General features: G+C 71.1%; 83 protein-coding genes and 2 tRNA genes. 44 read left to right on the forward strand and 41 right to left on the reverse strand.

Features of this window, described 5'->3' with window-relative positions:
* The 3 genes from HHL10_RS22085 to HHL10_RS22095 all read right to left on the reverse strand — a co-directional run.
* A partial coding sequence (locus HHL10_RS22085; protein ID WP_310734649.1) for a 2-oxo-4-hydroxy-4-carboxy-5-ureidoimidazoline decarboxylase occupies positions 1-268 on the reverse strand: 268 nt, incomplete at its 3' end.
* 3 nt (positions 269-271) lie between these two features.
* Entirely contained in the window at positions 272-1,219 is a 948-nt protein-coding gene (gene puuE, locus HHL10_RS22090; RefSeq protein WP_169162571.1) for an allantoinase PuuE, read from the reverse strand.
* Positions 1,220-1,458: 239 nt separating this feature from the next.
* A complete protein-coding gene (locus HHL10_RS22095; RefSeq protein WP_169162572.1) occupies positions 1,459-2,208 on the reverse strand; it encodes a GntR family transcriptional regulator in 750 nt (249 codons plus the stop codon).
* Between the two features lie 203 nt (positions 2,209-2,411).
* On the opposite strand from HHL10_RS22095, the gene uraH reads away from it, so the two are divergent.
* The 3 genes from uraH to HHL10_RS22110 all read left to right on the forward strand — a co-directional run bounded on the left by uraH (position 2,412) and on the right by HHL10_RS22110 (position 4,655).
* A complete protein-coding gene (gene uraH, locus HHL10_RS22100; protein ID WP_169162573.1) occupies positions 2,412-2,768 on the forward strand; it encodes a hydroxyisourate hydrolase in 357 nt (118 codons plus the stop codon).
* Positions 2,769-2,843: 75 nt separating this feature from the next.
* A complete protein-coding gene (locus HHL10_RS22105) occupies positions 2,844-3,806 on the forward strand; it encodes a Bug family tripartite tricarboxylate transporter substrate binding protein (RefSeq protein WP_169162574.1) in 963 nt (320 codons plus the stop codon).
* A gap of 138 nt (positions 3,807-3,944) precedes the next feature.
* On the forward strand, positions 3,945-4,655 hold the full coding sequence (locus HHL10_RS22110) for a haloacid dehalogenase type II (RefSeq protein ID WP_169162575.1): 711 nt from the start codon (positions 3,945-3,947) through the stop codon (positions 4,653-4,655).
* Positions 4,656-4,731: 76 nt separating this feature from the next.
* Here the strand turns inward: HHL10_RS22110 and HHL10_RS22115 are convergent, their stop codons facing one another.
* Together HHL10_RS22115 and HHL10_RS22120 are read right to left on the reverse strand one after the other, a co-directional pair.
* Positions 4,732-5,451 (reverse strand): PEP-CTERM sorting domain-containing protein, encoded by a 720-nt coding sequence (locus HHL10_RS22115; RefSeq protein ID WP_205833159.1) that lies wholly within the window; start codon positions 5,449-5,451, stop codon positions 4,732-4,734.
* A gap of 233 nt (positions 5,452-5,684) precedes the next feature.
* Complete coding sequence (locus HHL10_RS22120; protein ID WP_169162577.1) at positions 5,685-6,332, reverse strand: DUF6647 family protein; 648 nt, start codon at positions 6,330-6,332, stop codon at positions 5,685-5,687.
* A 168-nt stretch (positions 6,333-6,500) separates the two neighbouring features.
* Between HHL10_RS22120 and HHL10_RS30695 the strand changes: the two genes are divergently transcribed.
* Positions 6,501-6,833, forward strand: a complete 333-nt coding sequence (locus HHL10_RS30695; RefSeq protein WP_169162578.1) for a winged helix-turn-helix domain-containing protein — start codon at positions 6,501-6,503, stop codon at positions 6,831-6,833.
* Between the two features lie 100 nt (positions 6,834-6,933).
* Here HHL10_RS30695 and pbpC read toward each other — a convergent pair whose 3' ends face one another.
* Both pbpC and HHL10_RS22135 read right to left on the reverse strand, forming a co-directional pair.
* The gene (gene pbpC / locus HHL10_RS22130) at positions 6,934-9,186 is read right to left on the reverse strand and encodes a penicillin-binding protein 1C (RefSeq protein WP_169162579.1); all 2,253 of its coding nucleotides are present in this window, start codon (positions 9,184-9,186) and stop codon (positions 6,934-6,936) included.
* Between the two features lie 314 nt (positions 9,187-9,500).
* Positions 9,501-14,699 (reverse strand): alpha-2-macroglobulin family protein, encoded by a 5,199-nt coding sequence (locus tag HHL10_RS22135; protein ID WP_169162580.1) that lies wholly within the window; start codon positions 14,697-14,699, stop codon positions 9,501-9,503.
* A 207-nt stretch (positions 14,700-14,906) separates the two neighbouring features.
* Here HHL10_RS22135 and HHL10_RS22140 point away from each other — a divergent pair, with 207 nt between their 5' ends.
* Positions 14,907-15,473 carry a DNA-3-methyladenine glycosylase gene (locus HHL10_RS22140; protein ID WP_169162581.1) on the forward strand — a complete coding sequence of 189 codons (567 nt, stop codon included), beginning with the start codon at positions 14,907-14,909 and terminating at the stop codon, positions 15,471-15,473.
* Between the two features lie 323 nt (positions 15,474-15,796).
* Here the strand turns inward: HHL10_RS22140 and HHL10_RS22145 are convergent, their stop codons facing one another.
* Positions 15,797-16,327: a hypothetical protein gene (locus tag HHL10_RS22145; RefSeq protein WP_169162582.1), complete on the reverse strand. Its 531-nt coding sequence runs from the start codon at positions 16,325-16,327 to the stop codon at positions 15,797-15,799.
* 418 nt (positions 16,328-16,745) lie between these two features.
* Positions 16,746-17,798, reverse strand: coding sequence for an NAD(P)H-dependent flavin oxidoreductase (locus tag HHL10_RS22150; RefSeq protein ID WP_235971720.1), 1,053 nt, complete (start codon positions 17,796-17,798; stop codon positions 16,746-16,748).
* Positions 17,799-17,950: 152 nt separating this feature from the next.
* On the opposite strand from HHL10_RS22150, the gene HHL10_RS22155 reads away from it, so the two are divergent.
* The 6 genes from HHL10_RS22155 (at position 17,951) to HHL10_RS22180 (ending at position 22,490) form a co-directional block, all read left to right on the forward strand.
* Entirely contained in the window at positions 17,951-19,384 is a 1,434-nt protein-coding gene (locus HHL10_RS22155) for an FAD-binding oxidoreductase (protein ID WP_169162583.1), read from the forward strand.
* Between the two features lie 85 nt (positions 19,385-19,469).
* Complete coding sequence (locus HHL10_RS22160; RefSeq protein WP_235971721.1) at positions 19,470-19,778, forward strand: type II toxin-antitoxin system TacA family antitoxin; 309 nt, start codon at positions 19,470-19,472, stop codon at positions 19,776-19,778.
* Entirely contained in the window at positions 19,766-20,257 is a 492-nt protein-coding gene (locus tag HHL10_RS22165) for a GNAT family N-acetyltransferase (protein WP_310734650.1), read from the forward strand. Before HHL10_RS22160 ends, HHL10_RS22165 begins: the two co-directional genes overlap by 13 nt.
* 94 nt (positions 20,258-20,351) lie before the next feature.
* Positions 20,352-21,476 carry a 3-deoxy-7-phosphoheptulonate synthase gene (locus tag HHL10_RS22170; protein ID WP_169162584.1) on the forward strand — a complete coding sequence of 375 codons (1,125 nt, stop codon included), beginning with the start codon at positions 20,352-20,354 and terminating at the stop codon, positions 21,474-21,476.
* A 75-nt stretch (positions 21,477-21,551) separates the two neighbouring features.
* Positions 21,552-21,992: a BLUF domain-containing protein gene (locus HHL10_RS22175; protein ID WP_169162585.1), complete on the forward strand. Its 441-nt coding sequence runs from the start codon at positions 21,552-21,554 to the stop codon at positions 21,990-21,992.
* A 9-nt stretch (positions 21,993-22,001) separates the two neighbouring features.
* Positions 22,002-22,490 carry a cupin domain-containing protein gene (locus HHL10_RS22180; protein WP_169162586.1) on the forward strand — a complete coding sequence of 163 codons (489 nt, stop codon included), beginning with the start codon at positions 22,002-22,004 and terminating at the stop codon, positions 22,488-22,490.
* A 27-nt stretch (positions 22,491-22,517) separates the two neighbouring features.
* Here the strand turns inward: HHL10_RS22180 and HHL10_RS22185 are convergent, their stop codons facing one another.
* Positions 22,518-23,198 (reverse strand): alpha/beta hydrolase, encoded by a 681-nt coding sequence (locus HHL10_RS22185; protein WP_169162587.1) that lies wholly within the window; start codon positions 23,196-23,198, stop codon positions 22,518-22,520.
* Between the two features lie 68 nt (positions 23,199-23,266).
* The gene (locus HHL10_RS22190; protein WP_169162588.1) at positions 23,267-24,274 is read right to left on the reverse strand and encodes a zinc-dependent alcohol dehydrogenase family protein; all 1,008 of its coding nucleotides are present in this window, start codon (positions 24,272-24,274) and stop codon (positions 23,267-23,269) included.
* Positions 24,275-24,441: 167 nt separating this feature from the next.
* On the opposite strand from HHL10_RS22190, the gene HHL10_RS22195 reads away from it, so the two are divergent.
* Positions 24,442-24,939 (forward strand): hypothetical protein, encoded by a 498-nt coding sequence (locus tag HHL10_RS22195; RefSeq protein WP_169162589.1) that lies wholly within the window; start codon positions 24,442-24,444, stop codon positions 24,937-24,939.
* A gap of 27 nt (positions 24,940-24,966) precedes the next feature.
* Here the strand turns inward: HHL10_RS22195 and HHL10_RS30275 are convergent, their stop codons facing one another.
* Both HHL10_RS30275 and HHL10_RS22210 read right to left on the reverse strand, forming a co-directional pair.
* The gene (locus HHL10_RS30275) at positions 24,967-25,302 is read right to left on the reverse strand and encodes a DUF433 domain-containing protein (protein WP_205833160.1); all 336 of its coding nucleotides are present in this window, start codon (positions 25,300-25,302) and stop codon (positions 24,967-24,969) included.
* Positions 25,303-25,390: 88 nt separating this feature from the next.
* Positions 25,391-28,984 (reverse strand): indolepyruvate ferredoxin oxidoreductase family protein, encoded by a 3,594-nt coding sequence (locus HHL10_RS22210; RefSeq protein ID WP_169162590.1) that lies wholly within the window; start codon positions 28,982-28,984, stop codon positions 25,391-25,393.
* Positions 28,985-29,111: 127 nt separating this feature from the next.
* Between HHL10_RS22210 and HHL10_RS22215 the strand changes: the two genes are divergently transcribed.
* The 4 genes from HHL10_RS22215 (at position 29,112) to HHL10_RS22230 (ending at position 32,381) form a co-directional block, all read left to right on the forward strand.
* Positions 29,112-29,615 (forward strand): Lrp/AsnC family transcriptional regulator, encoded by a 504-nt coding sequence (locus HHL10_RS22215; protein ID WP_169162591.1) that lies wholly within the window; start codon positions 29,112-29,114, stop codon positions 29,613-29,615.
* Between the two features lie 197 nt (positions 29,616-29,812).
* Positions 29,813-31,597, forward strand: a complete 1,785-nt coding sequence (locus tag HHL10_RS22220; RefSeq protein ID WP_169162592.1) for a methyl-accepting chemotaxis protein — start codon at positions 29,813-29,815, stop codon at positions 31,595-31,597.
* 128 nt (positions 31,598-31,725) lie between these two features.
* A complete protein-coding gene (locus tag HHL10_RS22225; RefSeq protein WP_169162593.1) occupies positions 31,726-31,977 on the forward strand; it encodes a hypothetical protein in 252 nt (83 codons plus the stop codon).
* Positions 31,977-32,381, forward strand: coding sequence for a type II toxin-antitoxin system VapC family toxin (locus tag HHL10_RS22230; RefSeq protein ID WP_169162594.1), 405 nt, complete (start codon positions 31,977-31,979; stop codon positions 32,379-32,381). Before HHL10_RS22225 ends, HHL10_RS22230 begins: the two co-directional genes overlap by 1 nt.
* A gap of 16 nt (positions 32,382-32,397) precedes the next feature.
* On the opposite strand, the gene HHL10_RS22235 is transcribed toward HHL10_RS22230, so the two are convergent.
* The 7 genes from HHL10_RS22235 to HHL10_RS22265 all read right to left on the reverse strand — a co-directional run bounded on the left by HHL10_RS22235 (position 32,398) and on the right by HHL10_RS22265 (position 39,182).
* Positions 32,398-32,730 (reverse strand): nucleotide pyrophosphohydrolase, encoded by a 333-nt coding sequence (locus tag HHL10_RS22235; protein ID WP_169162595.1) that lies wholly within the window; start codon positions 32,728-32,730, stop codon positions 32,398-32,400.
* 16 nt (positions 32,731-32,746) lie between these two features.
* The gene (gene garD / locus HHL10_RS22240; protein ID WP_169162596.1) at positions 32,747-34,324 is read right to left on the reverse strand and encodes a galactarate dehydratase; all 1,578 of its coding nucleotides are present in this window, start codon (positions 34,322-34,324) and stop codon (positions 32,747-32,749) included.
* A gap of 122 nt (positions 34,325-34,446) precedes the next feature.
* Entirely contained in the window at positions 34,447-35,736 is a 1,290-nt protein-coding gene (locus HHL10_RS22245) for a TRAP transporter large permease (protein WP_169162597.1), read from the reverse strand.
* Entirely contained in the window at positions 35,727-36,320 is a 594-nt protein-coding gene (locus tag HHL10_RS22250; protein ID WP_169162598.1) for a TRAP transporter small permease, read from the reverse strand. The genes HHL10_RS22245 and HHL10_RS22250 overlap by 10 nt, the downstream gene beginning before the upstream one ends.
* A 94-nt stretch (positions 36,321-36,414) precedes the next feature.
* On the reverse strand, positions 36,415-37,386 hold the full coding sequence (locus HHL10_RS22255; protein ID WP_169162599.1) for a TRAP transporter substrate-binding protein: 972 nt from the start codon (positions 37,384-37,386) through the stop codon (positions 36,415-36,417).
* 42 nt (positions 37,387-37,428) lie between these two features.
* The gene (locus HHL10_RS22260; RefSeq protein WP_169162600.1) at positions 37,429-38,340 is read right to left on the reverse strand and encodes an SMP-30/gluconolactonase/LRE family protein; all 912 of its coding nucleotides are present in this window, start codon (positions 38,338-38,340) and stop codon (positions 37,429-37,431) included.
* A gap of 17 nt (positions 38,341-38,357) precedes the next feature.
* Positions 38,358-39,182, reverse strand: a complete 825-nt coding sequence (locus HHL10_RS22265; RefSeq protein WP_169162601.1) for an NAD-dependent epimerase/dehydratase family protein — start codon at positions 39,180-39,182, stop codon at positions 38,358-38,360.
* A 139-nt stretch (positions 39,183-39,321) separates the two neighbouring features.
* Between HHL10_RS22265 and HHL10_RS22270 the strand changes: the two genes are divergently transcribed.
* Positions 39,322-40,041: a FadR/GntR family transcriptional regulator gene (locus HHL10_RS22270; protein ID WP_169162602.1), complete on the forward strand. Its 720-nt coding sequence runs from the start codon at positions 39,322-39,324 to the stop codon at positions 40,039-40,041.
* A 224-nt stretch (positions 40,042-40,265) separates the two neighbouring features.
* Here HHL10_RS22270 and HHL10_RS22275 read toward each other — a convergent pair whose 3' ends face one another.
* Both HHL10_RS22275 and HHL10_RS22280 read right to left on the reverse strand, forming a co-directional pair.
* Complete coding sequence (locus HHL10_RS22275) at positions 40,266-40,985, reverse strand: FadR/GntR family transcriptional regulator (protein WP_169162603.1); 720 nt, start codon at positions 40,983-40,985, stop codon at positions 40,266-40,268.
* Between the two features lie 272 nt (positions 40,986-41,257).
* A complete protein-coding gene (locus HHL10_RS22280) occupies positions 41,258-43,087 on the reverse strand; it encodes a pectate lyase (protein ID WP_169162604.1) in 1,830 nt (609 codons plus the stop codon).
* A gap of 340 nt (positions 43,088-43,427) precedes the next feature.
* Here HHL10_RS22280 and HHL10_RS22285 point away from each other — a divergent pair, with 340 nt between their 5' ends.
* From HHL10_RS22285 to HHL10_RS22345, 13 genes are all read left to right on the forward strand, one after another.
* On the forward strand, positions 43,428-44,087 hold the full coding sequence (locus HHL10_RS22285; protein WP_169162605.1) for an HD domain-containing protein: 660 nt from the start codon (positions 43,428-43,430) through the stop codon (positions 44,085-44,087).
* 112 nt (positions 44,088-44,199) lie between these two features.
* The gene (locus HHL10_RS22290; protein ID WP_235971722.1) at positions 44,200-44,745 is read left to right on the forward strand and encodes a DUF3455 domain-containing protein; all 546 of its coding nucleotides are present in this window, start codon (positions 44,200-44,202) and stop codon (positions 44,743-44,745) included.
* Positions 44,746-45,007: 262 nt separating this feature from the next.
* Positions 45,008-45,982: a Bug family tripartite tricarboxylate transporter substrate binding protein gene (locus HHL10_RS22295; RefSeq protein ID WP_169162606.1), complete on the forward strand. Its 975-nt coding sequence runs from the start codon at positions 45,008-45,010 to the stop codon at positions 45,980-45,982.
* Between the two features lie 89 nt (positions 45,983-46,071).
* Positions 46,072-47,400, forward strand: a complete 1,329-nt coding sequence (gene gudD, locus HHL10_RS22300) for a glucarate dehydratase (RefSeq protein ID WP_169162607.1) — start codon at positions 46,072-46,074, stop codon at positions 47,398-47,400.
* A gap of 112 nt (positions 47,401-47,512) precedes the next feature.
* Positions 47,513-48,307, forward strand: a complete 795-nt coding sequence (locus tag HHL10_RS22305; RefSeq protein ID WP_169162608.1) for an HpcH/HpaI aldolase family protein — start codon at positions 47,513-47,515, stop codon at positions 48,305-48,307.
* 140 nt (positions 48,308-48,447) lie between these two features.
* The gene (locus tag HHL10_RS22310; protein WP_169162609.1) at positions 48,448-49,353 is read left to right on the forward strand and encodes a 2-hydroxy-3-oxopropionate reductase; all 906 of its coding nucleotides are present in this window, start codon (positions 48,448-48,450) and stop codon (positions 49,351-49,353) included.
* Between the two features lie 254 nt (positions 49,354-49,607).
* A complete protein-coding gene (locus HHL10_RS22315) occupies positions 49,608-50,894 on the forward strand; it encodes a glycerate kinase type-2 family protein (RefSeq protein ID WP_169162610.1) in 1,287 nt (428 codons plus the stop codon).
* Between the two features lie 62 nt (positions 50,895-50,956).
* Positions 50,957-52,219 carry an alpha-hydroxy acid oxidase gene (locus HHL10_RS22320; RefSeq protein WP_169162649.1) on the forward strand — a complete coding sequence of 421 codons (1,263 nt, stop codon included), beginning with the start codon at positions 50,957-50,959 and terminating at the stop codon, positions 52,217-52,219.
* Positions 52,216-53,187 carry a Bug family tripartite tricarboxylate transporter substrate binding protein gene (locus tag HHL10_RS22325; protein WP_169162611.1) on the forward strand — a complete coding sequence of 324 codons (972 nt, stop codon included), beginning with the start codon at positions 52,216-52,218 and terminating at the stop codon, positions 53,185-53,187. Before HHL10_RS22320 ends, HHL10_RS22325 begins: the two co-directional genes overlap by 4 nt.
* A 68-nt stretch (positions 53,188-53,255) precedes the next feature.
* On the forward strand, positions 53,256-54,221 hold the full coding sequence (locus HHL10_RS22330) for a Bug family tripartite tricarboxylate transporter substrate binding protein (protein ID WP_169162612.1): 966 nt from the start codon (positions 53,256-53,258) through the stop codon (positions 54,219-54,221).
* Positions 54,222-54,240: 19 nt separating this feature from the next.
* Positions 54,241-55,194: a 2-hydroxyacid dehydrogenase gene (locus HHL10_RS22335; protein ID WP_375138974.1), complete on the forward strand. Its 954-nt coding sequence runs from the start codon at positions 54,241-54,243 to the stop codon at positions 55,192-55,194.
* 52 nt (positions 55,195-55,246) lie between these two features.
* Positions 55,247-56,071 (forward strand): DUF429 domain-containing protein, encoded by an 825-nt coding sequence (locus HHL10_RS22340; protein ID WP_169162614.1) that lies wholly within the window; start codon positions 55,247-55,249, stop codon positions 56,069-56,071.
* A 522-nt stretch (positions 56,072-56,593) separates the two neighbouring features.
* On the forward strand, positions 56,594-57,034 hold the full coding sequence (locus tag HHL10_RS22345; protein WP_169162615.1) for a response regulator: 441 nt from the start codon (positions 56,594-56,596) through the stop codon (positions 57,032-57,034).
* A 421-nt stretch (positions 57,035-57,455) separates the two neighbouring features.
* Here HHL10_RS22345 and HHL10_RS22350 read toward each other — a convergent pair whose 3' ends face one another.
* Positions 57,456-58,112: a hypothetical protein gene (locus HHL10_RS22350; protein ID WP_169162616.1), complete on the reverse strand. Its 657-nt coding sequence runs from the start codon at positions 58,110-58,112 to the stop codon at positions 57,456-57,458.
* A 128-nt stretch (positions 58,113-58,240) separates the two neighbouring features.
* On the opposite strand from HHL10_RS22350, the gene HHL10_RS22355 reads away from it, so the two are divergent.
* The gene (locus tag HHL10_RS22355) at positions 58,241-60,730 is read left to right on the forward strand and encodes a ligase-associated DNA damage response DEXH box helicase (RefSeq protein WP_169162617.1); all 2,490 of its coding nucleotides are present in this window, start codon (positions 58,241-58,243) and stop codon (positions 60,728-60,730) included.
* On the opposite strand, the gene HHL10_RS22360 is transcribed toward HHL10_RS22355, so the two are convergent.
* The 3 genes from HHL10_RS22360 to HHL10_RS22370 form a co-directional block, all read right to left on the reverse strand.
* On the reverse strand, positions 60,722-61,006 hold the full coding sequence (locus tag HHL10_RS22360) for a hypothetical protein (RefSeq protein ID WP_169162618.1): 285 nt from the start codon (positions 61,004-61,006) through the stop codon (positions 60,722-60,724). The genes HHL10_RS22355 and HHL10_RS22360 overlap by 9 nt on opposite strands.
* A gap of 61 nt (positions 61,007-61,067) precedes the next feature.
* Positions 61,068-61,553, reverse strand: coding sequence for a GNAT family N-acetyltransferase (locus HHL10_RS22365; RefSeq protein WP_169162619.1), 486 nt, complete (start codon positions 61,551-61,553; stop codon positions 61,068-61,070).
* Between the two features lie 18 nt (positions 61,554-61,571).
* Positions 61,572-61,754 carry a hypothetical protein gene (locus HHL10_RS22370; RefSeq protein ID WP_169162620.1) on the reverse strand — a complete coding sequence of 61 codons (183 nt, stop codon included), beginning with the start codon at positions 61,752-61,754 and terminating at the stop codon, positions 61,572-61,574.
* Positions 61,755-62,102: 348 nt separating this feature from the next.
* Here HHL10_RS22370 and HHL10_RS22375 point away from each other — a divergent pair, with 348 nt between their 5' ends.
* From HHL10_RS22375 to HHL10_RS22390, 4 genes are all read left to right on the forward strand, one after another.
* Positions 62,103-64,895, forward strand: a complete 2,793-nt coding sequence (locus HHL10_RS22375; protein WP_169162621.1) for a hybrid sensor histidine kinase/response regulator — start codon at positions 62,103-62,105, stop codon at positions 64,893-64,895.
* A 30-nt stretch (positions 64,896-64,925) separates the two neighbouring features.
* Entirely contained in the window at positions 64,926-65,318 is a 393-nt protein-coding gene (locus HHL10_RS22380; protein WP_169162622.1) for a YkvA family protein, read from the forward strand.
* A gap of 1 nt (position 65,319) precedes the next feature.
* Complete coding sequence (locus HHL10_RS22385) at positions 65,320-65,874, forward strand: thermonuclease family protein (RefSeq protein WP_235971723.1); 555 nt, start codon at positions 65,320-65,322, stop codon at positions 65,872-65,874.
* A gap of 157 nt (positions 65,875-66,031) precedes the next feature.
* Positions 66,032-67,717: a Na/Pi cotransporter family protein gene (locus HHL10_RS22390; protein ID WP_169162623.1), complete on the forward strand. Its 1,686-nt coding sequence runs from the start codon at positions 66,032-66,034 to the stop codon at positions 67,715-67,717.
* 59 nt (positions 67,718-67,776) lie between these two features.
* Here the strand turns inward: HHL10_RS22390 and rocF are convergent, their stop codons facing one another.
* From rocF to HHL10_RS22415, 5 genes are all read right to left on the reverse strand, one after another.
* The gene (gene rocF, locus HHL10_RS22395) at positions 67,777-68,700 is read right to left on the reverse strand and encodes an arginase (RefSeq protein WP_169162624.1); all 924 of its coding nucleotides are present in this window, start codon (positions 68,698-68,700) and stop codon (positions 67,777-67,779) included.
* Positions 68,701-68,760: 60 nt separating this feature from the next.
* Entirely contained in the window at positions 68,761-69,663 is a 903-nt protein-coding gene (locus HHL10_RS22400) for an LOG family protein (RefSeq protein WP_169162625.1), read from the reverse strand.
* Between the two features lie 37 nt (positions 69,664-69,700).
* Positions 69,701-70,459 carry a HesA/MoeB/ThiF family protein gene (locus HHL10_RS22405; RefSeq protein WP_169162626.1) on the reverse strand — a complete coding sequence of 253 codons (759 nt, stop codon included), beginning with the start codon at positions 70,457-70,459 and terminating at the stop codon, positions 69,701-69,703.
* A 94-nt stretch (positions 70,460-70,553) separates the two neighbouring features.
* Complete coding sequence (locus HHL10_RS22410) at positions 70,554-71,987, reverse strand: S41 family peptidase (protein WP_169162627.1); 1,434 nt, start codon at positions 71,985-71,987, stop codon at positions 70,554-70,556.
* A 237-nt stretch (positions 71,988-72,224) separates the two neighbouring features.
* On the reverse strand, positions 72,225-73,319 hold the full coding sequence (locus tag HHL10_RS22415; protein WP_169162628.1) for an ABC transporter ATP-binding protein: 1,095 nt from the start codon (positions 73,317-73,319) through the stop codon (positions 72,225-72,227).
* A 69-nt stretch (positions 73,320-73,388) separates the two neighbouring features.
* Here HHL10_RS22415 and HHL10_RS22420 point away from each other — a divergent pair, with 69 nt between their 5' ends.
* Positions 73,389-75,005, forward strand: coding sequence for an ABC transporter permease (locus tag HHL10_RS22420; protein WP_169162629.1), 1,617 nt, complete (start codon positions 73,389-73,391; stop codon positions 75,003-75,005).
* 29 nt (positions 75,006-75,034) lie between these two features.
* Here the strand turns inward: HHL10_RS22420 and HHL10_RS22425 are convergent, their stop codons facing one another.
* From HHL10_RS22425 to HHL10_RS22455, 7 genes are all read right to left on the reverse strand, one after another.
* Positions 75,035-76,267, reverse strand: a complete 1,233-nt coding sequence (locus tag HHL10_RS22425; protein WP_169162630.1) for a GGDEF domain-containing protein — start codon at positions 76,265-76,267, stop codon at positions 75,035-75,037.
* Between the two features lie 98 nt (positions 76,268-76,365).
* Positions 76,366-76,440: transfer RNA gene (locus tag HHL10_RS22430), tRNA-Arg, on the reverse strand.
* Between the two features lie 202 nt (positions 76,441-76,642).
* A complete protein-coding gene (locus HHL10_RS22435; protein ID WP_169162631.1) occupies positions 76,643-80,806 on the reverse strand; it encodes a translocation/assembly module TamB domain-containing protein in 4,164 nt (1,387 codons plus the stop codon).
* 122 nt (positions 80,807-80,928) lie between these two features.
* Positions 80,929-82,803 (reverse strand): autotransporter assembly complex protein TamA, encoded by a 1,875-nt coding sequence (locus HHL10_RS22440; protein ID WP_169162632.1) that lies wholly within the window; start codon positions 82,801-82,803, stop codon positions 80,929-80,931.
* On the reverse strand, positions 82,800-83,966 hold the full coding sequence (locus HHL10_RS22445) for a vWA domain-containing protein (protein WP_169162633.1): 1,167 nt from the start codon (positions 83,964-83,966) through the stop codon (positions 82,800-82,802). Before HHL10_RS22445 ends, HHL10_RS22440 begins: the two co-directional genes overlap by 4 nt.
* Positions 83,967-84,270: 304 nt before the next feature.
* Positions 84,271-86,226 (reverse strand): S9 family peptidase, encoded by a 1,956-nt coding sequence (locus HHL10_RS22450; RefSeq protein ID WP_169162634.1) that lies wholly within the window; start codon positions 86,224-86,226, stop codon positions 84,271-84,273.
* Complete coding sequence (locus tag HHL10_RS22455) at positions 86,223-86,807, reverse strand: GNAT family N-acetyltransferase (protein ID WP_169162635.1); 585 nt, start codon at positions 86,805-86,807, stop codon at positions 86,223-86,225. Before HHL10_RS22455 ends, HHL10_RS22450 begins: the two co-directional genes overlap by 4 nt.
* 177 nt (positions 86,808-86,984) lie before the next feature.
* Between HHL10_RS22455 and HHL10_RS22460 the strand changes: the two genes are divergently transcribed.
* Positions 86,985-88,184 carry a hypothetical protein gene (locus HHL10_RS22460; RefSeq protein ID WP_169162636.1) on the forward strand — a complete coding sequence of 400 codons (1,200 nt, stop codon included), beginning with the start codon at positions 86,985-86,987 and terminating at the stop codon, positions 88,182-88,184.
* A 31-nt stretch (positions 88,185-88,215) separates the two neighbouring features.
* On the opposite strand, the gene HHL10_RS22465 is transcribed toward HHL10_RS22460, so the two are convergent.
* Positions 88,216-89,058, reverse strand: a complete 843-nt coding sequence (locus HHL10_RS22465; protein WP_169162637.1) for an AAA family ATPase — start codon at positions 89,056-89,058, stop codon at positions 88,216-88,218.
* 125 nt (positions 89,059-89,183) lie between these two features.
* Here HHL10_RS22465 and HHL10_RS22470 point away from each other — a divergent pair, with 125 nt between their 5' ends.
* From HHL10_RS22470 to HHL10_RS22480, 3 genes are all read left to right on the forward strand, one after another.
* Positions 89,184-89,846 (forward strand): c-type cytochrome, encoded by a 663-nt coding sequence (locus HHL10_RS22470; protein ID WP_169162638.1) that lies wholly within the window; start codon positions 89,184-89,186, stop codon positions 89,844-89,846.
* A 107-nt stretch (positions 89,847-89,953) separates the two neighbouring features.
* On the forward strand, positions 89,954-90,154 hold the full coding sequence (locus HHL10_RS22475) for a heavy-metal-associated domain-containing protein (RefSeq protein ID WP_169162639.1): 201 nt from the start codon (positions 89,954-89,956) through the stop codon (positions 90,152-90,154).
* Between the two features lie 37 nt (positions 90,155-90,191).
* Positions 90,192-90,590 (forward strand): group II truncated hemoglobin, encoded by a 399-nt coding sequence (locus tag HHL10_RS22480; protein ID WP_169162640.1) that lies wholly within the window; start codon positions 90,192-90,194, stop codon positions 90,588-90,590.
* A 61-nt stretch (positions 90,591-90,651) separates the two neighbouring features.
* Here the strand turns inward: HHL10_RS22480 and HHL10_RS22485 are convergent, their stop codons facing one another.
* Complete coding sequence (locus HHL10_RS22485; RefSeq protein WP_169162641.1) at positions 90,652-91,290, reverse strand: Smr/MutS family protein; 639 nt, start codon at positions 91,288-91,290, stop codon at positions 90,652-90,654.
* 101 nt (positions 91,291-91,391) lie between these two features.
* Positions 91,392-92,066, reverse strand: coding sequence for a RadC family protein (gene radC, locus HHL10_RS22490; protein WP_169162642.1), 675 nt, complete (start codon positions 92,064-92,066; stop codon positions 91,392-91,394).
* Positions 92,067-92,137: 71 nt separating this feature from the next.
* Here radC and HHL10_RS22495 point away from each other — a divergent pair, with 71 nt between their 5' ends.
* The 4 genes from HHL10_RS22495 (at position 92,138) to HHL10_RS22510 (ending at position 95,251) form a co-directional block, all read left to right on the forward strand.
* Positions 92,138-92,581, forward strand: a complete 444-nt coding sequence (locus HHL10_RS22495; RefSeq protein WP_310734651.1) for an FKBP-type peptidyl-prolyl cis-trans isomerase — start codon at positions 92,138-92,140, stop codon at positions 92,579-92,581.
* 1 nt (position 92,582) lies between these two features.
* The gene (gene ispH / locus HHL10_RS22500) at positions 92,583-93,542 is read left to right on the forward strand and encodes a 4-hydroxy-3-methylbut-2-enyl diphosphate reductase (RefSeq protein ID WP_169162643.1); all 960 of its coding nucleotides are present in this window, start codon (positions 92,583-92,585) and stop codon (positions 93,540-93,542) included.
* Positions 93,543-93,657: 115 nt separating this feature from the next.
* Complete coding sequence (gene serS, locus HHL10_RS22505) at positions 93,658-94,953, forward strand: serine--tRNA ligase (RefSeq protein ID WP_169162644.1); 1,296 nt, start codon at positions 93,658-93,660, stop codon at positions 94,951-94,953.
* Positions 94,954-95,160: 207 nt separating this feature from the next.
* A tRNA-Ser gene (locus HHL10_RS22510) sits at positions 95,161-95,251 on the forward strand.
* Positions 95,252-95,563 lie beyond the last annotated feature (312 nt).

A 95,563-nucleotide genomic window follows, 5' to 3' on the forward strand; every position in this document is an offset into this window, starting at 1 on the left:
CCTGCTCGTTGGTGGACTCGGCCGTGAGCGTCTTGGCCACCATGGCCTTGCCCGCGAGCTCCGGGTGGGCGCGGATGAGGCCCAGCTGCGGCTCGCGCCCGGCCTCGCGCAGCACCTCCACCAGCGCGCGTTTCAAATGCGCCAACGTGGCGAAGGGGCGCTTGCTCCAGGCCCTCTCCGCGATCCAGGGCGAGTGTTCGTAGACGCCGTCAAGCAGCTCGGTGAACCGGGCCTGCGAGGCACTGTTGAGGATGTCCAGCGTCAGCATCGCTCACTCCCACACGAAGGCCGTGTTGGCGTCGAAGGGGTGGTAGGTCTTCCAGTGGCGCGCGATGTCGATGCGCCGCGCCACCCACACGCGGTCATGCTGCTGCACATGGTCCAGGAAGCGCTGCAGCGCGCGCATGCGCCCGGGGCGGCCCAGCAGCCGGCAGTGCATGCCGATGCTCATCATCGACGGGCGCTCGTCGCCTTCGGCGTAATGCACGTCGAAGGCGTCGCGCAGGTACTCGAAGAACTCGTCGCCATGGCTGAAGCCCTGCGGCAGCGCGAAGCGCATGTCGTTGCAGTCCAGCGTGTAGGGCACCACCAGCTGCGGCGCCAGGCTGCCGTCGGTCTTCTTGACCTGCAGCCAGAAGGGCAGGTCGTCGCCGTAGTAGTCGCTGTCGTACTCGAAGCCGCCGTAGTCGGCCACCAGGCGGCGGGTGTTGGGGCTGTCGCGGCCGGTGTACCAGCCCAGGGCGCGCTGCCCGGTGAGCTGCTCGATGGCCTGCATGCCGAGCTGCATGTGCTCGCGCTCGGTGGCCTCGTCCAGGTTCTGGTAGTGAATCCAGCGCCAGCCGTGGCAAGCGATCTCGTGGCCCAGCTCGACGAAGGCGGCCGTGACCTCGGGGCAGCGCTGCAGTGCCATGCCCACGCCGAAGACGGTCAGCGGCAGGCCGCGGCGCTCGAACTCGCGCAGGATGCGCCACACGCCCACGCGCGAGCCGTACTCGTAGATGCCTTCCATCGAGAGGTGCCGCGCGGGGTAGGCCGCGGGGTTGAACATCTCGGAGAGGAACTGCTCGCTGCCGGCATCGCCGTGCAGCACGGAGTTCTCGCCGCCCTCCTCGTAGTTGAGGACGAACTGCACCGCGACGCGGGCATGGCCGGGCCAGCGGGCATGAGGGACGTTGCGGCCGTAACCGGCCAGGTCGCGGGGGTAGCGGTCAGGGGTCATGCGGTACTCCACTTGCCGCGGCTTTCGGGCCGCGAGAGTCAGTCCAGGCCGAAGACCTTTGCGGCCGGCCAGGGTCTTGGGTTTATTGCTGTTTCGCTTTGCTTGTGGAATGACCCGTTCGCACTGAGGTATCGAAGTGCGAATCCGTCAGGCTGTGATGGCGGCACTTCGGCAGGGGCCGTTCATCCTTCGATACCTCAGGACGAACGGAATGCCTCAATCGCGAGCGAGACACGGCGTCACTCCACCGGCTGCAGCGCCAGCGCCAGGTCGCTGGCGCGCGGGTTCAGGCGCAGGTTGCGCTCGACGTTGCCCAGGTGCTGCTCCACGAGCTTGACGGCCGCGCGCGCATCGCGGCGCTCCAGCGCGTCGACGATGGCCACATGCTCCTGCTGCGAGTGCTCGGCCGAGTGCGAGCTCTGGTACATCAGGCTGATGAGCGAGCTGCGCGAGAGCAGGTCCGTCAGCAGCTGCGCCAGCACCTCGTTGCCCAGCATGTTGGCCAGCACCACGTGGAAGTCCGCCAGCAGCCGCGTGCGCCCGGTCACGTCGGTGCGCGAGACGGCCGCGCGCTCGGCCTTGCAGTGCGCGCGCAGCTCGGCGATCTGCGCGTCGGTGATGCGCGTGCACAGCTGCCGGATCATGGCGCTCTCCAGCATCTTGCGCACCTCGAACACCTGGCGCGCCTCGTCCACGCTGGGCTGGGCCACGAAGGCGCCGCGCGCGGGTTCCAGCGTCACCAGGCGGTCGCGGCTGAGCTGGTTCAGCGCCTGGCGCACCAGCGTGCGCGAGACCTTGAAGATGTCGGCGATCTGCTGCTCGGCGAGCTTGGTGCCGGGCATGAGCCGGCGCTCGACGATGGCGCTGGTGATGGATTCGGCGATGCGCTGCGTGGCGCTGACCTCGGTGGCGCGGGACGACTTGGCCGACGAGGCCTTGGCCGGGGCGGCGGGGGCGACGAGCTGGAGCGGGCTGCGGCTGCGGGGCATGAGCGGTGGCAGGTTCGTGGATCGTGGAGTCGGTACTTCTCGGGCTTGGAACTGCGGACCAAAGTGTATACAGTTTGGCGTGCAATGGAAGCGTGCAAACCCGCATCCTTCAACTGCACCGGCGGCGCCGCCCGGCGCGCCGGGGCGGTGCGCCGCGCACCAGGCGCGGGCCGCCGCGGCTTTTTCATCTTTCAGGACGAACCATGGGAAAACTCAGCACCCACGTGCTCGACACCGCCAACGGCTGCCCGGCCGCGGGCATGCAGGTGACGCTGTTGCGCCTGCAGGCGGACGGCTCCACGCAGGAACTGCGCCGGCTCACGCTGGACCACGACGGCCGCGGCGGCGGCCCGCTGCTCGAAGGCGAGACGCTGCAGCGCGGGCGCTACCGCCTGGTGTTCTCGGTGGCGCCGTACTTCCGCGCGCGCGGCACGGCCATGCCCGAGCTGCCTTTCATCGACGAGGTGCCGCTGGACTTCGGCATCGACGACCCGGCCGGGCACTACCATGTGCCGCTGCTGGTCAGCCCCTGGAGCTACAGCACCTACCGCGGCTCCTGAGGCGCCCCGGCGCCAACCCTGCCCGCGCCCATGGCGCGAGCCTTGCGTGAACGTGGCTTTTCAAGGGGAGAAGTCATGACCCGAGCCCGCCCTGTCGCCGCAGCCGCCGCGCTGCTTTGGAGCCTGCAGGCCCTCGCCGCGCAGGCCGCCTGGCCCGAGAAGCCGGTGCGCCTCGTCGTCACCTTCGCCGCCGGCGGCGCCAGCGACATCGTGGCGCGCACCATCGCCGATCCGCTGGCGCGCGCGCTGGGCCAGCCGGTGGTGGTGGACAACAAGCCCGGCGCCGGCGGCACCATCGGCGGCTCGGAGGTGGCGCGCGCGCCGGCCGACGGCTACACGCTCATGCTCTCCAACTCCACGCCGCTGTCCATCGGCCCGTGGACGGTGCCGCGCCAGCCCTACGACCCCGCGAAGCAGTTCACGCACGTGGCGATGCTGGGCGTGGCGCCGGTGCTGTTCATGGCCCATCCCAAGTCCGGGCCGGCCAGCCTCAAGGACTTGCCCAAGGCCGCCGCCACGCCCGGCTACACCTTCGGCAGTGGCGGGCCCGGCTCCATCGGCCACATCGTGGGCGAGATGACCAAGGCCGCGCTGAAGGTGCGGATGACGCACGTGCCCTACCGCGGCGGCGCGCCCATGGCGACGGACCTCATCGCCGGCACCATCCCGCTGGGCATCGACGTCATCACCGCCTTCGTGCCCATGGTCAAGGCCGGGCAGATCCGCGGCCTGGCCGTGACCACGCGCGAACGCTCGCCGCTGCTGCCCGAGGTGCCCAGCGTGGTCGAGCTGGGCCTGCCGCAGCTGGTGGCCGAGAACTACTTCGGCGTCTCCGGCCCGGCCGGCCTGCCCAAGGACATCGTGGACAAGCTCTCCAAGGCGCTGGATCACATCGTGGCCGACCCGGCCACCGTCAGGCGCTTCACCGAACTGGGCATCACGCCCATGAAGCTGGGCCCCGAGCCCTTCGCCGCCTTCGTCGCGAAGCAGGCCGCCGAATGGGCGCCCGCCATCAAGGCGGCCGATCTCAAGCCCTGACACAGCCTCGCTCCTTCCGCTCAAGCAGCCTGCATGCGTGCAGGCCGTTCTTTCGTCGAAGGATGAACGGCACCGCACCAAGGTGCGGCCCCGGGGCGCGGCACACTGCGGCGTCTCTCTGACTCCGCAGGGTTCCTCATGACGCATGAGCTCAAGGCGATCGTGTTCGACGTGTTCGGCACGGTCGTGGACTGGCGCGGCAGCATTGCCGCCGACCTCGGCGCCTGGGGCGCGCGGCATGGCCTCGTCCGCGACTGGGCCGCGCTGGCCGACGACTGGCGCGCGCGCTACCAGCCGCAGATGGAGCGCGTGCGCAGCGGCGCCATCGGCTGGACCGTGCTCGACGCGCTGCACCGCCAGGCGCTGGACGAGCTGCTGCCGCTGCACGGCCTGCAGCAACTGGGCGAAGAGGAGCGGCGGTACATCAACCGCGTCTGGCATCGCCTCAATCCCTGGAGCGACGTGCGCGAGGGGCTGTGGCGGCTCAAGCAGCGCCACGTCATCGGCACGCTGTCCAACGGCAACGTGGCGCTGCTGGTGAACATGGCCAAGCAGGCCGGGCTGCCGTGGGACGTGGTGTTCTCCGCCGAGAGCTTCCAGGCCTACAAGCCGCTGCCCGAAACGTACCTGGGCGCGGCGCGGATGCTGGACCTGGCGCCCGATGAGCTGATGCTGTGCGCGGCCCACAACGACGACCTGGCCGCCGCCCGCGCGCAGGGCCTGCGCACCGCCTTCGTGGCCCGGCCCACCGAGTACGGCCCGCACCAGCGCAAGGACCTGGCGCCCGCGCAGGCCTGGGACGTGGTGGCGGCTGATTTCATCGAGCTGGCGGACAGGCTGGGCGCCTGAGCCGCGGCGGCGGGGCCAGGTGCTGGTTGCCGCCGCACCCTCGGGGCCGGCGCCTGGGCGCACCGGCCGCCATGCCTCAGGACTGCGGCTTGCGGCGCGTGATCCGCAGGCTCGCCAGCCCCAGGCCCACCAGCGCCAGCGAGGCCGGCTCGGGCACGGGCGCCGGACCGCCGACGCCAATGGTGAAGCCGTGCCAGAGCTCGCTGTTGAGGGTGCGCCAGCTCAGCGAGGTGAAGCTGCCCGTGAGCTTGATCGTGCCGTGGGGCTCGCCGCCGGTGGCGAGCAGCTGGTATTCGATGTTGCCGTCGCCCAGGTCCACCGGCAGCTTGGTGACGCTGCCGCAGGTGAAGTAGCCGCAGCCCTGGCTGAGGATGTCGAAGTCCTGCTCGAAGGCGTAGCCGTTGCCGTTGAGGCTGACGAACGAGAGGTAGATGTCGGAGACGGCCTGGGAGAAGGTGAGGGTCTGCCAGCCCGCGGCCCACGCGCCGATGATGTCCGTTGACGACGGCGCGTTCTTCACCTCGGCGCTGGTGTAGGGCGAGCTCGAGTCACGCGGGGTCCAGTAGTCCTCGCCGCCATCGGTTTGATAGAAGTAGACGCCGTTGCGGTTGGCGTTGGTGTAGGTCACGCCGACCGACATGCTGCCCACCCTGACCGTGCCCGTGCCGGTGAAGCTGGCGTCCGGCTCCCAGCCCCCGCCTTGCCAGTTCGTCCAGTTCACCGTGGTGGCTTGGGCGCCGACACCGGCCAGCGCCAGCGCCGCGGCGCCGAAGGTCTTGAGCAAGCCTGTCTTCATCGTCGTTCTCCCTTTGTTTGGGTTGTCCAGAAGGTTGAGGAGCGCCATGTCCTGCGGCACGCGGCAAGCGGGCGGCATGGCCGTTCGGGCGAGAACGGATCAGAACAGAACTTGTTTCAAAAAGTTTGACCTGTGTAAATAAATACTGTGAAAATTTACAGGTGATTTTGCGAGGCACGGGTTGGGGGGCTCTGCGATGGCAAGCCCCGTGTGTGGCGACACGCCGCTCGTGGCTAGCGTGCGCCCGGCGGGCCGAACAGCCGGGCCACGGGCTCGCCGCCGGGGCTGCCGTCGCAGTGCATGAAGCGCAGCACCTCGCCCATGCGCTGCCACTGCCGGAAATGCGCCTGGTACAGGTTCTGCGCCCGGTAAGCCTGGGCTTCGCCGGCGAGCGTGCTCGGGCAGCTGGCGAAGAGGGCGTCGCCGCGCTGCAGGAACTGCAGGTGGTGCACCAGTTCGTGGACGATGAAGGACTGGTCCGTCGGATCGCGCATGTCCAGCGTGTCGCGGTAGAGCACGCGGCGCCGGTCGGTGTCGTACACCGCCACCAGCGAGGCGCAGTCCTGCGGATGCCTGGGGCAAACGGTGGCCTGCAACTGGGCCGGCGGCAGCGGGACCAGCGCCGGCGGCGGCTCCCCGGCCGGACTGGGCAGGCCGGAAAGCCGGCTGGCCCAGCCCAGCAGGTCGGCGGCCAGGGGAGCGTCGATCAGGGCATGGCGCGCCGTGGCACTCCTGGGCGGGGCCTGGGCCGAGCTGGCCGCCAGCGTGTGGCGGTGCGTTGCCTCACCGGCTGCAAGGCTTGGGCCGCACGCCAGCACCAGCACCAGCGCCAAGCCGGCGAGCCGCGAGCGCGGGCGGGAAGGGGGCAGGTCGGCGTCCACGGCGCACTCCTTCTGGAGCTTGTCCGTGCCTCAGCAATCGCGCGGCCCGCTACCGTCGTCCGCCGCCGATCAGGGCCAAGCCGCTGGCGGTTCCCGCGGGGGGTGTACCGTCGCGCTGGGGCGCACCCACGCACCTGAGCGCGATGCTGGACTTCGGCCCCCGGGTCGGTGGACGGCTGGCTGTCGCAGCTGATCGCCAACACGCTCAACGCGCCGCAGCAGCCGGCCATCGCCCTTGACGCCGCCGCGCACGAGCTGCGCGTGGACGGCCAGCGCGTGGCCTTGACGCGGCTGGAATGCGAGGTGATGCAGTACCTGATGGAGCGCGCTGGCCAGGCCGTCAAGCGCGGCGACCTGCTCGACGACGTGTGGGGCCCGCGCTACGAGGGCGGCAGCAACGTCATCGACGTGGTGATCCTGGCGCTGCGCCGCAAGCTCGGCGTGCGCGCCCCGGCCATCGAGACGGTGACACGCTACGGGTATCGGCTGCGGCTGCCGTGAGCACTGCGGCAAGAATTGTCAACATGCAGGCAACGGTTTCCCCATTCCTGACTGGTCAGTGAGCCCTTAGTGAGCCCCCAAGAAACAATGCGGACTGCTCTCAGGGCGCCGCCACCCGGAACGCCACGCGCTGCCAGCGCCCGCGCTCGTCCAGCAGCGTCAGCGTGTGGCGCCCGGGGGGCAGCCGCAGCGTGACTGCCTCGCCCGCCGGGCCGCGCCGCTGCTGCACGCCCTCGAGCAGCCAGTACAGCCGCTCGCCCGGCGCCACATCGCCCTGGGCCCAGACGCGGATCTCCACCTCGGCCTGGCCCGGCACGGGTTTCAACAGGCTGCCCTCGTCCAGCCCGCTGATGCGCAGCGCGCTGCCGCTGTCGGCGCAGCCTGGCGCTGCCGCGCCGACCCAGGGCGCCAGCGCCGTCGGCCAGCGCGCCACGCTTTGGCCCTCCGTACCGCAGCCCGCGCCGAGCAGCCCGCCGCTGCGCTCGCGGTCCGGCAGCGTGGGCGGGGCGGCGCCGTCCAGCATCCAGCCGGTGCGCCGCACCAGGCAATGCGCCGGCGCGGTGGCCTGCACGCTCAAGCCCAGCGGCCAGCAGCTGTGCAGCGGCGCCACGCCCGGCGGCGGCACGCGCGCGGCTGGCGCCGCCTCGGCTTCGGGCAGCAGCGCCACCAGGTCCTGCAGCAGCGGCGCGGCGGTGTTGGCGCCGAAGAAGCCCGGGTTGGGCGTACCGTCGGGCCGCCCGACCCACACGCCCAGCGTGTGCTGCTCGGTCACGCCCACGGCCCAGGCGTCGCGAAAGCCGAAGCTGGTGCCGGTCTTCCAGGCCAGGCGGCGCAGGCCCTCGGTGAAGGGCCGCTCCGGATGGCCGCCGCCTTCGAGGATGTCGCGCACGATGAAGGCCGCGCCCGCGCTCATCAGCCGGCCTTCCACGCGCGGCGCCTCGGGGGTGAGCCGGGGGCGGCCGGACAGGCCGCCACGCGCCAGCGCCCGGTAGGCGCCGACCAGTTCCTCCAGCGTGGTCCCGGCGCCGCCCAGGATCAGGCTCAGGTTGGGCTCGGCGCCGGGCAGGCGCAGCCCCAGGCCGCCCGCGCGCAGCACGGCGGCAAAGCGCTGCGGCGTGAGGCGGTCCAGCAGGTCCACTGCCGGCACGTTGAGCGACTTCTGCAGCGCCTCGGCCACGCTCACCGGCCCGCTGAAGCTGGCCTGGAAATTCCCCGGCTGGTAGCCGCCGAAGGACTGCGGCGCGTCCACCAGCAGGCTCTCGGAGTGGATCAGGCCCTCGTCCAGCGCCAGCGCGTAAAGAAAAGGTTTCAGCGTCGAGCCCGGCGAGCGCACGGCCCGGGTCATGTCCACGTGGGCGGCGCGCTTCGGGTCAGCGAAATCCGCCGAGCCGGCGTAGGCCAGGACGTCGAGCGTGTCGTTGTCCATGACCAGCACCGCCATCGACACCCGCGGCGGCAGCGCCTCCACGCGGTCCAGCAGCAGCCGCTCCACGCCGGCCTGCAGCTCGGCCGACAGCGTGCTGCGCAGCAGGGGCGCGGGCGCGCCCCGGGCCGCGCCGCGCGCCTGCGCGCGCACGCGCTCGGCCGCCAGCGGCGCCAGCCACTGCGCGCGCAGCGGCTGCGCCGCCACCTGCTCCAGCCGCGCGTCGGCGACTGTGCGCGCGTCCCACACGCCCTGCGCCAGCAGCCGCTGCAGCACCTTGTCGCGCGCGGTCCGGGCAGCGGCGGGGTCGCGGTCCGGGCGCAGCCGCGAGGGCGCCTGGGGCAGGGCGGCCAGCAGCGCGGCCTCGGCGTGGCTCAGGTGCAGCGCGGGGCGGCCCAGGTAGCCGCGGCTGGCCATCTCCACGCCCTCGACGATGCCGCCCATGGGCGCGCGGTTGAGGTACAGGGTCAGGATCTCGCGCTTGGACAGCCGCAGCTCCAGCTGCAGCGCCCGCGCGATCTGGCGCGCCTTGGCGCGCAGGCTGCGGCTGGTGCCCGGCGGCGGCGGGTCGATGAGGCGCGCCACCTGCATGGTCAGCGTCGAGCCGCCGGAGACGATGCGCCCGTGCCGCAGCCACTGCCCGGCAGCGCGCGCCAGCGCCACCGGGTTCACGCCCGGGTGCCAATGGAACCAGCGGTCCTCGTAGCCGAGCAGGGCGTCCAGGTACAGCGGCGACACCTGCTCCGGCGTGACGGGCTGGCGCCAGATGCCGTCCGCGTCCGGCCAGGTGCGCAGCGGCGTGCCGTCGCGCGCGAGGACCACGGCGCCGGGAGCGTCCCGGGGAATCGGGGGCGGGAAGGCGAGATCGAGGGCGAGCAGCAGGGCCAGCAGGGCGGCCAAGGTGAGCTCGACAAGGCGGGGCTGGGTCATGGCGCGGCCAAGGTGGAGGCTGAGCAGTCGCGCCAGTTGGACAGCGGACGTTGGCCCGGAGGCTGAAGCGCTACACCTCCTACTTCGTCATTCCCGCGCAGGCGGGAACCCAGGCGGTCCCCAAGCCGGCCGTGAACAAATCGAGAGGCGTGCCATGGACGTTGGGCTTGTGGCGTTGCGCCTTCGCTCGCGCTCTGACGTAGGACCGCCTGGGTCCCCGCCTGCGCGGGGATGACGAAGTGGTGGGCGAGCCGCATCAGCTCACGGTCAGCGACCAATAGTCTTTCCCCGGACCGCGGCTCGCCTTTGCCCCATCACTGCGCCCCCGCCCCCCGCGGATCGTTGATCACCACCATGCCGCCGCCGGCACCCACCCCGCGCAGCTCGGGCCGGTACATGTCCTCCGCGAAGGGCGCGGGCACCACGAAGCGCCCCGGGCTGACCACGCGCAGCAGGTAGAACACCGGCAGCCAGTCGCCGTCCAGCCGCGCCGCGGCCACGTAGCGGTCGTCGCGGTACTCGCGGTGTTTCACCCTGCTGTCCGCCATCGCCGCCGCGACGTTGACGCCGCCGATCTGGAACTCCTCGGCCTTCGGCCCCTGCGACAGGTTCAGGTTCTCCACCTCCATGCCCACCGGCACGCGGTCCACGATCAGCCCGTCCTCGATGCGCCGGCTGGCGCGGGCCTGCACCCGCACGATCACCAGCTCGCCCACGTTCAGCGCCTGCCCGGCGGGCAGCGGCTGGCCCTTGGCATCGAACCACTCGCGCTGCAGCTCGATCACGTCGTTGCGTGCCGCCGGCGCCTTCAGCGGGTAGCCGCTGCTCTGCACCTCCACCATCAGCGGCCGCGTGTCCTGGTTCAGCAGCGACACGCCGCGCGAGAGCGCCGCCGCGTCCAGGCTGCGCTGCTCGACGCCCTTGGACGCCAGCGCCTGCACCGCGTCGCCCATGGCAAGCTGGGCCTTCCAGCCGTTGCCGTTGTTGCCGCTCCCGCCCGCGACGCCGGCCGCGCGCGCGGCCAGGAACAGCGCCAGCCGCTCCTGCGTGGAGAGGTAGCCGCGCCCGCCCAGCCGGTCCGCCGCGTCGAAGAACAGGTTCTCGCGCCGCGCGTGCTTCAGGTCGTGGCGGCCCAGCAGCGCATAGGCCAGCGCCAGGTCGCGCACCGGCGTGCCGTAGTCGCCCAGCCAGTCGCTGTCCCAGCCCGGACGCGTGCCCGGCAGGCCGTAGGGGCGCTGCAGCGCCTCGTCCAGCGCCGCCTGCGAGCGGGCCTCGTCGCCCATGAGCTTCAGCGCGATGGCCAAGTGCACCAGCGGCAGCGGCGAGCGCGCCTTGGCGCGCTGCTGGTCGTGCAGGTAGCGCAGCATCGCCAGCGGCGCCTTCTGGTCGCGCGCCAGGATGTAGCCCGCATGCGCCAGCTCGGCGAAGCGCTGGTGGCTGTCGCGCAGCAGGTTGCGGTCGCGGTTGCTGAGTCCCCCGGCGTCCACGCCGCTGGCGCTGGACGCCGCCGCGCGCGGCCCGCTGGCGCTGATCGCGGCCTGCAGCGCCGCCGGCAGCTGCGGGAAGCGGTTCGGTGCCTGCTGCAGCTCCTGCAGCAGCCAGCCCTGGGCCTTGCGGTACAAGGCGTCCGGCACGCTGAAACCCTGGTCGCGCGCGTCCTGCATGAAGCCCAGCACGTAGGCCGACAGCCAGGTCTCGTAGCCGCCGTCGCCCCACAGGCTGAAACCGCCGTTGGCCTTCTGCATCCCCGCCAGCCGGCCCAGCGCGCCCTCCACGAACTGTGCCCGCTCCTCGCGGCTGCGGGGCTTGAGCCCCAGCGCCTGGGCCTGCGCCTCGTCGATGAACAGGTGCGGGTAGGCCGCGCTGGTGGTCTGCTCCAGGCAGCCATAGGGATAGTCCAGCAAGCCCTGCACCAGCGGGCGCAGGTTCAGCGGCGGCTTGTCCGACACCGCCAGCGACAGCGCCGCCGAGCCCGGGTGGAAGCGCGCCAGCGCCTGCGCGTCCAGCTTCAGTGACTCGCCCGGCTGCAGCCGCAGGCGTCGTATCTCCGTTTCGGCCGGCGTGGCCGGCTGCACCTGCAGCACCGACTCGCGCTGGATGCGCAGGCCGCTGGCACTGGCCACCTGCAGCCGCAGCCGGCCCAGGCCGTAGGCGTCGGTGGCCTCCACCGGGAAGCGCAGCGTGGCGCGCTGCTGGTGCTTGAGCGACAGCGTCTGCGCCGTGCCGCCCACGCGTACCGGCTCGGCGCCCTGCAGGCTGACCTTCAGCTCCTGCGGCGCGCCGCTGAGGTTGGTCAGCTCCAGTGCGATGAAGGCGCTGTCGCCGGGCGCGATGAAGCGCGGCGTTGCCAGCTCCGCCACCAGCGGCGCGGCCGACACCACTTCCGCGTCCGCCTTGCCGAAGCGGTCCGCGCCCGCCACCACCGCCATCAGGCGCAGCGTGCCGTTGAAGTCCGGGATGTCCAGCGCGATGGCGGCCTCGCCCTGGGCATCGAGCGCCACCGGCCCGCTGAACAGCTCCACCAGCCGCACCTTCTTGGGCAGGCTCTTGCTGTCGCGCATCCCGGCGTCGCCGCCCCAGCGCAGCCGCGCCGTGCTGCCCTCCATCTTCTCGATGAGCTTGCCGTAGAGGTCGAGCTGCTCGGCGGCGTAGCGGTGCCGGCCGAAGAAGAAGTCCAGCGGGTCCGGCGTGGCGAAGCGGGTGATGTTGAGGATGCCCACGTCCACCGCGTACAGCGTCACCAGCGCCGGCTGCCCATCGAGCCCGTCGGCTTTCACGCGCACGGTGGCGCGCGTTTCGGGCAGCACCTTGGCCGGCGCCTGGATCGCCACTTTCAGCTGCCGCTCCGTGCGCGCCAGCGGCAGGTGCATCAGGCCCACCGCGCGCGCCGGCGTGACGCGCTCGCCGCGGCTGCCCGGGCGCAGCGCCGTCACGCCCACGTACAGGTCATGCCGCGCCCAGGCCGGGTCGATGGGGATGTCCAGGCGCGTGCCCGAGGCGCGCACGTCGATGCGCTGGCTCCACAGCAGCCGGTCGCCCTCAACCGTGACCAGCGCCGTGCCGTCGTGCGGCGGCGTGATGCTCAGCTGCGCGCGCTCGCCCGCCTTCAGCGGCGCCCGCGCCAGCTTCAATTGCACGCGGTCGGGGCGGTTGCCCACGTCCTGCGCCTCCTGCGCGCCCCAGCCGGCGTAGAAGCGGTAGCGCAGCGTCAGGCCGGTCTCGGGGTCGTCCACCTCCAGCCGGTAGCGGCCCCAGCGCACCGGCAGCGTCAGCCGCGTGCGCTCGCCCTGCAGCGCCACCTGGCCGGACTCGATCAGCTCGTCGGTCTCGGTGTAGCCCGAGTGCCAGCCCTTCTGGTCGTCATGGCGCCAGTAGTACTGCCGGTCCTCGCGCACCAGGCGCAGCGGCGCCTTCTTCAGCGGCTGCGGTTTGCCATTCACGTCCACGCGGATCAGCTCGAAGCCGACCGTGCTGTTCTCCGGCGCCACTTGGCCATCGAACAGCGGACGCACCGCCAGCAGCTTGGGCGCCGGCCACAGCACGCGCTCGATGGAGCGCACCACCGGCCGGCCGCCGCTCTCCAGCAGGCTGAAGCTGCCGCGCACCAGCATGGGCGAGTCCGGGCGCAGGTCCGGCAGCGGCAGCGTCACCTCGGTGCGGCCCTGCGCGTCCAGCTCCTGCTCGCCCACCTCCTGGCGCCGGGCCAGCTCGTCGTCGGCAAAGTCGCCGAAGACGAAGCCGGGCCATTTCTGGGGCAGGGCGAGGGGCTGGCGCGCGGTGGCCGCCGCCACCAGCAGGCGGTTGCCCGCGGCCGGGGCGCCGAACAGGTAGTCGCCGCGCACCGCCACTTCGAAGGCTTCGCCGGGCAGCAGCACCGGGCGGGCGGTGCTCAGTTCCAGCTTCATGCGCTCGGGCAGGAACTCCTCGACCTGGAATTTCCACGCCGCGTCCGCGCGCTTGGCGCCTGGGTCGGCGCGCAGCTCCAGCAGCCAGCTGCCGGTGGGCGCGTCCGGCGGCAGCGCCACGGCATGCCGCAGGTAGCCCGGAAACTTCTCCTCCGGCTTCCACACGCTGGTGCTGACGCTGCGGCCGTCGGGGCGCTTGAGCGTGGCCGTCAGCGGCTGCGGCGGCAGCGGCTTGCCGTCGGCGTCGCGCATCAGCACCGACAGCTCGAAACGCTCGCCGGGCCGGTACAGGTCGCGCCCGGCGTACACGAACAGCTTGGTGTTGCGCGAGGGATGGCCGTTGATCTCGAACTCCGACAGGTCCAGCCCCGGCGCGCGCAGCGCCAGCACGCTCATGGCGCCCTGGTGCTCGTCGCCGTAGCGCGCCACCAGCAGCGCGGCGGTGTCGAAGGCGCCGTCGAAGTGGGCGTGGCCCTCGCTGTCGCCCTGGGCGCGCGCCAGGCTGCGCCCGTTCTCGTCCAGCAGCTCGAACTGCAGGCCGCGCAGCGCTTCGGCACTCTTGAGCGAGGTGGAAAAGGCGTCCAGCGAGCCGGCGTAGCGCCGCGCCTGCAGCCCGATGTCGCTGACGTAGAAGTAGGTGACCTGGTACTCGCTGTCGAAGCGCCCGGGCTGGCCCATCACCGCGATGTAGACGCCGGGCTCCTGCAGCTCCCTGATCCCCTCCACCGGAATGAAGCTGACATGGCGGCGGTTGGGCGTGTCGTCGGTGGCGAAGCGGCCCAGGTAGACGCTGCGTGCGCTCTGGCGCAGCTGGTCCAGCTCCCAGCCGCCGACCAGGCCCTGCAGGCGGCGGCCGGGCGGTTCGTAGCCGCCGCCGCGCCCCTCGCTGTCGCCCTCGGCGTTGCCTTCCGCGTCCGCGTCGCGCGCGCCCTTGCGCCCGCCCGCGACGCGCTCCAGGAAGCGCGGCAGCTGCTCCGGCGTCACGCGCAGGAACTGCACGTCCACCTCCGGCACGTTGACCGTGACCACGGGCAGGCCGCCGTTCTGGCCGGCGGGCAGCACCACGCCGCGGCTGGCGAAGAAGAAAGAGGGCGGCATGGCCTCGCTGACCACCTCGCAGCGGTGCGCGTCGGCCAGCGCGCGCCCGTCCTGCGCCTTCACGCCGGCATCGACCTCGATGCGGAAGCGCCGCTGCGGCTGGATGAAGGGGAAGTAGACCAGGCGCGGGTTGTCGCCCACCACCCAGCCGCCCTGCAGCAGCTTTTCATCGGGCGCGGAGCCGGCGGCGGAGGCCGGCTGCTCGGCGCTGCGCTCCCGGGCTTCGCCGTCGGCCTTGGCCGGGCCCAGGTCCACCACGCGCAAGGCCCGGCTGAAATCCTGCCGGGCGTCCACCGGCTGGGAGAACACCACGGCCAGCGCCGGGCGGTCATCAAGCAGGCGCGGCTTGCAGTCCAGCGTGGTGAAGGGCGCATCCGGGTCGGACAGCGCGGCGGGCGCCGCCGACAGCCGTTGCTCGTGCCACCACCAGGCGCCTATCGCCAGGGCCGCCAGGAGCAGCACCACGGCGAACGCGATCCCCCGCTTGCCTCCCACCACGCTCTGCACCATGGGCTTCTCCCGCAGCTGGACGTTGACGTGCAACGCGCAAGGTAGCGCCGGCGCCGACCGCGGGACATGGGCGGATGTGACTGGTCTTGTGCCGAAGGCCACGGCGATGCGCCGGGCCGGTTGCATCGCTTGCCTACCGATGCAGCCCGGCGCGGCGCCTCAGCCCCGCGCGCACGGAGGGCGGCGGGGGCCGCCCATACTGGCGCGATGACCCGACTGGCGAACATCGACTTCTCCGCCGACTCGCTGCTGGTGGCGCGGCAGCTCATCGGCGTGACCCTGCTCATCGACGGCGTGGGCGGCCTCATCGTCGAGACCGAGGCCTACGACCAGAGCGACCCGGCCTCGCACACCTACGCCGGCCGCACGCCGCGCAATGCCTCCATGTTCGGCCCGCCGGCGCACGCCTACGTCTACCGCTCCTACGGCATGCACTGGTGCATGAACTTCGTGTGCCGCGAGCCCGGGCATGGCGCCGGGGTGCTGATCCGCGCGCTGGAGCCCACGCAGGGGCTGGAGCTGATGCGCGAGCGCCGTGGCCTGGACAAGCTGGAGTTGCTGTGCGCCGGCCCCGGGCGGCTGGCGCAGGCGCTGGGCATCACGCGGGCGCTGGACGGTCAGGCGCTGGACGCGCCGCCGTTTCAGCTGTTGCCCGGGCCGCCGGAGCCGGTGGAGCTGTTGATCGGGCCGCGCATCGGCATCAGCAAGGCGGCGCACGAGTTGTGGCGGTTCGGATTGAAGGGGTCGAAATTTCTCAGCAAGGGGTTTACTTGAGGGATTTCGGGTCTGGCGAAAGGGCCGGGTGCTTGAGGAATTTCAGGCGCAGGCCGTAGCTGAGCCGTCCCGCCTGCTATTTCGTCATTCCCGCGCAGGCGGGAACCCAGGGAGTCCCCAAGCGGGCCGTCAGTAGACGTGGCAGCGGGCCCGTATTTCGAATGTCGTAATGCCTGCGTCAACTCTTGCGATCCGACGTGGGACCGCCTAGGTTCCCGCCTGCGCGGGAATGACGAAGTAGGGTGCGAGCTATTTCAGCCGATGGGCTGCCCAAGCTTCAATAGGTCAATGCAAAGCGAGGCTCGGCAACTCGCAACTTGAATTCAAGGCAATTTGCCTTCCTTCTCCAATCGATCCAGCATTTTCGGAATGAACCTTTCGCACACCGCCTGATTGGCTGCGTATTCCTCTTCCGAATCGAACTGGTCGTGCTGCGCGCGCACCTTGCCGAATTCCTGCAGTGCGAGGCGGACGGTTTCCTGGCCGCGCTGCGGCGCGTCCAGGGCCGTGAGCATGGCGAAGCGTTCCTTGAACACCGCGCCCAGCCGCTCGGGCGATTCCTCCAGCCACTTCCGGTAGATCGCCAGGTGGTTCATCTCGTGCGCGTGCACATGGTCGTAGGCACAGGGGCTGTCCTTGAGCTCGCTGGCGATGTGCACGGTGGTCTTCTGGTAGCCCACCTCCAGTTCCAGCGCCGGGCAGCCCTGGACGTCCTTGCGCCAGTAGGCGGTGACGCGGCTTTCGGCGTAGGTGGAACCCAGGCCGTAGCTGCGCTGGGTCAGCGGCAGCGAGGAATTGCGGTTCAGCGCCGTGACCACGCGCACGTCGCCGGAATCGTCCTCGGCATGAGTCAAGGGCAAAGTCCGCACGCTGACCTGCGGCTGGCAGCTCGAATTGCCAGCGGCCGGCGCGGCGTGACAAATTGCCGCGGAGAAAATCAGAAACGCGGACGCAGCGAGGCGCACACTCCAGGACATAGAGCGCATGGGTCGATTCCGTGAATCCCCCGTCCCCTGACGAGGGAGGCCGCAGCGGCACTATTTCTCGAAAATGCCCCAATCCCTCAGGACATCAAAAGACCATGCGCGCTCCGGCTTGCTGACGGCCTTATTCGGCCGGGGCGGCAGGCTTTATAGGTTCAATTGTTTTCGAGATGTCGGCCCCTGTAACCAAACTTTGGTCACATGCTCAGGCTTTCATGCCGCCCTTTTGGGGGAACCGTGAATTTGTCCTCAATCGGCCGGCGGGGTGATGGCGCCGGCCGGTGCTCGCTTATTTGAAAAGAGCCTTCGTAATCTCCGCTGCTGACAGCTCCGCGCACCCGCTCACGTTCTGCCCCGCCCACAGCGGCGAGAAATCTCCGGAGCCCTTTGCCTCGGCCTGCGCGCGCAACGGCGCGATGGCGGCGGTGGCGAGCGGGAAGGCGGGCGGCGCGTCCGACATCGGGCCCAGCTCGCGCATCACGCGGTTGACGATGCCGCGCGCCGGGCGGCCGGTGAAGAGATTGGTCAGCGCCGTGTGCGCTGCCGCCGGGCTCTTCAGCGCCGCGCGGTGCAGGGCGCTGGTGGTCGCTTCCTTGGACAGCAGGTAGGCCGTGCCCACCTGCACGCCGGCCGCGCCCAGCGCCATGGCGGCGCGCACGCCTTGCGCGTCGGCGATGCCGCCGGCGGCGATCACCGGCACCCGTACCGCCTTCACCACCTGCGGCAGCAGCGCGAAGGTGCCGACCTGGGTCGTGATGTCGTCAGTGAGGAACATGCCGCGGTGCCCGCCGGCCTCCAGGCCCATGGCGATGACGGCATCCACCCCGTGCGCTTCCAGCCAAAGGGCTTCTTCCACGGTGGTGGCGGAGGAAATCACCTTGGCGCCCCAGCTTTTCACCCGCTGCAGCAATGCCGGCGCGGGCAGCCCGAAATGGAAACTCACCACCGGTGGCTTGAAATCCTCCAGCACGTCGGCGAATTCGGCGCTGAAGGGGGCGCGGCCGGCGCCGGCCGGAATTTCATCCGGATCGATGCCGAATTCGGCGTGATAGGGCGCCAGGGCGGTGCGCCAGCGCTGCTCGCGTGCGGCGTCGGGCGTGGGCGGCTGGTGGACGAAGAAATTGACGTTGTAGGGCCGGCGCGTGGCGGCGGTGAGGGTGAATAACTCCTCGTGCAGCGCCTCGGGCGTGAGCATGGCGCAGGGCACCGAGCCCAGGCCGCCGGCGTTGCACACGGCGATGGCGAGCGCGCTGTTCTGCACGCCGGCCATGGGGGCCTGGATCAGCGGAAATTGCAGGCCCAGCAGTTCGGCAAGGTTCATCTCGGCAGCCTCGGTGTTCATGGGAGGACCGATTCTCACGCCGTGCCCGTGGGCCGGCGGCGCTGCCCTGGCGCCATGGCGCCGGCCCCGTCGCCGGAGCGCCATCGGGGGCGGCGTATATTGCCCGCCTCTCAAGGCCGGCCGCGGTCGCCGGCGTCATCACGGAGACCCCCATGCTTCACCCGTCTTCCGAGCTTCCGGCCGCCGACCTGCTGCCCGTGGTGCGCCAGCGCCCGGTGCCGCAGGCGCTGATCGAAACCCTGCAGGCCCGCTTCGGCGCGCGCTGCTCCACCGCCCAGGCGGTGCGCGAGCAGCATGGCAGCGACGAGTCCGCCTTCACCGTGCCACCGCCCGCGGCGGTGGTGTTCGCCCAGAGCAGCGCCGAGGTGGCGGAAGTGGTGGACCTGTGCAGCCAGCACGAGGTGCCGCTCATTCCCTACGGTGCCGGCTCCTCGCTGGAAGGGCATCTGCTGGCGGTGCAGGGCGGCATCAGCCTGGACCTCTCGCGCATGGACCAGGTGCTGTCCATCGACGCCGAAGATCTCACCGTCACCGTGCAGCCCGGCATCACGCGCAAGCGGCTCAACGACGAGCTGAAGTCCACCGGCCTGTTCTTCCCCATCGACCCCGGCGCCGATGCCTCCATCGGCGGCATGTGCGCCACGCGCGCCTCGGGCACCAACGCCGTGCGCTACGGGACCATGCGCGAGAACGTGCTGGCGCTGGAGGTCGTGACCGCGGACGGGAAGATCATTCGCACCGGCACCCGCGCCCGCAAGAGCAGCGCCGGCTACGACCTGACGCGGCTGATGGTGGGCAGCGAGGGCACGCTGGGCGTGATCACCGAGATCACGTTGCGGCTGTACCCATTGCCCGAGGCCGTGTCGGCGGCGGTGTGCTCCTTCCCGAGCATCGAGGCCGCGGTGCGCACCGTCATCCAGATCATCCAGCTCGGCGTGCCCATCGCCCGCGTGGAGCTGATCGACGCCAACACGGTGCGCATGGTCAACGCCCACTCCAAGCTGGGCCTGCGCGAGGAGCCCATGCTGCTGATGGAGTTCCACGGCTCGCCCGCGGGCGTGAAGGAGCAGGCCGAGACCGTGCAGGAGATCGCGGCCGAGTTCGGCGGCCAGGCCTTCGAGTGGGCCAGCACGCCCGAGGAGCGCACGCGGCTGTGGACGGCGCGGCACAACGCCTACTTCGCGGCAATTCAGTCGCGGCCCGGCTGCCGCGTCATCTCCACCGACACCTGCGTGCCCATCTCGCGCCTGGCCGACTGCCTGCTCGATTCTGTGGCTGAGGTGGACGCCTCCGGGCTGCCGTACTTCCTGGTCGGGCATGTTGGCGACGGCAATTTCCACTTCGGTTACCTCATCGACCCCGACAGCGCCGAGGAGCGCACCCGCGCCGAGGCGCTCAACCACCAGCTCGTGCGCCGCGCGCTCCAGCTCGATGGCACCTGCAGCGGCGAGCACGGCGTGGGGCTGCACAAGATGGGCTTCCTGGTCGAGGAAGCGGGCGCGGGCGCGGTGGAGCTGATGCGCACCGTCAAGCGCGCGCTCGACCCGAAGAACATCCTCAATCCCGGGAAGATTTTTGAGCTTTGAGCTGGGGGCCGTACTGCTGTTTGGAGAACAGTAGACGGCTCAGTCAATGCGGTTTGTGTTGACGTCGTATATACAAGCGGCAATCATGTCCAGCTTGAAAACCGAAGCTGCGGAGGTTCCCATGCCGGGTGCATCAACGACCACCATCAACGTGCGCGCCCCGGAAGAGGTACGCGAGCTCATCGACCGAGCAGCGGCCCTGTCCGGGAAGACGCGCACCGATTTCATGTTGGAAGCCTCCTCGGAGAAGGCGCGCCAAGTGCTGCTGGACCAGACCTTGTTCCAGCTCGACGAAGCGCAGTTCCAAGCTTTCGAAGCGTTGATGTCGGCGCCGTTGAAAGACAACGAGGCCGTGCGCCGTTTGCTGTCCACGCGTGCACCGTGGGAGCAGTGAGTCATCCGGCGCTCAGCGCACCGGCCCCCATCTCGCCGCAGCACGACGTCTCCAATTTCGCCTGTGAGCATTCCGAGCTGACGACATGGCTGCAGCGCCGGGCATTGGCCAACCATGTCGCTGGTGGCTCGAAGACTTATGTCGTCTGTGCCGGGTCCCAGGTCGTGGGCTATTACGCGTTGGCTGCGGGAGCGGTCGAACCTGGCGTCGCGACGGGCGCACTGCGGCGCAACATGCCCAAACCAATTCCAGTCGTCGTGCTGGGCCGCTTGGCCGTGCACAAGGACTGGGGCGGGCAGGGTATCGGTACGGGCTTGCTCAAGGATGCGGTTTCACGCGCTCTTCAGGCGGCTGAAATCGTGGGCATGCGAGCCATGCTGTGCCATGCCATCGACGAAAAGGCCAAGGCTTTCTATTTGCGGCATGGCTTCGTTGTTTCCCCCGCCGAGCCTTTGACGGTCATGCTGGGCCTTCGTTAAGCCTGACCAAGCTCAAACCCACACTCTCCCGACCAAGCAGCGGCCCATTGAGTCTTCCGTCTTTTCCTGCAGTTCACCCCTGAGTTCTCGCGCCATGAATCAACGCATCGACGACCCCCTGCACGACCACGAAGCCGGCAACGCCGACAGCACGCAGGACCTCACCCGCATCGACGACGTGCGCATCCGCGCCGTGCGTCCGCTGATCTCGCCGGCGCTGCTGCTGGACGAGCTGCCGGTGTCCGACCCCGCCCAGGCGGTGGTGGAAGCCGCGCGCGAGGACATCGCCGACGTGCTGCGCGGCCAAGACGACCGGCTGCTGGTCGTCGTCGGCCCGTGCTCCATCCACGACCGCGAGCAGGCCGTCGAGTACGCGCAGCGCCTCAAGGGCCTGGCCGAGGAGCTGCAGGGCCAGCTGCTGGTGGTGATGCGGGTGTACTTCGAGAAGCCGCGCACCACCGTGGGCTGGAAGGGCTACATCAATGACCCGCGCCTGGACGGCAGCTTCAGGATCAACGAGGGCCTGCGCAAGGCGCGCGAGCTGCTGCTGGAGATCTCCACGCTGGGCCTGCCCTGCGGCACCGAGTTCCTGGACCTGCTGAGCCCGCAGTACATCGCCGACCTGGTGAGCTGGGGCGCCATCGGCGCGCGCACCACCGAGAGCCAGAGCCACCGCCAGCTGGCCTCGGGCCTGAGCTGCCCGGTGGGCTTCAAGAACGGCACCGACGGCGGCATCCAGGTGGCGGTGGACGCGCTGCAGGCCGCGCGCGCCTCGCACGCCTTCATGGGCATGACCAAGATGGGCCAGGCCGCCATCTTCGAGACGCGCGGCAATGAGGATTGCCACGTCATCCTGCGCGGCGGCTCGCGCGGCCCCAACTACGACGCCGCCAGCATCGACGCCAGCTGCGAGGCGCTGCGCAAGGCGGGCCTGCGCGAGACGCTGATGGTGGACTGCTCGCACGCCAACTCCGCCAAGCAGCACCGGCGCCAGATCGAGGTGGCCGACGACATCGCCGCGCGCATCGCCGCGGGCGAGCGCCGCATTGCCGGGCTGATGATCGAGAGCCACCTGGAGGAGGGCCGACAGGACTTGCAGCCCGGCGTGGCGCTGCAGCGCGGCGTGTCCATCACCGACGCGTGCATCGGCTGGGCCCAGACCGCCGGCGTGCTGCGCCGGCTGGCCGACGCGGTGCAGGCGCGGCGCGGCGGCGTTTGATCTCCATCAGCGTCGCGGCGGAAACGCGCCGCGATGCTGTGCGCCCTTGAGGCATATCGGAGCAAAGGTCCCGCCATGGCGCTCTACCAGGTGATCTATCTCAGCATGGTGTCCGGCGAGGCGCCGACGCGCGCCGAGCTGCAGTCGCTGCTGGAGGAGTCGGTGCGGCACAACGAGGCCGCGGGCATCACCGGGCTGCTGCTGTACGCCCATGGCGGCTTCATGCAGCTCGTCGAGGGCAAGGAAGCGGCGGTGAAGGCGCTGTACGCGCGCATCCGCGAGGACGAGCGCCATTGCCGCATCACCAAGCTGCTGGAAGGGCCCATCGAGGAGCGCTCCTTTCCGGAATGGGCCATGGCCTGCGTCTTCCCGGACGACGACGGCAGTGACCTGCCCCCCGAGTTGCTGCGCTACCTGCACCCCGGCTTCGACGCGGAGCGGCTGCGGGCGCGTCCGGGCCTGGCGCTGCAGCTGCTCAGCCACTACAGCCACAACAACGGCCTGGTGGCCGCCTGAGGGAAGCGCATGTCCGACGAAGCCCGTCCTGCCCGTCCCGTCGCCGTGGTCGCCGCCGAGGCGCCGGCGCGGGTGAAGCCCTCGAACTACCCCGAGCCCTTCGCCTCGCGCATGGCCGGGCGGGTGAAACGCCCGCTGGGCGAGCTGTTCGGCCTCACGAACTTCGGCGTGAACCTGGTGCACCTGGCGCCGGGCGCGGTGTCGGCGCTGCGCCATGCGCACAGCCGGCAGGACGAGTTCGTCTACGTGCTGCAAGGCCACCCCACGCTGTGCACCGACGCCGGCGACACGCCGCTGGCGCCGGGCATGTGCGCCGGCTTCAAGGCCGGCAGCGGCGACGCGCACTGCCTGCGCAACGACAAGGCCGAGGAGGTGGTCTACCTGGAAGCCGGCGACCGCACGCCGGGCGACGCGGCGAGCTACCCGGACGATGACATCCAGGCGATGCTGGTGGAGGGACGCTGGACTTTCACCCACAAGGACGGGACGGCGTACTGAGTCCAGTGGGCGCGGGCGGGCTGCCCGCTACTTCAGCACCCACGTCACCGCATCGCTCGCCACCTCCGGCGGCACCTCGTGCCCGCCGTTGAACTCCAGATACGTCACGTCCACGCCCACGCCGCGCAGCCCCGGCACGATGCGGCGGCTGCAGGGCCCGATGGGCAGCACCGCGTCGCCGGTGCCGTGCGCGATGAACACCGCCACGTTCGGCGTCTGCCCCGGCGCGCGCGGCACGAAGCCCGGCGACAGCGCCAGGGCGCGCGGGAACAGCTCCGCGTTGGCCAGCGCCAGGCCCAGGGCGTAGGACGCGCCGTCGGAAAAGCCGCCCACCGCCAGGTGCGCCGCGTCCACGCGATAGCGCGCGAACAGCCAGGCCAGCGCGGCGTCGATGGCCGCCACGTCCGGGCCCCAGTCGCCGCGCAGCGCGTCCCAGGTGGAGCCTTGCGACACCGGCGCCAGCACCAGCAGCCCGCGGTGGCTGGCGAAGGGCTCCAGCAGCGAGCCGCCCTGCGCGGCGCTGCCGCCGGCGCCATGCAGCATCACCGCCAGCGGCGCGGGCGTGTCGGCGCACCAGCCCACGGGCACGTGCAGCGCCATCGGGCGGGTGGCGGCGTCGAGGTCCAGGCGGTGCAGGCCCACGGCAGCCTCGTGGGCCAGGGGCGGAGCGTCGCAGGGGCGGGCGGACAGGCGGGCGCGGTCAGGCATGGGCCCGCTCGAGCAACCCGAAGGCCCGTCCGCCTGCGTCCGTTCCCAGGGTGGCCCGGGCCGTTCCCTCAAATGGAGACACAGATCTTCCCGAAATGCGCGCCGGCGCCCTGGTGCCGGAAGGCGTCGGCCAAGTCGGCCAGCGCGAACGTGCGGTCGATCACCGGCCGCAGCCCGGTGGCCTCCAGCGCGGCGACGAAGTCCTGCTGCATGCGGCGGCTGCCCACGATCATCCCCTGCAGCCGCGCCTGCTTGGCCATCAGCGCCGCAGTGGGAATCTCGCCGCCCATGCCGGTGAGCACGCCGATGAGCGCGATGTGCCCGCCCACGCGCACCGCCTCGATGGACTGCGCCAGCGTGGCCGGGCCGCCCACCTCCACCACGTGGTCCACGCCCAGGCCGCCGGTCCACTCGCGCGCCAGGGGGCCCCAATCGGCGTGCCGGCGGTAGTTGATGCCGTGGTCGGCGCCCAGGGCGCGCAGCCGCTCCAGCTTCTCGTCGGAGGAGGAGGTGGCGACCACGCGCGCGCCCATGGCCTTGGCCAGCTGCAGCGCGAACACCGACACGCCGCCGCTGCCCTGCACCAGCACCGTGTCGCCGGCCTTCAGCCGGCCCTCGACCACCAGCGCGCGCCAGGCGGTGAGGCCGGCGGTGGTGAGCGTGGCGGCCTCCTGGTGGCTGTAGCCGCGCGGCGCGCGGGTGAACCAGGTGGCCGGGACGACCACGGCCTCGCGCGCGTAGCCGTCCACGCCGTCGCCGGGCACGGTGGCGAAGTTGCCCAGGCGCGCCGGGCCTTCCAGCCAGGTCGGGAAGAAGCCCGACACCACCGCGTCGCCCACGGCGAATTCCGTGACGCCGTCGCCCAACGCCTCCACCACGCCGGCGCCGTCAGACATCGGGATGCGGCCGTCGGCGGTCGGGATGGCGCCCAGCGCCACGGCGTAGTCGTGGTAGTTGAGCGAGCTGGCGTGCAGCCGCACGCGGACCTGCCCCGCGCCGGGCGCGCCGGGGTCGGGCAGGTCCACGGCCTGGAGGCGGTCCAGGCCGCCGGGGGCGCGCAGGGTGATGGCTTTCATTGGGGGTGCTCTGGGCTGGTTGATGGGGGGGCAAGGCTAACGCGGCCGGCGCTGGCGTCCGGCGGGGCCGGGGTGTTCAGTTAAACCGGGGCGAGGGCCTTTGGGTGTGGAATGAGCGTTCCGGACGGCATGAGCCCGTCATTCAGGCGAGTCCTCAGGGAGGCGGTGTGAACAGGAAATCCAAGGGTTTGCTGGTTTGCGGCCTGGCGTTGGCCTCGATGGCCTGGGCCGAGGCGGCCGGCCTCTGCGCTGCAGGAGAAACGGCCTTCTTCGCCTGCCAGACCTCAAGAGGCCGGCACATCGCCCTGTGCGGCCGGCTGCCCGAAAAAGAATTGCAATACCGCTTTGGCCTGGAGCATCACATCGAGTTCCAGTTTCCCGAAGACAAGAACCTGGGCATGGACGAATTTCTCTTCGCTCACTATTCCCGTTATCAAACCAACCGCTTCGAGATTCGATTCACGAATCGCGGCACGGACTACACGCTGTTCGACTACGACGAAGAGGATGGCGAGCGACGGTCCGGCGTGCGGGTGGCGACGCCGGATGGCCGGGTGCGCGATCTGAAATGCGCCGGCCCTCTGACCAACCGGCTGGGTGAGCTGAAGGAAGTACTGCGTTGCGATCCCGACAACGCGTTGAACCTGATGAGAGACTGCCCGTGAGGGCAGAGGCACGGCTGTCAACGACGATCATTCGCGGCCTTCGCGTTTGAAAGCCTCGATATCTGCTGCCTCGAAATCCTTGCCGGCCAGGGCGGCGCGCAATTCACGGGCACGGGCCAGTCTCTGTCGGGCATCGATTGTTCTGGGCAGCAGCTCGATGCGTTTCACCTGCGCCAGCCGGGCGGCGTAGGCCAGCACGGCCTGGATGTCCTGCGGCTCCAGGTCTTCGTAATCCGCCAGGATCTCCTGAGGCGTCATGCCCGCGGACAGCCACTCCAGCACGGTTTCGACCGGATAGCGCAGGCCGCGCACGCAAGGCTTGCCGTGGCAGATGGCGGGATCGATGGTGATGCGTTCAAGCATGGCCCGGCCTTTCCTGGGGAGCCTTGATGCTAGCGGGCAGGGCATGGGCACCGCGGTGCCCCGCACCGCGACGACCTCGGGGTCAAGCTCAATGCACCCCCGCCGTCACCTGGATGCCCCGAATCTGCCCGGCCTCGCGCGAGGGCGCCGGGCGCGGGTGGTGCGCCGGGTCGATGCGGTGCAGCAGCTCGGCCTCGCGCGCCCGCGCCTGCGCCACGTTGCCCGCCTTGACGTGGCCGAAGCCGCGCATGGACAGCGGCAGCCTGGCGATCTCCACCGCCAGCGCCAGCCGCTCCGGGCTCAGCAGCGGCAGCAGCTCGCGCACGCGCTGCTCGTACCGGCGGATCAGTTCGCGCTCCATGCGCCGCTCCTCGGTGGCGCCGAAGGGGTCCAGCGCCGTGCCGCGCAACGCCTTGCCGCGCGCCAGCACGCCCAGCAGCGGCCGCAGCCAGGGGCCGAGGGTCCACTTGCGCGGCGGCTGGCCGTCCTTTGGGCGCGCCAGCAGCGGCGGCGCCATGTGGAAATTGAGCTTCAGCTCGCCCTCGAACTGCTGGCGCAGCGCGCGCTCGAAGCTGCCGTCGGTGTAGAGGCGCGCCACCTCGTACTCGTCCTTGTAGGCCATGAGTTTCAACAGGCCGCGGGCCACGGCGCGGGCGAAGGGCAGGGAGGCGTCGGCGTCGATCTCGCGCTCGCGCGCGGCGGCGGCGTCCACCAGCGCGGCGTAGCGGCGGGCATAAGCCGCGTTCTGATAGGCGGTGAGCAGCTCGACGCCGCGCGCGCGCAGCGCCTCCAGCGGCTCGTCGGCGACGGCGCTGTCCTGTGCCGTGCCCAGTGCCGCCAGCGCGGCCGGGTCGCCCGCGGCCAGGCGGCCCAATGAGAGCGCGAGCTTGTTGGCCTCCACCGCCACGCCGTTGAGCTCGATGGCGCGCAGCAGCGCCTCCAGGCCCACCGGCACCAGCCCGCGCTGCCAGGCGTAGCCCAGCGCCAGGATGTTGGCCGCCACCGCGTCGCCCATGAAGCCCTCGCACAGCGCCTGCGCGTCCAGGGTTTCGACGCGCTCCTCCCCGGCGGCGAAGCGCAGCTTCTCCAGCAGCTGCGGCACGCGCAGCGTGGCCTCGGGGTTGCGCAAGTGCTCGGCCACCGGCACCTCGTGCACGTTGGCCAGGATGCGCGTGCGCCCGCGCCGCACGGTCTGCAGCGCGTCGGCGCTGGCGCCCACCACCAGCTCGCAGGCCAGCAGCGCGTCGGCCTGCTGGGTGTCGATGCGCACCTGGTTCAGCCGCTGCGGCACGTCCGCCAGCCGCACATGGCTCAGCACCGCGCCGCCCTTCTGCGCGAAGCCCATGAAATCCAGCACCGAGGCGGACTTGCCCTCCAGGTGCGCCGCCATGCTGATGAGCGCGCCCACCGTCACCACGCCGGTGCCGCCCACGCCGGTGACGAGCAGGTCATAAGGCCCGGTCCAGTCGTGCGGCGCCGGCCGGGGCAGCGCCTCCACCTTCTTGGCGAAGGTGCCCAGGTCCGTGAGTGAGCCGGCCTTGCGCCGCGGCTTGCCGCCCAGCACCGACACGAAGCTGGGGCAGAAGCCCTTGGCGCAGGAGTAGTCCTTGTTGCAGGCGGCCTGGTCGATGCGGCGCTTGCGGCCCAGCGCCGTCTCGTGCGGCAGCACCGCCACGCAGTTGCTCTGCACGCTGCAGTCGCCGCAGCCCTCGCACACCTGCTCGTTGATGAACAGCCGCCGCGCCGGGTCCTCCATCAGGCCGCGCTTGCGGCGGCGGCGCTTCTCGGCGGCGCAGGTCTGCTCGTAGATCAGCACCGTCACGCCCGGCAGCCCGCGCAGCTCGCGCTGCACGGCGTCGAGCTCGGCGCGGTCGTGGAACGTGGTGCCGGCGGGGAAGCGGTCGCGCATCGCGCCGTACTTGCCGATGTCGTCGGAGAGCACGGCGATGCGCTTGACGCCTTCGGCCTCCACCTGGCGCGCGATGGCGTCCACGGGAATGGGCGCGTCCACCGGCTGCCCGCCGGTCATGGCCACGGCGTCGTTGAACAGGATCTTGTAGGTCATGGCCGTGCCCGCGGCCACGGCCTGCCGGATCGCCAGGTAGCCCGAGTGGCAGTAGGTGCCGTCGCCCAGGTTCTGGAAGATGTGCGGCGCCTTGGTGAAGAGGGCGTGCGACACCCAGTCCACGCCTTCGCCGCCCATCTGGATCAGGCCCTCGGTGTCGCGCTGCATCCAGCTCGCCATGAAGTGGCAGCCGATCCCCGCCTGCGCCTTCGAGCCCTCGGGCACGCGCGTGCTGGTGTTGTGCGGGCAGCCGGCGCAGAAGTAGGGCAGCCGCTTCACGGCGTCGGCCTCGTTGTGCAGCAGGTCGGGCAGGGTGAAGTCGCGCACCAGGTGGCGGCGGTCCAGGTCGGGGCCATGCTTCACCAGCCAGTCCGCCACGATCTCGATCAGCCGCGAGGGGCGCAGCTCGCCCAATTCGGACACCAGCGCCCGGTCCTGCGCGTCGCGCTTGCCGACGATGGCCGGACGCCGCGCGCGGTTGTAGAGCAGCTCGCGCAGCTGCGTCTCCACCACCGGGCCCTTCTCCTCGATCACCAGCACCTCGGCCAGGCCCTCGCAGAAGTCGAGCATGCGCCGCGGCTCGATCGGGTAGGTGAGCCCCAGCTTGTGCACGCGGATGCCGTGCTCGGCCAGCGTCTCAGGGGACACCTCCAGCCGGCGCAGCACCTCCATGAAGTCGTGGTGTGCCTTGCCGGCGGTGACGATGCCCACGCGCGCGGCCGGCGCCTCCACCACCGTGCGGTCGATGCTGTTGACGCGGGCGAAGGCGCGCACCGCGTCCAGCTTCGAATGCAAGCGCTCCTCGATCTTGAGCGAGGGCAGGTCGGGCCAGCGGTAGTGCAGCCCGTCGGGCGGCGGCTGGTAGCCGGTCAGGCTGCGCACGGTGTCGGCGTCGAGCCAGGTGGCGGCGCGGGCCTGGACCAGGTCCAGGTCCACCGTGGCGCCGCTTTCCACCACCTCCGACAGCGCCGTCAGGCCGACCCAGCAGCCCGAGAAGCGCGACAGCGCCCAGCCGTAGAGGCCGAACTCCAGGATCTCGCTCACGCTGGAGGGCGACACGATCGGCGCGTGGAAGCTCTGGAACAGTTGATCGCTCTGGTGCGGCATGGAGGAGCTGACGCAGCCGTGGTCGTCGCCCGCCACCATCAGCACCCCGCCGTGCGGCGAGGCGCCGTAGGCGTTGCCGTGCTTGAGCGCGTCGGCTGCGCGGTCCACGCCCGGGCCCTTGCCGTACCAGAGGGCGAACACGCCCTGCGCGGTGCGCTCGGGGTCGGCTTCCACGCGCTGCGTGCCCAGCACGGCGGTGGCCCCCAGCTCCTCGTTGATGGCGGGCAGGAAGCGGATGCCCTCGGCCTGCAGCCGCTCGCCGGCCTGCCACAGCGTCTGGTCCACCATGCCCAGCGGCGAGCCGCGGTAGCCGCTGACGAAGCCCTGCGTGTCCAGGCCGGCGGCGGCGTCGCGGCGGCGCTGCATCAGCAGCAGCCGCACCAGCGCCTGCGTGCCGTTGAGAAAGACGCGGCCGAGGGGCGCCCACAGGGCGTCGTCGAGCCGGTAGTCCCGCAGCGGGTCGCGGGAAGCAAGGGACGGGGAAGAGGGGAGGCTTGTCTCCTGGGCCATGGCGCCATCTCCGGGCTGCTCTGATGAGGGGCAAGCGTAGGCGCCGAGAGCCGGAAAAGGATTCTTTTTTGCTCCGTGGTGCGCGGAGCGGTAGAACAATGTTCTCCACTGAATGAGGATCAGGAGAATGGATTTGCTCGACCGCCATGACGTGCTGCTGCTCAACGAGCTGCAGCGCGACGCGCGCCAGACCGTGCAGCAGCTCGCCGCCGCGGTGGGCTTGTCCAGTACGCCGTGCTGGAAGCGCGTCAAGGAGATGGAGGCCGCGGGCGTGATCCGCGGCTACACCGCGCTGGTGGACCGCGAGAAGGTCAACCTGCAGCTGTGCGTGCTGGCCGAGATCAACCTCGGCCGCCACCAGGAGGGCGAGGTGCAGCGCTTCGAGCAGGCGGTGGCGCAGTGCCCGCAGATCGTGGCCTGCTGGTCCACCACGGGCCAGGCCGACTACGTCATCAAGGTTCTTGTCCAGGACATACGGGCCTATGAGCAGTTCCTGCACGAGACCGCCTTTCGCCTGCCCGGCGTCACGCACGTGCGCTCCAGCGTGGTGATGAAGGAGGTCAAGTCCGAGACGCGGCTGCCCATTGCGCTGCCGCCGCGGCCGGCGCCCCGCAAGGCCGGCAAGGCCTGAGGCGGACTGCGGCAGGAGCCGCGTGCTTCCCGGCGGCGGCGCCGTCGCGGCAAAGCGTGACGGATGTCTCGCCGGACGCCGGCAGACACGCGTGGAAAAGGCGCCGTAACGCTTCCATAACGATTTTGTCTAGAACATCTTGACACTGGAGCCCGTTGTGTTGGGCTGAAGAACAAAGACAGTGGAGGAAAGCCGGAATGAATTTGCAGAACCTGACCGTCAAGTCCAAGCTGGCCGGGGCCTTCGCGTTGCTGACCCTTTTGGTCATCGTGCTGGCCGCGCTGGCCTGGCGGGCCTTGAGCCAGGAGCACCGGGATTTCGAGCGCTACAGCGGCGAGGTGGTGGTGCGGCAGGAGCTGGCGCAGCAGGTGCTCGCCGAGGCCGGTGCCCGTGCCATCGCGGCCCGCAACCTGGTGCTGGTGAGCAGCGCGGCCGACCGGGAGGCCGAGAAGACGGCCGTGATGCAGGCGCATGAGAAGGTGAATGCCGCCATCGCCAGGCTCGATGCGCTGCTGAAGCAGGGCGGCGACGTCAGCGCCGAGGAGCAGCGCCTGTTCGGCGAGATCCGGAGCGTCGAGTCGCGTTACGGGCCGCTGGCGCTGGCCATCGTCGAGCTGGCGGTGCAGGACCAGCGCATCGAGGCCATTGCCAAGATGAACAGCGAATGCCGGCCGCTGCTGGCCACGCTGGTGCGCAGCGTCGAAGCCTACATCGCCCAGGGCCACCAGCTGACCGACGCCGCGGTGCAGGCCAATGCCGCCGCCTACCAGACCAGCCGCGCGGTGCTGGTCGGCGGCAGCCTGCTGGCCGTGCTGCTGGCCGTGCTGCTGGCGCTGACGATCACGCCCTCGATCACCCGGCAGCTCGGCGGCGAGCCGGCCGAGGCCGCCCGCGTGGCGCGCGAGATCGCCCAGGGCAACCTGATGACGGACGTGCCCTGCCGCAGCGGCGACACCAACAGCCTGATGGCGGCCATGCAGGCCATGCGCGACAACCTGGTGCGCATCGTCAGCAACGTGCGCCATGGCGCCGAGGGCGTGGCCACGGCCAGCGTGGAGATCGCCCAGGGCAACCAGGACCTGAGCCACCGCACCGAGGAGCAGGCCGCCTCGCTGCAGCAGACGGCCGCCTCCATGGACCAGCTCGGCAGCGCGGTGCGCCACAACGCCGACAACGCCAGCCAGGCCAACCAGCTCGCGCAGGGCGCCTCGGCCGTGGCCGTGGGCGGCGGCGAGGTGGTGGCGCAGGTGGTGCAGACGATGCGCGGCATCGAGGACAGCTCGCGCAAGATCGCCGACATCATCGGCGTGATCGACGGCATCGCCTTCCAGACCAACATCCTGGCGCTCAACGCCGCGGTGGAAGCCGCGCGCGCGGGCGAGCAGGGCCGCGGCTTCGCCGTGGTGGCCGGCGAGGTGCGCAGCCTGGCCCAGCGCAGCGCCGAGGCGGCCAAGGAGATCAAGGACCTCATCACCGACAGCGTGCAGCGCGTGAGCGTGGGCTCGGACCTGGCCAACCGCGCCGGGCAGACCATGGAGGAGGTGGTCACGGCCATCAAGCGCGTCACCGACCTGATGGGCGAGATCAACAGCGCCAGCGCCGAGCAGAGCAAGGGCGTGGCGCAGGTCGGCGAGGCCGTGACGCAGATGGACCGCGTCACGCAGCAGAACGCCGCGCTGGTGGAGCAGAGCTCCGCCGCGGCCGAAAGCCTCAAGCTCCAGGCGCAGCAGCTGGTGCAGGTGGTGTCGGTGTTCCGCCTGGCGGCCGGCGAGGGCGGCCACGCCGCCGCGCTGCCGGCGCCGGCTCCTGTCGCCAGGGCGGCGGCGCCGGACCGGGAGCGGCGTTGCCCGGAGCGCGCGCGCAACGTGGTGCGCCCGGACTTCAAGCGCAGCGTGCCGCAGCCGCAGCCGGACGCTCCGGCCCGGGTCGCCAGGGCCGACACCGCGGCCACCGGCACGGACGGCGAGTGGACGGCGTTTTGAGACGACGTCACACGCTGGGGCGGATGCCGGCGGTCCGCGGCTGACGAGCCGCGGTCGCATGCCGGGCTTCGTGGCTTCAAGCCATCTCTGACAATGGGCCAACCAGCGTTGTCAAAGGAGCTGAAGCCATGCTGACGGTCCAGGCCGTTCTTCTGCCCGATGGGCAGATCCAGTTGCCCTCCACGCTGCGGCGAGACAAGCCCGTGCCCGTGCTGGTGACCTTTCTGGACGCCGCGGAACCGCAAGCGGCAGGGCAGGGCAGCGTGCCCGCCACGCTGGCCTTGCTGCAGTCCTGCGCGTTCCGCTCCTTGCCGCCGGGTGATCCGCAGGACATCGAACAGCGCATCCGCGAAATCCGTCAGGACTGGGACGCCGAGTGATGCGGCGTGTCTATGTCGACACCTGCCTGCTGATCTACTGGGTCGAGGGGCAAGGAGCCCTGGCGCAGGCTGCCACCGCGTGGCTGGTGGCGCATCAGGACGCCGTCTTGTGCGTGTCGCCGCTGGTGCGGCTGGAAGTGCTGGTCAAGCCGCTGCGCGGTGACCAGCATGCATTGGTCCAGGCCTACGACGAGCTGCTGGCGCAGCAGGTATGGCTGCCCATAGGGGATGAGGTTTTTGCGCAGGCACTGGACCTGCGGGTGCGCCATGGGCTGAAGACCCCCGATGCCCTGCACCTGGCTACGGCGCTGCACCACGGGTGCAGCGAGCTCTGGACCAACGATGACCGACTGAAGGCCGCGGCCGGTGCGCTGGCCGTGAACGTGTTGCAGCCGACCCCGTAGAACGCGGTACGGCCGCCTACGGCGCCGGGTACCTCACTCCGTTGGCGACGAGTTTTTCGCGCACCGCCGCGTCCAGGTCCACGCCCAGCACGCTGGACAGGCGCACCAGGTACATCAGCACGTCGGCCAGCTCGTCGCGCACGGCGCGAGCGGTGGCCGGGTCCTGCGCGAGGCGCGCGGCCTGCTCGTCCGTGAGCCACTGGAACAGCTCGGCGAGCTCGCCCACCTCGCCGGTGAGCGCCAGCACCAGGTTGCGCGGCGTGTGAAAGCCGTTCCAGTCGCGCGCGTCGGCAAAGCGCTGCAGCGCTGCCTCCAGCGCAGTGACGTCGAGCAGGCGTTGCGTCGTCATCGGGTCCGTCTCCGGTTCAAGTCACCGGCGCCGGATTGAACAGTACCAGCGCGTTGTGCAGCCGGTGCTGCTCGGCCCAGGTCTTCCGGCGCCCGCTGGCCACCTCCAGCATCAGGCGGAACAGCTCCCAGCCCATGTCCTCGATGCTGGCCTCGCCGTCGGCGATGCGCCCGGCGTTGAGGTCCATCAGGTCGTGCCAGCGCCGCGCCAGGTCGCTGCGCGTGGCCACCTTGATCACCGGCACCTCCGCGAGGCCATAAGGCGTGCCGCGGCCGGTGGTGAAGACATGCAGGTTCATGCCCGCCGCGAGCTGCAGCGTGCCGCAGATGAAGTCCGAGGCCGGCGTGGCGGCGTAGATCAGGCCCTTCCTGCCATTGAGCTTCTCGCCCGGCGAGAGCACGCCGCTGATGGGCGCCGAGCCCGACTTGACGATCGAGCCCATCGCCTTCTCGACGATGTTGGACAGCCCGCCCTTCTTGTTGCCCGGCGTGGTGTTGGCGCTGCGGTCCACGCTGCCGCGCTGCAGGTACTCGTCGTACCAGGCCATCTCGCGGATCACGGCCTGCGCGATCTCCGGCGTCGCGGCGCGCGCGGTGAGCTGGGCCACGCCGTCGCGCACTTCCGTGGTCTCGGAGAACATCACGGTGGCGCCGGCGCGCACCAGCAGGTCGGCGCAGTAGCCCACGGCCGGGTTGGCGGTGACGCCGCTGAAGGCATCGCTGCCGCCGCACTGCACGCCCACCACCAGCTCCGAGGCCGGCACCGTCTCGCGCCGGCGGGCATTGAGCCGTTCCAGGTGCAGCTCGGCGCGCGCCATGATGGTGTCGATCATGGGCCCGAAGCCGTCGTGCTCCTGCAGCGTCACCACGTCCAGGCCCGGCCCGGCGTTGTTGCCGATGTCGGCCACGTTGCGCTCGTCCACCAGCGGGATCACGCCCGGCGGCAGCAGGCGCTCGGGCTGCAGCTTCTCGCAGCCCAGGCTCACCACCATCACCTCGCCGCCGAAGTTCGGGTTGAGGCTGATGTGGCGCAGCGTGCGGATGGGGATGACGGCATCGGGCGCGTCGATGGCCACGCCGCAGCCGTAGCCATGCTCCAGGCCCACCACGTCGTCGACGTTGGGGTACTGAGGCAGCAGCTCGGCGCGGATGCGCTTGACCGCGTGCTCCAGCACGCCGGCCACGCACTGCACCGTGGTGGTGATGGCCAGCAGGTTGCGCGTGCCCACCGAGCCGTCCGGGTTGCGGAAGCCCTCGAAGGTGTAGCCCTCCAGCGGCGGGAGCTCCACCTGGCGCGTGGCCAGGGGCAGGTCTTCGAGGCCGCGGGCCTCGGGCATCTTCAGCCGGCGCTCGTGCACCCAGCTGCCCGCGGGCAGGTCTTCGTGCGCGAAGCCGATGGGTACGTCGTAGCGGCGCACGGCGTCGCCGGCGACCAAGTCCACCAGCGCCACCTTGTGGCCCTGGGGCACGTGCTCGCGCAGCACCAGGCCGTCGGGCAGCGCGGTGCCGGCGTGAAGGCCGCCGTCGTTGGCGACGATGGCGACGTTGTCGTTCGCATGCATGCGGATGAGCAGCGGTGCGGAAGGGGCGGTCATGGGCAGGGTCCTGCTTGGGAAATGAGCGCGGCCGGAAGTCCTGGTTGGAGGAGGCTTCCGGCCGCGGGGTTCAGGAGTTCACGAAGAGGGGACGGGGCGGGGCAGGCCCCGCCATGCGGCCGTCAGCGGAACATGTTGGGCAGCCACATCGAGAAGGCGGGCACGTAGGTGACCAGGGCCAGGCACACGCCCAGGGCGCTGTAGAAGGGCAGGATCGACTTCATCACCTGGCCCACCGAGATGTTGCCGATGGCGCAGCCCACGAACTGCGTCACGCCCACGGGCGGCGTGTTCAGGCCCAGCGCGCAGTTGATGAGCATGACGATGCCGAACTGCACCGGGTCCATGCCGAACTGCATGGCGATGGGCAGGAAGATGGGCGTGCACACCAGGATGGTGGCGGCCATGTCCAGGAAGGTGCCCAGGATGAACAGCAGCAGGTTGATCATGAAGAAGATCACCAGCGGGTTGTCCGTCACCGACTGCATGAGCTCGCCGGTCTTCTGCGGCACCTCGTACAGGGCCATGAAGTAGCCGAAGGCGCTGGAGATGCCGATGAGCAGCAGCACCACGCCGGTGGCCTTGCAGGCCTTGGCGCAGGCCTTGAGGAAGTCGCCCCAGCTCAGCGTCTTGTAGACGATGGCCGTCACCAGCACGGCCCAGAACACGGCCGTGGCGGCGCTCTCGGTGGCGGTGAAGATGCCCGAGAGGATGCCCGCGAGGATGATGACCACGATCAGCAGGCCCGGCAGCGCGCCCAGGAAGCTCTTGAGCACCTCGCCCCAGCCGGGGAAGCCGCCGCGGATGGGATAGCCGCGCTTGCGCGCCACGTAGTAGGCGGCGCCCAGGTTGCACGCGGTCAGCAGGATGGCCGGGATGATGCCCGCCAGGATCAGGCTGAGCACGCTCACCGAGGCGATGCCGGTGGTGGCCAGCGTGAAGATGATGAGGTTGTGCGAGGTGGGCATGAGCACGCCCACCAGCGCCGAGTGCGTGGTGACGTTGACGGCGTAGTCGGCGTCGTAGCCCTCCTTCTTCATCAGCGGGATCATCACCGAGCCCATGGCCGAGACGTCGGCCAGCGCCGAGCCCGCCACGCCGCCGAAGAGCGTGCAGCCCACGACGTTGCTCATCCCCAGGCCGCCGCGCACGTGGCCGACAAGGCTGTTGGCGAAGCGCACGATGCGGTCGGCGATGCCGCCGTAGAGCATGAGCTCGCCGGCGAAGACGAAAAACGGGATGGCCAGGAAGGAGAACACCTGCATGCCGCCCACCATCTTCTGGAAGACGATCTCCACGGGCATGCCCGAGTACAGCACCGTGGCGATGGAGGCCAGGCCGATGGAAAAAGCCACGGGCACGCCCAGCACCAGCAGGGCGGCGAAGCTCAGGGACAGGACGGTCAGTTCCATGCCGGCACCACTTCCTCACCGCGCACGAGCGCGATGATGTGTTCGATAGAAAAGAGAACGATCAGCACGCCGGCCACCACGAGGGCCAGGTAGTCCGCGCCCACGGGCACGCCCAGCATGGGCTTGATGTCGCTCCACTTGAGCGTGGTCCACAGCCAGCCGCTCTTGGCCATGATGGCGCCGAAGAGCACGACGAAGCCGTGGATGAGGATCTCCAGGCGCAGCCGCCAGGCTTCAGGCAGCAGCGACACCAGCGACTCCAGCCCGATGTGGCCCGCGTCGCGCACGCCCACCGCCACGCCCAGTGCGGTGATGTAGAGCACGAGCTGCAGCGCCAGGGCCTCGGCCCAGGTGGGCGTGTCGTTGAAGATGTAGCGGCCGACGACCTGGAACTGCACGCACAGGATCAGGGCGATGAGCCCGATCACGGCCAGCACCAGGCTGGCCTTGGAGAGAAAGGCGCAAAAGCGCGAGTAGAGGTGGGTGGAGGGCGGCCGGGTGTGGTCGGCCTCCAGCGGCGTACCGGTGGCGGCGTTGACGTTTTCGTTGTCCGCGACGGTGGCCGGCAGGGCGGCTTGTGTCATTGGGTTGTCTCCAGAAAAGGCGGGCCGCGCCAAGGGCGGCGCGACCCGCGTCAAAGGCACCGGCCCGTGAGGGCCGGCGGCCTGGAGGAAAGGCTTACTTGGTGTCCTGCGCGGCCTTGACCAGGCGCTGCAGGTCGGGCGTGTTGATGAACTTGGCGTACACCGGCGCCATGGCGGCCTTGAACGAGGCCTGGTCCACGTCGGAGACGATCTGCGCGCCGCCCTTGGTCACGATCTCCAGGGCCTTGGCTTCCTGCTCGTCCCACTTCTTGCGTTGGAACGCCACCGACTCCTTGGCCGCGGCGCGGAACAGGTCCTGGTCGGCCTTGGGCAGCTTGTCGAACACGGCCTTGCTGATCACCAGCATCTCCGGCGCCATCGAGTGCATGGTCTTGGAGTAGACCTTGGCCGCCTCGTAGTGCTTGAAGCCCTCGTAGGAGGGGATGTTGTTCTCGGCGGCGTCGATCAGGCCGGTCTTGAGCGCGGTGTAGACCTCGCCGGTGGGCATGGGCGTGGCGTTGGCGCCCATGGCGGCGGCCACCGCCACCCACAGGTCCGAGGGCTGCACGCGGATCTTCATGCCCTTGGCGTCGGCCAGCGTGCGCACGGGCTTCTTGGCGTAGATGCTGCGCGCGCCGCTGTCGTAGAAGGCCAGGCCCACCAGGCCCTCATGCTCGCAGCCCTTGAGGATCTCCTCGCCCACCGGGCCGTCGAGCACGTGGCGCATGTGCTCGATGGAGCTGAACAGGAAGGGCATGGTCGGCACCAGCGACTTCGGGCAGATCGAGTTCAGCGAGCTGATGTTGACGCGGTTCATGTCCAGCGCGCCGATCTTGACCTGGTCCAGCGTCTCCTTCTCGGTGCCCAGGGCGCTCTTGTTGAAGACCTTGATCTTGTACTTGCCGCCGCTCTTCTGTTCGAGCACCTGGCTCATGTACTTCACGGCCGCGACGGTGGGGTAGTCGTCGCTGTTGTGCACGTCGGCGGAGCGGAGTTCCTTGGCCTGGGCGCCGAAGGCGGCCAGCGCCGCGGCCACGGCGGCCAGGGTGAAGCGCTTGTTGAACATGGTGGTGTCTCCTTGTGGTGGTTGTGCGAGAGAGCGGCTTGCTCAGGGCTGGAAGGGCATGTCGGGCAGCCCGCGCGGGCCCGGCTGCGTCACGAACACCGCGCCGTCGAGCGCGGCCTCGAAGCCCGCGGCGGGCTGCGCGGGCGGGATGGAAGTGATGAAGAGGTGGCGCAGCTCGGGGCCGCCGAAGCTGCACATCGCCGGCTTGCTCACCGGCACATGCAGCGAGCGCTCCAGGCGGCCGTCGGGCCCGAAGCGGTGCACCTGGCCGGCGTCGTTGCCGCAGATCCAGTAGGCGCCGTCCTCGTCCACCGCGGCGCCGTCGGGGCGCCCCGGGTGCCGGTTCATGTCGATGAACTCGCGCCGGTGGCTCAGGTTGCCCTGGGCGTCGAGGTCGAAGGCCCACACGCGCTGCACCTTGGGGTGCGAGTCCGACAGGTACAGCGTGCGCCCGTCGGGGCTGAAGGCCAGGCCGTTGCCGGTGATCAGGCCTTCGACCATCGGTACCAGGCCGCGGCGGTCGTAGCGGTAGAGCACGCCGGCCGGCTGCGCCAGCGACATGTCCATCACCATCGAGCTGACCCAGAAGCGGCCCTGGCGGTCGCAGCGCCCGTCATTGAAGCGCATGCCCGGCTGCTCGAAGTGCACGGCGTGCAGCAGCTCGATGCCGATCTCGCCGCCGGCCTGGGGGCGCAGCCGGAACAGGCCCGTCTCCATGGCGGCGATCAGCCCGCCCTGCGCGTGCAGCGCGATGCAGCCGATGCGCTCGGGCACATCCCAGCGCTGTTCCTGCTGCGCGGCCCAGTCGAAGCGGTGCAGGCGCCTGGACTCGATGTCCACCCAGTACAGCGCCTGCTCCTGCACGCTCCACAGCGGGCTCTCGCCCACGCGGTTGCGCACCTCGCACAGCGCGTTCACGGCCGGGCTGTCGTTGCGGTTGTCGGATTGCGTCATGGCGGTGGCGAACCTTTTCAGCCTTCGAAGGGGCCGGTGCGCACGAAGGCGCCGCCCTGGTAGATCACGGCCGGGTCGGACAGGTCCAGCTTGGGCTGCCGGGCCTCGACGGCGCTGCGGAAGCGGTCGGAGCTGTCCTGCGGCCGGTAGCCGATGTGCGCGGCGCCGCTGTTGTCGTAGAAGCGCGTCTGGTTGTCCGAAATGCCGTAGATGACGCTGTAGCCCAGCACCGGCGTGGTCAGCACGGCCATGACCAGGCGCTCCAGGTCGTCGTAGCTCATCCAGGTCGCCAGCATGCGGCGGTCGCGCGGCTCGGGGAACGAGGAGCCGATGCGCACGCAGGCGGTCTCGATGCCAAAGCGGTCGAAGTACAGCCGCGCCACGTCCTCGCCGAAGGCCTTGGACAGGCCGTAGATCCCGTCCGGACGCGCCGGCGCGTCGGTGCCAATGACCTCGTTCTGCTTGTAGAAACCGGTGACGTGGTTGGAGCTGGCGAACAAGATGCGCTTGACGCCGTTGAGCCGCGCGGCCTCGTACAGGTTGTAGGTGCCGACGATGTTGGCCTCCAGGATCGGCTGCCAGGGCTGCTCGGTGGAGACGCCGCCCAGGTGCACCACGGCATCCACGTCCTTGAGCAGCGCGTGCACGGCGGCCTTGTCCTGCAGCGGCGCGGTCACGACTTCCTCGCCCGGGGCGGCCTCGCCCAGCGGCGCCACGTCCGACAGGCGCAGCGTGTCGCAATAGCGCTTGAGTCGCGTGCGCAGCTCGCGGCCCAGGCCGCCGGCGGCACCGGTGAGCAGCAGGCGGTTGAAGCGCAGCGGGGTGACAGGCTCAGTCAGCATGGTGGTCGAAACTCCGGGTTAACGAGGACAAGCGTTTGAGGAAACTGCGCTTGTCGTCTGTCATCTGTTGTCGTACAACTATTTGAGTTTTTCGTGCCTTGACTGTCAAGGCACAGCAGATCAGGGATTACACCGAGCCATGAACACCGTACTGCCCATCCGCAAGAAGCCCCGCTCCCTGGCGCAGGAGCTCGTCGACGTCCTGGGCGAGCGCGTCCGCGAGGGCGTACTGGCCCCAGGCGACAAGCTGCCCACCGAGGCGGCGGTGATGGCGGAATTCGGTGTCAGCCGCACGGTGGTGCGCGAGGCCATTTCCAAGCTGCAGGCCGCCGGGCTGGTGGAGACGCGCCATGGCGTGGGCACCTTCGTGGTCGGGCCGGGCCAGGCCTCGTTCCGCATCACGCCGGAGCAGCTGGAGACGCTGCGCGACGTGATCGCGGTGCTGGAGCTGCGCATCGGGCTGGAAACGGAGGCCGCCGCGCTGGCGGCCATGCGCCGCGGCGAGGACAACCTGCGCGAGATGCGCCACGCACTCGACGAGTTCGCCGCCGCCGTGGGCGAGGGCCGCGACGCGGTGGCGCCGGACTTCAGCTTCCACCTGGAGATCGCCCGCGCCACGCAGAACGGCCACTTCACCGAGCTGCTGAGCTCGCTGGGCGCCCGGATCATTCCCCGCGCGCGGCTGAGCGACGAGAGCAACGAGGAGCTCAAGGCCTACCTGCTGCGCGCCAACGCCGAGCACGAGAGCATCTTCGACGCCATCCAGCGCCAGGACCCGGAGGCCGCGCGCGCGGCCATGCGCACGCACCTGGCCAACAGCCGCGAGCGCCGGCGCCGCGCGGCGGGCGACTGCTGCTGAGCGCGAGCGCTCCCGGCCTCTACGGCGCGAGCCATTGCGACAAGGGAGCGCCACTCGGGCGCGGACGGGGGCGGGGGCGGGCATGGACGGGTGCTGCGAACGGAAAGCGGCTGCGGCACCGGTCCCCAGGCGCTCACTGACGCGCCCGGGCGGCCGGTGCCGCGGGCGCAATTGTCAGTCATAAGGGCAAGTTGTCAAACAACTTGCCGACACCTGAAGGGAGATCAGGGCAGGCGCGTGCCTTCGAAGATACGGCGCTTGGCGTTGAGCACGTGCAGGCGCACGGCTTCCGCGGCGTCCTGGGGCGAGCGGCGCGCGATCGCGTCCATGATGGCCTGGTGCTCGGCCTGGACCGTGCGCACGCGCTCCAGGCTCTTCTTGTCGGTCACGCTGTTGGCCAGCTCCATGAACTGGCGGATCGGCGCCACGCTGGTCTCGATGGTGTGCAGGAAGAAGGGGTTGTGCGCGGCGCGGGCGATGGCGAAGTGGAAGCGCAGGTCCTCCTCGATGCCGCTGCGCCCGCTCTCCATGGCCTCGCCCAGCGCCTCGAAGCCGGCGCGCAGGGCGTCCAGGTCCTCGGCGTCGCGGTACTCGGCGGCGGCGGCCGCCGTGCCGGCCTCCACGCAGCTGCGGAAGGCGTAGTAGCGCTCGATGTCGGCCAGGCTGGCGATGGGCGGCGTGCTGGCCGCGGGCGCGCCGCCGGGCGCCACCACGTGGCTGCCCGAGCCGCGGCGGGTCTCGATCACGCCGTCCGAGCGCAGCCGCGACAGCGCCTCGCGCACCGTCGGGCGCGACACGCCGAAGCGGCTGGCGAGCTCGCCCTCGGTGGGCAGCTTGCCGCCCACGCCGAAGTCGCCGCGCAGGATGGCCTCCACGACGCGGGCGTAGATGCGGTCGGCCAGCGTGCCGCCGCTGTCCTTTTGCAGGCGGAGTTCTTCGGTCATGGTTGTCTGGCAGCCGGCCGTGCGCGGGCACGGCGGCGGCGTTTGCGGTGGTTGAGCGTGGGCGAATTGTCGCCAACGTCCGCAACGGGCCTGACAACCGCGCGCTGCCGCCGTGGACACGGCCGGGCAGCGCGCCTGGGCTCGCTTCAACAGCGCGATGAGCCCCGCCAGCCGCGCCGCATCCGCCTTGAGCCCGTTTCGGGCGGCGGGGCCGCCTGCTGGCCACCCCGCCTGCAGCGCGGCAGCCCCAGGCCGCCGCACCGCTCACGTCATCACGCCTTCACCGGCGCCACATAGGCAATGAGCTTGCCGAGGTTGCTGACGAAACCGGTGGTCGAGATGCCCTGCGGCTTGGGCTGCGGCGTGTAGTTGCCGTCCAGGGGCGGGTCGGCCGGGTCGTAGGGCGAGGTGTCGTAGCGGTCGCCCACGTGCTTGCTCTGGTAGGCCGTGCCCGTGTAGGGCGTGCTCGGCCCGTCGCCGATGTAGCGGTTGGTGGCGGCCGACAGCGCCGTGAGCCAGTAGTTCTTGTCGCCCAGGTCGTTGATCACCGACTGCGCCGCGGCCTCGCTCACCGTGGGGCTCGCCATCACGCTGCCCGCGAACAGGTCGGCGAAGTCCACCTCGCGCAGCGAGAAGTAGCGCGGCAGTGCGCGCGGCGTGGTGGCCTTGAGCGGCGAGCGCGCCACCATGTCCGCGATCTGCGCCTCCGTCATTGCCATCAGCTGGGCGTAGGTCTTGCGCAGCCCGGCGATGTCGATGTTGCGGCCGGCCGAGTAGTGGCTGGGCGTATCGAGGTGGCTGTAGTCCACGTAGTAGGCGCCGTTGTGGATGTTGGAGCCGTAGCGGTGCACGAACAGCGCCTTGTTGGTGCCGAGCTCGACGAAGGTCGGGTGTGTGCGGGTGCGGATGAGCGGGTTCTGCGCCTTCGCCTCGTCGCTCAGCGGCACGCTCGCCAGCCAGTCGATGGCCGAGGGCACGCCGTCGAGGTAATGCCGATCGCCGGTGAGGCGGAAGTAGTTGAAGAGCTGCTGGATGTTGGTCTGCGTGGTGTGCGTGGCGAGAGACCGCGGCTCGTAGCTGCGCGCGCCGGCCGGGGCGCCCGCGGGGCGGCCGTCGGCGGCAGGGGCGGCCAGGTGCTGCAGGCCCCAGCCCGACTGCGCGCCCTCGCGATACTGCAGCCGCTTGAGGCACTGCATGGCGCGCTGCACCGGCTCGATGAGGTCGGTGCGGCCCAGGCTGACCACGCACATCAGCAGGAACTTGATGTTCTCGCCGGCCACGTCGTCGTTGAAGGTGACGTGGCGCGTGTAGTCGCCGTCCTCCATGCCCTGGCGCACGCCGGGCGTGTCGGGAATCTGCTCCGGATTGGGCGCGGGCATCTCGGCGGTGCCGTTGACGGCGGGGAAGCGCTGCGGCCAGCCGCCGTCGGCGATGCCGCCCTTGAACTGCGCGTCCAGCACGAACTGGATGGCCTTGTTCAGCGGCTCCTCGAAGCGCTTGTCACGCTTCTCCAGGTACATGCGCAACAGCACCTGCGAGGCCACCGCCGTGCCGGCGTCGTCGAAGGTGGCGTTGCCGTAGTAGTGCTGGAACTCCTCCAGGCGCCAGCCGTTCCTGCCGATGGTCTCGTACCAGTCCTTGAGCGAGGCTTCGCCGGCAAAGTCGTGGATGTAGTTCCAGCCGCCGGCCGGGTGCTGCGCCGCCACCAGCGCCAGCGCCGTGCGCCGGGCCGCCGCGTAGATCACCGGGTCGCCGCTGGCGTGGAAGGCATCGATCAGGGCATGGCCCACCGAGGGCGTGCCCGGGGGCTGAATCCAGCACATGGTGCGCTTGGCCTCCATCTCGCCCCAGGTGCGCGACAGGTCGGGCAGGTAGTCCCAGACGTAACCACCGTTGTAGGACACGTTCTCGTCCATGTGCTGCACCGCGCGCCGCATCGCCATCACGGCGTCGCGCACGGTGCCCTGCAGGTGCCCGATGCCGGCGCCGGGCACATCGGCCGCCGTCTCGGAAGCGGACAGCAGGGCGTTCTCGCTGCCGCCGCCACAGGCCGCCAGCACCGCCGGGGCCAGGCCGGACATCACGAAGGTTCTGCGCTTCATCGTCTCTCTCTCTCGGGGGTTCGGTGAGGGGCTGGCCGCGCCGGGAGGAGGAGGGCGCCGCGATGGCGCCATGCCGGCCAGACAAGACCTGTCCGTGGCGAACAAGTTGTAGGACATCGTATGAACTAATGCCGCTTCCTACACCCCAGGAAAATCCCAAGCAGCAGTTCGGCGGATTTTTCTGTTAGGAAAAACGGCTGATGGTGATTGAATTGGTGTTGGAAACAGCACGAAATAGATCATCGGTTGACGGACGACTTGTGCTGAAGAGCGCGCCCGATGCACCGTTCCGGCACAGGCCGGCCCGTAGGCCGGCGCAAGCGGCGAGAGGAGATGCGCGATGGATGAGCTGCTGAGCCGCTCCTGGCAACGGGCCTGGGGCGCCGTGAGCGGCGCCGAGGGCCACGCGCTGCGCGATGCCCTGGCCATGGCCTATGCCTGCGGTGGCCGCCACTACCACACGCTGCAGCACCTGCGGGAGACCGTGGCGCTGCTGGAGCCCGCGCTGCCGCTGGCGTGGCACCCGGCCGAGGTCGAGGTGGCGCTGTGGTTCCACGATGCCGTGTACGACCCCCGTGCCGGCGACAACGAGGCGCGCAGCGCCGAATGGGCGCGCGAGGCGCTGGGCGCGGCCGGGGTCGATGCGGTGGTGGGCGGGCGCGTGGCCGCGCTGATCCTGGCCACCCGCCACGAGGCCCTGCCCGCCACGCCGGACGCGCGGCTGCTGCTGGACGCGGACCTGGCCATCCTCGGCGCCACGCCGGCGCGCTTCGACGAGTACGAGCGGCAGGTGCGCCAGGAGTACGCCTGGGTGCCGGAGGAGCGCTTCAGGACGGGCCGGCGCGCGCTGCTGCAGCGCCTGCTGGAGCGCCCGGCGCTGTACGCCACCGACCACTTCAGGCAGCGCTTCGAGGCGCCGGCGCGCGCCAACCTGGCGCGCTCGCTGGCGCGCCTGGCCGGCTCCGACGACGCAGGCCGGGGCGCCGCACCGCAGAAGTGAGCCGGGCCGGGCGGTCTTGAACGCGGCCCGGGGTGCCCGGTGGGGGCAATGCCGGGCGCCGGGGCGGGGCGCCGCCACAATCGCCGCTCCACCCGATGCGAGGAGGCGAGCGATGTCCCATTCCTCCATGGCGCTGCGCGGCGGCCTCGGGGCCTTGGCCCTGCTGCTGGCCGGCTGCGGCAGCCTGCAGCCCGGCCCATCCGCGCCCGAGGTGCCGGACCCGTTGAAGCCTCCGGCCAACGAGCAGCTGGCGCTGCGGGTGCCGGCGCGGGGCGTGCAGGTCTACGAGTGCCGCCTCAAGGCCAACGCCCAGGGCTACGAGTGGGCCCTCGTCGCGCCCGAGGCCGAGCTGTTCGACACGCGCGGCCGGCGCATCGGCCGCCACTACGTCGGCCCGCACTGGGAGGCCGACGACGGCAGCCGCGTCGCCGGCATGGTGAAGGAGCGTGCCGACGCGCCCACGCCCGACGCCATTCCCTGGCTGCTGCTCAGCGCCCGCTCCGTGGGCGGGGAGGGCCTGTTCAGCCGGGTCAGCAGCATCCAGCGCATCCACACCGTGGGGGGCACGGCGCCCAAGTCAGGCTGCTCGGCCGCGCGCACTGGCACCTCGGTGCGGGTGCCCTACACGGCGGACTACCTGTTCTTCCGTCCGCGCTGAATCCGTCCGCCCTCCGCCATCCTCCAGCGCCGGGCCCAGGCCGGCGGGCTACGTGTTCTCCCCAATCCGGCATGCCTTGTCTTGGTGTGACGCTAGTTGTACGATGACCGACAACAGACACATGTTCTCGGGCGCAACCCGGTCCAGGCATTCACGGCTGCGGCCGATGATGTCCGGCCGGGCGTCGGGGAGCGCGCGCCCGGAAGGCGCGGGTGACCCGCAGCCAGCCAGCGTTCCGGTCCGGATCAAGGAGACAACCCCAATGCTTCGTCGAACCCTGTTGAGCGTTGCCACCGCCGCGGCAGCCTTGTGCGTCGCCGGCCCCGTCCTGGCGCAGGCCTGGCCGGCCAAGCCGGTGACGATGGTGGTGCCGTTCCCGCCCGGCGGATCGACCGACATGATCGCCCGCACCCTGGCCTCGGGCCTGCAGGCAAGGCTGGGCCAGACCTTCATCGTGGACAACAAGGCCGGCGCCACCGGCACCATCGGCGCGGCGCAGGTGAAGCGCGCACCGGCCGACGGCTACACGCTGCTGGTGGCCTCGCTGGGCCCGTACGTGATCGCGCCGCACCTGCTCAAGAACGTGCCCTACGACGCGACCAAGGACTTCGACTACATCACGGTGGCGGTGCAGGCGCCCAACGTGCTGGTGGTGCCGGCGGCCTCGTCCTACAAGACCGTGGCCGACCTGCTGGCCGCGCTCAAGAAGGACCCGGGCAAGCTCACCTTCGCCTCCTCGGGCAACGGCTCCTCGGACCACCTCACGGCCGAGCTGTTCTGGGCCCAGACCGGCACCCAGGCCTCGCACGTGCCCTACAAGGGCGGCGCCCCGGCCATCACCGACCTGCTGGGCGCGGTGGTGGACGCCTCGTTCCAGAACATCAACGCCGTGATCCAGCACATCAACGCCGGCAAGCTGCGCGCGCTGGCCGTCACCGGCGACAAGCGCGCCGCGCTGCTGCCGCAGGTGCCCACGCTGGGCGAGGCGGGCGTCAAGGGCGTGGACGTGTACTCCTGGCAGGCCGTGGCCGGCCCCAAGGGCCTGCCCGCCGACGTGAAGACCAAGCTCGCCAGCAACATCGCCGCGGTGCTCAACGAGCCCGCGGTGAAGGGCAAGCTCACCGAGCAGGGCTTCGAGATCGTGGCCAACACGCCCGAGCAGTTCGCCAGGTTCCAGGCCGCCGAGTACGCGCGCTGGAAGAACGTGATCGAGACACGAAAGATCACGGCCGACTGAGGCGCCACCTTGCCGTGCCGGGGCCGGCCGCCAGGGCTGCCCGGCCCGCCGCATCCCCCCGGTTTTCGCCGCCCCAACGTGGATTCCCGATGAGCACCACCCCCACCGTCACTTCCCTGCAGGCCATTCCCGTCGCCGGGCGCGACAGCATGCTGCTCAACCTCAGCGGCGCGCATGCCCCGTACTTCACGCGCAACCTGCTCGTGCTCACCGACAGCGCCGGGCGCACCGGCGTGGGCGAGGTCCCCGGCGGCGAGGCCATCCGCCAGACGCTCGAAGACGCGCGCGAGCTGGTCGTGGGCCGCAAGCTCGGCGACTGGCAGGCCGTGCTCACCGAGATCCGCACCCGCTTCGCCGACCGCGACGCCGGCGGGCGGGGACTGCAGACCTTCGACCTGCGCACCACCATCCACGCCGTCACGGCCGTGGAGTCGGCGCTGCTGGACCTGCTGGGCCAGGAGCTGGAAGTGCCGGTGTGCGCGCTGCTGGGCGAGGGCCAGCAGCGCGACGCGGTGCCGATGCTGGGCTACCTGTTCTACATCGGCGACCGCAACAAGACCGATCTGCCCTACGACAGCGCGCCCGACGCCGACGACGAGTGGCTGCGCATCCGCCACGAGGCGGCGATGACGCCCGAAGCCGTGGTGAAGCTGGCCGAGGCCGCGCAGGCGCGCTACGGCTTCCAGGACTTCAAGCTCAAGGGCGGCGTGCTGCGCGGCGAGGAGGAGGTCGAGGCCATCAAGGCGCTCAAGGCGCGCTTTCCGGATGCGCGCATCACGCTCGACCCCAACGGCGGCTGGCTGCTGAAAGACGCGATCCGCCTCATGCGCGACATGCACGGCGTGCTGGCCTATGCCGAGGACCCCTGCGGCGCCGAGGGCGGCTTCTCCGGCCGCGAGGTGATGGCCGAGTTCCGCCGCGCCACGGGGCTGCCCACGGCCACCAACATGATCGCCACCGACTGGCGCCAGTTCGTGCACTCGCTGGTGCTGCAGTCGGTGGACATCCCGCTGGCCGACCCGCACTTCTGGACCATGCAGGGCGCCGTGCGCGTGGGCCAGACCTGCCGCGATTTCGGCCTGACCTGGGGCTCGCACTCCAACAACCACTTCGACGTCTCGCTGGCGATGTTCACGCACGCCGCCGCCGCGGTGCCGGGCCGGGTGACGGCCATCGACACGCACTGGATCTGGCAGGACGGGCAGTTCCTGACCAAGCAGCCGCTGCGCATCGTCGGCGGCGAGGTGGCGGTGCCGAAGAAGCCGGGCCTGGGCGTGGAGCTGGACATGGACGCCGTGATGAAGGCCAACGCCCTGTACCAGCAGCACGGGCTGGGCGCGCGCGACGACGCCATCGCCATGCAGTACCTGATCCCGGGCTGGACCTTCGACAACAAGCGGCCCTGCCTGGTGCGCTGACAGCTTGCCCGCGCCGCCGCTGGGCCGCAGCCCGCGGCGGCGCCTTTTTCACCCACTCACGACCCCGCCTGAAACCTCACTCAGGCCACCGAACCCCAAGGCTGGAGATGCCATGAGAGAAAACCGTTTGCGCTCGCTGTGGAAGTCCGGGGGCGCCGCCGTCAACGGCTGGCTCGCCATCCCCAACGGCTTTGCCGCGGAAGTCATGGCCCACCAGGGCTGGGACACGCTGACCATCGACGTGCAGCACGGCGTGGTGGACTACCAGGCCATGGTGCAGATGATGCAGGCCATCTCCACCACCGACACCGTGCCGGTGGTGCGCGCGCCCTGGCTGGAGCCGGGCATCCTGATGAAGATCCTTGACGCGGGCGCCTACGGCGTGATCTGCCCGATGGTCAACACGCGCGAGGACGCGCAGAAGCTCGTGGCCTACACGAGCTACGCCCCGCGCGGCGTGCGCAGCTTCGGCCCGGTGCGCGCGCTGTACTACGGCGGCGCCGACTACCCCGAGCACGCCAACGACACCGTCGTGCGCTTCGCCATGATCGAGACCGCCCAGGCGCTGGACAACCTGGACGACATCCTCTCGGTCGAAGGGCTGGACGCCATCTACATCGGCCCCTCGGACCTGTCGCTGTCGCTGGGCTGCAAGCCCACCTTCGACGACCTGGACCCGAAGGCGGCGCAGGCCGTGGACCACATCCTGGAGCGTGCCAAGGCGCACGGCGTGGTCGCGGGCATCCACAACGGCCGCACCGACGTGGCGCTGGCGCGCATCGCCAAGGGCTTCCAGTTCGTCACGATCAGCTCGGATGCGCGGCTGCTGGCTTCGGGGTCGCAGCAGATCCTGAAGGAGATGCGGGCGCAACCGGTGGCGCAGCCTCCGGCCTCGGGCACGTACTGATCGCGGCAAGAAGGATGCCGTTCGGGCTGAGCCTGTCGAAGCCTTGTTGCCCGGCCGGGCGGCAGGCCCTTCGACACGCTCAGGGCGAACGGTGAACCGGAACCCTCTTTCCTCTCTCGTTTGGTAGCAAAGGAAACCTCATGAACATCGGATTCATCGGCCTGGGCATCATGGGCACGCCCATGGCGCTGCACCTCGTCAACGCCGGGCACCAGCTCTTCGTCAACACCGTGGGCAACGTGCCCGAGGCCGTCACCGCGGCGGGCGCCAAGGTCTGCGCCAACGCGGCCGAGGTCACGCGCCAGTCCGAGATCGTCTTCACCATGGTGCCGGACACGCCGGACGTGGAAGCCGTGCTGTTCGGCGAGAACGGCGTGGCCAGCGCGCTGCAGGCCGGCGCCGGCGGTCAGCGCAAGGTGATCGTGGACATGAGCTCCATCTCGCCGATGGCCACCAAGACCTTCGCGCAGAAGATCAACGCGCTGGGCGCCGACTACATCGACGCGCCGGTCTCCGGCGGCGAGGTGGGCGCCAAGGCGGCGTCGCTGACCATCATGTGCGGCGGCGACGAGGCGGTGTTCGAGAAGGTGCGCCCGCTGCTGGAGAAGATGGGCAAGAACATCACGCTGGTGGGCGGCAACGGCGACGGCCAGACCACCAAGGTGGCCAACCAGATCATCGTGGCGCTGAACATCGCCGCCGTGGGCGAGGCGCTGATCTTCGCCAGCAAGGCCGGCGCCGATCCGGCCAAGGTGCGCCAGGCGCTGATGGGCGGCTTCGCCTCCAGCCGCATCCTGGAGGTGCACGGCGAGCGCATGATCAAGCGCACCTTCGACCCGGGCTTCCGCATCAAGCTGCACCAGAAGGACCTGGGCCTGGCGCTGCAGGGCGCGCGCGAGCTGGGCCTGGCCCTGCCGCAGACCGCCAACGCCGCGCAGCTGATGCAGGTGCTGGCCGCCAACGGCATGGCCGACCTGGACCACTCGGCGCTGGTGCGGGCGCTGGAGATCATGGGCAACCATGAGGTGGCGCAGAAGGCGGAGTGAGGCTTGTCAGTCTTGCGGCCTCGTGCGCATGGGTGCGCAGGCCGTAGACGAAACGTCGTCATTCCCGCGAAAGCGGGAATCCAAGTTCCGCAGCCTCACGTAGTGCCACGCAAAGCCGCCGGCCTGCTGGCCGGCCAAACATGGATGCCCGCGTACGCGGGCATGACGACTTGGTTGGCTCACGGCCTGCGCATCGGTGATCGCTGGAGGCCTCCTCTTCAGCGCTTACTGAACCACTGATCAAGGACCTGCCCATGACCGCCCCCACCCCCCCCGACCGCCGCCCCCTGCTGCGCCGCATGTTCGAGGCCGCCATCGCCGCCGCGCAGCCGGCGCTGTGCCTGCCGCCGCACCTGCCGCCCAAGCCGAAAGGCCGCACCATCGTCATCGGCGCCGGTAAGGCCTCGGCCGAGATGGCGCGGGCGCTGGAGCAGCATTGGGACGGCCCGCTGGAGGGCCTGGTGGTCACGCGCTACGGCTACGAGGTGCCGTGCGAGCGCATCGAGATCGTGCAGGCCGCGCACCCGGTGCCCGACGCCGCCGGGCTGCGCGCCACCGAGCGCATCCGCGCGCTCGTCACCGGCCTGGGCGCCGACGACCTGGTGATCGCGCTCATCTCCGGCGGCGGCTCCTCGCTGCTGGTGGGGCCGGCGCCGGGCCTGACGCTGGCCGACAAGCAGGCCGTCAACAAGGCGCTGCTGGCCAGCGGCGCCTCCATCTCCGAGATGAACTGCGTGCGCCGGCACCTGTCGGCGGTGAAGGGCGGGCGCCTGGCCGCGGCCTGCCATCCGGCCCGGGTGCACACCCTGCTGATCTCCGACGTGCCCGGCGACAACCCGATGGACATCGCTTCGGGCCCCACCGTGGGCGACACCACCACCCGCGCCGAGGCACTGGCCATCATCGAGCGCTACCGCATCGAGGTGCCGGCCGCCGTGCGCGAGTGGCTGCAGCGCGAGGAGAGCGAGAGCGTCAAGCCCGGCGACGAGCGGCTGCAGGGCCACGAGGTGCGCATGATCACCGCGCCGCAGATGGCGCTGGAGGCCGCGGCGCAGGTGGCGCGCGAGGCGGGCGTGACGCCCTACATCCTGGGCGACAGCCTCGAAGGCGAGGCGCGCGACGTGGGCAAGGTGCTGGCGGGCATCGCGCGCCAGGTGGCCATTCAGGGCCAGCCCGTTGCCGCGCCCTGCGTGCTGCTCTCCGGCGGCGAGACCACGGTGACGCTGCGCGGCCAGGGCCGCGGCGGGCGCAACGTGGAATGCCTGCTGTCGATGGCCGTGGCGCTGGATGGCCTGAGCGGCGTGCACGCCCTGGCCGGCGACACCGACGGCGTGGACGGCGTGGAGGAGATCGCCGGCGCCATCGCCACGCCCGACACCCTGGCGCGCGCCTGGGCCCAGGGCATCAACCCGCGCGCCAGCCTCGACAACAATGACGGCCACGGCTTCTTCCAGGCCCTGGGCGACTCGGTGGTGACCGGGCCGACGCTGACCAACGTCAACGACTTCCGGGCCATCGTCATCGACCAGCCGGCGGCCTGACCGCAGGACAGGCGCTGCGCTCCATGGCCGTCCAGACCCCGTCCCGCGCCCAGGCCTCCGCCATGCCGGTGGAGCCGGCGGTGGGGGCATCGCCCGAAGCGCCGCCGGCCGGCGCGCGCGCGCCTGCGGCCTACGTGGCGCCGCGTGCGCTGCAGCGCTTCCTGTGCCTGGACGACTTCGAGCCCGCGGCGCGGGCGCGGCTGCCGCGTCCCCTGTTCGGCTACGTCTCGGGTGCGACCGAAACCAATGCCTCGCTGCGCGACAACCGCGCCGCGTTCGAGGAGCTGGCCTTCCTGCCGCGCATGCTGGTGAACGTCGCCGGGCGCGAGCAGTCGGTGGAGCTGTTCGGCACGCGCTATTCGTCTCCCTTCGGCATCGCGCCCATGGGCATCAGCGCGCTCACCGCCTATCGCGGTGACTTGGCGCAGGCGCGCGCGGCGGCTGCGGCCGGCGTGCCCATGGTGCTGAGCAGTTCCTCGCTCATCCGCATGGAGGAAGTGCTGCAGCAGGCGCCCGGCACCTGGTTCCAGGCCTACCTGGGGCGCGATCCGCGGGCCACGGCGCGGCTGGTGGAGCGGGTGAAGGCGGCAGGGGCGCCGGTGCTGGTGGTGACCATCGATTCGGCCGTGGTGCCCAATCGCGAGAACAACGTGCGCAACCGCTTCAAGACGCCGCTGCGGCCGGACCTGCGGCTGCTGTGGGACGGCGTCACGCATCCGCGCTGGGCGCTGGGCACCTTCCTGCGCACGCTGCTCGTGCACGGCATGCCGCATTTCGAGAACGTGGGCGCCGAGCGCGGCGCGCCGCTGGTGGCGCGCGACGTGACGCGCGATTTCTCGGGCCGCGAGCACCTGGACTGGGAGGCGCTGCGCGACATCCGCCGCCGCTGGAGCGGGCCGCTGGTGCTCAAGGGCGTGCTGCATCCCGAGGACGTGAAGCTGGCCCGCGCCGCCGGCGTGGATGGCGTCATCGTCTCCAACCACGGCGGGCGCCAGCTCGACGGCGCCGTCTCGCCCCTGCGCGTGCTGCCGGCCGTCGCCGAGGCCGCCGGACCCGTGGCGGTGCTGGCCGACAGCGGCTTCCGGCGCGGCACCGACGTGCTCAAGGCGCTGGCGCTGGGCGCGCGCGCCGTCTTCGTCGGCCGGCCCATGAACTACGCCGCCGCGGTCGGCGGCGAAGCCGGCGTGGCGCATGCGCTGGCGCTGCTGCGCGCCGAAATCCACGCCGACATGGGGCTGCTGGGCCTGAATCGGCTGGCCGAGCTGGGGCCGCAGCAGCTGTTGCCCATTCACACGAACTACATGAACCAAGGAGACAAGCGATGAACCGCACCCGCCGAACCCTCACCGTCGCCGCGCTGGCCCTGGCCGCCGCGCTGCCCGCCGCTCAGGCGCAGGACAAGTGGCCTAGCAAGCCCATCACCTACATCGTCGCCTTCCCCGCAGGCGGCACCAGCGACATCGTGGCGCGGCTGATCGCGCAGAAGCTGGGCCCGGCGCTGGGCACCACGGTGATCGTGGACAACAAGGCCGGCGCCGGCGGCGGCGTGGGCTCGGAGCAGGTCTCGCGCGCGGCGCCGGACGGCTACACCCTCCTGGGCGGCACCATCAGCTCGCACGCCATCAACGTCAGCCTGTACCCGAAGCTGGGCTACGACCCGGTCACGTCCTTCGTGCCCATCGCGCTCATCGGCACCAACCCGGTGGTGCTGGTCACGCGCCAGGACAGCCCCTACAAGACCGTGGCCGACGTCATCGCCGCGGGCAAGGCCAAGAAGCCGATGACCTCGGCCTCCGCGGGCAACGGCACCTCGCAGCACCTGGCGCTGGAGATGTTGAAACACAAGACCGGCATCGGCATCGACCACATTCCCTACAAGGGCAGCGCCCCGGCGATCCAGGACGTGATGGCGGGTCAGGTGGACATGATGTTCGACACCACCGTGGTGGCGGGTCCGCACATCGAGTCGGGCAAGCTGCGCGCGCTGGCCGTGACCTCGGCCAAGCGGCTGCCCAACATGCCCAACGTGCCCACCGTGGCCGAGACGGTGCCGGGCTACGAGGTGGTGTCGTGGCAGGCCATCTTCGCGCCCGCGGGCACGCCCAAGGCGATCCAGCAGCGGCTGCATGACGAGGTCAACAAGATCCTGGCGCAACCGGACATCAAGGAGCGCCTGGCCAAGCTGGGCATGGAGCCCGGGCAGCTGAGCACCGACCAGTTCACCGCCTTCCAGAAGGCCGAGGTCGCCAAGTGGGCGCAGCTCATCAAGGCCGCCAACATCAAGATCGAGTGACCCCCTGCAAGCCGGCCGCCGCGCCGGCTTTGTTCCGCCCCGAGCCACGTCCCTCCGAGAGGACTTCCATGACCCACGCCATCACCCGCCGCCTCTTTGCCCTGTCCGCCCTGGCGCTGGCCGCCGCCGGCGCGCAGGCCCAGCAATGGCCCACGAAACCGCTGCGCATCGTGGTGCCGTACCCGCCGGGCGGCAGCTCCGACATCATCGCCCGCGCCATCAGCCAGCCGCTGGGCGAGGCGCTGAAGACGACGGTGATCATCGAGAACAAGCCCGGCGCCAACGGCAACACCGGCACCGACTCCGTCGCCAAGTCCAACGACGGCCACACGCTGCTGCTGTGCGACGTGGGCGCGCTGGCCATCACCGCCTCGGTCTACAACCGGCTGCCCTTCAACCCCAGCAAGGACCTCAAGGGCGTGACCATGCTGGCCTACTCGCCGCACCTGCTGGTGGTGCATCCCTCGGTGCAGGCCGGCAACCTCAAGGAGCTCGTGGCGCTGTCGCAGAAGCAGAAGATGGACTTCGCCGTCACGGCCATCGGCAGCGCGCCGCACGTGGCGGGCGTGGCCATCGAGAAGGCCACCGGCGCCAAGTGGGAGTACATCCCGTACAAGGGCGGCTCGCAGGCCATCAACGACACGGTGGCGGGCCAGGCGCATGTGCTGATGAACGGCATGCTGGCGACGCTGCCCTTCGTGCAGTCGGGCCAGCTCAAGGTGCTGGGCGTGTCCAAGGCCACGCGCGTGGCGCTGCTGCCCAACGTGCCCACCATCGCCGAGCAGGGCGTCAAGGGCTTCGAGTCCGGCACCTGGCAGGGCGTGCTGATGCCGGCCAACACGCCGCCGGCCGTGCTCAACAAGGTCTCGGCCGAGCTCACCCGCATCATCCGCACGCCCGAGGTGCGCCAGCGCCTGAGCGGGCAGGGCGCGGAAGTGCACACCATGACGCCGGCCGAGTTCACCACCTTCTTCGAGCGCGAGCGCGCCAACTGGGCCAAGGTGGTGGCGCAGGGCGGCGTCAAGATCGAATGAGGACCTCACACCCATGACCATGAACGACCAAAAACCCCGCGTGCTGCAGCTCGGCCGCCTGCTGCCCTGGCTCGAAGAGCAGCTGGCCGGGCACTTCGACCTGGTGCTGCTGGCGCAGCAGCCCGATCCCCAGGCCTACCTGGCCGGGCACGGCCGCGAGTTCGCCGGCGCCGTGACCTCGGCGGCGGTGGGCATCGACGCCGCCACCATCGAGGCGCTGCCGGCGCTGAAGGTGATCTCCAGCTTCGGCGTGGGCCTGGACAAGATCGACCTGCAGGCCGCCGCGCGCCGCGGCATTCCCGTGGGCTACACGCCCGACGTGCTCAACGACTGCGTGGCCGACACCGCCTTCACGCTGCTGCTGGACGTGGCCCGGCGCGCCAGCGAGGCCGACCGCTTCGTGCGCCGCGGGGCCTGGCTCAACGAGAAATTCCCGCTGGCCACGCGCGTGAGCGGCAAGAGGCTGGGCATCGTCGGGCTGGGGCGCATCGGCCGCACCATCGCCAGGCGCGCCAGCGGCTTCGACATGGAGATCCGCTACCACAACCGCCGGCCCGTGGAGGGCGTGCCCTACGGCTACGAGGCGAGCCTGCTGGAGCTGGCGCGCTGGGCCGACTTCCTGGTCGTGGCGGCGGCCGGCGGCGCGGAGAGCCGCAGCCTGATCTCGGCCGAGGTGCTGCAGGCGCTGGGGCCCAAGGGTTTCCTGGTCAACATCGCGCGCGGCACGGTGGTGGACGAGGCGGCGCTGATCAAGGCGCTGCAGGACAAGGCCATCGCCGGCGCGGGCCTGGACGTGTACGTGGACGAGCCGCGCGTGCCCGAAGGGCTGTTCGCGCTGGACAACGTGGTGCTGCTGCCGCACGTGGCCAGCGCCACCCACGAGACGCGCCAGGCCATGGCCGACCTGGTGCTGGAGAACCTGCGGGCGTTCTTCAGCGAGGGGAAGTTGAAAGCGGCGGCGCCGGTGGCGTGAGCCGCAGTCCTTGCCGGGACGGGGCCATGGCGCCCCGCCCGACAATCCCCCGATGTCCTCCCTCGAAGTCATCGGCGTCGATTTCTCCAGCCGTCCCAGCCGTCGCAAGCCCGTGGTGGTGGCGCAGGGGCGTGCCACGGGCGCCACGGTGAAGCTGGAGGCGCTGCTCACGTTCGAGACGCTGGAGGGCTTCGGCGCCTTGCTGAAGCATCCCGGGCCCTGGGTCGGCGGCTTCGACTTCCCCTTCGGGCTGCCGCGCGAGCTGGTCGAGCACCTGGGCTGGCCCACCGAGTGGCTGAAGCTGATGCGCCACTACGCGGCGCTGGAGCGCGCGCAGATCCGCGACACCTTCGCCGCCTTCTGCAACGCGCGGCCGGTGGGCCGCAAGTTTGCGCACCGCGAATGCGACGCGCCGGCCGGATCGAGCACCTCCATGAAATGGGTCAATCCACCGGTGGCCTACATGCTGCACGCGGGCGTGCCGCTGCTGCTAGAGGCAGGGGTGCACCTGCCCGGGCTGCTGGAGGGCGACCGCGCGCGCGTGGCGCTGGAGGCCTATCCCGGGCTGCTGGCATGGGAGCTGATCGGGCGCCGCTCCTACAAGAACGACGATGCGGCCAAGCACACGCCGGAGCGGCTGATCGCGCGCAAGGACATCGTCGCCGCGCTGGAGCAGGGCCGCACCCGATTGAACCTGCGCCTGAAGCTGACGCCGGCGCAGCACGACGCCCTGATCGCCGACGCCAGCGGCGACCGGCTCGATGCCGTGCTGTGCCTGCTGCAGGCGGCCTGGGCCGGCGGCCGGGAGGATTGGGGACTGCCCGCCGGCTTCGACCCGGTGGAGGGCTGGATCGTGAGCGCGCCGCGGGCGGGGTAAGGCGGTTGCTCGGGGCGTCCCGGGCGCTTCAGACGCTTTTGCCCCTGTTCTTGAGCTGCGCCGTGTCGATGGCCTCGACCTCAGAGAGCAGCGCTAGGAAGAAGACACCGACGGCATCGGTATTGGCCTTGGAATCCTGCGGGCTCGAAGATCTGTCCGGCTCAGCGTAGGTATCGCCTTTTTCTAAGCCAATTCGGCGCAGCTCGGGTGCGTGTATTTCTGGTGCGACACGTAGGGGTACGGGAGCCGTGCTGGGAGAGAAACTGGAGAAGCGTCGCGAATTCGACAAATCGTGCCGGAGAGGGCGGATTTTGGAGGGGTAATTCGTTCCGGCGCAGATATGCCGAGGGTGGCCTGCATGGGGCGGCCGTTTTTGCCGAATTTTCAAAGCCCGACCGGGCGAGGCGGTCCGATGTCCCTGAGGCAGCGGCAGCGGCCGTACTCTTGTCCAATGTGCCCTGGGCCGCATCTGCTGCGGTCCGGTTCCGAACCTCAGCCGCGGCCTTGCCCGCTGCGCCCGCCATGCTCATCAATCCTGATTCCCCGATGCCGTCCGACGAGGCGGTCCAGAACTCCACACGGACTTCCGAGCCGCAGGGCCGGCGCGTGCTGATCGTGGACGACAACGTCGACAGCGCCGACAGCCTGGCAATGCTGCTGCAGCTCAGCGGCCACGAGGCGCACACCGCCTATGACGGCCCCGAGGGCGTGGAGGCCGCGGCGCGGCTGCAGCCCGAGGTGGTGCTGCTGGACCTGGGCCTGCCGGGGCTGGACGGCTGCGAGGTCTGCCGCCGCATCCGCCAGGAGCCCTGGGCCAGCGACGCACTGTTCATCGCCGTCACCGGCTGGGGCCAGGCCGCCGACAAGCGCCGCTCGCAGGAGGCCGGCTTCGACGGCCACCTCGTCAAGCCGGTGGACCCGCAGGCGCTGCAGCAGATGATCGAAGGCTTCAAGCGGGCCTGAACCCGGCGGCCCGCCTCCCGTTGCCAGGCCCGGGAACCGGGCCGGCCCATGCCCGGGATCGTGCTGGCCGGCTGCCTCATTTCCGGGGCGCCGTGTATCTGCAAGTTACCCGGGCATTGCCGTTTTCTCGGCTGGGGTTGTGCTTGCGGATTTGCCGGGCACAGTCGAAAAGCTGTAGTTCCAGCGGTTGATGGCCGTCCGTGGGATGCCGTCGCGGCCTGAATTCATGGCGTCAACTGGCCGTGCGGCGCAGGAAATCGCCATGGAAAGGGTGGCATTTTCTGCCGGGCGGTCTGTTGGAGTCTGATATTCAACTGTGGCCTTGATTTTCTCGCCGCCGCCTGCCCGCCTGCTGAAATTGCCTGGTGATCGGGTAATCTCAATTCGAGGTGGTTTTCCGGCAATGCTCGCAAGCGCTGATTCAGCGTTCCGCGAAGCAATAGAGCAGCCCCGCGCCGCCAGTGGCCTTGAGCGCGTCCTGGCTGCAGCCGCGGGTGGGGTGCGAGGAGTTCCAGGACTTGGCCGCCGCGCTCTCGTCCAGGCCGGTGCGGTCGTGGTGGCCGACCATGGCGGCGCCCTCGCCGCTGTGGGTCCAGTTGCGGCACGTCATGTCGTTGCCGCTGGCGGGGAAGGCGGTGCCGTCGGCCTGCGTGCCGGTGAGGATGTCGTGCTGGTTGGGGCTGTCGCCGCGTCCGCGCACGGTGTCGCCCTTCTCGGTGAGCGCGGTGTCCTTGGTGAGGCGGTTGTCCTGGTGCAGTTGCGCCACGTTCTCGGCGATGAGCTCGCCGCGCGCGTTGCGCCAGGGGCCGGGGCCGATGCGGTCGCGCGCGTTCACGGCCGGCGTGGCGCCCTCGGCGCTGGTGCTGAGGTAGGCGCGCCAGGTCTTGCCGCCCGCGCCCACGTCATCGGCCAGGGTCTGGCAGTGCCTGTCGGCGCCGGCCAGGCCACCCAGGTCCGCACCGCGGCCCAGCCCAGTGCTGGTGACGAAGAAGCTCAATTGCGAGCCCGGCTGGGGCGGGCGCTGGGCACAGGCCGGCAGCAGGGCAGCGCACAGCAGGGCGACAGGGATTGATCGCATCACGGACTCCTCGGGGAACGTGGCAGGGACGGGCAAGGTAGCGCAGCCGCCGGCGCGCGGCCAGCCGTGGCGCATGCGGCATGCTCGCCGTGTACGTTCGAGCTTCCGCTCTACTTCCCGCTTCCGCCATGAGTTTCGCCCGCTTGCCCCGGCCACCGAACCGCGCGCCGCTTCCCGCCGGTTCGGCCGCCGCGAGCCCGGCCGAAACCTGGTTCGCTACCCAGGGCTGGACGCCGTTCCCGTTCCAGCGCGAGGTGTGGGCCGCGATGGCCGCCGGCGAGAACGGCCTGCTCAACGCCACCACCGGCTCCGGCAAGACCTACGCGGTGTGGCTGGGCGCGCTGCAGCGGCGCACGGCTGCCAAGGGGCTGCAGGTGCTGTGGATCACGCCGATGCGGGCGCTCGCCAGCGACACGGCGCAGGCGCTGGCGCGTCCGCTGCCGGCGCTGGCCCCTGGCTTCGCGCTGGCGCAGCGCACCGGCGACACCACCTCCGCCGAGCGCCAGCGCCAGGAGCGGCAGCGTCCGCAGGCGCTGGTGACCACGCCCGAATCGCTGAGCCTGCTGCTCACCCGCGCCGACGCCCAGGCCGAGTTGGGCGGCGTGCACACCGTGGTGGTGGACGAGTGGCACGAGCTGATCAGCAGCAAGCGCGGCGTGCAGGTGCAGCTGGCGCTGGCGCGGCTGCGGCGCTGGAACCCCGCGCTCGTCACCTGGGGCCTGAGCGCCACGCTGGGCAACCTGGAGGAGGCGATGCACACCCTGGTCGGCGCGGGCGGCGGCCGGCTGGTGCGGGGCCGCATCGACAAGCCGCTGACCATCGACACCCTGCTGCCCGAGGGCGATGAGCGCTTCTCCTGGCCGGGGCAGCTGGGCCTGCGCATGCTGCCCGCGGTGGTGCAGGAGATTGACCAGGCCAGCACCTCGCTGGTGTTCACCAACGTGCGAGCGCAGAGCGAAATCTGGTACCAGCGGCTGCTGGAGGCGCGGCCGGACTGGGCCGGATTGATCGCGCTGCACCACGGTTCGCTGGACCGCAGCCTGCGCGAGTGGGTGGAGCAGGGCCTGAAGGAGGGGCGGCTGAAAGCCGTGGTGGCGACCTCCTCGCTGGACCTGGGCGTGGACTTCCTGCCGGTGGAGCGGGTGCTGCAGGTGGGCAGCCCCAAGGGCGTGGCGCGGCTGCTGCAGCGCGCCGGCCGCTCCGGCCATGCGCCGGGCCGCGCCAGCCGTGCCACGCTGGTGCCGACGCAGCTGTTCGAGCTGCTGGAGGCGGCGGCGCTGCGCCGCGCCGCGCTGGCCGGCGCGGTGGAGCCGCGGCGCAGTCCGGACAAGCCGATGGACGTGCTGGTGCAGCACCTGGTGACGGTGGCGCTGGGCGGCGGCTTCGAGGCCGAGGCGCTGCCCGGCGGCGGCTGGGGCGCCCCGGCGCTGTACGAGGAAGTGAGGAGCGCGCCGGCCTACCGCCACCTCACGCGCGAGGAGTTCGACTGGGCGCTGGCCTTCGCGGGGCAGGGCGGCGCCAGCCTGGCGGCCTACCCGCAGTACCACCGGCTGCAGGTGATGGACGGGCGCTTCCGCGTCACGGACCGGGCCATCGCGCACCGGCACCGGCTGCAGGTCGGGACCATCGTCTCTGAAACCACCATGCGGCTGCGCATGGTCAGCGGCGCCTCCCTGGGCACGGTGGACGAGAGTTTCATTTCGCGCCTGGCGCCGGGCGACTGCTTCTGGTTTGGCGGGCGGCTGCTGGAGCTGGTCAGGGTGCGCGAGCTGACGGCCTACGTCACGCGCGCTAGCAAGAAGAGCGGGCGCATTCCCGTCTGGTCGGGGAACCGCATGGCGTTGTCGGATGAATTGGCCGGGGCGCTCCGGGAGCTGCTGTGGGAGGCGGCACGAGGGAAATTCAAGGAGCCCGAATTGCGCGCGGCCCGGCCGATGCTGGAGTTGCAGGCCAGCCTGTCCCGGCTGCCCGGGCCCGACGAGTTATTGGTGGAGCGCCACAAGTCCCGCGAAGGTTGTCACCTCTGGATTTATCCCTTTGCCGGCGGCCCGGTGCACCTGGGGCTGGCGGGATTGCTGGCGTGGCGGCTGGCGCAATCGAAGCCGAACACTTTTTCATTGGCCGTGAACGACCACGGGCTGGAATTGCTCAGCGCCTTGCCGGTGGAGATCGATTCACTGCTGGACGGCTCGATATTCGAGAGTGACCACCTGGAGGCCGATTTATTGGCCAGCCTGGACGCGCGCCAGCTGGCGCAGCGGCGCTTCCGGGAAATCGCGCGCGTGGCGGGGCTGGTCTTTACCGGCTATCCCGGTGCCGCGAAAAGCGCGCGGCAATTGCAGGCCTCCAGCGGCCTGTTCTACGACGTGTTCCGCCAGTACGACCCGGGGAACCTGTTATTGGCCCAGGCGCGCCATGAGGCGCTGGCGCAGGAGCTGGAAATAGGCCGGCTGGAGCGGACGCTGCAAAGGCTGTCCGCCCAGCGGGTGGTGTTGGTCGATCTCAAGCAGCCCAGTCCCTTTGCCGTGCCGCTGATGGTGGAGCGGTGGCGGGAGCAGTTGAGCAATGAGGCTTTGGACCAAAGGCTGAAACGAATTCTCAACCCGCCTTCAATTTGACGCATCAACGCCGTCGTCGAGCGGGCTGCAGATTTCTCTCAGGTCTTTGACGGCTTCCATGGCGGTTTTTATTTTCAGTATGGAGGGCGCTTCCGAGTCGAGCTCTTTTTCCAGCTTTTCCCTTTGCTCCATGATGATATTCCTGAATTCCCGGGCCTGGTTGGTGTCGCTTTCTATGTCTTTCAGGGTAGCCACCAGCAGTCGGGCCGCCTCAAGCGTCAGCGAGGTCAGGTCCTGGCCGGCTTCGTTCGTGATCAGGCTTGCGTGGTCGCTCATGTCCGTGTGTTCGCTTCAAAACTGTTGGGTTCAATGATCATCGGCAGCGCGCGCAAGATTTTTATGGTGTGGTTTCCGCGGACAACTTGAATTCGTAGAATTTTGTTCCCGGTGAAGGTGCCTGGTAATAGGCTTCAGTCCGCTCAAACCCCATGGCTTCATACACCCCCTGCGCCACCACCGTTTGCGGCACCGCGTCCAGGATCAGCCGCTCAAAACCCAGGCCGCGCGCCCGCTCGATCAGTTGTTCGAGCAGGCGCCGCCCCAGGCGTTGTCCCCGGAACCCCGGCCTGACGTAGAGGCGCTTCACTTCCGCACTCCGATCGTCATGCCGCAGCAACCCGACGCAGCCGGCGATGACCGCCTCACTGCGCGCCAGAAGAAATAGCCCGCTCGGCAGCGTGAAAATCTGCTCAAAGCGGGCCATTTCCTGTTCGAAGCCGCGGTAGGACAAATCCATGTCCAGCCAGGCGACATATTCGCGGATCACGGCCTGCAGGGCCGCGGTGTCTCGGGGGAAAACTGCTTCGGTGATGTGGACGGGCATGCGCTCCGGGCCGCTTTTTCAACGCAACGTGACCTGCACCCGATCCAGCTTGGCCGTCAGCTCGCCGTACAGCGCATTCACATACTCGCCGTAAGCCGTGCCGACGTTGTGCGCCAGGAACATCGAAATCACCAGCAGCATCAAATATTCCTTCATGGCACTTCTCTCGGCATGGCGGGCCGAACCGGCGGGGCAGTTCATCAAACTGCTTTTATGCCGCCGGCGCCGGACTTGCGCGAGGCCCCCGGCCCAGGAAGCCGATCCGAGTATGGATTGCTTCACGCAAAGCATTCGTGCTCCAACCGGTTAAGGGTTTGTTGATTTGCGTCAGGCCGCCGGCGCCGTCCGTGCCGGCGGGGCCGTGCGGGCTGCTTCCGGGTTGAGGGCGGCGGGGTGGGTTGCGGCCCGCCTCGGGCCGTTCCCGGCGCGTGACCCGCTCCGGGAGTCCAGATGTCACGCTCGGGCCGGCCGGCCGCCGCCAGCCCGGGGGATGTCCGGTTTATTGTGCGCGTTCCGTCCCGGCCGCCTCTCCGCCCCGCTGCTGTTCCCATGTCCGCCTTGCCCATGCACCGGCCTCCATCGTTCGCGCTCCTGGTGCTGGTGCTGGGCCTGGTGCTGAGCCTGGGCGCCGCGCAGTACGTGCACGGCACCGCGCAGGCGCGCGCGCAGCACGACTTCGAGGCCAGCTCGCGCATCGTGGCCGACATGGTGGCGCGGCGCATGGACAGCTGGAGCAAGGTGCTGCACGGGGTGCGGGTGCTGCTCACGTCCTCGGACAAGCTCACGCGTGCCGACTTCCAGCGCCATGCGCAGCAGCTGGAGCTGCCGCAGCGCCATCCGGGCTTCGTGGCGCTGCAGTTCGTGCGCCACGTGCCCGCGGCGCAGAAGGCGGCGTTCGAGGCCGCGGTGCGGGCCGACACCAGCCTGCGACCCCAGGGCTACCCGGACTTCAGAATCCGCCCGGAGGGTGAGCGGCCGCATTACCTGGTGACGGACTTCATCGAGCCCATGGCGGGCAACGAGGCGCTGTTCGGCCTTGACGTGGCCACGCTGCCCAGGCGCCTCAAGGCCCTCGAAGAGCTGCGCGACAGCGGGCTGCCTGCCGCCTCGGGGCGGCTGCAGCTGTCGCAGATTCCCAGCGACCAGCCCGGGATGGTGCTGCGCCAGCCGGTGTACCGCCCCGCCATGCCGCTGGACAGCGTGGCCGAGCGCCGCGAGGCCTTCGTGGGCGTGGTCGCCGTACTGCTGCGCATGGACGACTTCTTCGAGGGCACCGTGGGCGGCGAGCTGCTGCGGCGGCTGGACCTGCGCGTGTACGACCTGGGCCCGGCCACGCAGGCGGCGCAGCGCCCGGCAGTCGAGAACCTGCTCTACGACAGCGCGGCGGCACGGCCGCAGGTGGAGGCGCCGCGCCAGGCGCTGACCCAGTCCATCCGGCTGCCGGTGGCCGAGCGGGTGTGGCTGCTGGAGCTGCGCCAGCGCGACAGCGACGCCGAGCTGGCGCCGGTGCTGGTGCTGTTCGGCGGCGTGCTGGCGAGCCTGCTGCTGTTCCGGCTGCTGCGCCTGCAGTCGCGGCTGAGCCGGGAGCTGGCCTCGCGCGTGGCCGCGCGCACCGCCGAGCTCGCCGCCGCCAACGCCGCGCTGCGCGCCAGCGAGCAGCGGCTGGAGCTGGCGCTGGCCGGCGCCAACCTGGGACTGTGGGACTGGAACATCGCCACCGGCACCCTGGCCTGGAACGCGCGCTGGGTGGCCATGCGCGGCTGCAGCGCGCCGGACCTGCTGCCCAGCGTGGCGACGTGGCGGGCGCTGGTCCACCCGGAGGACCGCGAAGGCCTGCGGGCGGCGCTGGAGGCGCACCTGCAGGGCCGCACGCCGGCCTTCGAGGCCGAGTACCGCGTCGGCACCGGCGCCAGCCCCTGGCGCTGGGTGCTCGATGCCGGGCGCGTGGTCGAGCGCGACGCCCAGGGCCGCCCGCTGCGCATGGCCGGCACCAACCTCGACATCAGCGAGCGCAAGCTCGCCGAGGAGGACCGCGCCGCGCGCGCGGCCGCCGAGCGCGCCAGCCGCGCCAAGAGCGAGTTCCTGGCGCGCACCAGCCACGAGCTGCGCACGCCGCTCAACGCCATCCTGGGCTTCGCGCAGATGATGCAGCTCGACCGCCAGGCGCCGCTGCCGGCGGCGCAGGCGCCGCGGCTACAGCAGATCCAGGGCGCCGGCGAGCACCTGCTGACCATGATCAACGAGATGCTGGACCTCACCGCCATCGAGGCCGGCAGCGTGCGGCTGGTGCTGGCGCCCGTGACGCTGGCGCCGCTGGTCGCGGCCTGCCTGCAGGCGCTGGAGCCGCTGGCGCGGGCCGCGCAGGTCTCGCTGCACGCCGACATTGCCGACCCGGCCCTGGCGGTGCAGGCCGATGCCACGCGGCTGCGCGAGGTGCTCTTCAACCTGCTGAGCAACGCCGCCAAGTACAACCGCCCCGGCGGCTGGGTGCGGCTGACGGCGCGTGCGGCCGGTGCCGCGCGCGTGAGCGTCGCCGTGGAGGACTGCGGCGCGGGCCTGAGCGACGCGCAGCTGGGCCAGCTGTTCCAGCCCTTCAACCGCCTGGGCGCCGAGCGCTCGGGCATCGAGGGCACGGGGCTGGGGCTGGTGATCGCGCAGCGGCTGGCGCGGCTCATGCACGGCAGCCTGCAGGCGGCCCGGCGCGAGCAGGGCGGCAGCGTGTTCACGCTGGAGCTGCCCGTGGCAATGCCGCTGTCGCTTTCATCCGAGGTCGTCCAGGAGGCCACCGTCGTCCCGGCCCCAACCGAAGCCAAGGCGGCGCTGGTCACCGCTTTACCCGCCGGGCCCGAGGCCGCGACGCGGATGGAGAGCACCGCCGCGGCGCCGGTGCCCGCCCTGGCTTGCAGCGAGGCCGTGCCGGCAACTGTGTCCGCGCCGGACGCGGCGCCCGGACCGGCGCTGGTGCTCTACATCGAGGACGAGCCGGTCAATGCGCTGCTGGTGCGGCACATCCTGTCCCTGCGCCCGGATTGCGAACTGCGCGTGGCCGACACCGGCGGCGCGGGCATCGCGCTGGCGCGGCAGCAGCGCCCGGCGCTGGTGCTGATCGACCTGAACCTGCCCGACATGAGCGGCCACGAGGTGCTGGCGGCGCTGCGCGCCGACCCGGCCACGCGCGGCCTGCGCTGCGTGGCGCTGACGGCCGACGCCATGCCTGAGAGCATGGAGCGGGCGCGGGCCTGCGGCTTCGACGCGTTCTGGAGCAAGCCCATCGAGGTGCACGCCTTCCTGCACGGGCTCGACGAGCAGCTGGCGCTGGCGCGCGACGCGGTGCCGGCCTGAGGGGCGCAGGCGGCGGCGCACAATCGCCGCATGGGACGTGTTGCTCGCCTGTTCAAGGCCGCGCGCCAGGGGCGCCTCAAGACGATGCTGCTGGCGCTGTGGAAGCTGTTCAAGCATCCCGAGACGCCGCTGGCGGCCAAGCTGGTGGCGGTGGCCGTGATTGCCTACGCCGTCAGCCCCATCGACCTGGTGCCCGACTTCATCCCCGTGCTGGGCCAGCTCGACGACCTGATCCTGCTGCCGCTGGGCATCGCGCTGGCGGTGCGGCTCACGCCCGCGCCGCTGTGGGAGGCACGGCTGCGCGAGGCCGAGGCCGAGGCCGACAAGCTGCCGCGCATGCTCTGGGGCGCGGTGGCCATCGTGCTGCTGTGGCTGCTGGTGGTGGCGGGCTTGGTGCGCTGGTGGATGAGCCGGCAGTCATGAGATGAAGCACCGCTGCGCCGCCCGCAGCCTTCGCGACCGCCGGCCGGGGCGCTGGATGCTGCTGTCGGCGCTGGCGGCGGCGCTGCTGCTGGCGGCCGCTCCCGCGGCGCAGGCCCGCAAGCCGGCCGAGCTGCAGGGGCGGGCCGAGCGCGTGGTGGACGGCGACACGCTGTGGATCGCGCCGCGCGACGGCGGGCGCGCCCTGAAGGTGCGCCTGCAGGGGCTGGACGCCCCCGAGCTGTGCCAGGCCTGGGGGCCGCAGTCGCGCGCCGCGCTGCAGGCCCTGGTGCGCCGGCGCGAGCTGCACGTGCGCGTGGCCGCGCGCGACGGCTACGGCCGGCTGGTGGCGCGGCTGTTCGATGCGCAGGGCCAGGACCTGGGCGAGCGGCTGGTGCGCGAGGGCGCGGCCTGGAACGACGGCTGGCGCCGCCGTCCCGGCCCCTACGCCCAAGCCGAGCGCGCGGCCCGCGCCTTGGGACTGGGCCTGCATGCCGACGCCGCGGCCCTGCATCCGCGCGAGTTCCGGCGTCGGCACGGCCCCTGCGAGCCGCGTTGAGCACCCAGGACCCCGACGGCGCTGCGCCTTCCGCAAACCCGCATAGCCTCGGGGCAGGGGGATCGGGCATGCTTCTCGCTCGGATCTCGAAACCAGGGCGCGCGCCGCGAGGGGATGGAGGGCAGCGTGCCGACCCGGTGATCCGGAAGAAGTATTCATGACCGAGCTGCTGAATCTGCTGGCCGCCATTGCCCTGCTGGTATGGGGCACCTTCATCGTGCGCACCGGGGTGCTGCGCCTGTTCGGCGAAAACCTGCGCCACGTGCTGGCCCGCAGCCTGGGCTCGCGGCCTTCGGCGCTGCTGTCGGGCATGGGCGTGACGATGCTGCTGCAGTCGGGCACCGCCACCTGCATGCTCATGGCCTCCTTCGTGGGCCGGCAGCTCGTGCCCACCTCGGCGGCGCTGGCCGTCATGCTCGGCGCCGACATGGGCTCCAGCCTCATGGCGGTGGTGTTCTCCTTCGACCTGTCGTGGCTGTCGCCGCTGCTGATCTTCGTCGGCGTGGTGATGTTCATCTCGCGCGAGAAGAGCGCCGTGGGCCGCTTCGGCCGCGTGCTCATCGGCCTGGGGCTGATCACGCTGGCGCTGCACCTGATCATGGAGAGCACGCACCCGCTGGTGGCCTCGCCGGTGGTGCGCGCGCTGCTGAGCGCCATGCCGCGCGAGATCGTGCCCAACCTGCTCATGGGCGCGCTGCTGGCGGTGCTGTCCTATTCCAGCCTGGCCATCGTGCTGCTCACGGCCACGCTGGCGGCGCAGGGGCTGCTGGCGCCGACGGTGGCGCTGGGGCTGGTGCTGGGCGCCAACCTGGGCAGCGGGCTGCTGGGCGTGCTGTCCACGCTGCGCGGCTCGGTGGCCACGCGCCGGCTGCCGGTGGGCAATCTGCTGTTCAAGGTCGCGGGCTGCGTGCTGGCCATCCCGCTGCTGCCGCAGCTCCCCGCCTGGCTGCAGCTGGCCGCGCCCTCGGTGGCGCGCCAGGTGGTGCTGTTCCACCTGGGCTTCAACGTGGCGCTGGCGCTGCTGTTCGTGGCCGCCACCGGCGTGCTGGCCCAGTGGCTGGAGCGCTGGCTCACCGAGCCCCCGGCGCCGCTGACCCCCGCGAGGCCGCAGCACCTGGACCCGATGGCGCTGGACACGCCCTCCCTGGCCATCAGCTGCGCCGCGCGCGAGGCGCTGCACCAGGCCGACATCGTCGAGACCATGCTGCGCGGCATCGAGCCGGTGCTGCGCCACGACGACCTGGAGCTGGCGCAGCAGCTGCGCAAGATGGACGACACGGTGGACGCGCTGTACTCGGCCATCAAGTTCTACCTGACGCAGATCTCGCGCGAGGCGCTGTCGGAGCGCGAGGGCCGGCGCTGGACCGACATCGTCTCCTTCACCATCAACATGGAGCAGATCGGCGACATCATCGAGCGCGTGCTGCAGGACATCGAGGACAAGAAGATCCGCAAGAAGCGGCGCTTCTCCGACGCCGGCATGGCCGAGATCGTGCACCTGCACCAGCGCCTGCTGCAGAACCTGCGCCTCGGGATGAGCGTGTTCCTCGAAGGCAACGTGCACGACGCGCAGAAGCTGCTGGAGGAGAAGGCGCGCTTCCGCAACCTGGAGCACGAGTACGCCGCCAGCCACATCGTGCGGTTGCAGGCCAACACGCCGCACAGCATCGAGACCAGCAGCCTGCACCTGGACCTCATCAGCGACTTGAAGCGCATCAACTCGCACATCTGCTCGATCGCCTACCCGATCCTGGAGTCCAACGGCGCGCTGGCCGCCCCCGCGCGGCAGCTGCCCGCGGCCTCGGCGGCGGCGGTGCCGATGCAGCAGGTCAAGGACGTGTGAGGACAAGAGGGCGCCGGGGTTGCGCCCTCAACCCGGCGCCGGCCGGCTGAAGCCGCGCCTCAGCGCGGTGCGCGCCGCACCAGCGTGCTCTTGCCGAACAGGCTCTGCACCATGTCTACCGCCACCTCGGCGGTGCGGTTGCGCACGTCCAGCGCGGGGTTGAGCTCCATCACGTCCAGCGAGGCCATGCGCCCGGTGTCGGCGATCATCTCCATGCACAGCTGCGCCTCGCGGTAGGTGGGGCCGCCCATCACGGTCGTGCCCACGCCGGGGGCGAAGGAGGGGTCGAGAAAATCGACGTCGAAGCTCACGTGCAGGTGGGTGTTGGCGTCCAGCGTGGCCAGCGCCAGCTCCATGGTGTGGCGCATGCCCATCTCGTCGATGTAGCGCATGTCGAACACCTCCAGCCCGGCGTCGTGCAGCAGCTGCTTCTCGCCGGCGTCCACGCTGCGGATGCCAATCTGCTTGACCCACTTCGGGCTCACCGCCGGCACGTGGCCGCCGATCTCCACCAGCGGCTGCGGGCCGAAGCCGCACAGGCAGGCCACGGGCATGCCGTGGATGTTTCCGCTGGGCGTGATCTGGTCGGTGTTGAAGTCGGCGTGGGCATCGAGCCAGAGCACGCGCAGCTTCTTGCCGGCTTCGCGGCAGTGGCGCGCCACGGCGCTGATGGAGCCCAGGCCCAGGCAGTGGTCGCCGCCCAGCAGGATCGGGAAGCGGCCGGACTGCAGCTCGGCGTACACCGCCTCGTGCACCGCGCGGTTCCAGGCCAGCACCTCGTCGAAGTGACGGTAGCCCTCCACCGGCGGCAGCCAGGGGTTGGCCGGGCCGGTGAGGTTGCCGCGGTCCTCCACGTTCAGGCCCATCTCGCCCAGCAGCGGGCCGATGCGCGCCACGCGCAGCGCCTCCGGGCCCATGCTGGCGCCGCGGGCGCCGGCGCCCACGTCGGTGGGCGCGCCGATGAGGCTGACGTTGCGGTTCATGCGCGGTTCCTCCTGAACGGTGTGGGTGCTGCCATGCCCACGGGCAGCCGTCGTGCCGGCTCAGATGTCGTCGGCGAATTCCCCGGTCTGGGTCACGGGCGCGTCGAAGCCGTAGATCTCGGTAAGCCGCTCCCAGGCCTCCTCGGCCGTCTCCACGAAGTGGAAGAGGTTGACGTCGCCCGGGCTGATCATGCCGGTCTCCACCAGCCACTCGAAGTTGATGAGCCGGCTCCAGAACTCGCGCCCGAACAGCAGCACCGGGCGCGGGCGCGACTTGCCGGTCTGGATCAGCGTCAGCACCTCGAACAGCTCGTCGAGCGTGCCGAAGCCGCCGGGGAAGCACGCCAGCGCGATGCTGCGCATCAGGAAGTGCATCTTGCGCAGCGCGAAGTAGTGGAACTGGAAGCACAGCTCCGGCGTGATGTACGGGTTGGGCGCCTGCTCGTGCGGCAGCACGATGTTGAGGCCGATGCTCTTGCCCTCCACCTCGAAGGCGCCGCGGTTGCCCGCCTCCATGACGCCGGGGCCGCCGCCGGTGACGACGTAGATCGGCGTCTCGTGCGAGCGCGACTGCGTGGTCACCAGCGCCGCGAAGCGCCGGGCCTCGTCGTAGAAGCGGCTCATCAGCAGCGCCATCTCGGCGCGCCTGAGCGCCTGGGGCTCGCCCAGATCGCGCGCGGCCTGCAGCCGCAATTGCGCCTCCTCCGGCGGCAGCACGCGCGCGCTGCCGAAGATGACGATGGTGGACTCGATGCCCTGCTCGCGCTGCACCAATTCGGGCTTGAGCAGCTCCAATTGCATGCGCACCGGGCGCAGCTCCTCGCGCAGCAGGAAGGCCGGATCGGTGAAGGCCAGCCGGTAGGCGCTCTCGGGGCCGGCGTAGGGGGAGGGCTCTTGCAGGGACAGCGCTTCTTCCTCGGCCGTGGGGAAGTTGCGTGCGGTCAGCTCAGTGCGCTTTTCCATAGGACTGCTTGGGTGGTGTGTGGCGTTTTTGTCGGGGTCAGTGGGCGGCGCGCTCGCCGCACACGGGGCACTGGGCGGTGCGCTCGATGCGGATGTCGGTCCACTCCATGCTGCGCGCGTCCAGCATCTGCAGCCGCCCGGCCAGCGACTGCCCGATGCCCGCAAGCAACTTCAGGGCCTCGGCGGCCTGGACGCTGCCGATGATGCCCACCAGCGGCGCGAACACGCCCATGGTGGCGCAGCGCACCTCTTCGGCGCCGGCCTCGGGCGGGAAGACGCAGGCGTAGCAGGGGGCCTCGGGGCGGCGGGTGTCGTAGACGGCGATCTGCCCATCGAAGCCGATGGCCGCGCCCGAGACCAGCGGCTTGCCGTGGCGCACGCAGGCGGCGTTGACGGCGTGGCGGGTGCCGAAGTTGTCGCTGCAGTCCAGCACCACGTCGGCGTCGCGCACCAGCTCGTCGAGCCGCGCCGCGTCCACCTTCTCCTGCAGCGTGACCACGCGCGTTTCGGGATTGAGGGCGTGGATGCTGGCCGCGGCGGAGAGCACCTTGGGCAGGCCCACATGCGCCATGTCGTGTGCGATCTGGCGCTGCAGGTTGGTCAGGTCCACGGTGTCGTGGTCCACCAGCGTGATCCGGCCCAGGCCCGCGGTGCCCAGGTACAGCGCCACCGGCGAGCCCAGCCCGCCGGCGCCGATGACCAGGGCGTGGCTGTCGAGCAGTTTCTGCTGGCCTTCCACGCCGAGTTCGTTGAGCAGGATGTGGCGCGAGTAGCGCAGCAGCTGGTCGTCGTTCATCGCGTCAGCATAGCCGCCCTGAAAAGCGTGAAGCCCGCGCGCGGCGGGCTTCGTGTCTGCGTGTGTCAGGCGGCGGGACCGGGCTGGCTCAGGCTCAGTTGGTTTCGGACTCGGGCTTGCGCTCGGTCATGGTCTTGCTCACCAGCACGGGCTTGCCCTTGAGCCGGTTGAGCGCCTGCACGAGCTGGAAGTCCTCGTTGCTGCCGAACTCGGGCAGCGGCTTGGGCGGCTCGGCGCGCTTGGCCAGCTGCTCCTCGAGCTTCTGGCGCGCCTCCTCGCGGGCCTTCTCGCGCGCCTCGTCGCGCTTCTCCTCGCCCTGCACCAGGTGCTTGTCGAGGTCGGCCTCGCGCATGCGCAGCGCGGCGAAGACGTTGCCCTCGGCCGTCTCGTCCAGCCACACGTCGGGCACGATGCCCTTGGCCTGGATCGAGCGCCCGCTGGGCGTGAAGTAGCGCGCCGTGGTGATCTTGAGCGCGGTGTCGGGCGTGAGCGGACGCACCGTCTGCACCGAGCCCTTGCCGAAGGTCTGCGCGCCCATGACGACGGCGCGCTTGTGGTCCTGCAGCGCGCCGGCGACGATCTCGCTGGCCGAGGCCGAGCCCTCGTTGACCAGCACCACCATCGGCACCTTCTTGACCGCTTCGGGCAGCCGCTTGAGCGGGTCGGCCCCGCCGCGGCGCTGGTAGAACTCCGGCGAGGCCTTGAAGCTGGCCTTGGAGTCGGGCAGCTGGCCGTTGGTGGTCACGACCACCACGTCGGAAGGCAGGAACGCCGCCGAGATCGCCACCGCGCCTTCGAGCAGGCCACCCGGGTCGTTGCGCAGGTCCAGCACCAGGCCCTTGAGGTTGGGCTCCTGCTTGTAGATCTCCTCGAGCTTGCGCACGAAGTCGTCCACGGTGCGGTCCTGGAACTGGCTCACGCGCAGCCAGGCGTAGCCGGGCTCCACCACCTTGGAGCGCACGCTCTGCACGCGGATCTCCTCACGCGTGATGGTCACGGGGAAGGTGCGGCTCTCGGCCTTGCGGAAGATGGTGAGCTGCACCTTGGTGCTGGGCTCGCCGCGCATGCGCTTGACGGCCTGGTCCATGGTCAGGCCCTTGACGGCGGTGTCGTCGATCTTGGTGATCAGGTCGCCGGACTTGAGTCCGGCGCGGAAGGCCGGCGAGCCCTCGATGGGCGACACCACCTTGACCAGCCCGTCCTCCATGCCGATCTCGATGCCCACGCCCACGAAGCGGCCGCTGGTGCCTTCGCGGAATTCCTTGAACGTCTTCTTGTCGAAATACTGGCTGTGCGGATCGAGCCCCGAAACCATGCCGGCGATGGCGTCGGTGAGCAGCTTCTTCTCGTCCACCGGCTCGACGTAGTCGGTCTTGACGATGCCGAAGACCGCAGCCAGTTGCTGCAGCTCTTCCAGCGGCAGCGGCGAAGTCGTGCTGCGGGCCACGGCCTGCAGTTGCATCGTGGTGAGCGCGCCCGCCACGGCGCCGATGGCCACGAGGCCGGCGACTTTCAATTTGGCACCCATGTGAACAGCTTTCCCGCGAGATGAACCAGTCCAGGGCAGTATAAGGTTGCCCCCCCGCGGGTCAGCGCCCGCAGGGCCATAAGGTGGCGCGCCACCTCAGGCTTTCAAGCGAATTTCACGCCTGAAGCCGGTAGAAGCCCTCGCGCCAGGCGCTCCAGCCAGGTTTTTGACGACGGTACGCGCCGGCCGGGCAGGGCGGGAAGCTCACTTCGCCGCAGGCCCCGATCCCCGGACCTCTCAGACCGTGCCCGGCTCGGCCGCGGTGGCGCGGTCGAAGGTCACCACGTGATCCACCTCGGCGCGGATGCCGATCCATTCGCCCACCTCGTGATCGTGGTGCGAAGGCACATGCGCCAGCAGCCGCTCGCCGCTGGCCAGGCGCAGCGTGTAGAGGAAGGCCGCGCCGCGGAAGGCCTTGTGCTCGATGCGCGCCTTCAGCGGCGAGGCGTCGTCGTGGACGATGTCGTCGGCGCGCAGCAGCACCTCGCAGGCGCCGTCGGCGTCGCCCGCGGGCAGCGGGCATTCCGCCACGTGGCGCAGCTCGCCCAGCGCGGTGCGCACGCGCGCGCCCTCGCCGTCGCTGACGATGCGCGCCGGCGCGAACACGCCGTGGCCGATGAAGTCCGCCACGAAGCGCGTGGCCGGGCGGTGGTAGAGCGTGTAGGCATCGTCCCACTGCGCCAGCCGCCCGCCGTGCATCACGCCGATGCGGTCGCCCAGTGCGAAGGCTTCCATCTGGTCATGCGTGACGAACAGCGCCGTGGTGCCGGTGGCCTTCAGGATCGCGCGCACCTCGTGCGTCAGCCGCTCGCGCAGCTCCACGTCCAGGCTGGAGAAGGGCTCGTCCAGCAGCAGCAGCCGCGGCTGCGGCGCCAGCGCGCGCGCCAGCGCCACGCGCTGCTGCTGGCCGCCGGAGAGCTGGTGCGGCGCGCGCCCGGCCGCATGCGCCAGGCCCACCAGCTCCAGCATCTGCTGCACGCGCGCCTTGCGCTCGCCGCGCGCCAGGTGCCGCAGCCCGAAGGCCACGTTCTCGGCGATGGAGAGGTGCGGGAACAGCGCGTAATCCTGAAACACCATGCCGATGCGCCGCGCCTCGGGCGCCACGTGTACGCCGCGCGCAGGCTCGTCCAGCACCTGGCCGTCCATCAGGATGCGCCCGCCGGCCAGCGGCTCCAGCCCGGCCACGGCGCGCAGCAGCGAGGTCTTACCGCAGCCCGAGGGGCCGATGAGCACCCCGATCTGCCCGGCCGCCAGGCCCAGCGATACCGCCTCCACCGCACCGCGTGCGCTGCCGGCGTAACGCACGCTGACTTGATCGAGTTGCAGAAACATGGGCCTATCATACGGCTCAATGAAAACAATTCGCATTTGCGCGAGATCAATCATGGGGAGTGCGTCGTGATGCGGCGTTTGCTGGCGCTGGGCTGCGCGCTGCTGGCCTTGCCGGTGCTGGGTGTGCTGGGGGCGTGGTTCGCGCTGGATGCGGCGGCGATGGAGGTGCTGCGCCACCAGGCCTCGACGGTGCTGCCGGGCTACGCGCTGCAGTCGCTGCTGCTGGGCGCCAGCGTGGCCGTGGGCGTGGCCGTGGTCGGCGGGGCCACCGCCGCGGCGGTGACGCTGTTCGACTTTCCGGGGCGGCGCGTCTTCGAGTGGGCGCTGCTGCTGCCGCTGGCCATGCCGGCTTACGTGCTGGCCTACGCCTACACCGACTGGCTGGCCTACGGCGCGCCGCTGCAGACGCTGCTGCGCGAGCTGCTGGGTGTGCAGGGGGCGCTGTGGCCCGACGTGCGCAGCCTCTGGGGCGCGGTGCTGCTGTTCGTGCTGTGCCTCTATCCCTACGTGTACCTGCTGGTGCGCACGGCGCTGGCCGAGCGCGCGGTGCAGCTGATGGAGGCGGCCCGGCTGCTGGGCGCCGACATGCGCCGCCGCGTGCTGACGGTGGCGCTGCCGCTGGCGCGCCCGGCGCTGGCCGCGGGCGTGGCGCTGGCGCTGATGGAGACGCTGGCCGACTACGGCGTCGGCGCGTACTTCGGCCTGACCACCTTCTCCACCGGCATCTACAAGGCCTGGCTGGTGATGAACGACCGCACCGCCGCCGCGCAGCTGGCCTCCATCCTGCTGCTGCTGGTGGCGCTGCTGCTGACGCTGGAGCGGCGCGCGCAGGCGCGGCTGCGCTTTGCCACGCGCGGCGGCGGCCCGGCGGTGGAGGCGCGGCCCGCGCGGCTGCGCGGGCGCAAGGCCGTGGCGGCGTGGCTGCTGTGCGCGCTGCCGGTGTTCCTGGGCTTCCTGCTGCCGGTGGCGGTGCTGCTGCGCATGCTGTGGCAGGAGGTGCGCTATTCGGAGTTTGGGCTGCCCGTCGAGCGCTTCCTGCAGTGGGGCTGGTCCAGCCTGCAGCTCGCGGGCCTGGCCGCCATCGCCGCGGCGCTGCTGGCGCTGCTGCTGGGCTTCGCCATGCGCCAGCAGCCCGCGCGGCGCGGGCGCCTGCCCGATGCCCTGGGCGTGACGGCGCGGGTCGTGAGCCTGGGCTATGCCGTGCCGGGCGCCGTGATTGCCGTGGGCATCCTGCTGCCGCTGGGCTTGGTGCAGGAGCGCTGGCCGCAGCTGGGGCTGCCCGCGCTGGTGACGGGCAGCATCGTCGGGCTGCTCTACGCCTACCTGGTGCGCTTCTCGGCCGTGGCGCTGCAGTCGGTGGAGGCCGGCTACGCGCGCGTGCCCCGGGCCATCGACGACAGCGCCCGCATGCTGGGCGCGGGCCGCTGGCGCGTGCTGGCGGAGCTGCACGCGCCGCTGCTCAAGCGCTCGGTCATGGCCGCGGCGCTGCTGGTGTTCGTGGACGTGATGAAGGAGCTGCCCGCCACGCTGGTGCTGCGGCCCTTTGCCACCGACACGCTGGCGGTGGTGGCCTTCAACTTCGCGCGCGACGAGCGCCTGGGCGAGGCCGCGCTGCCCTCGCTGGCCATCGTGGCGGTGGGACTGATCCCGGTGGTGATGCTGTCGCGGGCGCTGCGGCGGCGCTGAGGCCGCGCGGCGACGCCCTCGACACGGCCTCAGCACACCCGCCGCAGCGCTCCGGGCACGAAGGCGACGCTGGATTCCCCTGCCACGCAGATGCGGTTCTTGCCGCCGCGCTTGGCGGCGTAGGAGGCGGTGTCGGCTGCGGCCAGCAGCGCCTGCGCGCAGCCGCCGTCGCGCGGAAACTGCGCCAGCCCGATGGAAGCGCTCAGCCGCGCCGTCGCGCCGCCGGGCAGTGGCAGCGGCCTGCTCACCGCCTGCAGCAGCCGCTGCGCCGTGGCCCAGGCCTGGGCCTCGTCCACCGGGGCCTGCAGCGCCACCACAAACTCGTCGCCGCCGGGGCGCGTCACCAGGTCCTCGGCGCGCAGCGTGCCGTGCAGCCGCGCCACGATCTCGCGCAGCACCGTGTCGCCCGCGGCATGGCCGTGGTTGTCGTTGATGGCCTTGAAGCCGTCCAGGTCCAGCGCCAGCACCGCCAGCGGCTGCTGCTGGCGCCGCGCGTCGCGCAGCAGCCGCTCCAGGTGCTGGTCCAGCCCGCGGCGGTTGTAGGCGCCGGTGAGCGGGTCGCGCAGCGAGGCCTCCTCCAGCGCCTTCTCGGCGCGCAGCCCGGCCTGCACCAGGGCCCGGGTGCGCTGTTGCAGCAGCAGCCCGCCCACCAGTGCCAGCAGCAGCGTGGCGCCCAGCACCAGCTGCAGGTAGGTGTTCTGCGTGCGCCGGATCTCGTCGTGCCAGCGCAGCCGGCTCAATTCCACCTCCTCGGCCTCCAGCAGCAGGCGGCGCATGTGGGCGATGGCGGGCAGCGGCAGCGGCGCCGTGGCGGGGCCGCCGTCCAGCGCCTGCTGCAGCAGCGGGCCCAGGGTCGATTCCCACTCGGCGATGCGCGCGAACAGCACCCGCTGCGCCGGCTCGACCCCCAGCGCCTGCAGCGCCGCGGCGCGCGGGCAGGGCGGCTCGCAGCGCATGCGCAGGCGCAGCAGCGCGGGGTTGTCGGTGGTCTGGTAGATGCGCAGCGCGTCCTCGATGTCCAGCAGCCGGCCGCGCAGCTGGTTGATCTCGCCCACCAGCGCCTGCGCCTGCTCGTGCGCCTGCATCACCTGGCCCGAGCGGCCGTTCTGCATCAGCGCCATCAGCGCCAGCACCAGGAACAGCGCGATGAAGCCGATCAGCCCCAGGCGCTGCAGTCGCTCGAAGCGGTGGAACACGCCCGGGCGCACCGAGGCGTCAGGGCGGCTGGAGGTGGTACGGAAGAGGCGGAGCAGGGCGTCCATGTGCCCTGCTGATCGGCCCGGAGGTGGGGCCTTCAAGTAAGCGGCTGTTGCAAAAGCTTGTCACGTTGTTGCAACAACAGCTTGGTAGGGAGGGGTGCTGGTCCCGCCGACAGGAATCGAACCTGTATTTGCCGCTTAGGAGGCGGCCGTTCTATCCATTGAACTACGGCGAGCGCGGACAGCGGCGCGGATTCTCGCACGGCGCGCGGTGCCCTTCCGGCCCAGGCCGCCAAGCACCTCGGGACACCGCCATGGCTTGCCCTTCCGCCCTTTCAAGACAGTCAGCGACTGTTTCCTGTGGGTTCATGGTGTCGCCATTCGAATGCCGGAAAGTGACTCCATCAGTGTGTGTAAGTTGACAATCGCTGGCGGCACTCAGTTCCAGCGCCAGCTGCGCAGCAGGTCCACCGAGTTCTGCTCGCCCGACTGGCCGCGCAGCGTGAAGCGGTGCGCCAGGCTGTAGATGAGCTGCCAGGTGCCGCTGGCGCTGCCGATGCCGCGCTCGTAGCCCACCCACCAGCGCCGCGACAGCTGCCGCCCCAGCGACACCACCGTCTGGCGCAGCTCGCCGTCGTCGCGCTGGCGCACGGCCAGGTCGTCCAGGCCCAGGTTGCGCAGCAGGTTGCGGCCCGCGGCGTCGCCGTCCTGACCAGCCAGCAGCGCCAGCGCCGCGCGCTGCAGCAGCGCGGTGTCGGCGCGGCCCAGGCCGTCCGGCGCACGGCCCGTCACCAGCCAGGACAGCTTGTCCAGCTCGCTGACCTCGGGTTCGCTGTACAGCCGCACGCGCGGGTTCTGCGCCGTGCCCAGGATCTGCACGCCCACGCGCACCTCGTCCAGCCGCGGGCGCAGCGCCAGGATGTCCAGCCGCGGGTTGTCCACCGGCCCGGAAAAGACGATCTCGCCGCGCTCGATCTCCAGGTTTTGCCCGTAGGCAGCGTAGCGGCCCTGCAGCGTGCGCACGGTGCCGTGCAGCTGCGGCCGTCCGCCGGGTGTGCTCACCGCCAGCTCGCCGCCGAGCCGGGTGTCGATGCCCTGGCCGCGCAGCCGCAGCTGCGGGCCCAGGTCCAGCCGCAGATCGACCCGCGCCCGCCGCATCAGCGCCGAGGGCTCACCCGGCGTTGCCGCGCCGCCCGGCGTGTGCGGGCGGTTCAGCACCGTGACGTCGGCGTCCAGCGCCGGCGCCTCGCGCTGGCTGATGTCGATCAGGCCCTCGTCCACCGCCAGCCGCCCGTCCAGCGCCAGCTGCTGCGCCTGCAGCGCCAGCGCTGCCTGCCCGCTCACCGACAGCCGCCGGTCGAAGCGCCCCAGCACCCGGAAGCGCTTCAGCTGCAGCTGCAGCGCCGCGCTCGGCGTCGCGCCGAAGCGCGCGCCGCCGGTGGCTTGCAGCGTCCCGTCGCCGGCCTGGAGGCTGAAACGCTCGATGCGCGCGTCCTCGCCGCGCAGCGCCATGGCGACTTCGCCGTCGCGCAGGTCCACGCCCAGCAGCAGGTTGCGCAGCGCCAGGCGCGAGGCGTCGAGCCGCCCGGTGATCTCCGGCGCCCCGAAGCGCCCCCCCAGGCCGGCGCCGGCATGCAGCCGCCCGCCCAGGCGCCAGCCCGGCGGCACCCAGGGCGCCCATACGCCCAGGTCGTCCACGCGCAGCTCCAGCACGCCCTGCATCGGGTCCTGCGCCGAGGGCCAGGGCACGCGCGGGCGGCTCTGCACCACCTGCGCCCCGGCCAGCACGCCGAAATGGCGCGCCGCCATGGCCTGGGTGAAGGTCCAGCGCCCGTTCTGCACCTGCAGCGCCAGGCGCAGATCCGTCATGCCGAAGGGTTGCACGCCGCCGACTTCGTCGCTGCGCTGCAGGTCGCCGCGCAGCCGCTCCACGACGACTTCGCTGCCCTGCGGGTCGGCGCTGTCGAAGCGCAGCCGGCCGCCCACTTCCAGGTCGCCGCCCCAGCCGAAGCCGGGTTGCAGCCGCTGCAGCCAGGGCGCCACGCGCAGCGCCTGCAGCTCGGCCTGGGCGCGCAGCCGCGGCGGCGCGTCGGGCGTGGCGGGTGCGCTCCAGTCCAGCTGCGACCAGCGCAGCGCCAGGCCCAGCGTCTCCAGCGCGCCCGGCGCCAGCGTGACGCTGCGCAGCGCCGGGTCGAAGGCGAGCTGCGCCTGCAGCGGCGCGGCGCTGAGCCAGGGCGTGCCCCGGCCGCCACGGGCGCGGGCCTGCAGCGTCTGCGCCTGCAGGGCCCAGCGGCTCAGGTTCCCCTCCTGCCAGGTGCCGCTGCCGCGCAGCGTGAGTTCCGTGCCGGTGGAGGGGCCGATCAGGCTGTCGGCCCAGGCGGGCGGGCGCAGCGGGCTGGACGCGTCGAGCTCCACCTGGTGCGTCGACCAACGCCCCTGCAGCCGCGCGCGCAGCTGGTCCAGCCGCGCGGCGCCGGCCTGCTGCAGGCCGGCGGCGTCCAGCGCCAGCGCCAGCGGGGCGTCGCTGCGCCCCGGCGCCCGCAGCTCCCAGCGCGCCTGGCCCTGGGCGAGACGCCAGGCGCCCAGCGCCAGCCCGCTCGTTTCCAGCGTGCCCTGCGTGCGCCAGTCGCGCGGGCCGCCGGCGTGCAGCTTCGCCTGGGCGCTGAGCCGGCCCTCGCGCGGCCACAGCGCCGGCAGCGACGGGTGCAGGCGGCTCAAGGGCGCCAGCGTGGCCAGCGCGGGAGCGTCCACATTGACTTGCCATTCCGGCGCGGCCCGGCCGGCGGCGCGGCCGTCCAGCTCCAGGCGGTTGGCGCCCAGCTGCAGCCGGGCTTGGGCCTGCAGCCCGGCGCCGGCGTCGCGCCACGACAGTTTTCCCTGCACCGGCACGCCGGCCAGGCGGCCCGGGGCCAGCGTGAGGGCGGCCTGGCCGCGCAGCGCTCGCGGCAGCGGCTGCCCGGCAGCGGCGGAGAGCTGCGCGTCCCACTCGCCGCTGAGCGTCGTCGGCGCGGGCGTGGCCGGCCACCACGGCACCGGGTCGAAATTCTTCAGCTGCCCCTGGGTCCGTGCCTGCCAGGAGCCCGAGGGATCGAGCTCCAGGTGGGCCTGCGCCCGGGCCTGGGCGCTGCCGGCGCGGGCGTCGAACTCGTCCAGCGCCACCGACCAGCGCGCGGCCGTGGCCGGGCCCTCGCGCCGGGCCTGCAGGGCGAGCTTGGCCTGCACGGCCGGGCCGCCGTCCTGCGTGCCGCGCAGCTCCGCCTGGACCTTGAGCGCCAACGCTGCCGGCGCGGGCGGGGCCGGCGTGCCGGGCAGGGCGATGCCGGACAAGTTCAACGCCAGCGGCCCGTCCAGCTGCAGTGCGGGCAGACGCGCATCCAGCCGCGCCGGCTGCAGGCGCCGCAGCCGGCCCTCCAGTGCCAGCACCGCGCCTTCCCAATGGCCGCTGCCGCTGAAACTGCCGGCGCGGCCCTGGGCGTCGCCCAGCTCCAGCGCCAGGGCCTGCAGCTCCAGCCGGTCGCGCCGCTCGGGGCGGGCGCCCAGGGTGAGCTGGGCGCTGCGCAGCGGCAGTTGCCGCGCGCTCCAGCGGCCGGGGCGGGCGTTGTCCAGCGCCAGGTCCAGCTCCAGCGGCGCGCCGGCGCTGCCGCCGCGCAGGTCGGCGTGGCCGGTCAGGCTCGTCACCGGCAGCGTGGGCCACAGGGCCGACAGGTCCAGGGCCTGCGTGCGCGCCTGCAGCTGCTGCAGCGGCCAGTCGGCGAAGGGCGCCAGCCGCGCCTGGGCGTCCAGGCTGGGTGTCGCGGCGGCGCCCCGCGCCGGGCCGCCCGTCGGCACGGGCGCGCCGTGCAGCGTCGCTGCCACGTCGATCTGCGCCAGCGTGCCCGTGAGTGCGAGCTGGGCCTGCCAGGGCGGCTGCACTTCGGCCAGCGCGTCGGCCTGTACTTGTGCCTGCAGCGCCATGGGCGCGCCGGCGCCGATCTGGCCGCTGGCCTGCAGGGCCAGGCGCTGCCACTGCAGCGTCAGTGCTTCCAGCCGGTGCACGCTGCCGCTCTGGGCGCCCAGCTCGGCCGTGAGCCGCAGCGCGTGCACCGGTGGCTGCGTGCCGATCTGCAGCGTGGCGATGCGCAGGTCCTGCACACGCAGCCGCAGCGGCAGGCGCAGCGAGCGGGGAATGTCTCTTATGGGCGGCGTCTCGTCCGCCGCCCGGCCCGGCTGCCAGGCCACGCGCGCCGCCTGGGGTGCCTGGAGATGCAGGCCCAGCCAACCGCCGGGCGGGCGGAAGGTCCAGCGCAGCTCAGGCAACGTGAAAGCGTCGATCTCCAGTCGGGCGCCATCGCTCCTCTGCCAGCGCAGCGCGTCAAAGGCCAGCGCTCCGCCCTGCAGGCCGCCGCGCAGCCCCGTCACCTGCACGCCCGCGCGCGGCAGCCACCAGGCCAGGCCGGCCGGGGACAGCGCCCACCACAGTGCTGCGCCGCCGGCCACGAGCAGCCCGGCCAGGGCCAGCAGCAGCGCCGGCCACCAGCGCCGCCGCCGGCGCGGCGGCACCACCGGCGGCGGGGTGTCGGCGGCGGGGGCGGGCGGGAGGGCGGGTGGGGCGTTGGGGGACATCAGGGGGTGGCGGGCGGGGGAGGGAGTGTGAAGGGTGGGACGAGGGCGTCTTGGAGGAGTGAACTCCTGGAGGCTGTTCGGGAAGACTGTCGGCCTTGGATGGTCCAGAGGCTGAGGCGCCTTCAGAACGTCACTCCCACGCTCAGATGCAGCCGCAGCCGCCGCGCCTCGGTGCCGTAGGCGACATCCAGGCGCAGCGGACCGACCGGGCTGCGGTAGCGCAGGCCGAGGCCGGGGCCCCAGACCGGGCTGAGCTCGCTCCAGCGCTGCGCGGCCTGGCCCACGTCCACGAACAGCGCGCCCCACAGCGCCGGCCAGCGCGCCGACAGCGCACGCGCCACTTCGGCACTGGCGGTGAAGAGCACCTTGCCGCCGCTGATGGAGCCGTCCGCCGCCGTCGGCGCCAGGGACCGGTACACGTAGCCGCGCACCGACTCGTCACCGCCGGCGCGAAAGCGCTGCGACTCCGGCACCAGCACGCCCTCGCGCACGAACACCTGTCCCAGCTCGACCCGGCCCTGCCCGTACCAGCCGCCGCCCAGCGGCCGGTACAGCGTCAGCCGGCCGTAGAGACGACCGAAGGGGCCGCTGTCGCCCTCGGTGCTGCGCGCCTGGCCCACGCCGCTCTGCAGCGACAGCGTGTAGCCGCGCGTGGGCAACAGCGGGTCATTCAGCCGGCGCAGCACCACGTGGTGGTTCAGCGACAGCGCCTCGGCATGCTCGCCCGGCAGGCTCCGGTCCAGCGGCTGCTGCGCCGAAGTCTCGAACTGCACGAAGGTGAAGCGGTCGGCGCGCGGGGTGGTCTGGTCGCGGCCCAGGCGCAGGCGCAGCGAGCGCACGGTGTCCACGTCCGACTCCAGCCGCTCGGCCTGCACGCTCACCAGGTTGCGGCGCATGCGCGGCAGGAAGTGCGAGGCCAGCTCGCCCTCCCAGGCCTGGCGCAGCTGGGCAATCTCCACCTTGTTGCGCGCCGTGGCGGCCCAGCCGAAGGCGCGGCGGTGCCAGTGCTCGACGCTGGTGCGCACGCCGGTGTTGGCGTCCACGCCCAGCGCGACGTTGGCCTGCTGCAGCGGCAGCTCCCGCAGCGTCACCACTACCGGCGCGGCCTCGGGGGCGGCGCTGCTGTCCAGCGTGACGGTGGCGCGCTCGTACAGGCCGGCCAGCTGCAGCCGCTCCTGGTAGTCCAGCAGCAGCGTCTCGGTGGCGGGCGTGCCGGGGCCGAAGCCGGCGAGGTTGCGCACGGCGCGCTCGTCCTGGCGCTCCAGCCCCTCGATGCGCAGCTCGCCGGTGCGGAACAGCGCGCCGCTGTCGGCCGTGAAGGCCAGCCGCGCCTCGTGCGTGGCCGCGTCCACCTGCGCCGCGCTGTCGGCCAGCCGCGCCTGGGCATAGCCGGCCGCGCGCAGCTGCGCCAGTGCGCCGCTCTTGGCCGCGGCCCAGTCGGCATTGCGGAACGGTGCCCCTTCGGGCAGCGGCCAGCGCCGGTGCAGCTGCGCCGCCAACCTGCGGGCGTCGCGGTCGCCGGACTGGCGGGCGCGCTCCAGCTCGCCCTCGAGCTCCAGCCGCAGCTGCGTGACCCGCGTGCGCGGCCCCGGATCGACCTGCAGCACCACCTGCGGCGGCGTGCCCGGCTCGCGCCGCAGCCGCACCTGCGCGTTGAAATAGCCCTCGGTTTCCAGCAGCTCGCGCACCTGCGCCGGGGCGGCGGCCACCAGGCGCGTCAGCTCGGTGTCGTCGATGCCGGCCTGCGGCGCCATGCGGCGCAGCCGCGCCAGGTCCAGGTACTCCAGCAGCAGCGTGCGCAGCGCTTCGTCGGCCACCTCCACGCGCAGCGTGTAGGGCGGAGGCAGCGGCGCCTCGGCGGCCGGCTCCGGCCCCTGGTCGCCGGGGCGCGTCTCGGGGCGCAGCAGCGCGCAGCCGCCCAGCAGGCTCAGCGCCAGCAGCGCGCCCAGGGCGCGCGCCAGCGGGGAGTGTGACAGCGGCCCGCGCCGGGCCCTCATTTGCTCAGCAGCCGCATCGCCCCTTCCAGGCCGGAGAGCGTGAGCGGGAACATGCGCGGGCCGATGAGCTGCTGCACCAGCGCGATGCTCTGGCGGTACTGCCACAGGCCCTGCGGCTCCGGATTGATCCAGGCGCAATGCGGGTAGTGGTGCACCAGGCGCTGCAGCCACTCGGCGCCGGGCTCCTCGTTGTTGTATTCCACGCTGCCGCCGGGCTGCAGGATCTCGTAGGGGCTCATGGTCGCGTCGCCCACGAACACCAGCCGGTAGTCCTTGTTGTAGGTGCGCATCAGGTCCCAGGTCGCCGTGCGCTCGGCATGGCGGCGGCGGTTGTGCTTCCAGACGAAGTCGTAGACGCAGTTGTGGAAGTAATAGAACTCCAGGTGCTTGAACTCGCTGCGCGCCGCGGTGAAGAGCTGTTCCACGCGCTGCACGTGCTCGTCCATGGAGCCGCCCACGTCCATGAGCAGCAGCAACTTCACGTTGTTGTGGCGCTCGGGCACGAGCTGGATGTCGAGCAGCCCGGCGTTGGCGGCGGTGCGGTGGATGGTGGCGTCCAGGTCCAGCTCCTCGGCCGCGCCCTGGCGCGCGAAGCGGCGCAGCCGCCGCAGCGCCAGCTGCATGCCGCGGGTGCCGATCTCGGCCGAGTCGTCGTAGTCCTTGAAGGCGCGGCGCTCCCAGACCTTGACCGCGCTCCTCTCCTTGCCGGGCCCGCCGATGCGCACGCCGCGCGGGTTGATGCCGCCGTGGCCGAAGGGCGACGTGCCGTTGGTGCCGATCCACTTGGAGCCGCCCTCGTGGCGTCCTTGCTGCTCCTCCAGGCGCTTCTGGAGCGTGTCCATCAGCTCGTCCCAGTCCATGGCTTCGAGCGCGGCGCGCTGCTCGTCGCTGAACTCACGCTCCAGCGTGCGGCGCAGCCAGTCCTCGGGCAGCTCCAGCGCCAGGTCGATCTGCTCCACGCCCTTGAAGTAGGCGCCGAAGGCGCGGTCGAAGCGGTCGAACAGGGTCTCGTCCTTGACCAGCGCGAGCCGGGCGAACTGGTAGAACTCGTCCACCGAAGGCCCGATCACGCCCGCCTTGAGCCCTTCCAGCAGGGTAAGAAACTCCTTGAGGGACACCGGCAGCCGCGCCTGGCGCAGGCTGTAGAAGAAGTCGATCAGCATGGGGGTCTCGCGAGTGGCGGGAGGAGGAGGGCGGTGAGGAGCCGCCTGTCCCGGTGGATTGTGCGCGGCGGCTGGAACGGGGGTGGGTCCAGGGGGCGGTGAGGGGCTGGGTGTGGTTGGGCGGAGGAGGTGCTGTCAGGCCGGAGGAAAGGAAGTGTGGAGCCGCTGGCCGCGAGCTGCCTCGCTCCGCGCACTACTTCGTCATCCCCGCGCAGGCGCCCACCCTTGGTGAGCGCCTGCGCGGGAATGACGAAACAGTAGGCGGGGCGCCTCGGCCTCCGGGCCGCCGTCAATGACCGCCCCCTCACCCCCCAGCCGCCCCCGGATCGTGCCGCCTGAACCACGCCAGCAGCTCGCCCAGCACGCGCCGGGCATGGGGCGGCTGGCGCAGGTCGGCGGCGTCCAGCACCAGCAGCCGCGACGGCACCTCCAGCGCCTGCAGCGCGTGGTGCTGCGCCAGGGCCTGCTGCAGCGGCACGCGCGCGTCGTTTGCGGCGTGGATGAGCAGCGTGGGCGTGCGCATGGTCCCGGCGCTGGCCTGCGGGCTGGCAATGAGCAGCCGCTCCGGCTGCGACCAGGGCAGCGCGCCCAGCGCCTGCACGTAGCGCGGCCAGGTGCTGCTGGCCAGCATCGCTTCCCAATCGAACACGCCGCCCAGGCAGGCCAGCGCCGCGTGCGGCGACTGCCGGGCATTGAGCCAGGCCGCCAGGAAGCCGCCGTAGCCGCTGCCCGCGGCGAACAGCCGGCGCGTGTCGGCCCAGGGCTGGCGCTGCAGCCAGGCCGTGGCGGCGTCGAGGTCCTGCAGCTCCAGCTCGCCCCAGCGGTGGGTGATGCTGTCCAGGAAGGCGTAGCCGAAGCCGCTGCTGCCATGCACGTTGGCCCGCGCCACCACGCAGTCGCCCTGCGCCGCCAGCAGCGAGGGGTTCAGCACCGTCTCCCAGCGCTCGCCCGCGGCGCGGTGCGGCCCGTCGGGCAGCAGCTGCAGCACCGGGTAGGCGCGCGTCGCGTCGAAACCGGGCGGGTAGTGCAGCCAGAGCTGAAACTCCTCGTCCTGCGCGCCGCGCAGCGTCACGGGCTCGGCCACGCCCAGGGCCGTGCCGTTGAGGCGGGCGTGGTTGAAGCGCTCCACGCGCAGCGGCGGCTGGCCCGGCAGGTGCACGTGCACGCGCGCCGGGTGCTCCAGCGCGTCGGCCACCGTCACCAGCGTGCCGGCCGCCTTGTCGAAGGCGCGCACCCAGCCGCCGCGCACCAGCGCCTCGGCGCGGCGATCCGCCACGTCGAAGCGCCACAGGTGCTGGCGGCCCTGCTGCTGGGCGCGCAGCAGCACGGCGATGCCGTCCTCCTCCCACTGCAGCGGCGCGTGCACTTCGTGGTCCCAGGCGGCGCTGAGCACGGACCAAGCGCCGCTTTCCTCCTCCCACAGCGCCAGCTGCGCCGGCTGGTTGTGCTTGAGGCCGCTGTGGCGCGCCAGGAAGGCGATGCGCGCGCCGCTGAGCGCCGAGGGCGGAGCCCAGCGCGGGGCGGAGCAGTCCCAGGCGGCATCGCGCACCAGCCAGCGCAGCGTGCCGCCGGCGAGGTCCAGCTCGGCCAGTGCGCGCGGCCCGCCCGGCTGCTCCGGCGCGCAGGCGAAGACCACGCGCCGGCCGTCGGGTGAGAGGTCGAAGGCGTGTGGCGCCTCGTCCAGCGCGCAGGGCAGGCCGGCGAAGAGGTCGCGCACGCCGCCGTCCGCTTCGAACAGCAGCAGGTGCGCCGCGCACGGCCGGGCGCTGTCGTCGATGCGCAGGCCCTGCCGGCGCCGCCGCTGTACCGATTGCAGCCGCCGCGCCTGGGCGGGCAGGTCGGGAAGGTCGGGCCAGAGGCGGGAGACGGCCAGCAGGCGGCGCCCGTCGGGCAGCCAGCGCGGCTCGGACACGCCGGTGGGAACGAAGGCCAGCGGCTGCGGCGCGTCGCCCTCGGGCTGGGGATCGAGCACCCACAGCTGCGGCGCCGCTTCGGGGTCATCGGGTGAGCGCGCGGTGCAGGCGATGCGCGCGCCGCGCGCCGACCAGGCCGGCATGCGCGCGTCCACGGCGGGCAGCTGCAGCGGACGGGGGTCGGCGCCTTGGCGCGTGTCCAGCAGCCACAGGCAAGAGGTGAACCGGCCATCCCGGGCCGCGTGCACTTCCAGCGCCGCGCGCGCGCCGTCCGCGCACAGGGCGATGGCCCCGGGGTGCTCCAGCCGCCACAGCAGGCGCGGGTGCAGGCGGCGGGCGCTGCTCATGACGCCAGCCGCGCCTGCAGGTGGCGCCGCACGGTGGGCCATTCCGGGGCGGTGATGCTGTAGACGGCGGTGTCGCGGATGCTGCCGTCGGGCAGGCGCTGGTGGTGGCGCAGGATGCCGTCGAGCTGCGCGCCCAGCCCTTCGATGGCGCGGCGGGAATTGAGGTTGAGGCGGTGGGTGCGCAGCTCCACCGCGAGGCAGTCCAGGGTGTCGAAGGCGTGCTGCAGGAGCATGAATTTGCACTCCGTGTTGAGCAGCGTGCGTTGCACGCGCCGGGCGATCCAGGTGCTGCCGATCTCCACGCGGCGGTTCACGGCATCGACGTTCATGTAGCTGGTCATGCCCACCGGCGTGCCCTGGGTGTCGAGCACCGCGTAGGGCGTCATCGAGCCCTGGGCATGGAGCTGCAGGCGACGGGCGATCTCGGCGTCCATCTCGTCCGGCGCCGGGATGCGCGTGAACCACAGCTTCCACAGCTCGCCGTCCTGCACCGCCTGCGCCAGGGCCGGCGCGTCCGCGTGCGAGAGCAGGCGCAGCGCCGCGTGGCGACCCCCCAGTGGAACGGCTTCGGGCCAGCTCAAGCGGGCCTCCGCCGGAGCGATTGCAAGACGTTACAGAGGCGGCAAAGTCCGTCTTGTTGCTTCAATTCCATGGCGGCGGATCATCGCACCATCGCTGCCGGGCGGACCCGGATGGGGTCGGGGTTGTTGGCGCGGGAGAAGGTCGTGGGCTGCGGGAGGGGTGCGCGAAAGCGGGCGGTGAAGGGCATGGGGCTGGTGGCGCTGGCGCTGCTGGCCGGCACGGCCTGGGCGCAGGACGCCGGCCAGGACGCCCAGCCGGCGCCGACGCAGCCCCCGGCGCAAGCCGCTCAGGACGGCGCGACGCCGGGTCCGGCGCAGCCCGCCGAGGCGTCCCGCGAAGCCGCCAAGGAGACGCGGGCCGCTGCGGACACCGCCACCGACACGCCGGCCGAGCCCGCCTCGCAGGAGGCGGCGGCCGAGGGGTCGAAGGAAGGCACGGCGCCGGACGCCGCGTCCGCCGAGGCCGCCCCGGCGCCGGCGCGTCGCCTCGGGGTGAGTTTCGATTACGACGTCGAACCCCAGCTGCTGGCGCTGTGGCGACCGACCAGCCGGCCCAGCGCGCCGCTGCCCGTGGCGCCGCTGCTGCCGCCCGAGGAGTCGCCGCTGCTGCCGCCCGCGCCCTTCGCGGCGCCGAGCGTGTGGTCCACCCAGGCTTACCGGCTTCTGCCGGACAAGCCGCTGGCGGCCTCGCGCATCTACGCCCCGCGGCCGCAGCGGCCGCTCAAGGACACCGCCTTCACGGCGCCGCGCGACTGTCCGCTGGACCCCTTCGCCAGCCCCAGCACCGACGACCGCGTGCAGCAGTTGCGCAAGGACTGCGGGCGCGACCGGCTGCGCCTGGGCGTGGACGGCTCGCGCGTGGAGCTGGCCACGGTGCAGCCGGCGGCGCTGCTGGGCCCGGCGCCGGCCTCGCCCCAGGCGCCGCTGAAGCTGGAGGTGGACCAGCTGCACAGCCAGCAGTGGTCGGCGCTGAGCGCGCCGCTCATCACCAGCCTGCGGCTGGGCTGGCAGGGCTCGCGCGAGGGGCGGCTGGGCCAGGTGCAGAGCGACCAGCGTGCGCTGCTGGCCACCGGCGGGCTGCTCAGGCTGGGGCCCGACGCGGCGCTGGACATGAGCGTGGGCCGGCTGCGCAGCGGCACGCTCAAGAGCGGCGAGCTGCGCACGCGCACCAGCGTCACCGGGCTGTGGCGCCCGATGGGCGAGCACATGGTCTACGCGCAGTGGGCCGAGGAGCCCACCGGCGTGGCGCGCGAGGTGGGCGTGCGCTGGTGGCTGCAGCCCGGGCGGCTGGCGCTGGACATGGGCGCCCGCCGCAGCGCCGAAGGGCAGCCGCTGGAGCCGAGGCTGTCGCTGTCGATGAGCGGGTTCCTGCGCTGAGGGCGCGGGGCGGCGCTTCGGGGTTCCTCGTTCAGCGGTGCTGCCGCTGCATCGACACCAGCTTCTCGAACAGCGTCAGGTCCTGCTCGTTCTTGAGCAGCGCGCCCACCAGTGGGGGCACGCTCACGCGCTGGTCGTCGCTGTGCAGTGCCTGCAGCGGGATGTCTTCGGCCAGCAGCAGCTTGAGCCAGTCCAGCAGCTCGCTGGTGGAGGGCTTCTTCTTGAGCCCGGGCAGGTTGCGCAGCCGATAGAAGTGGTCCATGGCCGCGGCCAGCAGCTCGTGCTTCAGGCCGGGGAAGTGCACGTCCACGATGGCGCGCATGGTCGCCGGCTCGGGGAAGCTGATGTAGTGGAAGAAGCAGCGGCGCAGGAAGGCGTCGGGCAGCTCCTTCTCGTTGTTGGAGGTGATGAACACCAGCGGGCGGTGGCGCGCGCGGATGGTCTCGCGCGTCTCGTAGACATGGAACTCCATGCGGTCGAGCTCGCGCAGCAGGTCGTTGGGGAATTCGATGTCGGCCTTGTCGATCTCGTCGATCAGCAGCGCCACGGGCTGCTCGGCCGTGAAGGCCTGCCACAGCACGCCCTTGACGATGTAGTGGTGGATGTCCTTGACGCGCTCGTCGCCGAGCTGGCTGTCGCGCAGGCGGCTCACCGCGTCGTACTCGTAGAGGCCCTGCTGCGCCTTGGTCGTGCTCTTGATGTGCCACTGCAGCAGCGGCACGCCCAGCGCCTTGGCGACCTCCTCGGCCAGCATGGTCTTGCCCGTGCCGGGTTCGCCCTTGATCAGCAGCGGGCGCTGCAGCGTGATGGCCGCGTTGACCGCCAGCCGCAGTTCGGGCGTGGCGACGTACTGGTCGGAGCCTTGGAATTTCATTGGTTTCGGCGGGGTTTGCAGGGGTGGCGTCGCAGTATAGGAGGCCCCTAGACTGGCCCTTGACGCCGCGCAAGCTCCGCCCACGGCGCTCACGCGGTCAGCCTTCCTCACCCACCTCCGAGACGATGACCAAGACACTCGCCCTGTCGCTGGCCCTGGCCGGCTTGTTCGTCACCACCGCACAGGCCCAGCCTCAAGGCCAAGCCCAGGGCCAGGCCGGCGATGCCCGGGTGGCCATGTGCAACGGCTGCCACAGCATCCCCGGCTACCAGGCCAGTTTTCCGCAGGTCTACAAGGTGCCCATGATCTCGGGCCAGGGCCAGAAGTACATCGAGGCCGCGCTGCAGGCCTACCGCAAGGGCGACCGCAAGCACTCCACCATGCACGGCGTGGCCGCCTCGCTCACCGACCAGGACATCAGCTTCGTCTCCGCCCACTACGCGCAGCTGGCGCCTTCCGAGGCCGCGCCCGCGCCGGAGGCGCCGCGCGCGCCGTCGGCCGAGGTCGCGGCGCTGCTGACCAAGGGCGCCTGCGTCTCCTGCCACGGCACCAACTTCAGCAAGCCCATCGACCCGAGCTATCCCAAGATCGCCGGCCAGTACCCCGACTACCTCTTCGCCTCGCTCAAGGCCTACCGCACCGAGAACAACGCCGCCGTGGGCCGCAACAACGCCATCATGGGCGGCATCGTCAAGCAGTTCAGCAATGCCGAGCTCAAGGCCATCGCCGACTATGTCGGCTCGCTGCCGGGCGAGGTCTACACGGTGCCGCAGTCGCGCTTTCGCTGAGGCCGCGGCGGCCGGCGGGCCGGGGTGGCGGGCCGCGGCCCTGCGCCCGGCGTCGAACGCGTGCGGGGCGATACTCGCAGGCTGTGTCCACGCCCCCTGGAGCCCCGATGATCGAGCTGACCCTACCCACCATGACCTGCGGCCACTGCGTCAAGACCGTCACCGCCACGGTGCAGCGCGTGGACGCTACCGCGGGGCTGCAGATCGACCTGCCCACGCACAAGGTGCAGATTGACTCCCAGCTGCCCGCCGAGGCCTTCGTCCAGGCGCTGGACGAAGAGGGCTACACGCCCACCGACGCCGCCTGAGCCCGGGCGGCTTTTTCATTTTTCCGAGCAGTTCCCGATGAGCAACGACGACACGCCCAGCAACGCCTTCGAGCTGCTGGGCGGCGAGCCGGCCGTGCGCCGGCTCGTGGACCGCTTCTACGACCTGATGGAGCTGGAGCCGGCCTACGCCGGCATCCGGCGCATGCACCCGGCCGACCTGCAGGGCTCGCGCGACAAGCTGTACTGGTTCCTGTGCGGCTGGCTCGGCGGCCCCAACCACTACATCGAACGCTTTGGCCATCCGCGGCTGCGCGCGCGGCACCTGCCCTTCGCCATCGGCCTGGCCGAGCGCGACCAGTGGCTGCACTGCATGCAGCAGGCGATGCAGGAGCAGGGCATGGACCCGGCGCTGGCCCAGCGCCTGGAGGACGCCTTCTTCAATACCGCGGACTGGATGCGCAACAAGGGTGGGTGAATTCCGTTCGGGATGAGCCTGTCGAAGCCCTTCGACAAGGTCAGGGCGAGCGCAAACGACTTCATCCGCGCAGCAGCACGATCAGCGCCCCGTGGCCGCCCTCGCTGCCGCGGGCCTGCACGAAGGCGGCGACCTCGCTCTTCTGCACCAGCCATGCGCGCACCTTGCCCTTGAGCACCGGCGTGCGTCCGGGCGAGCCCAGGCCCTTGCCGTGCACCACGCGCACGCAGCGCAGGCCCCGCTGCATGGCCTCGCGCAGGAACGACGCCAGCCGCTCGCGCGCCTCGTCGCGGCGCAGGCCATGCAGGTCCACCTCGGCCTGGATCGACCACTGGCCGCGGCGCAGCCGCTTGAGCACGTCGGGGCCGATGTCCGGACGGCGAAAGCTCAGCTCGGCGTCGGTTTCCAGCAGCGACTCCACGTCCACCTCGTCCGACAGCGCCTCCTGCAGTGCCGCCTGCTCGTCGAGCTCGCGCTGGCGCGGCCACGGCGCCGGGCGCGCGTGCACATGCTCCTTGCGCCCATGCGGCTTGAGCGGCTGCACCGGCCCCACGGCCTGCGCGAACAGCGTGGCGGCACTCTGCGCGCGGCGCGCCGCCTCCAGCTCGCGTTGCCGCAGGTGTTCGGCCTCCTGGCGGCGGTGTTCCAGCACGCGCTTGATCGCATCGAGCTCGTGCAGGCTGCGCAGCTTCACGTTCATCGGTACTTCCTTGGGACTGCCCTGCGCTGCGCGCGGTTCATTCAACAAAAGACAAGAGCAAGAAACGGGCTACTCCCGGTGCCGTGGCCCTGCGGTGGCGCTCACAACAGCCCGCGCTCGGCAAAGGAGACGGTCTGCCCGGCGCCGATCACCAGGTGGTCCAGCACCGCCACGTCCACCAGCTGCAGCGCGCTCTTGAGGCGCTGGGTGAGGAACTCGTCGGCACGCGAAGGCTCGGCCAGGCCGGAGGGGTGGTTGTGCGCCAGGATCAGCGCGCCGGCATTGAGCTGCAGCGCGCGCTTGACCACCTCGCGCGGGTAGACGCTGGTCTGTGTCAGCGTGCCGCGGAAGAGCTCCTCCATGCACAGCAGCCGGTGCTGGCTGTCGAGGAAGAGCACCGCGAACACCTCGTGCTCCAGGCCGGCCAGGCGCAGCGCGAGGTAGTCCTTGACCTTGGCCGGCGCATCGAACACGGGCGTGCGGGCCAGCTCCACCGCCAGCGTGCGCCGCGCGATCTCCATGACCGCCCCGATCTCGGCCTGCTTGGCCGGCCCCAGTCCCTTGACCAGCGCCAGCTGTCGGGGTTGCGCCCGCAACAGGCCCGGCAGGCCGTTGAAGTCCGCCAGCAGCTTGTCCGCCAGCTGCAGCACGTTGAGCTCGGGCAGCCCCGTGCGCAACAGCAGCGCCAGCAGCTCCGCGTCGGCCAGGGCGCCCGGGCCGCGGGTGAGCAGCTTCTCGCGCGGCAAGGCGTCGGCGGGCAGGTCTTTCAAAGGCATCGCGTCCAGGACGGCTTGGGGCCGGCTCGTAGAATCTCGGGACCAGTCTATAGACAAGAGTTTCATCCACCGTGAGCATGATCCAGCCCGGGGCCTTCCTGACCCTGCATTACCGACTGTCGGGCCCCGACGGTGCCGATCTCGTCAACACCTTCGGTGGCAAGCCCGCCACGCTCACGCTGGGCACGGGTGAGCTCGCCCCGGCCATGGAGGCGCGGCTGCTGGGCCTGGGCGAGGGCGCGCACGAGCGCTTCGAGCTGGCACCGGGCGAGGCCTTCGGCGAGCGCAACCCCGAACTGCTGCAGCGCGTGAAGCTGTCGCTGCTGCGCGAGCTGGGCGACCCCGATGCCGAGTACGGCGTGGGCGACGTGGTGCAGTTCCCCACGCCCGGCGGCCAGGCCAGCTATGCCGGCGTGGTGCGCGAGGTGGGGCCGGACTGGCTGCTGTTCGACTTCAATCACCCGCTGGCCGGCCAGAGCGTGAGTTTCGAAGTCCAGGTCATTGGGGTGCTGTGAGATGAGCGTGCAGGAAGTGGTGCTGGCGCAGCCGCGAGGCTTCTGCGCCGGGGTGGACCGGGCCATCGAGATCGTGGAGCGGGCGCTGGTGCGCTTCGGCGCACCGATCTACGTGCGCCATGAGATCGTGCACAACACCTACGTGGTCAGTGACCTGCGCGCCAAGGGCGCCATCTTCATCGAGGAGCTGTCGGAGGTGCCGCCGGGCGCGACGCTGGTGTTCAGTGCCCATGGCGTCAGCCAGGCCGTGCGCCGTGAGGCGGCCGAGCGCGGCTTCCAGCTTTTCGATGCCACCTGCCCGCTGGTGACCAAGGTGCACGTGGAAGTCGCCAAGCTCGCGCGCGAAGGCTACGAGTTCATCATGATCGGCCACAAGGGGCACCCGGAGGTCGAGGGCACCATGGGCCAGCTCGACGGCGGCATCCACCTGGTGGAAGAGGTCGCGGACGTGGCCAAGGTGCAGGTGCGCGACCCGTCGAAGCTGGCGGTGGTGACGCAGACCACGCTCAGCGTGGATGACGCGGCCGAGATCCTGACGGCCGTGAAGGAGCATTTCCCGCTGGTGCGCGAGCCCAAGAAGCAGGACATCTGCTACGCCACGCAGAACCGGCAGGACGCCGTGAAGTTGTTGGCGCCCACGGTGGACGTGCTGATCGTGGTGGGCAGTCCCACCAGTTCCAACAGCAACCGGCTGCGCGAGCTGGCGCAGCGCCTGGGCACGCCCGCGTACATGGTGGACGCCGCCGCCGACCTGCAGCCGCAGTGGTTTCCGCAAGGGGCGCGTGTCGGCCTGACCGCCGGAGCCTCGGCGCCCGACATCCTCGTGAATCAGGTGATCCAGCGCCTGCGCGAGCTTGGCGCCCTTAGCGTGCGCCGCATGGCAGGCGTGGAAGAGCACATCCGTTTCCCGTTGCCCAAGGGCCTGGGCGACCGCGCGATGGCCGAGGCCGGCGAAGGTTGAGGATTCAAACCGGGCCGCGCGTGGATGCGGCCCGTGCTGTCGGACGGGCGGGGCGCCGGTGGCCTGAGGGCGCGGGGCGGCTTTCTACAATCCCCGCCTCGCAAAGGAACACACCATGCTCGATATTTCTCTGCTGCGCCGCGACCTCGACGCGGTGGTGGCCCGCCTGGAAGCGCGCAAGTCGCCGCAACCTTTTCTTGACGTGGAACGCTTCCGGGCACTGGAGGCTGAGCGCAAGCGCATCCAGTCGGCCACCGAGGAACTGCAGGCCAAGCGCAATGCGCTGAGCAAGCGTATCGGCCAGCTCAAGGCCAAGGGCGAGGACACCGCGCCCGTGATGGCCGAGGTGGCCGGCATCGGCGACGAGCTCAAGGCCGGGGCCGAGCGGCTGGAGGCGCTGCAGCTGGAGCTGCAGCAGATGCTGCTGAGCGTGCCCAACCTGCCGCACGAGAGCGTGCCGGTGGGGACCGACGAGAGCGCCAACGTCGAGGTGCGGCGCTGGGGCCAGCCGCGGCAGTTCGATTTCGAGCCGCGCGACCATGTGGACCTGGGTGCGCCGCTGGGCCTGGACTTCGAAACCGGCGTGCGGTTGTCGGGCTCGCGCTTTGCCTTCATGCGCGGCGCGGCGGCGCGGCTGCACCGGGCGCTTGCCCAGTTCATGCTGGACGTGCAGACCACCGAGCACGGCTACACCGAGTGCTACACGCCCTACATCGTCAACCGCGACGCGTTGCTGGGGACGGGTCAGCTGCCCAAGTTCCGCGAGGACATGTTCTGGGTGCTGCGCGGCGGCGACGAGGCGCAGGAAGAGCAGTACCTGATCTCCACCAGCGAGATCTCGCTGACCAACAGCGTGCGCGAACAGATCCTGGACGCGGCGCAGTTGCCCATTCGCCTTACCGCGCACAGCCCCTGCTTCCGTAGCGAGGCCGGCAGTGCCGGGCGTGACACGCGCGGCATGATCCGCCAGCACCAGTTCGACAAGGTCGAGATGGTGCAGATCGTGCGGCCCGAGGACAGCAACGCGGCACTGGAGCAGATGGTTCAGCATGCCGAGGCCATCCTGCAAAAGCTGGAGCTGCCGTACCGCGTCATGGCGCTGAGCAGCGGTGACATGGGCTTCAGCGCGGCCAAGACCTATGACCTGGAAGTGTGGCTGCCCGCGCAGAACACCTATCGCGAGATCAGCTCCTGCAGCAACTGCGAGGCGTTCCAGTCTCGGCGCATGCAGGCGCGCTTCCGCAATGCCCAGGGCAAGCCTGAGCTGGTGCATACGCTCAATGGTTCCGGCTTGGCAGTGGGGCGTACGCTGGTCGCTGTGTTGGAAAACGGCCAGCGCGAGGACGGCTCGATCGCTGTTCCGGCGGCGCTGCGGCCGTACCTGGGTGGGCTGGAGGAATTGCGTCCCTGAGAGACGGAAGCCACGGCGCCCTACGGCAGTCCTGCGGGCAGTCAAGCCGCAGGTCAATAGACAGGACTGCGTCCGCCGGACGACCTTGCAGAGGGCCGTCGCGCGTGGTGCAACAAAATTTGATGCAATCGCGCTTGGCCTCTAGCGTTCCGCTCAAAAATTGGATTAGAATGCGAGGCTTCACTCACTGACCAGGGTGAAGTTCCAGGAAAGGTGGCAGAGTGGTCGAATGCGCCGGACTCGAAATCCGGTATACAGGTTTCCTGTATCGAGGGTTCGAATCCCTCCCTTTCCGCCAGCGGCAGCTCTGGGCTTGTTGGCAGCAGCAAGTGGGAAATTCGCCGCGAGGTGTTGACATTACTTTTAAAGTGATGTCATAATTTGCGGCTTGCGCTGAGCAAGTTGAGTTGATCGAGCGGCGCGGTTGGTGTGCTGCTTGTGTGGCAACCATCATTGATGGTTGCTGTCGATCTAAGCAACTTGGTTAGTGATTCGAAATTCCGAGTGCTTGACAAGGTTTTTTGAATGTGTCAGAATTTCAAGCTTCGCTGAACAAAACTGCGAAGCGCTGCAACAGCGGCAAGCTCTTTAAAAACATACAGCCGATAAG

This window comes from Azohydromonas caseinilytica (genome assembly GCF_012927045.1).
Taxonomy (GTDB): Bacteria; Pseudomonadota; Gammaproteobacteria; order Burkholderiales; family Burkholderiaceae_C; genus Azohydromonas; species Azohydromonas caseinilytica.

What these genes read in the sequence shown, in the direction of transcription:
- HHL10_RS22390 (WP_169162623.1), top strand. Translation starts at nt 66,032, where the DNA reads ATGACCGAGCTGCTGAATCTGCTGGCCGCCATTGCCCTGCTGGTATGG.
- HHL10_RS22275 (WP_169162603.1), bottom strand. Translation starts at nt 40,985, where the DNA reads ATGACCGAAGAACTCCGCCTGCAAAAGGACAGCGGCGGCACGCTGGCC.
- HHL10_RS22405 (WP_169162626.1), bottom strand. Translation starts at nt 70,459, where the DNA reads ATGAACGACGACCAGCTGCTGCGCTACTCGCGCCACATCCTGCTCAAC.
- HHL10_RS22485 (WP_169162641.1), bottom strand. Translation starts at nt 91,290, where the DNA reads ATGAACGTGAAGCTGCGCAGCCTGCACGAGCTCGATGCGATCAAGCGC.
- HHL10_RS22415 (WP_169162628.1), bottom strand. Translation starts at nt 73,319, where the DNA reads ATGTTTCTGCAACTCGATCAAGTCAGCGTGCGTTACGCCGGCAGCGCA.
- HHL10_RS22290 (WP_235971722.1), top strand. Translation starts at nt 44,200, where the DNA reads ATGTCCCATTCCTCCATGGCGCTGCGCGGCGGCCTCGGGGCCTTGGCC.
- HHL10_RS22350 (WP_169162616.1), bottom strand. Translation starts at nt 58,112, where the DNA reads ATGCGATCAATCCCTGTCGCCCTGCTGTGCGCTGCCCTGCTGCCGGCC.
- HHL10_RS22265 (WP_169162601.1), bottom strand. Translation starts at nt 39,182, where the DNA reads ATGCTGACTGAGCCTGTCACCCCGCTGCGCTTCAACCGCCTGCTGCTC.
- puuE (WP_169162571.1), bottom strand. Translation starts at nt 1,219, where the DNA reads ATGACCCCTGACCGCTACCCCCGCGACCTGGCCGGTTACGGCCGCAAC.
- ispH (WP_169162643.1), top strand. Translation starts at nt 92,583, where the DNA reads ATGAGCGTGCAGGAAGTGGTGCTGGCGCAGCCGCGAGGCTTCTGCGCC.
- rocF (WP_169162624.1), bottom strand. Translation starts at nt 68,700, where the DNA reads ATGAACCGCAACGTCAGCCTCATCGGCGCGCCCACCGACGTGGGCGCC.
- HHL10_RS22435 (WP_169162631.1), bottom strand. Translation starts at nt 80,806, where the DNA reads ATGTCCCCCAACGCCCCACCCGCCCTCCCGCCCGCCCCCGCCGCCGAC.
- garD (WP_169162596.1), bottom strand. Translation starts at nt 34,324, where the DNA reads ATGACCGCCCCTTCCGCACCGCTGCTCATCCGCATGCATGCGAACGAC.
- HHL10_RS22180 (WP_169162586.1), top strand. Translation starts at nt 22,002, where the DNA reads ATGTCCGACGAAGCCCGTCCTGCCCGTCCCGTCGCCGTGGTCGCCGCC.
- HHL10_RS22155 (WP_169162583.1), top strand. Translation starts at nt 17,951, where the DNA reads ATGCTTCACCCGTCTTCCGAGCTTCCGGCCGCCGACCTGCTGCCCGTG.
- HHL10_RS22150 (WP_235971720.1), bottom strand. Translation starts at nt 17,798, where the DNA reads ATGAACACCGAGGCTGCCGAGATGAACCTTGCCGAACTGCTGGGCCTG.
- HHL10_RS22360 (WP_169162618.1), bottom strand. Translation starts at nt 61,006, where the DNA reads ATGAGCGACCACGCAAGCCTGATCACGAACGAAGCCGGCCAGGACCTG.
- HHL10_RS22110 (WP_169162575.1), top strand. Translation starts at nt 3,945, where the DNA reads ATGACGCATGAGCTCAAGGCGATCGTGTTCGACGTGTTCGGCACGGTC.
- HHL10_RS22160 (WP_235971721.1), top strand. Translation starts at nt 19,470, where the DNA reads ATGTCCAGCTTGAAAACCGAAGCTGCGGAGGTTCCCATGCCGGGTGCA.
- HHL10_RS22220 (WP_169162592.1), top strand. Translation starts at nt 29,813, where the DNA reads ATGAATTTGCAGAACCTGACCGTCAAGTCCAAGCTGGCCGGGGCCTTC.
- HHL10_RS22345 (WP_169162615.1), top strand. Translation starts at nt 56,594, where the DNA reads ATGCTCATCAATCCTGATTCCCCGATGCCGTCCGACGAGGCGGTCCAG.
- HHL10_RS22365 (WP_169162619.1), bottom strand. Translation starts at nt 61,553, where the DNA reads ATGCCCGTCCACATCACCGAAGCAGTTTTCCCCCGAGACACCGCGGCC.
- HHL10_RS22410 (WP_169162627.1), bottom strand. Translation starts at nt 71,987, where the DNA reads ATGGGTGCCAAATTGAAAGTCGCCGGCCTCGTGGCCATCGGCGCCGTG.
- HHL10_RS22470 (WP_169162638.1), top strand. Translation starts at nt 89,184, where the DNA reads ATGACCAAGACACTCGCCCTGTCGCTGGCCCTGGCCGGCTTGTTCGTC.
- HHL10_RS22250 (WP_169162598.1), bottom strand. Translation starts at nt 36,320, where the DNA reads ATGACACAAGCCGCCCTGCCGGCCACCGTCGCGGACAACGAAAACGTC.
- HHL10_RS22400 (WP_169162625.1), bottom strand. Translation starts at nt 69,663, where the DNA reads ATGGAAAAGCGCACTGAGCTGACCGCACGCAACTTCCCCACGGCCGAG.
- HHL10_RS22480 (WP_169162640.1), top strand. Translation starts at nt 90,192, where the DNA reads ATGAGCAACGACGACACGCCCAGCAACGCCTTCGAGCTGCTGGGCGGC.
- HHL10_RS22170 (WP_169162584.1), top strand. Translation starts at nt 20,352, where the DNA reads ATGAATCAACGCATCGACGACCCCCTGCACGACCACGAAGCCGGCAAC.
- HHL10_RS22320 (WP_169162649.1), top strand. Translation starts at nt 50,957, where the DNA reads ATGCCGGTGGAGCCGGCGGTGGGGGCATCGCCCGAAGCGCCGCCGGCC.
- HHL10_RS22445 (WP_169162633.1), bottom strand. Translation starts at nt 83,966, where the DNA reads ATGCTGATCGACTTCTTCTACAGCCTGCGCCAGGCGCGGCTGCCGGTG.
- HHL10_RS22305 (WP_169162608.1), top strand. Translation starts at nt 47,513, where the DNA reads ATGAGAGAAAACCGTTTGCGCTCGCTGTGGAAGTCCGGGGGCGCCGCC.
- HHL10_RS22210 (WP_169162590.1), bottom strand. Translation starts at nt 28,984, where the DNA reads ATGGCCCAGGAGACAAGCCTCCCCTCTTCCCCGTCCCTTGCTTCCCGC.
- pbpC (WP_169162579.1), bottom strand. Translation starts at nt 9,186, where the DNA reads ATGACCCAGCCCCGCCTTGTCGAGCTCACCTTGGCCGCCCTGCTGGCC.
- HHL10_RS22225 (WP_169162593.1), top strand. Translation starts at nt 31,726, where the DNA reads ATGCTGACGGTCCAGGCCGTTCTTCTGCCCGATGGGCAGATCCAGTTG.
- HHL10_RS22135 (WP_169162580.1), bottom strand. Translation starts at nt 14,699, where the DNA reads ATGGTGCAGAGCGTGGTGGGAGGCAAGCGGGGGATCGCGTTCGCCGTG.
- HHL10_RS22465 (WP_169162637.1), bottom strand. Translation starts at nt 89,058, where the DNA reads ATGAAATTCCAAGGCTCCGACCAGTACGTCGCCACGCCCGAACTGCGG.
- HHL10_RS22140 (WP_169162581.1), top strand. Translation starts at nt 14,907, where the DNA reads ATGACCCGACTGGCGAACATCGACTTCTCCGCCGACTCGCTGCTGGTG.
- HHL10_RS22440 (WP_169162632.1), bottom strand. Translation starts at nt 82,803, where the DNA reads ATGAGGGCCCGGCGCGGGCCGCTGTCACACTCCCCGCTGGCGCGCGCC.
- HHL10_RS22425 (WP_169162630.1), bottom strand. Translation starts at nt 76,267, where the DNA reads ATGGACGCCCTGCTCCGCCTCTTCCGTACCACCTCCAGCCGCCCTGAC.
- HHL10_RS22190 (WP_169162588.1), bottom strand. Translation starts at nt 24,274, where the DNA reads ATGAAAGCCATCACCCTGCGCGCCCCCGGCGGCCTGGACCGCCTCCAG.
- HHL10_RS22230 (WP_169162594.1), top strand. Translation starts at nt 31,977, where the DNA reads ATGCGGCGTGTCTATGTCGACACCTGCCTGCTGATCTACTGGGTCGAG.
- HHL10_RS22375 (WP_169162621.1), top strand. Translation starts at nt 62,103, where the DNA reads ATGTCCGCCTTGCCCATGCACCGGCCTCCATCGTTCGCGCTCCTGGTG.
- HHL10_RS22270 (WP_169162602.1), top strand. Translation starts at nt 39,322, where the DNA reads ATGAACACCGTACTGCCCATCCGCAAGAAGCCCCGCTCCCTGGCGCAG.
- HHL10_RS22185 (WP_169162587.1), bottom strand. Translation starts at nt 23,198, where the DNA reads ATGCCTGACCGCGCCCGCCTGTCCGCCCGCCCCTGCGACGCTCCGCCC.
- HHL10_RS22285 (WP_169162605.1), top strand. Translation starts at nt 43,428, where the DNA reads ATGGATGAGCTGCTGAGCCGCTCCTGGCAACGGGCCTGGGGCGCCGTG.
- HHL10_RS22280 (WP_169162604.1), bottom strand. Translation starts at nt 43,087, where the DNA reads ATGAAGCGCAGAACCTTCGTGATGTCCGGCCTGGCCCCGGCGGTGCTG.
- HHL10_RS22115 (WP_205833159.1), bottom strand. Translation starts at nt 5,451, where the DNA reads ATGAAGACAGGCTTGCTCAAGACCTTCGGCGCCGCGGCGCTGGCGCTG.
- HHL10_RS22380 (WP_169162622.1), top strand. Translation starts at nt 64,926, where the DNA reads ATGGGACGTGTTGCTCGCCTGTTCAAGGCCGCGCGCCAGGGGCGCCTC.
- HHL10_RS22215 (WP_169162591.1), top strand. Translation starts at nt 29,112, where the DNA reads ATGGATTTGCTCGACCGCCATGACGTGCTGCTGCTCAACGAGCTGCAG.
- HHL10_RS22475 (WP_169162639.1), top strand. Translation starts at nt 89,954, where the DNA reads ATGATCGAGCTGACCCTACCCACCATGACCTGCGGCCACTGCGTCAAG.
- HHL10_RS22325 (WP_169162611.1), top strand. Translation starts at nt 52,216, where the DNA reads ATGAACCGCACCCGCCGAACCCTCACCGTCGCCGCGCTGGCCCTGGCC.
- gudD (WP_169162607.1), top strand. Translation starts at nt 46,072, where the DNA reads ATGAGCACCACCCCCACCGTCACTTCCCTGCAGGCCATTCCCGTCGCC.
- HHL10_RS22420 (WP_169162629.1), top strand. Translation starts at nt 73,389, where the DNA reads ATGCGGCGTTTGCTGGCGCTGGGCTGCGCGCTGCTGGCCTTGCCGGTG.
- HHL10_RS22335 (WP_375138974.1), top strand. Translation starts at nt 54,241, where the DNA reads ATGAACGACCAAAAACCCCGCGTGCTGCAGCTCGGCCGCCTGCTGCCC.
- HHL10_RS22355 (WP_169162617.1), top strand. Translation starts at nt 58,241, where the DNA reads ATGAGTTTCGCCCGCTTGCCCCGGCCACCGAACCGCGCGCCGCTTCCC.
- radC (WP_169162642.1), bottom strand. Translation starts at nt 92,066, where the DNA reads ATGCCTTTGAAAGACCTGCCCGCCGACGCCTTGCCGCGCGAGAAGCTG.
- HHL10_RS22255 (WP_169162599.1), bottom strand. Translation starts at nt 37,386, where the DNA reads ATGTTCAACAAGCGCTTCACCCTGGCCGCCGTGGCCGCGGCGCTGGCC.
- HHL10_RS22260 (WP_169162600.1), bottom strand. Translation starts at nt 38,340, where the DNA reads ATGACGCAATCCGACAACCGCAACGACAGCCCGGCCGTGAACGCGCTG.
- HHL10_RS22340 (WP_169162614.1), top strand. Translation starts at nt 55,247, where the DNA reads ATGTCCTCCCTCGAAGTCATCGGCGTCGATTTCTCCAGCCGTCCCAGC.
- HHL10_RS22095 (WP_169162572.1), bottom strand. Translation starts at nt 2,208, where the DNA reads ATGCCCCGCAGCCGCAGCCCGCTCCAGCTCGTCGCCCCCGCCGCCCCG.
- HHL10_RS22175 (WP_169162585.1), top strand. Translation starts at nt 21,552, where the DNA reads ATGGCGCTCTACCAGGTGATCTATCTCAGCATGGTGTCCGGCGAGGCG.
- HHL10_RS22330 (WP_169162612.1), top strand. Translation starts at nt 53,256, where the DNA reads ATGACCCACGCCATCACCCGCCGCCTCTTTGCCCTGTCCGCCCTGGCG.
- HHL10_RS22370 (WP_169162620.1), bottom strand. Translation starts at nt 61,754, where the DNA reads ATGAACTGCCCCGCCGGTTCGGCCCGCCATGCCGAGAGAAGTGCCATG.
- HHL10_RS30275 (WP_205833160.1), bottom strand. Translation starts at nt 25,302, where the DNA reads ATGCTTGAACGCATCACCATCGATCCCGCCATCTGCCACGGCAAGCCT.
- serS (WP_169162644.1), top strand. Translation starts at nt 93,658, where the DNA reads ATGCTCGATATTTCTCTGCTGCGCCGCGACCTCGACGCGGTGGTGGCC.
- uraH (WP_169162573.1), top strand. Translation starts at nt 2,412, where the DNA reads ATGGGAAAACTCAGCACCCACGTGCTCGACACCGCCAACGGCTGCCCG.
- HHL10_RS22235 (WP_169162595.1), bottom strand. Translation starts at nt 32,730, where the DNA reads ATGACGACGCAACGCCTGCTCGACGTCACTGCGCTGGAGGCAGCGCTG.
- HHL10_RS22450 (WP_169162634.1), bottom strand. Translation starts at nt 86,226, where the DNA reads ATGAGCAGCGCCCGCCGCCTGCACCCGCGCCTGCTGTGGCGGCTGGAG.
- HHL10_RS22295 (WP_169162606.1), top strand. Translation starts at nt 45,008, where the DNA reads ATGCTTCGTCGAACCCTGTTGAGCGTTGCCACCGCCGCGGCAGCCTTG.
- HHL10_RS22385 (WP_235971723.1), top strand. Translation starts at nt 65,320, where the DNA reads ATGAAGCACCGCTGCGCCGCCCGCAGCCTTCGCGACCGCCGGCCGGGG.
- HHL10_RS22315 (WP_169162610.1), top strand. Translation starts at nt 49,608, where the DNA reads ATGACCGCCCCCACCCCCCCCGACCGCCGCCCCCTGCTGCGCCGCATG.
- HHL10_RS22310 (WP_169162609.1), top strand. Translation starts at nt 48,448, where the DNA reads ATGAACATCGGATTCATCGGCCTGGGCATCATGGGCACGCCCATGGCG.
- HHL10_RS22245 (WP_169162597.1), bottom strand. Translation starts at nt 35,736, where the DNA reads ATGGAACTGACCGTCCTGTCCCTGAGCTTCGCCGCCCTGCTGGTGCTG.
- HHL10_RS22105 (WP_169162574.1), top strand. Translation starts at nt 2,844, where the DNA reads ATGACCCGAGCCCGCCCTGTCGCCGCAGCCGCCGCGCTGCTTTGGAGC.